The following is a 115,343-nucleotide window of genomic DNA, read 5'->3' as shown; positions in this document are numbered from 1 at the left end:
ACGCCCCTGAACAAGATAGTAGATGGTCTCCGCGATGTTGGTCGCGTGATCGCCAATCCGCTCGACGTTCTTGGCGATGAACATCAGGTGTGTACAGGAGGTAATATTCCGGGGGTCTTCCATCATGTAGGTCACCAGTTCCCGGAACAGACTGGTGTGCAGTTCGTCGATTTCCTCGTCGCGATGCCACACCGCGATGGCGCGTTCGACGTCGCGCTCGACATAGGCGTCAAGCACATCCTTGACGATCTCCTGGGCCAGCCGGGCCATGCGCGGCATGGCCGCGACAGCCCGCACCGGTGGGGCCTGATTGACGACCATCGTCCGCTTGGCGACGTTGGCACCGTAATCGCCGATCCGTTCCAGATCGCCCGCGATCTTCAGGGCTGCGACGATGTGGCGAAGGTCCTGAGCCACCGGCTGACGCAGCGCCAGCAGCCGAACCGCGCTGTCCTGGATTTCGCGTTCCAGGGCATCGACCTTGGCGTCACCGGCGACCACCTCCGCCGCCAACCGGCTGTCACGCCGGACAAGGGCCTGAACGGCGGCGGCCAGTTGCGCCTCGACCAGCCCGCCGGCCCGCACGACGGTGTTCGCGAGTTGCACCAACTCGGCGTCGAAGGACCGAACAGTATGGTCTCCGCGTTCCCCCCCCACAGCAGCCAACCTTTCAGCAAACCCCATGAACTGGTCCCTGCTCAGCCGAAGCGGCCCGTGATGTAGCCTTGTGTCAGCTTGTGCTCCGGATTCGTGAAGATGGTCTCTGTATCGCCCATCTCTACAAGGTTGCCAAGATGGAAGAAGGCCGTGCGCTGGGAGACGCGAGCCGCCTGTTGCATCGAGTGCGTGACGATCACGATAGTATAGTTGCCGCGCAGTTCGTCGATCAGTTCCTCGATCTTGGCGGTGGCGATGGGATCGAGCGCGGAACACGGCTCGTCCATCAGGATCACCTCGGGGCTGACGGCGATGGCGCGGGCGATGCACAGGCGCTGCTGCTGACCGCCCGACAGGCCGGTGCCCGGAGTCTCGAGGCGATCCTTCACCTCACCGAGCAGGCCGGCGCGCTCAAGGCTGGTGTGAACGATCTCGTCCAACTCGTCCTTGTGCGCAACCAAACCGTGGATGCGCGGGCCGTAGGCCACGTTCTCGAAGATCGACTTCGGGAACGGGTTCGGCTTCTGGAACACCATGCCCACGCGGGCGCGCAGTTGCACGACATCCACCTTGCGGTCGTAGATGTCCTCCCCGTCCAGCCGGATATCCCCGGTGACCCGGCAGATATCAATGATGTCGTTCATGCGGTTCAGTGCTCGCAGAAACGTGGACTTGCCGCAGCCGGACGGGCCGATGAAGGACGTCACCTCGTTCGGCGCGATATCCAGGCTCACCTCTTTGATGGCCTGCTTCGCGCCGTAGAAGACGTTGGCGCCGCGCGCCGCCACCTTGGCGTCGCCGTCCACGGTGGGCTTGCCGGCCGTGGTCTCGGGGTACTCGTGCTGCTGCTCGGGATCGTTCCGCAGATGGGTCATGGTTTTTTACCACCGTCGTTCAAAGCGTTTGCGCAGCAGCACGGCCGCCGCATTCATCAGGATGAGGAAGCCCAGAAGGCACATGATGGCCGCCGAGGTGCGCTCGGTGAACGCGCGCTCGGGGCTGTCGGACCACAGGTAAATCTGCACAGGCATGACCGTCGCTGGGTCCAGAGGCGATCCCGGAATGTCCACTACGAAGGCCACCATGCCGATCATCAGCAGCGGCGCCGTCTCACCCAGCGCCTGAGCCATGCCGATGATGGTGCCGGTCAGCATGCCAGGCATGGCCAGCGGCAAGACATGATGGAAGATGCATTGCAGCTTGGAGGCGCCGACGCCCAGCGCGGCTTCCCGAATCGAGGGCGGAACCGACTTCAACGCGGCGCGGCTGGCGATGATGATGGTCGGCAGCGTCATCAACGTCAGCACCAGACCGCCAACCAGCGGCGCGGAGCGCGGCATTCCGAAGAACTGGAGGAACACCGCAAGGCCGAGCAGACCAAAGACGATGGACGGCACGGCCGCCAAGTTGTTGATGTTGACTTCGATGATGTCCGTCAGCCGGTTCTTAGGCGCGAACTCTTCCAGGTAGACGGCCGCCGACACACCGATGGGAAACGACAACGCAAGGGTCACCATCAGCGTGAACATGGACCCGACGGCCGCGCCCCAGATACCGGCCAATTCCGGTTGCCGGCTGTCACCGTTGGTGAAGAACCATCGGTTGAACGATGCCTCAACCTCACCCTGACGAATGAGCTGTTGCAGGTAGTCGGCCTGTTTCTCACTGATCAGGCGTTCCTCCGGCGACAGCGACCAGTCGACCGACGTGCTGCCTTCCTTGAACGCCGTGAAATCAACCACCGGATCCACGTTGCCCTTCAGGACCTGGTCGTACTCCGAGGCCAGCGGCACGCGTACGCTGATGCGCTGCCCGACCAGCGACGGATCGTCCATCACCATGTCGCGGATCACATAGTTGGCGCCCGGACTGATGAGTTCGCGCACGGCGCGCCGCGCCTGTCGGTCGGTGGCTTCCGGGAACAGGGCGTACATGGCGTCGTTAACGGCGGACTGATAGTTCGCCTTGGACAGCACCTCCGGGTCCCCTGTTCCATCGGGGTCGATGTCCTGCGGATACAGGGTCACGTCCAGATGCACGGTGTACTGCTGGAAAGCCGTGAACCCGTTGCCGATGATGGTGACGAACAGGGTCACCAGCATCGCCAGCGCGATCAGGATGGCCGCGATGCCATACGCCTGGAAGCGCTTTTCCGCCGCATAGCGGTGCTTCAGGGTCGCACGCATCTTTTCCTTGGGGGTCGTGACCGACCCGGCATTCGTCGTCATGGATCCTCACTCGCTCCGGTCATGGCGGAGACGCGGGCGGCGCCGGCTCAAGCGGCGCCGCCTGTTGATCGCTACTCGTACTGCTCCCGGTACTTCCGCACCACATGCAGAGCGATGATGTTCAGGCACAGTGTCATCAGGAACAACACCAGACCCAAGGCGAAGGCCGCCAGTGTCTTGGGGCTGTCGAATTCCTGGTCACCGACCAGCAGGGTCACGATCTGCACCGTCACCGTCGTCACAGCCTCCAGCGGGTTGGCCGTGAGGTTGGCTCCCAGCCCGGCGGCCATGACCACGATCATGGTCTCGCCGATGGCCCGGCTGACGGCGAGCAGAATGCCGCCGACGACGCCCGGGAGGGCGGCCGGCAGGATGACCCGCGTGATCGTTTCCGACTTGGTCGCGCCCAGACCGTACGAGCCTTCCCGCATGGACTGCGGCACGGCGGTGATGACGTCGTCGCTGAGGGAACTGACGAAGGGAATGATCATGATCCCCATCACCATGCCGGCCGCCAGCGCGCTTTCCGAGGACACGTCGAGGCCAATGCTCTCACCCACGCCGCGGAAGAACGGAGCCACCGTCAGGGCGGCGAAGAAGCCGTAGACCACCGTGGGAATGCCGGCCAGGATCTCCAGGATCGGCTTGACCACCGCCCGCACCCGGTTGTCGGCGTATTCGGCCATGTAGATGGCCGAGAACAAACCGACCGGGACTGCTACGCACATGGCGATGAGCGAAATCAGGATCGTACCGGCGAACAGCGGCACCGCGCCGAAGGCACCGGTGGAGCCGACCTGATCCTCGCGGATCGCCGTCTGAGGGCTCCAGTGCAATCCGAAAATGAAGTCGGTCACCGGGATCTGGGCGAAGAACCGCATCGCCTCGAACAGCAGTGACAGGACGATGCCCACCGTCGTCAGGATGGCCACCGTCGAGCACAAAATCATGAACCAAGTGATGGCCCGCTCAACGTGGTTGCGGGCGCGCATCTCTGGAGCGATGCGGGTCCAGGCAAATCCGGCGCCGGCGCCGGCCAGGGCCAAGCACACGACGAACATCAGGATGTAGCTGGTTTCGCGGTACCCTGAATAGACGTCCGCCACCTCCTGCATGAAGGCGGCGTGCCCGGTCGAGGCTCCGCCGGCCGCCATGTTGCGGATTTCCGTCTGCAACAGACCGAACTGGTCGGCCGCAAGGTCTTCGAGCCGGATGGTCGTCTGGTCCGGGGACAGGCCGAGCAGCAATGCCAGCTTCGACTGCCGGATCGTCTCAAGATTGTTGGCCTCGGCAATATGTTGCTGGAAATAGTCCAGCGCCGCGTTCATCGCCAGGGTCGGTTCCAGAGGCAACCACAGCACCAGCAGGATCAACGCCGGCACCGCGCTCCAGAGCGCAACGAAATGGCCATGGTAATTCGGCAGGGAATGAAGACTGCGGCTGACGCCGCCGCTGCGGACGACCGCCCTGCGGCGCCCCATGACGAAACCGGCCGCCGCCAGAAGCACGATAGCGACAATAACAAGTATGGTATCCATGAACGAATTCCCGTGTTCCGGACCAGGGTCCGTTGGGCATGAGGTCCGGGTCTCGGCTCAGGACCGGACGTGTCCGGCTGATCCTGTCGCGGGCCATGACGCCCTTTAGTAGCTCTGTTCCGAAAAAAAAAGTGATCACCGACGGCCACCGGCAGCCGGCCGGAACCGGCCGCCAGTGACTCGTCGGCGTCATCCCACGGATGACACCTGCCGAAGCGGGTTGTCCTTAGTTGACGTTGTCAACCTTGCCCACGACGGCCTCGCGCATGGCCGCACGCTCGGCGTCCGGCATCGGGATCAGGCCCTTGTCGGACAGGTAGCCCTCGGGGCCCCAGGCGGCGTCGGCGGTGTACTCTTCCAGGAACTCTTCCATGCCCGGGATCACGCCCATGTGCGCCAGCTTGACGTACACGAAGAGCGGACGGGAGACCGGGTAAGCGCCGGAGGCGATGTTCTCGAAGGTCGGAGCCTCGCCCTCGATCACCGCACCCTGGATCTTGTCCATGTTCTGATCCAGGAAGGAATACCCGAAGATGCCGACGGCGGCCGGGTTGGCTTCCAGCTTCTGAACGATCAGGTTGTCGTTCTCGCCGGCCTCGACGAAGCCGCCGTCCTCACGCAGGGTGAAGGCGCGGGCCTTGAAGTCGTCCTTGGACAGGTCCTGGCATTCGGCGAACGCTTCGCAGCCCGGTTCCATGACCAGTTCCAGGAAGGCGTCACGAGTGCCGGAGGTCGGGGGCGGACCCAGAATCTCGATCTTTTCGTCCGGCAGCGACGGATCAATATCGCTCCAGTTCATGTAGGGGTTCGGAACCCACTGACCGTCCTGCGGCACGTCCTTGGCCAGGGCCAGGAAGATCTGCTCCTTGGTCAGTTCCAGCACGGCGGACGCCTTGGAGTTGGCCATGACGATGCCGTCGTAGCCAACCTTCATCTCGGTGATCGCCTCGACGCCGTTGCTGGCGCAGGTCTCGATCTCGGACGACTTGATGGCGCGCGAGGCGTTGGTGAAGTCTGGATGCTCCACGCCCAGGCCAGCGCAGAACAGCTTGAAGCCGCCGCCGGAACCGGTGGACTCGACGACCGGGGTCGGGTTGCCGGTCTTCTTGCCGAAGTTCTCGGCCACGACCGTGGTGAACGGATAGACGGTCGAGGAACCGACGATGCGGATCTGGTCGCGCGCCTCGGCAACGCCGACGAAACCGACGGTGGCCACGGCGGCCAGCAGAATGCTCTTCTTGATCACGAGGACCTCCAAAATCGTTTTGGGAAGCGTTTTTCGGAAGGAAACCCTTCTCGAACAGCCTCGGCACGGGCGGTTCCCGCCACCGAAAGGACACGCCATTTCGAACGTCTCGCCGGACGTCCGAATGCGCCGCACCGTACTCGCGGACGGAGACTCCCTTGTGACAGGTCCGTGAATGTTTTTTTACAAGGACGGATGAATGCCGGTTTTATCCACGCGGCTTTTTCGCACCGCACCATTCCGGCGCGCGCGACCCCATGCCCAGGCACCCTTTCGGGCGCCGGACAGCGTGACAAGACGATCAGGAAATCCGAAACGCCCCTCAGCCGTCCGCCGTGATTCGCGCGATCAGCTCGGACAGGACATCGCGGGCCTTCTCATTCGCGATCTGGCAGGTTCCGGCCGCGTTGTGTCCGCCGCCGCCGAATTCCAGCATCAAGGCGCCGATATTGGTGCGCGAAGATCGATCAAAAATCGACTTGCCCACCGCGAACACCGTATTCAATTGCTGGCGCCCCCACATGACATGCACCGAAATGTTGCACTGGGGGTAAAGGGCATAAATCATGAAGCGGTTGCCGGCCCAGATGGTCTCTTCCTGCCGAAGGTCCAGAACCACCAGATTGCCATGAACGGTGCCGCAGCGCTGCAACTGGTCCTTGAAGCGCTCCTGGTGCTCCAGATAGAGACCAACGCGCTCCTGCACATCGGGCAGGGCCAATATTTCTTCGATTGAGTGTTCGAGACAGTAATCGATCAATTCCATCATCAAGGCGTAGTTCGAAATCCGGAAGGTTCGAAACCGCCCCAGACCCGTTCGCGCATCCATGATGAAATTCAGGAGTTCCCACCCCTTTGGATTCAATATTTCATCTTTTTCATATTGAGCAGAATCTGCTTTGTCCACCGCCTCCATCATTTCATCAGAAATGCGAGGAAACGCTGACTTGCCCCCAAAGTGTTCGTACACGACCCGCGCCGCCGAAGGCGCCAGCGGATCAATGATGTGATTGTCGCGCCGACCGACACGGATGGTTTCCGACAAATGGTGGTCGAATGCCAAATAAACGCCGGGAACGAAGGGAAGATTGGTGGTAATATCGCGGTCACTGATCTCGACCTGTCCGTCCTGCATGTCCTTGGGATGGACGAACAGGATCTCGTCGATCATGTCCAGTTCCTTCAGCAACGCTGCACAGACCAGCCCATCGAAATCGCTGCGTGTCACAAGGCGATGCTTGGCGTCCGCCATCCCACGTCCTCCCACCTGCATTAGAAGCCCCCATATACTGCATGGACGGTCTGCCACGCAAGCGAACGTCGGCCATGCAAGCACTCTGGGTGTGGCGCTTGTTGACTTCGCTGGGAGGTGTCGTGTTGGCTCCACTGCGGGTGCGCCCCGTTTTCACAGGCGCTCAATCGAAGGACACCACATGATGATCGCGATCCCAAGCATACACCGCCCGATCATCGGCGCTGTGATCTTGAGTCTCGGTCTGAGCGCCTGCGGCACGCCTTTCGTGGACAGCCGACGCGAGGCCGGCAGCACGGGCACCGTCGGCGCGTCCAGCGCCAACCGGCCGGTCATCTGCTACGCCAAGGGGGAAACGACACCGGATCAGATTCGAGCCATGGCGGCAGAGGTTTGCGCGGAAACCGGGCGTTTTGCCGTTTTTGAACGCGAGGACTTGGGCAACTGCCGGCTCATGCAGCCCTGGCGGGCTTTCTTCAGGTGCGAGAAGCCCGGCACCACATGGACCGGCTATGTCTCGTCGTCTCCGTTGGGGTCGGAACACACCGGAGCGGGCAGCCTTCCGTCTGCTTGGGGCGACTGGCATGGGGCCGTCTATCCCCAGGGCGGCCTCCCACAACCGCCGCGACTGTAGAGGGTGCGGGCCGGCGTTCACATTTCCTCGGCGTAACGGCGACTGAAGACTTTGCCAACGGCGCAAAACCGCCTACTATATATTACGAAAGTCGAGGGCCGTGGCGTGCTGGCCGACCGTGACGGCCCCACAAGCCGGGGGTGCGGTGCGAACACCGCGCGTTGCTTCCGGTGCCGGGATCGTCGGGGCTCCGGCAAGAGAATGTGCCCTTCATCAGCGGCGCGAGGACTGTGGTGAGAATCCTGATCGCAGACGATCACGAACTCTTCCGGGACGGATTGCGGCTGGTCCTTTCGGAACTGGACCCCGGCCTGGAGATCCTGGAGGCCAGCTCCTTCGACCAAGCCATTGCCCGTGCCGAGGAACCGCCCGGAGTGGATCTCGCCCTGCTCGATCTCGTCATGCCGGGAATGACGTGGCACGAGGGGCTGACGGCGCTCAAGCGACGCCTGGGGGAAACTCCGCTCGTCGTGCTGACGGCTGCGGAGGATCGCCGCCTCGTCGCCGACGCGGTGCGGCTGGGGGCTTCGGGCTTCATCCCGAAGACGTCCAGCGGCAAGGTGATGATCGGCGCCTTGCGTCTGGTCCTGTCCGGCGGTGTGTATCTGCCGCCCGCCCTGCTGGAGGACAAGGAGGTCGCCAGCCTGAAGCAGGCGTTGCCCCTGGGCAGCGATAATCCGGACGCCCTGGACGATCCGGGCCGCGTCGGCATGCGGCCCCCCACCAGCGCACTGCTGACCCCACGCCAGAGAGAGGTTCTCGCCCTGCTCGGCCAGGGCAAGTCGAACAAGGAAATTGCCCGCGTCCTGGACCTTTCGGAGGGCACCGTGAAACTGCACGTCACGGCGATCCTGAAAGCCCTCAAGGTCAACAACCGCACAGGCGCGGTCGTGGCGGCGGCCCGCCTCGGTTTCGCCACGGAAGCGGAGACAGCGCCGGTCGGAGGACAGAGCCCCTCGTGACGCGGATGGGCGCCAAGACCCGATCAGCCGCCGTCGCATGGCCCGTGTCGGTTCCATGGGGACGCGATGACTGACCTTCACGGCCCGCTGACGCGTTATCGCACCAATCTGGAATCCGGCGACATCCAGCCCGACCCCGCCCAGGAGCACGTCGTCCATCGGCTGGATGCACTGGCCCGCGCCCTTCCGGACCATGATCGGGCGCGTCGCCGTCCGGCGGAGGAAAAGGGCGCCGGTCTTATGGCGCGGGTCCGCGCGCTAGGGCGATCACGGTCCTCGTCGTCCGCCCGCAGCGTCGATCAATCGCCACGCGGTCTGTACATTCACGGTGCCGTCGGACGCGGCAAATCCATGTTGATGGACCTGTTTCACTCGTCCGTTCCGCTGGACCGGAAACGGCGCGCGCACTTTCACGAGTTGATGAGAGAGGTGCACGAGACCCTGCACCGCTGGCGCCAGGAAGGGCGCGAGGGCCACGATCCCCTGATCCCTCTCGCCGACCGGATCGCGGCGGATGTTTCCCTGTTGTGCCTGGACGAAATGGAGGTGCGCGACATCGCCGACGCCATGATCGTCGCCCGGCTGTTCGAGCGGCTTCTGGAAAACGGCGTCGTTGTGGTCACCACCTCCAACCGTCCCCCCCGCGACCTGTACAAGGACGGGCTTCAGCGGGAAAAGTTCCTGCCGTTCATCGCCCTTCTGGAAACCCGTCTGGACATTCTGGAGTTGGATGCCGCGCAGGACTACCGGCTGGGCCGTTTGCAGGGCCGCACCGTGTATCACCATCCCCTGGGGCCGGACAGCGACGCCGCTCTTGAGGAGACCTTCCGCGCGCTTCTGGACGGCGCACAGGAGGCCCCGGACAGCGTCGCGGTGCATGGCCGGGTCATCCCGGTTCCGCGCGCCGGAAACGGTGCGGCCTGGTTCACGTTCGAGGATCTCTGCGAACGTCCGCTCGGCGTGGCGGATTATCTGGAGATCGCCACCCTCTATGATGTGGTGCTGGTCTCCGGCATCCCAGTCCTGGGCCCGGAGGGCCGAGACAAGGCGCGGCGTCTCGTGCTGTTGGTCGACGCCCTGTACGATCACCGCACGGCGCTGATCTGTTCCGCCGACGCCCCGCCCCAGAACCTCTATCGGGCCGGGGATGGGGTGTTCGAGTTCGACCGAACGGTCTCACGACTGATCGAGATGCAGGCCAAGGATTACCTGGGACGCGCCCACAGGATTGATCGCGGCATCCCCAACGCCCACGGTTCGGAACCGCCCCCGGGCTAAAGGGGTCACGCCGTCTGCGCCGGCGCCTCGACCGGTTCACACAACCGATACCCCCGCCCCCAGACGGTCTCAACGTACGTATCGCCGCCGGTGGCCTTGGCGATCTTCTTGCGAAGCTTGCAAATGAAGACGTCGATGATCTTTAATTCCGGCTCGTCCATCCCCCCGTACAGGTGATTCAGGAACTGGTCCTTGGTCAGGGTGCTGCCCCGACGCATGGCCAGCAACTCCAGGATCCCGTACTCCTTGCCCGTCAGGTGAAGGGGCTGGTCGTCGATCTCCGCCGTTCGGGTTTCCAGGTTCACCGACAGGCGGCCGACCCGCACCACGGGCTGCGCATGTCCGCGCGCCCGGCGTACGATGGCCTGGATGCGGGCCAGCAGCTCGCCACGATCAAACGGCTTGGTCAGGTAATCGTCGGCGCCGATGCCCAGGCCCTTGACCTTCCGCGACGATTCGTCGATGCCGGAAAGGATCAGCACGGGCGTTTCGACACGCGCGGCCCGCAGACCGCGAATGACGTCCAGCCCGTCCATGTCGGGCAGCATCAGGTCCAGAAGGATGATGTCGTAGTCATAGAGCTTGCCGATCTCCAGGCCGTCCTCGCCCAGGTCGGTCTTGTCGGCCACCCAACCCTCGCGCCGCAAGATCAGCGCCAGTCCTTCGGCCGTGGCCGGATCGTCCTCAATGATGAGAACCCGCATGGTGCGCGTCCCCCCTGCCGGTTGATCAGAGTTCTTCTCCCGGCCCTGTTACGGAACCGCGACGCTGCCGGATGCCCCACCACGGCGCGTCAAGCGCCTTAACCTTTCTTAACAAATATCATGCAGGATCGGACGGCGTCAACGCAACTTGGGGATTCCGCCCCTGTGCCCGGATTGATCCAGACCCTGATCGGCGAAATCGAACGCCTGCCGACCGACCGCCTGTTCGGCCGGGTGTCGAGCGTGCGCGGCCTGATCGTCGAGATCGGCGGCGTCCAGGTCAACCTGTCGGTCGGCGACCGCTGCCGGATCATCGCCCGCGACGATCGCTCCGTCCCCTGCGAGGTGGTCGGCTTCCGATCCGGTCACGCCCTGCTGCTGCCGTACGAGGGGGTGGAGGGCGTCGGCCTGGGGTGCCGCGCGGAACTGACCGAAAGCGCCCCCATGCTGCGCCCGTCTGATGCATGGCTGGGGCGGGTCATCAACGCCTTCGGCGAGCCCGTGGACGACAAGGGGCCGATGGTGTTGGGCGAGCGGCCGTACCCGGTGCGCGCCCAGCCCCCGCCGGCCCATCAGCGCCAGCGCGTCGGCGGCAAGCTGGACCTGGGCGTGCGCGCGCTGAACACCTTTCTGACCTGCTGCCAGGGACAGCGCCTCGGCATCTTCGCCGGATCGGGTGTCGGCAAGTCCACCGTGCTGTCCATGCTGATCCGCCATTCCAAAGCCGAGATCGTGGTCATCGGTCTGGTCGGCGAGCGCGGCCGCGAGGCCCGAGAATTCATCGAGGACGATCTGGGCGAGGAGGGATTGGCCCGCAGTGTGGTGGTGCTGGCCACCTCCGACGAGGGGCCGCTGATGCGCCGGCAGGCGGCCTACGCGACCCTCACGGTCGCCGAATACTTTCGGGATCGCGGGCACAACGTGCTGTGCCTGATGGATTCCGTCACCCGTTTCGCCATGGCCCAGCGCGAGATCAGCCTGTCGGCCGGTGAGCCGCCGGCCAGCAAGGGCTACACCCCCACCGTGTTCGCCGAACTGCCGCGCCTGCTGGAACGGGCCGGGCCGGGCGTGCCGGGCACCGGCTCGATTACCGGCCTGTTCACCGTGCTGGTGGAGGGCGACGACCACAACGAGCCGATCTCCGACGCCGTGCGCGGCATTCTCGACGGGCACATCGTGCTCGACCGGGCCATCGCCGAGCGAAACCGGTATCCGGCCGTCAACGTGCTGAGGTCCGTCTCCCGGACCATGCCGGCCTGCAACACTGATGAGCAGAACCTGCTCGTCAACACCGCCCGCAAGATCATCACCACCTACGAGGACATGGCGGAGTTGATCCGCCTGGGGGCCTACCGCATGGGGTCGAACCCGGAGGTGGACGCCGCCATCCACTATTACCCGATGATCGAGGCATTCCTGGCCCAGCCCAAGGAAGAGGCCACGGACCTGGACACCGGCTACGCCATGCTGAAGGGGATTCTGGAGACGCAGCCGGGCGGAGAGGCGGGAACGCATTGAGGGCTATGGTACGCGGAACGCCGCGCCGGATAGGCGTCCGGCGCGGCGTCCCCCGAACGCGAACGGCGGGGTCGGCACGGATCATGTCAAGCCCACGGCCTCGCCATCCGCGTTCAAGCCCGGATAGACGGTCCTGCCCGCGCTCTCCGTGGCCCAGGTGGCCGCCTTGGCGAAGCCTCCGAACGGGAACAGGTGGACGCCCGCGAAATGCCCGCGTCCCGCCCATAGGCCCTGCCGGGTCAGGTCGGCGAGGATGGTATCGGGAGTCCATGAGCGCACCAGCCCGGTCATCACGTCCGGCTGCCGCGTCAGAACGCGCAGTGACGCACCGACCCCACATTGGCGCGCGTAATTGATCAGGGTGGCGGGTTTGGCCGGCCCGGGCAGGCCGACCCGGATCGGCAGCGTCACCCCCGCGTCGGCCATGGTCTCCGCCCAGCGCAGCACCGGCGCGGCGCTGAAGGTAAACTGGGTGACGATCCAGGCGTCGAAACCGTGCGCGGCGGCGAACGCCTGCTTGCGGCGTAGCGCATCGGCCAACACCGCCGGTCCGGCGTTCGGGTGCCCCTCCGGATGGCCGGCGACGCCGAACCCGCGCAGCCCCGCCGTTTCCAGCAAGCCGGAATCGAGAACCGCCAGCGTGTCGGGGAACGGCCCGGCCGCACGCTCCCCCGATCCGGCGATCAGCAGGATCTCGCGGACGCCCCCCTCGCCCACCGCCCGATCCAGCCAAACGGCCAGATCGCCCCGGCTTTTCAAACCCCGGGCGGCGAGATGCGGTACCGGGCGCATGCCCTCGTCGCGCAGCCGCCGGCACACCCCCATGGCCTCGCACACATCCGTTCCGGGCAGGTTGGTCACATAGACCGGTGTGTCGGCCGGCAACACCGCGGCGAACGAGGGCACCTTGCGCGCCGCGCTGGGCGTGATCTCGATGGAGAAGCCGGTCGGCTCGCGGTCCAAGAGGCTGTCGTACGGCATGCGCCTCCCCTTTCCGCCTCTCGGGCGGTCCTAAACGCCTTGATTTGGGACCAGGCTCGGGTCCGGCCATGCTCCCGGCCGGACCCTGACACCGGGGCTCAGTACGCCGTGTCGCGGCCCCGCGAGCGGGCCAGTTCGCGCGCGCTCGGGTTGGCGGAGGTGCGGAACGGCATCGGCACAATCTGGGCGTTGACCGGCTCCCCGGCCCGCTCTGCGTACACCTCCGGCAGCCACACGGTCAGGCGCGTGCCCTCATGGCGCATGCCATAGGGGACATAGCCCATGGCGATGTTGGTGCCGAGTTCCGGCGAGTACCACGGCGAGGTCACGTAACCGATGGGATCGCCCGCAGTCTCGCCGGAGATCAGCCAGAAGTCGGGCGCGTAGTCGGTGATCGGTTTGCCGCCCAGGGCCATGCCGACAAGTTGCAGCCTGTACGGCTCGCCGCCGGCCTCCAGTTCGGCGCGGACCTGCTCCAGGCGGGCCTTGCCGATATAGTCGGCGGTCTTCTTGCGCGGCACCTGATAGCCCAGATTGCACTGGAACGGCAGCGTCTCCTGGTCCAGGTCCTGCCCCCAGGACAGAATCCCGGCGGCGATACGGCGATGGTGCGCGGGCGCGATGACCATCAGCTTGTGGGCCTGGCCGGCCTCCAGCACCGCGTTCCACATGTCGTCGGCGTACAGCGTGGCGTCCCTGAGGTAGATCTCGTAACCCGCTTCGCCCGAGAACCCGGTCTGCGAGATCACCACATCGCGACCGCCCACCTTGGCCTCTAGCAGACCGTAGTACGGCACGTCTCGAATCGCCGGGCCGACCAGATCCTCCATCAGGGCCTGGGACTTCGGCCCCTGGATCTGCACCGGGGCAACGTCGATCTCCTTGATCGAGACGTTCATCTTCAGGCCCAGGTTCACGCCGCGCAGCCACATCTCCAGGTCGCTGTCGGACAGCGAGAACCAGAACTCGTCCTCCGCCACGCGCAACAGGACCGGATCATTGAGAATGCCGCCGTCCTCATTGCACAGGATCACGTACTTGCCGTTCATTGGCGCGATCCGGGTCACGTCGCGGGTCACGACAGTATTGACGAACGCCTCTGCGTCCGGTCCCTTTACCTGGATCTGCCGCTCGACCGCCACGTTCCACATGGTGACGTGGTTAACCAGCGCGTCGTATTCCACCATGGCACCGCCGTCCTCCGGCCGGACGTAGCCGCGCGGATGGTACATGCGGTTGTAGACAGTGGCCCGCCAGCAGCCGGCCTTGTGGGCGAGGTGCCAGTAGGGCGACTTGCGCACCCGGGTCGAGATCAGCATCTGCACCGGGGTCGGGCCGCTCTGGCGCAGATTGAACGGCACCGTCCGATCAGACTGATCGACGGTCGGACATTGGTGGGTGGTCAGGTCAAGGCGGTCGGCCGCAAGGCTGGCATCGAGCGTGGCGGCGGCTTCAGGCGAGAGAGGCGTGTCCATGGATCCGGGCTCCCCTGCTGGGTGGGTGGTGGACTTGACGCCCCGACCCTGCCAGCCCCGAAACGACCGCAATCGCCAAAAATCGACATTGAGTATCCCGGTTCCGTCATGCGGATTGAGAAGTGGGACCTGTTCGCATCCGCAACATAAAAAACACCTATTCTTCAATAGACAATGATGTCGGAACGGAGTCTCCGCAGCTTCCTTGCCTCAATATCCAAGTTCTGTGATAGGATATGTAATACTCGGCACACAGCCTGACAGGCGTTGCTCGACGTTGGGGCCAGCCATGGATCCGATCCGGGAGGATCGCCGCGACAAAGGCCTTCTCCGCGCAAACCTTGAAACAAAGTCCACCGCCCGGGATAAGCCAAGATGCTCACGGCCCCATTTGGGAACGACCCCGCCCATGGCTTACCATTTTGCAATCATCTCATGGATATCATGGCAATGATTTCTTTCTCTACGGGGTCGAGGTTACGGGATGCACCATGCGAGGAAATCAAGCGTCCTAATTGGTTCCCTTCGGGCGGTTATTGGCATGGGCGTTGTGATTCTGCTGCTTCTCGCCGGCGCAAACGGCGGATGGGCGCGTGACTCCCCTCGGGATCTCGATACGGGCTGGGAATATCGCTGGGGCGACTCCCCGATTGGCGCGGACGGAGTGCCGCTGTGGACTCGTCCCGGCGTGGGCGACGACGCCTGGCAACCCATCGACTTTCCGTCCAATCCGCCGGACCGGGACGGACGCCGAAACGTGTGGTACCGGGCCCCTCTCCCAGAGGGTGACTGGCGTGACCCGGTGATCTATATCTACAGCGTTGATCTGATCACCGAAGTCTACCTAGACGGACATAAAATATACGATTTCGGTGAGTTCGACGACAAAGGAGAAGGTGTTTTTGTTGGCTGGCCGTGGCACATGATAGAGCTTCCAAAAAATTTCGGCGACAAAACTATATACTTTCGTATATTTTCTAACTACATGGACATCGGCTTGTGGGGCGAGATCAAGCTGATGGAACGCCTGGACCTGATCAAGTATGTCCTTGGCACATCCCAGAGCCGATTCGTCATCACGGCCCTGTCATTCCTGATCGCCGTAATGGCGCTGATGCTGGCGGTGCTCAGTCGGGAACGCAGTCCATACCTGCCGATCTCGGTCTTCACGATCGCCACGGGAACCATGGGGCTGGCCGGAACACAGGGCACGCAGCTCCTCGTCAATGCGCCGCTGATGTGGGATTACATTGATGCTGCGGCGTACTACGTGCTGCCCGCCGCCATGGCGTTCCTATTCCGGGACTGGTGCGGGCCGCGATGGGCCCGCACCTTGACGTGGATCGGACTCCTCCATGCCCTCTATGCGGCCGGCGCGATGAGCTGCTCGCTGCTCGGGCTGGTCACCCTGTCGGACACGTACCCGGTCTTCGACGGCCTGCTGACCATCAGCCTGATCCTCATGTTCAGAGCCACTTTTACACACTTCCGGGACGCCGACCCCAAACGGCGGGCGGTCCTCGTGGCATTCGCGGTGTTCAGCCTGTTCCTTATGGTCGACATGGCCGTGGCCCACAGCCTGCTGCCGTGGACAACCCTGCCAATGCCGTGGGGATTGTTCATATTCTCGCTGATGCTGATCGTCTTGGCCGTGCGCCACTTCGTGCGCACCCAAGACGCCCTGCGCGACCTGAACGCCACCCTTGAACAGAAAGTGCAAGACCGCACACGAGACCTGGAACGCTCCAACGCCGACCTGCGACAGTTCGCCTCGGTGGTCTCGCATGACCTCCAGGAGCCTCTGCGGATGATCAGTGGGTACATGGGCCTGATCGAACGGCGTTATGCTGATCGGCTGGACGACGACGGGCGCACGTTCATTTACCACGCCGTGGACGGCGCGAAGCGGATGAGCGGGATGATCCAGGGTGTTCTCGAATACTCCCGCGTCCAATCCCAGGGCGGCGAACTCCGGGGCGTCAACGCCGATGCCCTTCTCCGCGAAGCGTTGGACGACCTGAATGTCGCCAGTGCCTTTCCCGAGGCCGCGATCGACATCGTCGATCTGCCAACCCTGCGGGCGGACGCGGTGCAGCTTCGCAGCCTGTTTCAGAACCTGATCAGCAATGCGCTGAAGTACAGCCACCCGGACCGCACACCGAGAATCGCTGTCCGGGCCACCGTCGCGGACGGCTGGGCGACCCTTTCGATCACTGACAACGGCATTGGTATCGCCCCGACACAGCACGAGCGCGCGTTCCGCATGTTCGCACGGCTGCAAGATGGCGGCGGCCGCGACGGGACGGGGATCGGCCTCGCCATCTGCAAGCGCATTGTCGAACGCCATGGCGGACGCATCTGGATCGACTCCAAACCGGGACAGGGAAGCACCTTCTCCTTCACCTTGCCCGTGGGAAAAAACCCGTCGTGACGGCACCCGCCGCAAGCGGAACGGATGTCACACCGCTTAGAGCCCGCGCAAGCGCAGATTGTCCGGATCATACGGGCTTTCCGGGATCACGGTGACGCGATGGCGGGTGCCGAGAATGTCCATGAACAGCTCCGTGCCCTCGCCCGCCACCTCCGGCCGCACCATGGCCAGGGCCAGCGAGTGGCCGACACGAAAGCCGTAGTTGCCCCCGGTCGCCCGTCCGACAACGGTGTTGCCGTCGGTGATCGGATTGTTGCCCAGGGCATCGGCGTCGGTGACGTCATGCACCTGGAGGGTGACGAACCGGTTCGCGAACCCCGCGTCCCGCCAGCGCAGCAGGGCCTCGCGACCGATGAAATCGCCCTTGTCGGGATGGATGAACCGGTCCAGGCCGGATTCATACGCCGCGTACTCGATGGACATCTCGGTGCCCACCATGCGGTAGGACTTTTCCAGGCGCAGACTGTCCATGGCGCGGATGCCGAACGGCTTGATGCCCAGGTCCCCGCCCGCCGCCATCAGCACATCGAAAATGTGGTTCTGATATTCGATCGGGTGGTGCAACTCCCACCCCAGTTCGCCGACGAAGTTGACGCGCAGCGCCTTCACCGGCGCCATGCCGATCACGATGTCCTGACCCGACAGCCAGGGGAACGCGGCGTTCGAGAAATCGGCTTCGCTGACCCGCTCCAGCAGGGTGCGCGCGTTCGGCCCGGCCAACACCAGCACGCCCATGGCGCCGGTCAGGTTCTGGAAGTGGACCGAGCCGTCGTTCGGCATGTGCCGCCACAGCCAATCGTGATCGAGCCGCTGCAAGGCGCCCGCGCTGACCAGATAGAACTGGTCCGACCCCTCCCGCTGGATGGTGAATTCGGAATGCACGCCGCCGCGTGGAATCAGGGCATGGCACAGCCCCACCCGGCCGATCTTCTTGGGCAGCTTGTTGGCCACCAGCCGGTCGAGAAATGCCTCGGCGCCCGGCCCAGAGACGCGCGCCTTGGCAAAGGCCGTCATGTCCAGCAGGCCGACGTTCTCGGCCACGTTACGTGCCTCGCGTCCCACGGCCTCGAACCACTGGGAGCGGCGGAACGACCAGTCGTCCTCGGCCGGCGTGCCCGGCGGCGCGAACCAGTTGGGCCGCTCCCAGCCGAACTTCTGCCCGAACACGGCGCCCAGGTCGCGCATGCGCTCGTAGCACGGCGCGGTGCGCAGCGGCCGCGCCGCCACGCGTTCCTCGTCAGGATAGTGGATGGTGAAGACGTTGGCGTAGGCTTCCTCGTTCTTGCGTCGCAGGTAGCCCTTGGTGGCGTAGTCGCCGAAGCGGCGCGGGTCGACCCCCAGCATGTCGATGGTCGGCTCACCCTCGACGATCCATTCGGCCAACTGCCAGCCCGCGCCGCCGGCCGCCGTGATGCCGAAGCTGTGGCCCTCGTTGAGCCAGAAGTTGCGCAGCCCCCAGGCCGGGCCGATGATCGGGCTGCCGTCCGGGGTATAGGCGATGGCGCCGTTGTACACCTCCTTGACGCCGACCTCGCCGAAGGCCGGCACGCGGAAGATGGCGCCCTCGATATGCGGCTCCAGGCGCTCCAGGTCGCCCTGGAACAGCTCCCACTCGGTGTCGGGGTGTGGGTCGTCGGCGTAGCAGCAGGGCGCGCCCTTCTCGTAGGGGCCGAGCAGCAGGCCGCCGTTCTCCTCCCGCATGTACCAGGCGTTATCTGAATCGCGCAGGACACCCATCTCCGGCAGGCCCTGCTTGCGGCGGGCGACGATCTCCGGATGCGGCTCGGTGACGATGAACTGGTGCTCGACGGGGATCACCGGCACATCGAGCCCCACCATGCGGCCGGTGGCGCGGGCGAAGTTGCCGGTGCAGGAGACGACGTGCTCGCAGGTGATGTCGCCCTTGTCCGTCTGAACCACCCATTCGCCGTTGGGGTTCTGAGTGATGCCGGTCACGGTGACGTTGCGGTTGATCTCGCCACCCCGGGCGCGGGCGCCCTTGGCCAGCGCCTGGGTCAGGTCGGCCGGCTGGATATAGCCGTCGGCCGGATGCTGGATGGCGCCGATCAGGCCCTCGATGTTGCAGAGCGGCCAGATGTCCTTGACCTGCTCCGGCGTGATGAAGTCGACCTCGACGCCGATGGTCGCGGCCACGCCAGCATACTGGCGGTACTCGTCCATGCGGTCGCGGGTCTGAGCGAGGCGGATGTTACTGACCTGCCGGAAGCCGACATCCTGGCCGGTCTCCTCCTGGAGGCGCTGGTAGAAGGCGACCGAGTACTTGTGAATCTGGCCGACCGAGTAGCTCATGTTGAACAGCGGCAGCAACCCGGCGGCGTGCCACGTCGACCCCGAGGTCAGTTCCTTGCGCTCCACCAGAACCACGTCGGTCCAGCCCTTGGCGGCCAGATGGTAGAGGGTGGAGACGCCGACGACACCGCCGCCGATGACCACAACGCGCGCTTGAGTCCTCATGGTTGCCTCCCTGGTGCGGTGCCCCTGGCCGTCATCCGGTTTTCGGAGAATCCGTTCCTCTCGGTACCGGGTCATTCAGTTCGGGCGGCCAGCGCCGTCCGGACTCCCTCCCCTGGATAGGGGAGGGCTGGGGTGGGGTTGACGCGAACAGCAAGGATCCGCGCGTTTACCAACTCACCCCCTCCCGACCTCCCCCCGATGGGGGGAGGAGCCCAGAAGCACCCTCCGAACCGGTGAGACTCAATCTCACATGATATCACTCCTCAGAAATCCCCCGGTTCGTGCGCGATCCCCGTCATGGCGTCGAGCAGCCACGCCACCGTGTAGCGGGCAAACGAATTGCGCACCCACAGTTCGATGGCGTCCGGATCATCGGTCACGCGCAGCAGCACCCGCGTCCGCGCCAGCGTCGTCTGGGCGCAGGTGCCGGGCCGCCAAGGGCCGCGCGGATGCAGGTCGAGCGCGCAGCCCTTCGACAGCACGAGGCGGGCGCGCCGCCCCCTCAGCATCAGCGTCGTGTAATTGTGCGAGACGTCGCACACCCCCAGCCAGCCGTCGTTGGCGCGGGCGTCTCGGATAGCAGCCTCCACGCTCGGCGCGGTGCCCTCCGGCGCCAGCAACAGCCACTCGTGCGGGCCCAGCCACAAGGCGATGCGCGACCCGTCGGCGCTGGCGGTCCAGGTGTTGGGCGTGGTGGAAGGACGGACGCCATACGTCCGTTCGATCTCCGGCAACAGGCCCTCGGTGGCGCGCAGATTGATGGCCGCGCGCGGCGGCGCGCACGACAGAGTCACCAGCGGCCCGCTGGCCGCCGCCATGTCCAACTCCAGCGCCAACAGCGGGTTTTCCCAGCGTCCGCCGGGTCCGCCCGGCCCCATCTCCGGCCCCATCTCAAGCGGCGTGTCCATCGCGGCGCGCCCCCTCCCTGTCGAGCATCACGGGATCGCAGATCACCGCCGCCTGCTCCCCGGACGGCAGCGCGACCGCGACCGTGTCGCCGATCCGCCCTCGCCCGCCGGCCACCAGGGCCAGCGCGAAGCCGCTGTCCAACGCCGGGCTCCAGTAGGCCGACGTCACGAAGCCCAGCATGGGCACTGGCGGCGGGCGCCGGGACGCGCCCGTCTCGACGATCTGGCTGCCTTCCGGGAACACGAGGCGCTTGTTTTTCGGTAGCAGGCCGACAAGTTGCTTGCGGTCGGCGCGCGCCGTGTCGGGCCGGGTCAACGACCGCTGGCCGATGAAATCCGGCTTCTTCTTCGAGACGATCCAGTCCATTCCCAGGTCAAGCGGGGTCTGGGTGCCGTCCGTTTCCTGGCCGACGATGATGAAGCCCTTCTCGGCCCGCAGAACATGCATGGTCTCGGTGCCGTAGGGCGTGATGCCCAGGCCGACACCGGCGCACATCACCGCGTCCCACAGCGCCCCGCCCTGATGCCACGGCACGTTGATCTCGTATTGCAGTTCGCCGGTGAAGCTGATGCGGAAGACGCGGGCATGCAGGCCAGCGACGATGGCCGGGCGCCATGTCATGAACGGGAACGCCGCCGGTGACAGGTCTTGGCCCGAGGCCAGCCGCCCCATCAGGATGCCCGCCTTCGGCCCGGCGATGCTCACCGTCGCCCACTGCTCGGTCACTGACGTCAGGCGCACCCGCAGGTCCGGCCATTCGGTCTGGAGGTAGTCCTCCAGGTGGTCCAGGACGGCCGCCGCATTGCCGGTGGTGGTGGTCATCAGGTATCGGGTGTCGTCGATCCGCGCCGTGGTGCCGTCGTCGAACACCATGCCGTCCTCGCGGCACATGACGCCGTAACGGACGCGCCCGATCTCCAGCTTGCTCCAGGCATTGGTGTAGACGCGGTTGAGGAACTCGGCGGCGTCCGGCCCCTGGATGTCGATCTTGCCCAGGGTGGAGGCGTCCAGCACCCCCACCGCCTCACGCGCGGCCCGGCATTCGCGGGCGACGGCCTGATGCATGGTCTCGCCGGGGCGCGGATAGTACCAGGGGCGTTTCCACTGGCCCACGTCCTCGAACATCGCACCCAGGGCCACGTGACGGTCGTGGATGGCGGTCAGGCGCGCCGGGTCCAGGTACTCACCCCGGTCGCGCCCGGCCATGGCGGCGAACGTGACGGGCGTGTAGGGTGGGCGGAAGGTCGTCGTGCCGACCTCCGGGATGGGCCGGCCCAGCGCCTCGGCCAGAATACCGATGGCGTTGATGTTGGCGGTCTTGCCCTGGTCGGTGCCGAAGCCGGTGAGGGTGTAGCGCTTGACGTGCTCGACGCTCTCAAAGCCCTCGCGGACCGCCTGCCGGATGTCGTGGGCGGTGGTGTCGTTCTGGAAATCGACGAAGGGCTGGCCCCAGGCGTGCTCATGCCCCTCGGCCGGACGCGCCCACCAGAGCGGCGCGACAGCGCTGGCGTCGGGCTCATCGACCGCGAATGACGTTCGGGCGGCGCCCGGATCAAAGCCCGCCAGTCGCACCGCCTCGGCGCCCGCCGCCGCACCCTCCGACAGGCATCCGGCCAGATCGAAGGTCCCGTTGCAGGCACCGGCGTTGCCGAGCGCCTGTGCCGAGCGGTCGGGCACGAACGCCACGCGATCCGGGTCGTACCTCAGCTTGCCGCCGGACTGGCTGAATAGGTGCACCACGGGCGACAGCCCGCCCGAGACCAACAGCAGATCGCATGGCAGCGCGTCCAGCGCATAGGGCACGGCGCGGCCGTGGGTGCTCCGTTTCATGATGCTGGCGCCGGTCACGCGCCGCGTTCCGCTCGTGCCACCAACGACACATCCGGTCATCACCCGAATTCCGGCGGCACGGGCGGCGGCGGGCATCGCCGCGCCTGGCGCCTCGCGGGAATCGACAATGGCACGCACCGTGGCGCCGGCCGCATGCAGATCCAGTGCCGCCTCGTAGGCGCGGTCGTTGTTGGTGAACAGCACGACGTCCCGTCCCGGCAACACCGCCCAGCGGCGCAGATACGTTTGCGCCGCCCCGGCCAGCATGATCCCCGGCCGATCGTTGTCGCCGAACACCAGCGGGCGTTCGTGGGCCCCGGTGGCCAGCACCACCCGCTTCGCCCGGATATGCCACAGGCGCTGACGCGGCCGTCCGGGGGCCGCCGGTCCCAGGCCCAGGTGATCGGTCACGCGCTCCAGCGCCACGAGATAGTTGGTATCGTAGTACCCCACGACAGTGGTCCGCGGCAGCAGGCGGACGTCCGGACTGGCGCGCAGGCGGGCCTCCATGGCCGCCGCCCAGTCCACCCCGTCTTGCCCGTCGATGGCGCGCCGCCGCCCGAGCAGGTTGCCGCCGAACCGTTCGTCCTGCTCGGCCAGGATCACCCGCGCGCCCGACCGCGCCGCCGCGACCGCCGCCGCCAGCCCGGCCGGGCCGGCCCCCACCACCAGCACCTCGCAATGGACATGGCGGTGGTCATAGACATCCGGGTCCGGCTCATCGGGGCAATCGCCGAAGCCGGCGGCCCTGCGAATCAGCGGCTCCTGCACGTGCTCCCACATCCAGCGCGAGCCGTGCATGATCTTGTAGTAGAACCCCGCCCCCATGACGCGCGAGGCCAGCCCCATCGCCGCGCCCATGTCCCGTTCAAGCGACGGCCAGGCGCCGATGGTCGCGACCTCCAGCCCGTCGACCAAAGCGGTCTGGGTGGCGCGCCAGTCAGGATCGGTGCGGGCCGGCTCGTCGTGCAGACCGCGCTGGACCAGCGCCCCCGGATCCTCGGCCCCCGCCGCCATGATACCGCGCGGCCGGTGATACTTCATCGAGCGCCCGACCAGATGAACGCCGTTGGCCAGCAGGGCGCTGGCCAGGGTGTCGCCAGAATACCCGCCCATCCACTGGCCGTTGAAGCGGAAGCGGATGGACCGCGACCGATCAATCACCCCACCCTTGGGCAGGCGGAAGTCCTGGGTCCGACCGGTCATCGCGGCGCCTCCGGCGGGGTTTCGCCCATGCGGTAGACGGCGAGCACGCGGTGGCTGACGGTATCGCGTAGCACGTTGAACCAGCGCCGGCAGCCGGCGGAATGACACCAGCGCTCGGCAAACACGCCCTTGGGGTTGTCGCGCAGGAACACGTACGCCGCCCAGTCCGCGTCCGACAGCGCGGACGGATCGGCCGGCCGGGCCACATGGGCCTGCCCGCCATAGTGGAACTCCGGTTCCTCGCGCGACCCGCACCAGGGGCACTCGATCAGCAGCATGCGACGGGTCCTCCCGATCCGAGTCTCAGTGGGCGACGGCGGCGGCGCCGTGTTCGTCGATCAGGGCGCCGGTGGTGAAGCGGTCGAGCGAGAACGGCGCGTTGACGGGGTGCGGTGCGTCGCGGGCGATGGTGTGGGCGAACACGAACCCGGACCCCGGCGTGGCCTTGAAACCCCCGGTGCCCCAGCCGCCGTTGATGTACAGGCCCGGCACCGACGTTGTGCTCAGAATCGGCGAGGCGTCGGGGCACGTGTCCACGATCCCCGCCCACGTCCGCATCATGCGCAGCCGGGCGAAGATCGGGAACAACTCCACCAGCGCCGCCGTCTGGTGCTCCAGCACATGGAAGCTGCCGCGCTGGGCATAGGAGTTGTAGCTGTCGATGCCCGCACCGATGACCAGTTCGCCCTTGTCGGACTGGCTGACGTAGACGTGGATGGCGCCCGACATGATGACCTGATCCAGCACAGGCTTGATCGGCTCCGACACCAGGGCCTGCAACGGGTGCGACTGGATCGGCAGCCGGATGCCCGCCATCTCGGCCAGCACCGACGTGTGACCGGCGGTGACGATCCCGACCTTCTTCGCGCCGATCACTCCGCGCGTGGTTTCGACCCCCGTCACGGCGCCGGAGCCATCGCGGCGGATGCCGGTCACCTCGCAATTCTGGATGATGTCCACCCCGCGCGCGTCGGCGGCGCGGGCATACCCCCAGGCCACGGCATCGTGGCGCGCGGTGCCACCCCGGGGCTGGAACGTCGAGCCCATGACGGGGTAGCGCAGTGACAGCGACGTGTTCAGGATGGGGCAGACCCGGGCAACTCCGGCGGTATCCAGCCAGTCCGAATCAATGCCGTTCAGCCGGTTGGCCTCGGCACGGCGCCGACCGGCGCGCACGTCCTGAAGGCTGTGGGCCAGATTGAGGACGCCCCGTTGGCTGAGCATGACATTGTAGTTCAGATCCCGCGACAGCCCCTCCCAGAGCTTCAGGGACAGTTCGTACAACGCCGCACTTTCGTCGAACAGATAGTTGGAGCGGACGATAGTGGTGTTGCGCCCGGTGTTGCCGCCGCCCAGCCAGCCCTTCTCCAACACCGCCACATTGGTGATGCCGTGCTCCTTGGCGAGGTAATAGGCCGTCGCCAGACCATGCCCGCCACCGCCGACGATGATGACGTCATAGGCGAGTTTCGGGTCCGGACTGCGCCACTGGCGCGGCCAGTCCGCGTGATGGGACAGCGCGTTGCGCGCCAACGACCAGATCGAATACCGCATCGCCGTGATCTCCTCGCGGCACCCGCCTCCGGGTATCCCGGAGCCTGCTTGAGAAGAGCGTGAAGCGATCCGACATGACTAGAACGGAGGTGACACATGACTTGTATCTTTGCGACATTCGAAACGCGATGGTATTGACACCCCGCTGTCCCCGGAAGATGCTTGTATAACAAGGGTGTGCAAAGTCCCGAGCGCGATCCACGCCGGGCTGGGCCGGGCCTCGGGTATGACGCAACCGCACAAGCCGGGAGCCGCCACGCGCCATGGCTGAACCGACGTCCGGCAATGCCCGCCTGAAGGTCGGGTTCCTGCTGCTCAGGGACTTCACCCTGCTGCCGTTCGCCGGCTTCGTCGATGTCCTGCGTCTTGCCGCCGACGAGGGCGACCGCAGCCGCCAGATCGACTGCCGCTGGACCGTCATGACCGCTGACGGGCGCGCCGTCCGGGCCAGTTGCGGCACCCGCCTGAGCCCGGATTCCGGGCTGCTGGCCCCGGCCGGTTTCGACTATATCGTGGTGGTCGGTGGGCTGATCCATCACGGCCCGATCCAGGACCCGGCGGTGATCGGCTGGCTGCGCGAGGCCGCTGCGGCGAAGGTGCCCCTGGTGGGTCTGTGCACGGCCGTGTTCACCCTGATCGACGCCGGCCTGATGCGTGATCGTGAATGCTGTGTGTCGTGGTACCACTACCACGACCTCATCACCGCCTTTCCGGAAGTTACCCCGGTCGCCGACCGCCTGTTCGTGGTCGATGGCCCCCGCATCACCTGCGCCGGCGGAACCGGGGCGGTGGATCTGGCGGCGTGGCTGGTGGACCGCCATCTTGGCGCCTCGGCGGCGCGCAAGGCCCTGCACATCCTGGTCAGCGACGGCGCCCGGCCGGCCGACACACCGCAGCCGATGGACATCCCGGCCGGAGAACACCCAGTGCAAGACCCGCGACTGCGGCGGGCGCTGCGCATTCTCGACCACACCCTCGCGACACCACCGCGCGCCGACGATCTCGCCCGGCGCGTGGGCCTGTCGCGACGCCAACTTGAGCGACTGTTCCGCGAGGAACTGGATACCACCCCGTCGGCGCACGCCCGCGCGCTGCGGCTGCGCCACGGACATTGGCTGGTGACCCGCACCCGCCGCACTTTCACCGACATCGCCCAGGAGTGCGGTTTCGCCGACGCCTCGCACTTCTCCCGGCACCTCAAGGCGGCTTACGGCGCCACGCCGCAGGCCCTGCGCGCCACGGCCGTCGCGGATTCGCCCGGCGCCTGACCCCGCGCACCCGCTGCGCGGTCGTTTCGGCTGCGCACGTTTCCCGTTTTGCTGTTCGCCTTCTTGCGCTTACAGTTCGAGCTTGAGGGATCTCGCGTGCCGACCGCTTTTTAGGAGACGGGCATGCTCAAACCGCAACGAAATGACGCGCCCCGCCTGTTTCATTTCCTGCTGCTGCCCGGCTTTTCGATGCTGGCCTTCACCTCCAGCGTGGAACCGTTGCGCGCGGCCAATCGCCGGGCGGAGAAGACGCTGTACACCTGGGAAATCGTCACCGAGGACGGCGGCCCGGGCGTGGCCAGCAACGGAATCCATGTGCTGCCCGACGGGCGCCTGGGCGCCCTGCCCCACCGACCCGATGCCGTCGCCGTCTGCTCCGGCCTGGGGATCGAATCCTTCCGCAGTCCGAACGTCGATGCCTGGCTCCGAAAGACGGCCCGACAGGGCATCCCACTTGGCGGATTGTGCACCGGCGCCCTCGTGCTGGCACGGGCCGGACTGCTGGACGGCTACCGCTGCACCATCCACTGGGAGAACATGGAAGGATTCGCGGAAGAGTTCCCGGACCTCGACATCACCGCAACCCTGTTCGAGATCGACCGCGACCGCTTTACCTGCGCGGGGGGCGCGGCGGCGCTGGACATGATGATCGCCCTGATCCGGCAAGAGCACGGCGAGGATCTGGCGCTGCAGGTCGCCGAGGCGATGATCCATACCGGCGTGCGCCGGCCGGACGACCCGCAACGGCTCGCCCTGCGTGAGCGCACCGGCGTCAGCGATCCCAAGGTGCTGGCTGCCATTGCCCGCATGGAAGGCCATCTCGAAACGCCGCTTCCGGTGGAGGACCTAGCCCGAACCGTGGGAGTCTCTGAACGTCAGCTTGAGCGGCTGTTCCGCAAACACCTGTCCATCTCGCCGTCACGGTACTACCTCAACCTTCGCCTGTGGCGCTCGCGCGCCCTACTGGCGCAGACTTCCATGACGGTCCTGCAGGTGGCGGTGGCCAGCGGCTTCACGTCGGCCTCTCACTTCGCCAAGTGCTACCGGGCCTATTTCGGTCATGCTCCGAAACGCGCCCGCGAGAAACCCGGAACACCGGAGGAGGCAGCCGATACCCTGGCGCAGGATCTGATGGTCCTGGGCTCTCTCGACCCCGACGGCGAGACCGCACCGACCGAACCGCCATCCCCACCGGCGCGATGATGCCCACCCTTCACCCTATGGCATTCCCGCTTCTTTCCGCCGAAGCGGCGGCTCTTCGCTCGCGCGGCAACTTGACTCGTCATTGCGAACCCTCGTCGCAAGACGAGGGTGAAGCAATCCAGGGCGTGAAACGCAAATATCCGCTCTGGATTGCTTCGTCGCTTCGCTCCTCGCAATGACGACGAGGAGACAACTTGTGTGAATCGGATAGCCTATCCAGGGGAGGGAGTCCGGGCGCCGCCATTCGCCAGAACCGTTTACCATACCGGCGGTTGCGAATGGATCATCCGGGGTTCGTATGATCGCCGCCGGTCATTCGGGGGGGCGGGCCGTCCAGGGTATGGATCCGCACGGTCGGGCAGACCGCGCGCGCGATCTCGCACAGGTGACGGTGATGGGTCAGATAGATCACCTGCCCCACCCCGGCCATGCCCGCGAACAGGCGGAACGCCTCCTCGGCGCGGAAGTCGTCGAAGGTTTCCATGATGTCGTCGGCGACGAACGGCACCGCCTCATGACGGGCTGCGAACTCGTGATACCCGGCGACGCGCAACGCCAGATAAAGCTGAAACCGCGTGCCCTTGGACAACGCCGACACCGGCTTGGACGCGCCCCCGGCCTCCAACGCGACCAGCTTTTCGCCGTCCGGCTCGACCTGCATGGACAGGCCGGTGTAGGCGCCCCGGCTGATGGTCGCGAAGGCCTCCGCCGCGCGGGCCAGCATGGAGGAGCGGTGGCGTTCCTGATACAGCGACAGCGCCCGCCGCGCGGCGGCGATTCCCAAACGCAGGCTCAGATGGCGCCGGGCCTTGTCCTCAATCTCCAGCAACAGGGTCCGGCGGCGCGCCTCCAGCCGGGCCACATCGTCCTCGCCGTCAACGCCGGCCAGCGCGTTGCGCGCGGTGGTCAGGGCGCCGAACAGCTCCAGGCGACGGGGTTCCAGGTCGGACAGACGCGGCTCCAGCGCGGCCGCCTCGGATGCCAAGGCCTCCGGCTCCACATCGGCGAGCCGTGCCTCGGCGGCCGACGCGTCGGGTACGCCAAGCGCCTGGGCCAGAGTCTCTTCGATGGTCCGTACCTGCTCGCGCAGGGCGTCGCGCCGCTCCACCCGCTTGAGGGCGGAAGCCGCCTCGATCAGCGTCTCGCCCCCGAACAGGGCAGTCATTTCGGCCTTGCGCGCGGCCAGCGCGGCCAGCGGCGCGTCGAGCGCGGCGCGTGCCGCCAGGGCGTTTTCGAGATCGGCGCTGCGGTCGATGTGTTTTTCGACCGCGTGCCCCGCCTCGACCAGCCGTTTGAAGACGGCGTCGGTGACCTCCACCGGACGGGTCGGATCGAGCGTCTCCCCCAGGTCTGCCAGCACGTCGGACAACGCCTGGATATGGGCCTGCTGATCCCGTTCCATCTGGGCAATGCGGTGGTCCGTGTCGTCGCGCCTGTCCAGAACCGCTTTCAGGTTGTCGAGCACCTCCAGGATCGCCCCCACCGCTTCGGTGGTTGGTCGTTCGCCATCCGCGCCGAGCCAACAGCCCGCAAGGGTCGCCTCCCAGTCCGACCGCCAGTCCGCTTCGGCGGCGATGGCGCGGTTGAGGTCGCGGGTCCGCTCGGCCACCTCACGTTCCGCCTCCCTCAACACTTCTCGGGCGCTTTCCAGGCGCATGGACTGCTCGGCATGCCGTTTCAGGACACCATCGGCCGTGTCGAGCAGAGCGACCAGGGACCCCTCCGGCGGCGGCGGCACGCCCACCGCCGCCATCGCCGCCACCAGCCGGTCGCGGGCACTCCGGGCGTCGTCCTGAAGCTCACGGAGTCGCCTGTCCCGGGCGCGCAGGTCGGCGCGACTCCGCAATGCCTCGGCGCGCCGGGTCAGCCAATCGGCCAGGGACCCGGGAGACCAGTGCGGTGGCAGGCCCATGGCCTCCAGTGCCGCCGCTATCGTCCGCCGGATCTCGCCGCGACGGGCCTGCCCCGCGTCCCGCTGCGCACGAGCAAGAGTCAGAGCCTGTTCGGTTGTCGCCAGATCGATCGCGCACTGGCGCAGGCGCGCGACCTCGGTGGTCCGGGCCAATCGGCTGTCGGTGGCGGCATCGTCGGCGCGCATGGCCCGTTCGAACGCGTCGGCGGTCGCCGGGTCGAGCGCCGCCTTGTGTTCCGCCCACGCCGCGTCGCGCGCGGCACGTCGGGCCGCCGCCGTGTCGTCGTCCACCACCCCCGTGGTCCTGCCGACGGCATCCCTCTCCGCCGTCAGACGCGCGACATCGGCCTCCAGACGAACAACGTCTGCGACGCGCTTTTCAAGATCCGCGTCGGCCTCGGCCAGAGTCCGCTTCCACGCCTCCACCTGCTCGCGGTCAGGCACGGCGAGACCCACCAGCGCCCCGGCATCCCCCGCCCACGGGGCCAGGGCGGCCAAGGCGTCGGCCAGGGCCTCCGCCACCCCATCCCGCGCCCGGGTTTCGACGAGGGCTTCCGCCTCGGAACCGCCGCGCCGGAGGTCCTGAGCGGTGGCCTCCAGACCCCGCCACGGCGTGAGGTCGGGATCAGGGTGGACCTCGGCCGATCCGCCCAGAACGCGATGAAGAGCCTCCTGCGCGGCGCCCACCCGCGCGGCGGCCCTGTCATGTCCGGTTCGCGCCCCGTCCAGCTTTTCGGCGACACCGGAGCGTCTGGAGATCAGGCCGCGCAGCGTCCCGACGGTGGAGGCAGGCAGCACCAGCCCCCGGGGGTCCGTGTCCGCCGGCCGCTCCAGTTGTGTCAAGAGGACCGCGATCCGGGCATCGTGATCGCGGCGTTCCGCGCGCCGGTTGGGCAGGCTTTCCCTCGTCTTGATATAGTGGCCCTGGGATTCGCGAAGGCGATTCACGCGATCACTCACCGTCAGAATCGCCTCATCCACAACGATCTCGTCGAGCTTCCGCCGAAACTCAACGATCTGACGATCCAGGCCGTCCCGCTCCCGGGTCAAGCCGGTCTCCTGGTCCCGGAGGGGACCGATCTCGTCGTGCCAGTGCGGCGGCGGGTCGGGTAGGTCGGAGAACCCCTCAAGCTCCGCGCGCAGACCGGTCAGTTTGGCCCGAAGCTCCAATCCGTCGCGAAGACGGCCGATCTCCTCGGCGCGGGCCTTGGACTCGCCCAGCGCCGCGACGGCCTCATCATAGGCGCGTTCGGCCTGATCTCGGTCCCGCGTCAGCCGGGCATGGGTCGAGGCCTGCACGTCGATGGCCTTGCGCTCCCGGTCCACTTCGTCCAAGGCGCGTTTCAGGTCGGCCAGTTCGGTGGACCGGGCGCGGCCCTTGTGGAACCGCTCGGCCTCGGTCTCCAGGGATTGCAGCCGTTCGGCCAGATCCGACAGGCCGGCGCTGGCCCCGAACAGCAGCGATCCCAGGTCCCCCTGGCTTTTCAGAATGTCCTCGCCGCCCCGCTCCAGCGTGTCGTCGTCCAGCGAGAACATGCTGCGGTAGGCGTCGCGGTCGATGCCGCCCAGCATCGCGGCCAGCGCATGATCGCCCACGGGCTGGCCGTGACCGTCGCGCAGGCTGTTGCGGTTGGCCTTGATCCGCGCCCACTCCGACACCGCGCCGCCGTGCTCCAGCGCGGCGCCGATGCGCATGGTGTCGTAAGGATGCAGGAAGTTGTAGGGGCTGCGCATCTCGATGCCGTACAGCAAGTCCAGGAACGCCGACAGCGCGGTTGATTTCCCGGCCTCGTTGGGACCGTAGACGACATGCAGGTCCGGCCCGTCGCCCCGTCCACCGAAGTCCAGCGCGTGATTGGTGAAGCGGCCGTAGCGCGTCAGATCGAGCCGGCGCAGCCTCATGCGCCGCCCTCCCCGTCCCGGCGCGCGCCGCCGTGCAGATGAGCGAGGACGTCCCGGGCACCCTCCTCGATCAGGCCGGAGAGAATGGCGTTGAAGGACTCTTCATCCTCGCCCAGCAGCGCCGTGCACTCCTTGGGGAGCTGGCCGCGCAGAGTCTCGGCGATCTCGCGGGCGTGGGCCTGGAACGATGGCGAGGGCGCGACCTCGCGATGGATCAAGGCGCGCAGTTCCGAGACCGGATCGGCCTCCGCGCCCGTGTCCGGCGCGGCGGCGGGCTGGGTGTCGTTGTCCACCGACTCGACCCACACGCCGCCCAGCCGCTCGGCGCGGGCCTGGGCCTCCGCCAGCAGCAACGCCCCATCCACACGCGCGCGCCACGCCAGCGGCGTCGGTCCCCGCAGCCGGACGCGCGCCACCAGATGATCGCACGCGGCGGCGGATCGGGCGGCGGCCAGGGCCTCGCCGACGGCGGTGACCAGATCGCGCCAATCCTCCACGCCGGTTGCGTCCACCGCGACGCGCTCGAACTGGGCCACGGCCGTGACATGTTCCGCCAGTGTCACGCCCCCGTCGCCGGACAGACTGGCCAGGGTCACGGACTTCGGCCCGGCCTCGTTGATGTCGCGCCCCTGCGGCTGGCCCGGCATGACAATGGCCGGCGCGGCCTCCCGATGAACCGCGCGGGCATGAACATGCCCAAGCGCCCAGTAATCGAACCCAGTCGCCTCCAGGTCCGCCAGCGAACACGGCGCGTAGGGATCGTGCCCCGCCGCTCCACCCAGACTGGTGTGCAACAGTCCGATGTTGAGGGCATCCGGCACGGCCGCCTTGAACTTCGGCAGCAGGCTTTCGGGGGCATGGGGATCGCGGAAGCTGATACCGTGGATGACGACGTCGCGCCCATCCGCCGCGCCGAGCAGCGTGTGCGCCTCCGCCCGGCCCGAGAACACGGTGACACTGTCCGGCAGCACCAGTTCCGCCGTGATGCGCGATTCCGCGTCGTGGTTGCCGCGCGCGATGAAGGTGCGGATACCCTCGGCGTCCAGCCGGCTGAGTTGCGCCGCGAGGAACCGCGCGGTCTTCATGGAAGTCTGACCACCGTCGTAAAGGTCTCCGGCGATCAGCAGGGCGTGCACGCGCTCTTCCAGGCACAGGGAGACGGTGCGCTCGAACGCCGTGCGCGTGGCGGTCCCGATCAGGTTCGCCAGCGTCTCGTCGCGCAGCGCCAGCGACCGCAGCGGCGAGTCCAGGTGGATGTCGGCGGTATGCACGAAGCGAAAGGGCATGGGGCCGTGGTAACCCATTTCCGAGTGAGTTCAAGGGCGAAGCACTTTTTGACAGCACGCCAAACCGTGATTACGTTGTGAGCCTGCTAGGAGGCCCACCATGAAAGTGAACCTGATCCTGATCGGCAATTCAAAGGGCGTTCGCCTGCCCAGTGCGATCATCAAGGAATGCGGGTTCGGCGAAGAGCTTGACCTGAGCGTGGTCAACGGTCGGGTGGTTCTGGCCCCGCTGGAACACGGCCGCGCCGGCTGGGACGAGGCGTTCCGGAGCATGGCGAAGGCCGGGGATGATGCGCCGCTTCTTCCCGACTCCATGGCCCACGACTGGGACGGTGAAGAGTGGACGTGGTGACGGACATCCGCCGTCAGGACGTGTTCCTGGTCACCCTGGACCCAACGCAAGGGTCCGAGATCCAGAAGACACGGCCGTGCGTGGTGGTCTCGCCGGACGAGATGAACCGCCATATCCGAACCGTGATCGTCGCGCCCCTCACGTCCACCCGGCGCCCCTACCCTACCCGCATCGACGTGTCTGTCCGAGGCAAGGCGGGACAGTTGGCGCTCGACCAGATCCGAACCGTGGACAAGTCACGCCTTGTCCGGCGGCTCGACCGACTGCCGGAGGACCGCGCCCGCGCCATCGCGGACACCCTGCAATGCCTTTTCGCCTACGACTGATCCCGCTGTGGCCCCCGCCGGCCGGCGGCGTTAAACTGCGCCCCGCAGCGCCCTCCGCCACCATCGAGGAAGACACCCATGCGGAACACCTCGCGTTTCCCCGCCCTTCGTCTCAGCCGCCGCGTGCTGACGGCCTCGCTGGCCGTCGGCGTCGGCCTCGCCGCCCTGGCCGCCACCGGCGCCCCGGCCCACGCCGCCGACGACCCCCTGAAAGTCGGGTTCATCTACGTCGGTCCGATCGGTGATTACGGCTGGTCCTATCAGCATGACCAGGGCCGCCTGGCCATCGAGGAGGAATTCGGCGATGCCGTCGAGACCACGTTCGTCGAGAGTGTCCCCGAGGGCGCCGACGCCGAGCGCGTGCTGACCCAACTCGCAGCCAGCGGCCACGACTTGATCTTCACCACCTCGTTCGGCTTCATGAACCCGACGCTCAAGGTCGCCAGCCGTTATCCCGACGTGATGTTCGAGCACGCCACCGGCTACAAGCGGGCCGACAACGTCTCGACCTATGCGGCGCGGTTCTACGAGGGCCGCTACGTCATCGGCGTCATCGCCGGTCACATGACCGAAAGCAATGTCATCGGCTACATCGGCGCGGTACCCATTCCCGAGGTGGTGCGCGGCATCAATGCCTTCACCCAGGGCCTACGCTCGGTCAACCCCGACGCCACGGTCAAGGTGATCTGGGTCAATTCCTGGTATGATCCGGGCAAGGAACGCGAGGTCGCCGAGACGCTGGTGGCCCAGGGCGCCGACATCCTGACCCAGCACACCGACAGCCCGGCACCGATCCAGGTGGCGGCCGAAAAGGGCATCTACGCCTTCGGGCAGGCGACCGACATGCGTAAGTTCGGCCCGGAGGTACACCTGACCGCCATCGAGGACAACTGGCGCGACTACTACATCGAACGCACCCGGGCGGTGATGGACGGCACCTGGGAGAGCACCGACACCTGGGGCGGACTGTCGAGCGGCATGGTTCACATCACCGACTATAACGATGTGATGCCGGCCGAGGTGATCGAGGCCGCCGAGACCGCCCGCAAGGCCATCATGGCCGGCGAGCTGCACCCGCTGGCCGGACCGCTGAAGAACCAGGCCGGCGAGGTGGTGATTCCCGAGGGCGAGGTGCCGTCCGACGCGGCCCTGTTGTCCATGGACTGGTTCGTCGAAGGCGTGCAGGGCAAGGTGCCGGAGTGAGACCGGTTCCCGCCTCTCCTCCCCGCCGGCCGCGCGCCTGAGGCAACGTGACGCGCAAGGCCAAGCAACGCCCGGCCCCCCGACCCCGCCCGCGCCCCCGGCGCTGGCCGGGTCGGGCGCGGCTGCTGATGCTGGCGGCGGTGGCGCTGTCCGGCGTGTGGGGGCTGCGCCAGTCGGACTTTTTCTATCCGGTGAAGCAGCCTTACAGCCGATCCCTTTACGAACACTGGATCGACGCCGACGCCGACTGCCGGGATACGCGGCAGGAGGTCCTGGCGCGGGACAGCGTCGTCCCCGTGCGGCTGTCGTTCGACGGTTGTCGGGTGGAGACCGGGCGCTGGATCGACCCCTACTCCGGCCGCGTGTTCACCGATCCGTCGGCGCTGGACATCGACCACTTGGTGCCGCTGGCGGAGGCGCATCGTTCGGGCGCCGACGAATGGTCGGCGGAACGGCGGCGGGCCTTCGCCAACGATCTGTCCTCGCCGCTGACCCTGTTGCCGGTGCGCGCGGGCGCCAACCGCTCCAAGGCCGACGGAGATCCGCTGGCCTGGATGCCAAGCGACCCGACCCGCTGGTGCGCCTATACGCGCGCCTGGATGGCCGTGAAGACCCGCTGGGGCCTGGACCGCGACCTGCTGGAAAAATGGTGGACCGACGGGGTGTTGTGGGTGTGCCGGGTGGTTGGGTAGGCCGCATTCAGGCCAGGGCAATCGGGTGAAAGGGTGTGTGGTCGCAAAGACGCGGGGGGGGCGTTTGCCTTGTGGCGGAACGACCCGCCATCTTTTATGAAGGTAGGGCGGATTCGACCCGCGAAGCGGGGCAATCCGCCGCGTGGCGGTGATGCGGCGGGTTGCGCCTTCGGCGCGACGGCAACGCCATCATCAGTGTCCAGGTCCTCAACGAGATAGCCGCCGTCGGTCGCCGCAAGATGCGGCTGTCTTGGGCCGACTTACGTGACTTCCTCGCTGCGATCCGAGCAATCCTTCCGGTCCACGCGCTCACCGAAGACATCCATATCGCGGGATTGGCGCTCGCCGAGGATCATGGCTTTTCCCTCTACGACGCCATGATCGTCGCGTCCGCCCTTGAGGCCGGGTGCGATGTTCTATGGTCCAAGGACATGCAGGACGGCGGCGTCATCAAGGATCGGCTGCGCATCCGGAATCCGTTCCACCGGCATGCCCCGTAGGGCGGGCGGCGGAAACACAGCTGGCGCCGCTCTCTCCTCTCGCCCACCGGCGAATGCCTTCCGGTCAACGATCTGCCCGGTCCGGCCATTCAAGCCGAATTGCCGTTCAGGGTTCCACAACCAAGCCTGTTCGGCTACCCTTCCGACCCGGTTTTAGGGATTAAGAGACCGTCTATCGGGGCGCTGGCCGCCCTTGGGCGCCTCGAACGCATGCCACCACACACAGTCAGGACGCTTGCCATGAGACCTTTCGGAGCCCTGCTCGCCCTGTCTCTTGTTTGCGCCGCTTCAGCGGCTTCGGCCGACCCCTTGCCGTCGGATCTCCACGGATCGTATGCGCCGAACGGCCTGTGCAGCCAGAGCTACCGCATGCTTGTCGACGAGACCGGCGCCACCTTCGAATATGGTGGACACGTCCTGACCCTGAGCGATTGGGATGTGTGCCTCACCTGTGCCGGCGGCGCCCGGTATCAGGGCATCGAGGTCTGGGCCTTCCCCGAGATCGAACTGCAACGGAAACCGGTCCTGCGCTTCAATGCCGATGAGCATCGCGGCGTCGTCGTGATCGAGTACGCCGGAACCGAGCCCCTGCCGGTGCCTCTGGCGCAATTCGTCCACGACGCGTCGATGCTGCGCTGCGACTGATCCGCAGCCCGCAGCACCGCCGGCATCGCATCGCTTGCCTGTGTCGTCAGGTCAGGCTCTCGCACAGCGCCTTGATGCGGGCGCAGGCCTTTTCCAGGTTCTCGTTGGACGTGGCGTAGGAAATGCGGAAGTACGGCGACAGGCCGAACGCCTCGCCCTGCACGCAGGCGACGTTCTGGAGTTCCAGCAGCGCGGTGACGAAATCGCCGTCGGTCTCGATCTTGCGGCCGTCCGGCGCGGTCTTGCCGATCACGCCGGCGCACGACGGATAGACGTAGAACGCGCCCTCCGGCGTGCGGCAGGAGATCCCCGGGCACGCGTTCAGCAGGCCGACCACCATGTCGCGGCGCTGCTTGAACACCGCGTTGCGCTCCGGAATGCAGTCCTGGGGGCCGGTCAGGGCCTCCAGCGCCGCCGCCTGACTGATGGAGCTGGTGTGCGTGCTGCTCTGCGACTGGATCTTGTTGATGGCCTTGATCAATTCGATCGGACCACCGGCATAGCCGACGCGCCAGCCGGTCATGCTGTAGGCCTTGGAGACGCCGTTGCAGGTCAGCGTGCGGTCGAACAGGCCGGGCTCGACCTGGGCCGGGGTGGCGAAGACGAAGCCGTCGTAGACGAGGTGTTCGTACATGTCGTCGCTCATCACCCACACATGGGGATGGCGCATCAGCACGTCGGTCAGAGCCTTCAGTTCATCGGCCGTGTAGGCGGCGCCGGTCGGGTTGTTGGGCGAATTCAGGATCACCCACTTGGTCTTGGGCGTGATCGCCGCCTCCAGGTCCTCGGCGCGCAGCTTGAAACCGGTCTCCTCCGGACAGGCGACGACCACCGGCGTGCCGCCGGCCAGCAGGGTGATGTCCGGATAGCTGACCCAGTAGGGCGCCGGGATGATGACCTCGTCGCCCGGCTCGACCGTGGCCATGATGGCGTTGTAGAGCACCTGCTTGCCGCCGCAGCCGACGGTGATCTGCTCCGGCGTGTAGGTCAGGCCGTTATCGGCCTTGAACTTCTCCACGATCGCCTTGCGCAGGGCCATGGTGCCGGCCACCGGCGTGTACTTGGTCTCGCCCCGATCCATGGCGGCCTTGGCGGCGGCCTTGATGGTGTCCGGGGTGTCGAAGTCGGGCTCGCCGGCCCCCAGGCCGATGACGTCCTGGCCGGCGGCGCGCAACTCGTTCGCCTTGGTGGTCACGGCGATGGTCGGCGACGGCTTGATGGCGGACAGACGCGAGGCGAGGATCGACATGGGAGCGGTCCTTCAGGACGGGAGGGAGATCGGACGGGACGTCGCGAAGCGACGGGGCGCACGTTAGCCGGCCCCGCGCCGCCCCGCAAGGCACTGACGGCCCGCACCGGCCACATATTGACACATAGCTATTTCTCTATATGTTAAGCGGCATGATCGATCGCGTCGAACAAGCCAAGGCCCTGGCCAGCGATGTCCGTCTCCTGATCCTGGGCTGGCTGAAGGACCCGGCCGCCCATTTCTCCCATCAGGTCACGGGCGATCCGGCCGAAATCGGCGTCTGCGTGACGCTGCTGACGGCCAAGCTCGGCATGAGCCAGCCGACCGTCAGCCGGCATCTGGAGATCCTGCGGCGCGCCGGGTTCCTGCGGGTCCGGAAAATCGGGCGCTGGTCCTTCTTTGCCCGCGACGAGGCCGCGCTCTCCGACTACAAGGATTGGCTCCGTGACACGCTTTGAGGATCTGGACCGCAAACACCTACCCGGTTTCGAACGGCGGTTCGTGACCGTCGCGGGGCAAGACGTGCTGGCCCTGATCGGCGGCGACGGACCGCCGCTGCTGATGCTGCACGGGGACCCGCAGACTCACCTGTGCTGGCACCGGATCGCCCCGCGGCTCGCCGAGACGCACACCGTCGTCCTGACGGACATCCGTGGACGGGGCGAAACGCACAAGCCTGCCTCACCCCCCGACGGCGCCGCCTATGCCAAGCGGGCGATGGGCGCCGAACAGTTGGGCGTCATGCGGTCGCTCGGGTTTCCGGCGTTCGCGCTGGTGGGGCACGACCGCGGCGCCCGGGTCGCCCACCGGCTGGCCCTGGATCACCCCGAGACCGTCACCCGGCTGGCCGTGATGGACATCATCCCGGCGCTGGATTTCTACGAGACCGCGACGTCCGCCGTGGCCCAGGACTATTTCTACTTCTTCTTCCTGACACAGCCGCCGCCCCTGCCCGAACGGCTCATCGCCGGCGCCGCCGAGGCGTTCATGAGTCACATTCTCCTGGGCCTGTCGAACGAGCACCCGCCGTACGACGCCGAGGTCTTCGACGCCTACATCGCCGCGTCCACGACCCCGCAGGCCATCGCCGCCATGTGCGCGTGCTTCCGCGCGGGTCTCTCGATCGATTGCCGGCACGACCGCGCGGATCGCAAGGCGGGCCGCTCCATCGCCTGCCCCACGCTCGTCCTGTGGGGCGAGCACGGCGTGATCGGCCGCCATTTCGATGTTCCGTCCGTTTGGGCGAAGTGGTGCCGGGACCCGACCTTCGCCCCCATGCCGAGCGGCCATTTCATTCCCGAGGAAGCCCCGGATGCCGTGCTCGACGCTCTCACCACGTTCCTGGCTGTCCCCGCCTGAGGCGTCCCATGCACCACCTGCCTCCGGTCCCCGCATTCGACCACATCACGGTGGTGGCGAGCTCTCTGGAAACCGGCGCGGCCATCGTCACCCGAACGCGATCTTGACGACCTCATAGAACTTGCTGCCGCCGGGGGCCTTGACCTCGACGGTGTCGCCGACGGACTTCCCGATCAGCGCCCGGGCAATGGGCGAGCTGATGGAGATGCGCCCGGCCTTCAGGTCGGCCTCGTGCACGCCGACGATCTGGTAGGTCTGCTCCTCGTCGGTGTCCTCGTCGGCGACCGTGACGGTGGCGCCGAAGCGCACGGTGTCGCCAGAGAGTTTCGACACGTCAATCACATCGGCCCGGGAGATGATGTCCTCCAGTTCCTTGATGCGCCCCTCGATAAAGCTCTGGCGTTCGCGGGCGGCATGGTATTCCGCGTTCTCGGACAGGTCGCCATGCTCCCGCGCCTCGGAGATCGCGCGGATCACCGCCGGGCGATCTTTGCTCTTCAGAGACTTCAACTCGTCCTCCAGGCTCTTCAGCCCGTCGGCGGTCATGGGGACTTTCTCCATTGGCGGGAACCCTCGGCTCTGTGGCCCGACGCGCCAACCCCACCGGCGCTTTCGGGTCCTTGAAAGACACAAACAACCCTTAGGCGTATCGTCCTTGGGGGCGATCCACCTAAGGCATGATCTGGGGGATGTTCAATCCTGAAAATAGGATTGCAAAGGCTTTACATCAAGCTTTTCCCGTTTCAAGGCGGCAATGGCCTTGACCGCCGCGCGCGCGCCCTGAAGCGTCGTGTAGTGGGGAATGGTGCGCATGAGGGCGGTTCTGCGGATGTCGAAGCTGTCCTTCAGCGACTGCGCCCCGGCCGTGGTGTTGATGACCATGTGGATCTGACCGGAGATCATGGCGTCGACGCAATGCGGCCGCCCCTCCCGGACCTTGTTGATGACCTCGACGGGAATGCCGAGAGAATCCAAATGGTCCGCCGTGCCGCGCGTGGCCAGCAGGCGGAATCCCATGTCGGTCAGGGCGCGGGCTTCCTCGACGATGGCCATCTTGTCCTCGTGGCGGACGGAGACGAATACCGTCCCCTCCATCGGCGGCGCCGATCCGGCCCCCAACTGGGCCTTGGCGAAGGCACGGTCAAGGTCCGTGTCCAGCCCCATGACCTCGCCGGTGGATTTCATCTCCGGCCCCAGCACGATGTCCACGCCGGGGAAGCGGGCGAACGGGAAGACGGCTTCCTTGACCGCCACATGGCCGAGCGGACGCTCCGACAGCCCGAACGCCGCCAGCTTCTCGCCCGCCATGACCCGCGACGCGATCTTGGCCACGGGAACGCCGGTGGCCTTGGCGACGAAGGGCACGGTGCGGCTGGCGCGCGGATTGACCTCCAGCAGATAAACCGTGTCGTCCTTCAACGCGAACTGGATGTTCATCAACCCCACCACGCCCAGGCGGCGGGCCAGGGCCCGGGTCTGCGTCTTCATCTCCTCGATCAGCTTGTCATCGATGGAGAACGGCGGCAGCGCACAGGCTGAGTCGCCGGAATGCACGCCGGCTTCCTCGATATGCTGCATGATGCCGGCCACATAGACGTCCGTGCCGTCGCAGGCGGCATCCACGTCCACCTCGATGGCGCCGTCGAGGTAGGCGTCGATCAGAACCGGGCTGTCACCGCTGACCAGGACGGCGCTCTTCATGTAGCCCTCAAGACCATCCTCGGACCAGACGATCTGCATCGCCCGTCCCCCCAACACGTAGGACGGCCGAATGACCACCGGATAGCCGAGACGCGCGGCGATATCGCGCGCCTCCTCCAGCGAGGTGGCGGTGCCGTTGCGCGGCTGCTTGAGGCCCAGGTCCTCCAGCATGGCCTGGAACCGCTTCCTGTCTTCGGCGAGGTCGATGGAATCCGGAGAGGTGCCCAAAATGGGAATGTTCACGGCCTCCAGGGCCCGGGCCAACTTCAGCGGCGTCTGGCCGCCGAACTGGACAATCACCCCCAGGACCGTTCCGCGCGTCTGCTCGCGCCGGACGGCCTCGACCACATCCTCGACGGTCAGGGGCTCGAAGTACAGGCGATCCGACGTGTCGTAATCCGTGGAGACCGTCTCCGGGTTGCAGTTGATCATGATGGTCTCGAAGCCGGCCTCCGACAGCGCGTAGGCGGCGTGGACACAGCAGTAATCGAACTCGATCCCCTGCCCGATCCGGTTCGGTCCGCCACCAAGGATCACCACCTTGGTTTTGTCGGTGGGATCGGCCTCGCATTCGGCCGGTTCGATGCCGTCGCCCTCATAGCAGGAGTACATGTAGGGCGTGCGCGAGGGGAACTCCGCCGCGCACGTATCGATCCGCTTGTAGACAGGATGCACGTTCAGCACCTGACGGCGGAACGTCACCTCGGTCAGCGTCTTGCCGGTGAGCGCGCTGAGCCGTTCGTCGGAGAAGCCGAGCTTCTTGACCCGCATCATGGCGGAGGCACTGCCGGGAAGACCGTCGCGGCGCAATTCCGCCTCGGCGTCCACGATCTCCTTGATCCGCTCCAGGAACCAGGGATCGTAGTTGCTCGCGGCTTGAATGTCGGCAAGCGACAGGCCGTGCCGGAACGCCTGAGCGATGGTCAGGATGCGATCCGGCCGGGCCTCGGCCAGGGCGGCGCGGATGGCGTCCTTGCCCTCCGATCCCTCGGCCCCGGGAATGACCACCTCGTCCAGCCCGCTGAGACCGGTCTCCAGGGACCGCAGCCCCTTCTGCAGGCTCTCGGCGAAGGTGCGCCCGATGGCCATGGCCTCGCCGACCGACTTCATGGAGGACGTCAGCAAGGGGTCGGTGTCGGGGAATTTCTCGAAGGTGAACCGGGGCAGCTTGGTCACCACGTAGTCGATGGTCGGCTCGAACGACGCCGGCGTGACCCCGGTGATGTCGTTGCTCAGTTCGTCGAGCGTGTAGCCCACCGCCAGCTTGGCCGCGACCTTGGCGATGGGAAAGCCGGTGGCCTTCGAGGCCAGCGCAGACGAGCGCGAGACCCGCGGGTTCATCTCGATCACCACCAGCCGACCGGTTCCGGGGTGGACGGCAAACTGGACGTTCGATCCGCCCGTCTCGACCCCGATCTCCCGCAGACAGGCGATCGAGGCGTCGCGCATGATCTGGTATTCCTTGTCGGTCAGCGTCAAGGCCGGCGCGACGGTGATCGAGTCCCCGGTGTGAACGCCCATCGGGTCCACGTTCTCGATGGAACAGACGATGATGCAGTTGTCGGCGCGATCGCGCACCACCTCCATCTCGAACTCTTTCCAGCCCAGCACCGATTCCTCGACCAGCACGGATTGCACCGGCGAGGCGGCCAGACCGGCCGCGACGATTCGGTCGTATTCCTCACGATTGTAGGCGATGCCGCCGCCGTGTCCGCCCAGCGTGAACGAAGGCCGCACGATCACGGGCAAGCCGATGTCGTCCACGGCCTGGACGGCTTCCTGAATGTTGTGGACGAGGTGACTGCGGGGGCTTTCCAGACCGATCGCGTCCATGGCCTCGCGGAACCTGAGGCGGTCCTCCGCCTTGGCGATGACGTCACACCGCGCCCCGATCATTTCAACGCCGTAGCGCTCCAGCACCCCCGCCTCGGCCAGGGCCATGGCCGTGTTCAGCCCGGTCTGTCCGCCCATCGTGGGCAACAGCGCGTCCGGGCGTTCCTTGGCGATGATCCGCTCCACCATGTCCGTCGTGATCGGCTCGATGTAGGTGGCGTCGGCCGCCTCCGGGTCGGTCATGATGGTGGCCGGGTTGGAGTTGACCAGGATCACCCTGTAGCCTTCCGAACGCAGAGCCTTGCAGGCCTGGGCTCCCGAATAGTCGAACTCGACGGCTTGCCCGATCACGATGGGGCCGGCGCCGATCACCAGAATGCTTTGAATGTCTGTGCGTTTGGGCATGATGTTCTTCTGACCGGACGGAAATAGGGTGGGAACCGCCGGGCGGCGCAATGGCCGCGCCCCAGGCGTGCGCGTCTTAACACAGCAGCCAGTGTTTTGACATTCCCCTTGATGGCCCGTTCGCCCCCCGGTATCACCGGTCCCCTGGAAACGTGTCGATCCGAACCGAATCCGCCCAACCAGGAGTGCGAAACCCATGACCCGCAGGCTGTTCGGCACCGATGGCGTGCGCGGCACCGCCAACGCCCCGCCCATGACCGCCGACATGGCCCTGCGTCTCGGCATGGCGGCCGGCGCCCACTTCAAGCGCGGCGATCACCGACACACCGTGGTCATCGGCAAGGACACACGGCTGTCCGGATACCTGCTGGAACCAGCCCTGACGGCAGGGTTCATCGCCGTGGGCATGGACGTCGTTCTGGTCGGTCCCCTGCCCACGCCAGCGGTGGCGATGCTGACCCGGTCCCTGCGGGCCGACCTTGGCGTCGTCATCTCCGCGTCACACAACCCGTACCAGGACAACGGCATCAAGCTGTTCGGCCCGGACGGCTACAAGCTTTCGGATGCCACCGAAGCGGAGATCGAGAACCTGCTGACCAACGGCCTCGACGATCACCGCGTGGATCCGGCTCATCTTGGCCGCGCCCGCCGGCTGGAAGACGCTGGGGGCCGCTACATTGAGGCCATCAAGGCCACGTTCCCGCGCGGGCTGCGCCTCGACGGCCTGCGCATCGTGGTGGACTGCGCGCACGGCGCCGCCTATCGGGTTGCCCCTCAGGTGCTGTGGGAACTGGGGGCCGAGATCATCCCGATGGGCATCGACCCGGACGGGTTCAACATCAACAAGGAGCGGGGCTCGCTGGCCACGGAGGCCATGCGCGCCGCCGTGGTCGAGCATGGCGCCCACATTGGCATCGCCCTGGATGGCGACGCCGACCGGGTCGTTCTGGCCAACGAGAAAGGCGCCTTGGTGGATGGCGATCACGTTCTCGGGGTCGTCGCCCGCGCTTGGCGCGACCAAGGACGCCTGACCGGCGGCGGCGTGGTCGCCACGGTGATGTCCAACCTGGGCCTCGAACACTACCTCAACGGCCTCGGCCTGACGCTGCACAGAACGCCCGTCGGCGACCGCTATGTGGTCGAACGCATGCGCGCCGACGGATACAATCTGGGCGGCGAGCAGTCCGGCCACATCGTCATGGCCGACCTAAGCAGCACCGGCGGCACCACCGGTGACGGCCTTGCGGCCGCGTTGCAGGTCCTCGCCCCCCTGGTCCAGACCGGACGCCCGGCCAGCGAGATCCTAAACGTCTTCGACCCCCTGCCTCAGGTTCTCCGCAATGTCAGGGTGGACGGTGGCCGAGACCCGGGCACCATCTTGGAGATGGACAACGTCAAGGCCGCGATTGCCGACGGCGAGGCCCGCTTCAACGGTTCGGGCCGTGTCCTCATCCGGAAATCGGGCACGGAACCGTTGATCCGCGTTATGGCGGAGGGCGAACGAGATGACCTTGTCCGGGATGTGGTTGACATGATCGCCGACGCCATGGAGAAAGCGGCCACAACAGAATCGCCGAGTTGATCCTGTTGCCGGTGTCTCTCCGTCTTGAGGGCTATGTGACCGCAGTGTTAACGTAACCTTCATGGGATCGGGAGAATAATCGGATCAGAGAACATAGTTGCTTGCATGATGCCGGGACCCGATTAGACGCGTTGCGAGTCATCAGGCAGGATCTGAGCCAAACGGGGTGCGTATTGACCGCCAGAACCATCCAGCAAGGCGACCGTTTCATCAAGACGGACTCCGGCCAAATGACTGTCTGGGTCGTTTCCCGCGTGATTCGCGCCCCAGACCTGCCGACACACTTCGTGTTGACCGACGAGCACAACAGCACGGAGGTCCGCACCATCTCAGAGCCGACTCTGACGGACCCGACGTTCTACCGCCCGATCCCCCCAGTGAACGAGTCGCGTGGCGACGCGTCGCGGGACCAGGGGATCCGCGAGGGCGGGCGTGATCCGTCGCCACAGACCCGGATGGACCGGCAACGTTCCGCGGCATCACCATCCGACCGGCGCGACTCCACCGCGCGCGGGTGGCTCGACAGCCTTGGCCTGACGGGATCCCGTTGACTGTCCCGTTCATCCGCGCGATCCGTCTTCCCAAGGAGACGCCCCGGGAAGGAGCGTGAAAGGCCACCCCGTCGGTCCAAATGGTTGACCCGGGCCGCAAAGGTTCCATGCTGACGGCAGCCATGCTGGACCGGAACCATGATCCCCGACCAACAACGCGATATTTTCGCCTTCCTGGCCCGCCCCGAATCCCACGGCCCCGATCATCCCCGGGTGGATCAGGTCCATACCCACATTTCGGCGATCTTTCTGGCTGGAGACCGCGTTCTCAAGCTGAAGCGGGCCGTCCGCCTGCCATTCGTGGATTTCTCCGATCCCGAAGCCCGCCGCCGCGCCTGTGAGGCCGAGGTCGCCCTGAACCGACGCGGTGCGCCCGACCTGTATCAGGGCGTGCTGCCGATCACCCGGCAGCCCGACGGGGCCCTCGCCCTCGACGGCGCGGGAGATGCCATTGACTGGGTCGTGGTGATGCGGCGATTTGACGAGCAGAACCTGTTCAGCCGGCTGCTGGGCCGGGGGGAACTGACCCGCGAGCGTGTCACAACCCTGGCCCGCGTGATCGTCGACTACCACGCCGGCGCGGAGGTGATCCAACGCGATGACAACGCCGCGCTCATGATCGCCATCGCCCGCGAGAACCGGGAAAGCATGCTGGCCTCATCCCCGGATGTCCTGCCGGCAGCAGCGGTGGAAACTCTGACCGCGCGCGTCGTGGCGGCCCTGAACGCTGTTGCCCCCGTTCTGGACCGGCGGGGGCGCGAGGGGCGGGTACGGCGCTGTCACGGCGACCTTCATCTTCGCAACATCTGCCTCTGGAACGATAGGCCGACCCTGTTCGATGCCATCGAGTTCAACGATACCTTCGCGGTCATCGACACCCTGTATGACCTCTCGTTTCTGCTCATGGACCTGGATCAGCGCGGGTTCCGCCGTCTGGCGTCGATCATCATGAACCATGTGCTGGAACACGATCCCGACATCGAGGGGTTGAGCCTGCTGCCGGTGTTTCTGTCCATGCGCGCCACCATCCGCGCCCATATCAGCGCCACCATGGCTCTGGACAGCGATGACCCGACCCATGGTCAGGAACTTCGGCGCCGGGCCCTTTCGTATCTGGACCGCGCGTTCAGCTATCTGGCGCCGGCACCTCCCCGGCTGATCGCCGTCGGCGGCTTTTCCGGCGGCGGCAAGTCCCGCATGGCGCGGGAACTGGCGCCCCTCGTGGGGGCCTGCCCGGGCGCCCTGGTGAGCCGCAGCGATGTTCTGCGCAAACGTCTGATGGGACAGCCGCCCTATGAGCGCCTGGGACCGGAAGGATACACCCCCGAGATGGGGCACCGGACCTATGACGCCCTCATGGCCGAGGCCGCCGCCGCCCTGAACCTTGGCCATAGCGTCATCGCCGACGCCGTCTTTGCCAGGCCAGAGGAACGCGCCGCCATCGAACGGGTCGCGGCGGACGCGGGCGTGCCGTTCCGCGCCCTCTGGCTGGAGACCGATCCGGAAACGGCCACGCGCCGGATTTCATCGCGTCGGCACAATGCCTCTGACGCAACCGTCTCGGTTCTCGAACAGCAACGGACCTTCGACGTGGGCACGTTGACGTGGCCTCGCCTGGACAGTTCCGGTCCCCGACGCGAGACTCTCGCCAAGGGTCAAGCCCTGCTGGATCTCTAGAGCATTTTGCATGACATCTCGGTCACGCAAAATGCTCTAGGCTATTGACCTTGAAGCAAATCGTCGTCGCGATCTGTTCCAGATCGCTCGGGATTTGCTCTAGGAAAGCCCTCTCCTCAACACCCGGGCCAACCCGAGAAACGCGGGGTTCGGGTGGGTGACGACTCGTGTCGGCACCTTCGCAAGGTAATCGCGAAAGCGGCCCTTGGCTTCGAAGCGGTCGCGGAAGGGAGAAGCCTGAAACAGCGCCATGTTGGCCGGTACGATCCCGCCCAGAATGTACACCCCACCAATGGCGCCGGTGGACAGCACTAGATTGCCGGCGACGGTGCCCAGCATGGCGAACATCATGGAGACCGCGCGCGCGGCCAAGGGATCGCCGGCCCGCGCGGCGGCGGCGATGTCCTCGGCGGAGTCGAGCGGCATGCCCTCTGCCATTCCCAGGTCCTTCAGGGTCCGATGCAACAGCAACAGTCCGGAACCACTGACCAACCGTTCGGCCGAGACATGGCCGCAGTTGGTCCACACCCGGGCGATCACCCGGGCCTCGTCCGCATCGGCGGCGGCGAGGGTAACGTGCCCGCCCTCCGTCGCCTGGGCGCGCCAGCCTCCGTCACCGTCCGGCATCAGCAAGGCCACCCCGAGTCCCGTTCCGGGACCGATGGCGGCGATGGGCGCGTCAGGGCGTCCGGGCCAATCAACACCGACGCCCGTCCAGTCATCATCGGTCAGTTCGGGAATGGCGAGCGCGTTGGCGGCGAAATCATTGACGACGCGGAGGGTGTCCAACCCCAGGGCCGCCTGAACCGCTTTGATCGAGAATTCCCAGGGAGAGTTTGTCAAGGCAACGGTGTCGCCGCTCACCGGGGCGGCCACGGCGAAGGCCCCAAGGTGCGGCGGATTGTCCGGGGCATGACGGCTGATGATGGTGCGCGCGGCCTCGACGGGTCCCGGAAAATCCCCGGTGCGGACCCGTTCCGACGCGCACACCGCCCCGTTCCGGCCGACGAGCGCGAAACGGGCGTTGGTGCCGCCGATGTCGGCGATCAGGCCGGTGCGCGACTGAGTCTCCACGGGCGGCGCCTCACGCAACGCCGGTGCGATTGCCGGAGGCACGCAAAGCCATCGGTGTCGGCACCGCGCGCAGGACGGTCAGGAACCGCTCCCGCCAGTATTCCAGAGAGTTGCCCCGGACCTTGGCGTACATGCTCTGCCAGCGCTCGCGCCGTTCCTCCAGGGACATGACAAGCCCCTTGTTCAGGGCAGCGGCCACGCCGTCGTGGTCATAGGGATTGACCAGCAGGGCCGCGTCGAGTTCGCGCGCGGCGCCGGCGAACCGTGATAGCACCAGCACGCCCGGATAATCCGGATCCTGACTGGCCACATACTCCTTGGCCACAAGGTTCATGCCGTCCCGAAGCGGCGTGACCACGCCGACCCGTGACAGGCGGAAGAACCCGGCCAGCGTCTCCCGCTGGAAATTCTTGGTCAGGTAGTGCAAGGGCATCCAATCGAAATCGCCGTATCGCCCGTTGATGTATCCGGCGAGGCCCTCAAGGGTATCCCGGATGGCCTTGTACTCGGGCACCTCAGAGCGCGACAGGGGCGCGATTTGCATCATCGAGACCTGCCCCCGGTGGGCCGGATACAACTCCAGGAACCGCTCGAACGAGCGGAACCGTTCGGGAATGCCCTTGGAATAGTCCAGCCTGTCCACGCCAATCATCAGGCTGCGATTGTGCAGCATGCGTTCCAGCCGGCGCGCGGCGCCCTGCTCCACGGCCCGCGCGGAGGCGCCTTCCATCTGGTCCTGTTCGATGCCGATGGGAAAGACCTCGGCATGGATCTGACGTCCATAGGCGCGGATCGTGTTGGCATCCACGATCTCGCCGCCCGCCTCGTGCTGGATGTAATCGCGAAAGGCCCGCAGATCGTTCTCGGTCTGGAAGCCCAGAACGTCATAGGAACACAACGACTCCACCAGGAGCGCGTGACTGGGAAGCGCCAGCAACACCTCAAGCGCCGGGAACGGCGTATGCAGATAGAAGCCCATGGGATGCGCGACCCCCCGGGCGCGCAGTTCGCGACCCAGCGGGATCAGGTGATAGTCATGGACCCAGATGTGATCGTCGTCCTCAATCAACGGCCGCAGTTTCTCGGCAAACAGCGTGTTGACCCGCAAATAGCCCGTATGGTTCTCGTGACTGAATTCCGCCAGATCGAGCCGATAGTGAAACAGGGGCCAGAGCGTACGGTTCGCGAACCCGTTGTAATACTCGTTGTAGTCCTTCCGGCCCAGGTCCAGCGTGGCATAGGTCACGGGTTCCACTTCGGTCATCGTGGGCTGGTCCGCCGTCTGCGGCGCCGTCTTGCCGCTCCATCCGAACCAGATGCCGCCACAGCTTCGCAGGGCGTCGCGCAACGCGACCGCAAGCCCGCCGGCTGTCGCGGATTGCGCATCCGGCACGGCCACGCGATTGGAGACCACCACGAGACGGGACATTCTTTCTCCTTCGGTTTCGTTTCCGGGTCGCGCGACATTACCATCCGCGCCGCGGTCATAACCTCAGTCGGCCGCGACCGGGTCTTCACCGGGGTGTGACAACCGGAAGGTGATCGATTCGCCCGGCAGCAGTTCCCGCGCCTCGCCGCGCACGCAGATGGTCAACGCGCGTGCCCAACTCCTATGGGCCGCGACCGTCATCTCGTCCCGCCCCAGCGTCACGTCAAGCCAGCGACCAAGATGGCGCAGCTTCAGCTTCAGCGTCCCCATGCGGTCGGTAAACACGGGGTCGAAGTGCAAGGCCCCGTCGCGAACGTCCAGACCGGTGAAGCAGCGCTGCACCAGATCGACGGTCCCCGCCATGGCGCCCAGGTGGATGCCTTCCGGCGTCGTGCCGCCCTGGATGTCGTCGATGTCGGCATGCAGGGCCTGGGTGAACAACTGCCACGCCTTTTCCGGATGGCTGCGGGCCATGACGGCGGCGTGAACCATGTAGGATAGCGTGGACCCGTGCGAGGTTCGGGCCAGATAGTAATCGATGTTCGTCTGCCACCTCTCCTCGGTCAGCGGCTCATACCCGAGCCGCTCCAGCATCTCCGACAGCTCCTCCCGGGAGAACAGGTAGAACAGCATCAGCACGTCCGCCTGCTTGGACAGCTTGTAGCGGTTCGCGCTGTCGCCCTCGGCCTCCAGAATCCGGTCCAGGCGCTGGATATCGCCGTACTTGGCGCGATAGCCTTCCCAGTCGAATTCCTTGAGATTCTCGTACCCCTCAAACTGGCTGATAATGCCGTCGTCGTGATAGCAGACGATCATCTTGCGGCTCATGTCCTCCCACAGTGCCAGCTCGCGCTCATCGACCATCAGGCGGTCCATCAACTCGTCCCGATGCGTGGCATCAAGGCAGGCCATCACCCGCATCGCCACCGTGCACAGCCACGCCACCATGATGTTGGTGTAGGCGTTGTTGTTGAGTCCGGCCTCATCTTCCTTGTCCGGATAGGCCTCGTGGTACTCGTCCGGCCCCATGACGTGATGAATCTCGTAACGCCCGGTCTGGGGGTTGAGATGGGCCAGCGAGGCGAAGAAGCGGGTGATCTCCAGGATCAGTTCGGCACCGCGCAGTTCCAGGAAATGTTCGGCGCCAGAGATCTCGTAGTGCCGCCAGACGTTGTAGGCGATGGCCAGACTGACGTGACGCTGGATGCAGCTGTTGTCCGGAACCCAGCGCCCCGAACGGGGATTCAGGTGGACCTTCTGGCTTTCCTCGCGGCCGTCGCTGCCGGACTGCCACGGGAACATGGAGCCCTTCAGACCGGACTGGAACGCGGCCCACCGTGCTTCCGGCAGCCGCAGGTGCCGATAACGCAGGCACGACCGGGCGATGGCCGGCAGGCGGAAGTTCAGGAACGGCAGGATGAACAGTTCGTCCCAGAACACGTGGCCGCGATAGGCCTCGCCGTGCCAGCCGCGCGCCGGTACGCCGACATCCAGGTCGATGGTGTTCGGCGACAGGGTCTGCAGCAGGTGGAAAATGTGCAGCCGCAGGATCATCTGAATCTTCTTGCCGTCTTCGACGATGATGTCGCAGCGGTCCCACAGCATGGCCCACACCCGCTCGTGATTGTGCAGCAGGCGGCCAAAGGCCGGCGCGTGGGTGACGGCCTCGCGAGCGGCGACTCCCGGTTCCGAGATCGCCGGATCGCGCGAGGTGTAGAGGCTGGCGAGCTTCTCGACCACGACCGTTTCACCATGGCCGACATCCACATGGATGGTCTGCTCGATGTACCCTTCCTCGCCCCCTTCCGTCGCCGATTTTGCCTGAAACGCATGCGGATTTGAGACCACGCGGATGCGCGCCGCCTGGGAGACCCGCAGCTTCGACTGCTTGGTTTCCACCAGCAGGTTGATCATGGTCTCGCCGGTGTCCGGATTCTGGAAGGGCTCCGCGACCACCGGGTTGAGGTGGGAGCTGTTCAGATCCCGATACCGCTTGACCCCCGCGTTGATCACGCGACCATCAAGGCCAGACATCACATCGACCCGCCCCGACCAATTGTGAGCGGTCAACGACATCTCGATGCCGGCCAGATGCATGTCGGCCATGCTGGCCAAACGGCGTGTCTTAAGGGTGCTTTCCCGGTTCTGCTTGTCGCGGAACCGCACCTCAACCTCCAGGATGCCCCGTTTCAGGTCCAGTTCCTGGCGGAAGGTTTCGATGGTCACGGCCTGGATGTTGAACCAGTCGCCCCCCTCGATCCGGAAGGTGAGCGCCGACCAGTTCGGCATGTTGACGAGATCTTCGTTCTCGATCACCCGGCCCGCCACCTCGGTCGGCGCGCGGTTGTAGCCGCCGGCCAGATAGGTGGCGGGATAGTGCGTCTCGTCCGCCATGACCCAGGAGAACGCGCCCCGGGTGACGAAGTAGCCGTTTCCGGTGGCGCACAGAGCCTCGCGGAGGCCCTGCTGCTTGGGTTCGAACTGGTCGTAGATCAGGGACCATTCGGACATGGGTCGCGGACCTTTCGTGGCTTGGGCTCAAAGCAGGGAAGGAGGGGGTTGCCTGGGAAACTCAGGGGGTCATGCGGCGCAACAGGTCAAGCACCTGGTCCGGATCGTCAACCCGGAAGTCCGCCGCCGACATGCGACCCGACTGACCGTCGCTGGCCGGCGCGGCCAGAACGCCGATCCCGTTGATCTCCTGCAGTGCCTTGAAGGCATCCTCGTCGGTGACGTCGTCACCGAAGAACATGGGCGCGTGTCCGGCGTCGTCCAGGTTCAGTGTGCCCAGCAGATGACGCACGGCCTTGCCCTTGTCCCAGTCGATGGCCGGCTGAATTTCAAAGACTTTCTTGCCGGGCTTTTCCTTCAGCCCGGACACGGCGCCCAACAGGCGGTCCAGGACGCTGCGGAAGATCGGATAGGCCTCGTCGGCCACGAGGCGGTAGTGCGCGGCAACACTGAACTTCTTGCGTTCCACCAGGGCACCGGGAATCGGATCCAGCCCTTCCTTCAGGCGCCTCTCAACCTCATCCATCAGCGCTGTGAAATCGCCGATTCCGTCCAGCGCCAGAACACCGGCGTCGGGCGTGCGGATGTCGAAACCGTGACTGCCGGCAAAGGTGAGCGTGTCGATCCCCACCAGCTTTTCCACATCCGGACGGTCCCGGCCACTGACCACGGCCACCGGACGCTTACGCGCCAGGGCATCGACGACGGCCCGCCCCTCATCGGACAGAATCGCGTTCTCCGGCCGGTCAACGATCGGGGTGAGCGTCCCGTCGTAGTCAAGGAAGATGGCCGGCTCGCGGCCGTTCAGGGCGGCGGTGAGGGCGTCGAACGCCTCCAGGGCATGCGGCAGGTTCTGCACCGCGCGCAGGCGAGGTTCATGCGTCACTGAGAAAATCTCCCAAATCCTTGACGACAACGTGGGCGCCGTTCTCAAGCAGGAGCGCCTCCCCCAGGCCGCGATCGATGCCGATCACAAGCCCGAAGTCGCCGGCGCGGCCGGCCTGAACGCCGACGATGGCGTCCTCGACCATGATGCTCTCGGCCGGCGTGGCGCCCACCATGCGGGCCCCCTCGATGAACGTATCCGGCGCGGGCTTCCCGGGAAGCCCCTTTTCGACCGCCGAAATCCCATCCACCTGGGCTTCGAACAGATCGCTGAGGCCGGCACTGGCCAGCACCGGCCCGCAGTTCTTTGAGGATGACACCACGGCGGCCCGCATGCCCTCGGCGCGCAGACGCCGGACCACCTCGACGGCCCCGTCGAAGACGGTCACGCCGTCGCGACGGATGACCTCGTTGAACTCCAGATTCTTGCGGTTCCCGAGCCCGCACACGGTCTGCTCGTCCGGGCTGTCGTCGGGCGTTCCCTCCGGCAGGGTGATGCCCCGGGAGGCCAGGAACGTCCGCACGCCGTCATAGCGGGGCTTGCCGTCCACATGCTGAAGATAGTCATCTGACGTAAAGGGAACGAACGGCTCACCGGTCTCTTCGGCGCGCGCTTTCAGAAAACCATCGAACAGGTTCTTCCAGGCCGATGAATGCACGGCCGCGGTATCGGTAATGACCCCGTCAAGGTCACAGATGATGGCCTTCAGGCCCTTTCCGGCCCAAGGCCATGGTGTCGGGTCCGTCATGTCCCCCCTTCCCTGAAAAAACCGTGGTTGCTGGCGTCCCGAAGGAGGCCGCTGAATCAAGCACTGGCCGAACGGCCCTAACCATTCCGCTGACATGAGACAGGAGCTCTGGAGACTCCGCGCGCCTTCGCCGACGTTCCTTGAATCACAACACCACCACTCGGCCCGACAGTGGGCCACGGCGAACTTGTTGAAAGCATCATAACGACTTTGCAGACGAAAGGTCACCCCCTGGGCACGTTAAAATATGTCGCGGCACGGGACTGCCGTCCTGTCTCGTCAGCGCCCCACCCTCGTCGATCCGCTCTTGCATTCATTCTTTGGACGGCGCACTTTGGACTGAGACGCGGTGCATCGGCTGGTATGCGATCACCGCCTTTTGAAGGTGCGCCCCAAGGACGCCGGTTTGACGGAAGCCATGCGCGGTCCAGCCGGGGCATGAGGAGGGTCGCGGCCATGTTTCCTTTCTTTCCCTTCGGCCCGGTGCCGCCGTTTCCGTTTTTGTTCCCGTTCGGCGGTTTTCCGTGGACACCCCGGACTGCCGACACCGAGGATGAAGCGTCGGCGGCCGGTGCCGCACCGTTCCCGGGGCTGCCGCCGTCCCTGATGACCATGGCCATGATGCCGGCCATGGCGCCCTTTGCCCTGGGCTCCCGGATGGCGCGGATCGCGGAGGACGCCCGGCATGTCGCGCTGCACGTCAAGGACTCCCTGGACCGTGACGAGGGGCCGGTCCACGTCATGGTGGGCGACCCCAACGGCCCGATGGGACTGGCCATCGGCCTGACGTTCCTGAAGCGCGGTCAGGCGCCCCAACTGCGTGACGCCAACGGCCCTGGCCCGGCCCGCGTCGAAAGCATGGTTGACGTCACCCCCTCAGCCGCCGACGCCGACGGCTGAGGGCGACGCCGTCAGTAATCCATGTAAATCTCGGCCCGCCGGTTGCCGGCCTCGCCCGTGGGCATGATCTCGTAGTAGACGGGCTGGCTGTCGGACACCGCACCCACGTAAAGGAACCGTCCGGGTACGCCCGCGTTCGCCAAAGCGCCTGCCACCGCGTTGGCCCGCGCCAGCGACACGTTGAAATTCGCCAGCTTGTGACGGGTGATGTCCATTGCGGCGGTGCGACTGGAGGCATGACCGACGACCCGGATCACGCCGCCATAACGCTGCTGAAGCCCCGCCACCTGACGCAGAACCTGTTGGTCCCGCCCCGACAGATTGGCCGAACCGTCGGCGAAATAGATGACGGCGACCCGCTGGGTCCGCGCCCCACCCAGCGGCCCGTAGGCCGAAAGCGGCTGAACACCCGGAGCGGCAACGGCCGGGCCGAAGCCGGCGGCGTAGCCCGCCGGATACCCGGATACGCCGACCCCTGCCCCGGCCACCGGATAGGGGCCGGGGGTGGTCATCGGCCCCCCGGGACCCATGGTGGTCACGCCGCGTGAATCCACCACGATGGGCCCGCCACCATAGCCCGGAGCGGGGGGCGGACCCATCGCCATGGATTGAGCGGGGGGCGGCGTCCACGCCGGCATGGTTCCCGCCGTCGCCGCGCGTTCGGCGCCGGGCGGTGGCGGGATATCCTGACGGTCAATCTCTCCCGCAACCGGGGTCGGTTGTTCACCGGCGTCCAATCGCGCCGCCGGGGGCGTGGCCGCCGGCGCGTCCGTCGCGGCGGGCGGTGTGTATTCCGGCGGTCGCACCTCACTGGACCGGCGTCGGGCGCCGGGCATCTCTTCGTAGCGATCCTCGCGCCGGTCGGCCCGCAGTCCTTCCGCCACTTCCTCGCGTTCCTGAACCGACGCGACCTGTGGCGGCTCGGCGGGACTGTCCGCGATATCCGGATAGTCGCCAGAGGCCTCCGGCGGCGGATCGTCGGCGCACCCCGCGACCACGAGGACCCCACACAAGGCCAACACCGCCCCCCAGCCTCTTCGCCGGGGCGGGCATTGCCGCTCCACGCCTTCCCGGGAAACGGCGGCTCTGAGCAATCGGTTCAGTTCGTTCACCTGTCTGCCTGCGCCGGGTCTGGTCACGCCCGTCATCTCCCCCTGCCGTTGCACGCCGAACCCGGGGTTCGGATCTGATCTGATGGTCGGCTCCGCCGACCCTGGCCTGACACCCGACGTAACCGCTCCGGAACACCCGGAACAGGGACCGTCAGCTTCGGGTTGCTTGCCGGCCCATCCTGTCCCATGTTGGAAAGACCGTTCTGCACCCGTCGCAAGCCTCTTGGCCGGCACGGGATCATACCCCACAATGCGCGTCAATCCCGCGACGCCCGTCACATCCCCGACCGACAGGGCAAAGCCTAACGCCTTGGCGGCGTCAGCACGCATCGGATGATAGAGGAAGGGACGATGGCCGATCAACAGGGCAAGACCGAAGACATCCCCAAGCATCCGAACCCGCAGGAATTCGCGCAGGCCATGACGGAGATCGCCGAGCATGGTCAGCGCCTGGTCAGTGATTTTCTGAGCCGGCAGGCCAGTGGCAACGGAGGGATCCCGTTCGGCGATCCCCTGAACGTCAGCGAGGCGTTCCTGGACATGACCACCAAGATGATGGCCAATCCCGCCAAGATCATGGAGGCGCAGTTCAACCTTTGGCAGGAGTACATGTCGCTGTGGCAGAACGCGGCCCAGCGCTGGCTCGGCCAGGAAACGGAACCGCTGGTCCGCCCTGAAAAAAGCGACCACCGCTTCCGCGACGAGATGTGGCAGGAGAACGAGGTCTACGACTTCATCAAGCAGTCATACCTGCTGACGTCCCGTTGGATGCTCGGCCTGGTCCACGACGTGGAGGGCGAGGATAGCCCGGTGGCCCGCAAGGTGGACTTCTATACCCGCCAGCTGGTCGACGCCATGGCGCCCACCAACTTCGTCATGACCAATCCGCAGGTGCTGCGCACGGCCATCGAGACCAAGGGCGAAAGCCTGCTGCACGGTCTGGAACACATGCTCGCCGACCTGGAGCGCGGCAAGGGCCAGTTGCGCATCACCATGACGGACGAGCATGCCTTCAAGGTCGGCGAAAACATTGTCACCACGCCGGGCAAGGTGGTGTATCAGAACCGGCTGATGCAGTTGATCCAGTACAGCCCCTCGACGGAGACGGCCCACAAGACACCGCTTCTGATTATCCCGCCGTGGATCAACAAGTTTTACATCCTCGATCTGCGAGAAAAGAACTCGTTCATCCGCTGGGCCGTATCCCAGGGCCACACCGTATTCACCATCTCCTGGATCAATCCCGACGAGACCTATCGGGATGTTGGATTCGACGACTACCTTCGGGAAGGTCCCCTGGAAGCACTGGAGGCTGTGGAAAAGGCCACGGGAGAGCGTGCGGTCAACACCATCGGCTACTGCCTGGGCGGAACCCTCCTCGGTGTCATGCTGGCTTGGTTGCACGCCAAGGGGCAGCAGGACCGGGTGGCCTCCGCGACCCATTTCACCACCATGCTGGACTTCGTCGAGCCCGGCGAGTTGGGCGTTTTCATCGATCCGACCACCATCGATCATCTGGAAAAGGAAATGTTCGAGCGTGGCTATCTGGACGGCGCCGAAATGGCGACGACCTTCAACATGCTGCGCTCAAACGACCTGATCTGGTCGTTCGTGGTCAATAACTACCTGATGGGAAAGGAGCCGTTCCCGTTCGACCTACTGTACTGGAACTCCGACAGCACGCGGATGCCGGCGGCCATGCACAGTTTCTATCTGCGCAAGTGCTACCTGGAGAACGCGCTGAAGGAACCGGGCGCGGTCACCGTGGCCGACGTTCCCATCGACCTGACCACCATCAAGACGCCGTCCTATTTCCTGTCGGCGCGCGAGGACCACATCGCCCCCTGGGTCTCCACCTTCCGGGGCGCCCAGTTGTACAAGGGGCCGGTCCGGTTCGTGCTCGCCGCCTCGGGCCATATCGCCGGCGTCATCAACCCGCCGGCGGCCAACAAGTACTGTCACTGGACCAGTTCCAGCCGCTCCAAGAACCCGGAAACCTGGCTCGAATCCGCCAAGGAAAACCCAGGCTCCTGGTGGCCGGACTGGAAAACCTGGGTGTCCAGGCACGCGGGCGAGCAGGTGCCGGCACGCCAGCCGGGCGACGGCAAGCTGAAGCCCATCGAGGACGCCCCGGGCAGCTACGTCAAGATTCGGGCGGTATGACAGACGTGAACACGTATCAAAGTCGGCGCCGACACCAGAAGCCGTGGCCACGCGTTCTTTCGGGTCTGGTGTGCGGGGCGCTGGTTGTCATGCCGGGTCCCGCGCTGGCCGATCCGGACGCCACGGCGGAGATCGGAACGCTCTCGCCCTCGGCGCTCATGGCGCGCTATCAGGTCGAATGTCTGGACCGATCAGCGCGGAACGCGGCCCGGGACGCCGGCGCCGCCCAGGCGCGCGACCATGGCACACGGTGCGATGCCCTGGCGGAGGCAATCCAGTCGCTTGATGCGGAGACCATCCGGGACGGCAGCGCGGACCTTGCGCGTCCGGACTTCTATACGCCGGGACGCCCCTGACCCTGAGCGCGGAAACCGGAAGGGGAATCTTGTGGCGGAGAAGACGGAAGCGCCTCCCGAGATCGAAGAACTGCCCGCCGCCTACGCGCGATGGCGGGACAGCCGTCTCGGCCGGATCACCGATTCCCTTGAACACGATCTGATTCTTGACCGCGTCGGCGCCGCGCCCGGCCTACGCATCCTTGATGTCGGCTGCGGTGACGGCCTTCTGGCCATGGCCCTTGCCGGGCAGGGCGCCCATGTCACCGGCCTTGACGCCTCGCCGCGGATGATCGCCGCCGCGCGGAAGCGCCCCGCGCCGCAGCGGGGCGGCGTCTCCTTCGACATCGGTCAGGCCGATGCGTTGCCTTTCGAGGCGGACACATTCGATGGGGTGGTTTCCATCACGGCGCTGTGTTTCGTCGCGGATCCCGGAGGGGCCGTGCGCGAGATGGTCCGTGTCCTGAAGCCCGGCGGCCGCCTCATCATCGGCACCCTTGGCCGGCACAGCGCCTGGGCGGCCATCCGCCGCGTCAGGGGTTGGCTGGGCCACCCGATCTGGAGCCGCGCTCGGTTCGCGACCCCGCAGGGTCTGAAACGACTGGCCGAAGAGGCGGGACTGGAAGAGGCCCGCGTCACCGGGTCCATCTACTATCCCCCGGTCGGACCCGCTGCGCGGGCTCTCGGTCCGATCGACCGGGCGATCGGCACGTACACGACCTTCGGCGCGGCGTTCCTGGTTCTCGCGGCACGCAAACCCTGATAGGCGGAGAGATGATGGACTGCGGGTCCCGGTCCTCAGGGCGGGGGCGGCGGCGGGCGCGTCGCATCCAGCGCCTGACGCAGCAGGGCCCGCAGCGCCACAAGATCATCGACCACCTTGATCAGGTCGCCCCGCAACGGATCGTCCAAGCCGCCCGTCGAGTCGGCCATGGCCGGACCATCGAAATCCGCTGCGTCCGCATCATCGTCGGCGCCCTCCACAAGCATGGAGTCGGGCTCATCGTCCCCGCCCTCGAATTCCAGGCTCTCGCGGTCATCCGACAGGGCCAGACCGACGGGACCGACCATGCCGCCCTCGGCTTTCTCCTGGCGTTCCCGAACCGTGGTGACAAGGGCCTTGGCGCCGTTGTCGCGCAGCAGCTTTTGCACACCCTTAATGGTGTAACCCTCGCGATACAGGAGGTCACGAAGGGTGGTGAGGAGAATGACGTCCTCGGGACGGTAGTAGCGTCGCCCCCCGCCCCTCTTCATGGGGCGGATCTGCGAAAACTTGGTCTCCCAGAACCGCAGCACATGTTGGGGGACGTCCAATTCCGCCGCGACCTCGCTGATGGTGCGAAACGCGGCGTCGGACTTCTGGGAACGGCGCCCACCCGCATCCCGGGCCTGGCCTTCCGCCACGGCCTTCTCCTTTCGTTCAGGAACACCGGCGCTGGCCATCACGCGCTCCCGGCGCGGGATGTCGCGGCCTTGTTGATACGGCTCTTGAGCAATTGAGACGGACGAAAGACCAGCACCTTGCGCGGCATGATGGGGACCTCCTCGCCGGTCTTGGGATTGCGACCGATGCGTTGCCCCTTCTCGCGCACCGAGAAGCTTCCAAAAGAGGAAATCTTGACCGTTTCTCCGCGCGCCAGAGCCTGAGACATTTCATCAAGAACGGATTCAAGCAGATCCGCCGACTCGTTCCGGGACAGACCGACTTCCTGGTAGACCGCCTCGCTGAGTTGCGACCGCGTGATGGTTTGGCTGCCCATGCCACCGTGACCCTTTTGCTTTTGCCTGCCCGATGCCATTGACCGAGACACAAGACAGGACACGGGAAAGGTGACCAACCGATCCCGAACACACGCCCCCGCCGATACGGAGCCAGCCCCGCACCAGACCCAAGCTTCAAGATTACTGGGTTGCCGGAAATTCGTCAATATCAGTCGTTTGGAGGGGGGAGATTAAACCGGCATGGAAGCGGATCAACGGCGGGCGCCGACCCCTTTTCGGGGTCAGATGCGCACCAGAGCCGCCCCCCAGGTGAAGCCCCCGCCCATGCCCTCAAGCAGAACCAGCTGCCCCGGCCGGATTCGCCCGTCCCGCATCGCCTCGTCCAACGCCAGCGGCACGGAGGCGGCTGACGTGTTGGCGTGGCGCGCCACGGTGGAAATCACCTTCTCGGTCGGCAAACCGATCTTGCGGGCCGTGCCCTCCAGGATGCGCTGGTTCGCCTGATGGGGAACCAACCAGTCGAGATCATCCACCGTCACCCCGTTGGCCCGTAGCGCCTCGTCCACGACCTGGGCCATGTTCACCACCGCGTGGCGGAACACCTCCTTGCCCTGCATGCGCACGAAGCCGGTAGTCTGGGTCGAGGACGGCCCCCCGTCAACGTACAGCAGATCATGCTGGCGACCATCGGCGTGCAGATGAGTCGACAGGATTCCCCGGTCGGAGGCGTCGCCCCGCCCCTCCCCGGCTTTCAGGACAACCGCGCCGGCCCCATCACCGAACAGAACACAGGTGGAGCGGTCCTCCCAATCGAGGATGCGCGAGAAGGTCTCGGCTCCGACCACCAGGGCAGTACGCACCTGCCCGGCTCGGATAAAGGCGTCGGCTGTGGCCAGGGCGTAGATGAAACCGGTGCAAACCGCCTGGACATCGAAGGCAATGCAGCCGATGGCGCCCAGCGCCGCCTGAACCTTCGTCGCCGTTGCCGGGAACGTTTGATCGGGCGTGGCCGTCGCCACCACGATCAGGTCGAGGGCGGACGGATCGACGGGCGTCCCCTCCAAAGACCGTCGCGCGGCCTGAATGGCCAAGTCTGACGTGCATTCGCCGTCCGCGGCAATGCGACGCTCCTGGATCCCGGATCGTTCGCGGATCCAGGCGTCGGTCGTGTCGATGCTCTCGGTCAGTTCGGCATTGGTGACAGTGCGGGACGGCAGGTACGAGCCGGTCCCGAGAAGAACGGAACGCGGTGTCATCAGCCGTTCGCCGCTCTTTCAAGCGTCTCCGGATCGAGTCCCGAGGCCCGCTGCACTTTCATGAACTCGCCTTTGATGGTCTCGTTGAACCCGTGCGTGCCCAGGTCCACGGCCACGCACACGGCGTTGGCAAACCCGACGGCATCCGTGCCGCCATGCGATTTCACGGCGATTCCGTTCAGACCCAGGAACATGGCCCCATTGTAACGCCGGGGATCCACCCGGGCGCGGACCTTGTTCACGGCCGTGCGCACCATCAGGTAGCCGATGCGGCTGATGATCGAACTTTCAAAGGCCCGTCGCATGAAGGACGAATACAGCTTGGATGTTCCCTCAATCGCCTTGAGGGCGACATTGCCGGTGAATCCGTCCGTCACCACGACATCGACCGTGCCCTTGCCGATGTCGTCGCCCTCGACAAACCCGTGGAATCGGATCGGCAGTGTGCTGTCGCGCAGAATGGCGGAGGTCTGACGCAGAGTTTCGGTGCCCTTCTGGTCTTCGGTGCCGATGTTGAGCAGGCCGATATTGGGCTGCTCAAGGCCCAGAACAGTGCGGGCGAACACCTCGCCCATAATGGCGAACTGAACCAGATTGTCAGTGTCGCACTCGGCATTGGCGCCCAGATCCAGCATCACCAGATCGCCGCGCTGGGTCGGCATGAGCGCGGCCATCGCCGGCCGGTCAATGCCCGGCAGCGTGCGCAGCGACAGCTTCGCCATGGCCATGAAGGCGCCGGTGTTGCCGGCCGAGACCATACCGGCGGCCTCACCGTCCTTGACCGCCTGAATGGCCTTCCAGAGGCTGCTGTCCCGCCCGCGCCGCAGCGCCTGGGACGGCTTCTCGTCGTTGCCCACCACGCCGTCGGCATGCCGAATCTCGCAAGCGTCGGCCAGCGTCCGATCCCGCGCCAGCATGGGCCCCAGCACGGCCTCATCGCCGTGCAGAAGAAACCGCACATCCGGATGCCGGGTACGGGCGATCTGGACTCCCTTCAGAACGATGTCAGGGGCATGATCGCCCCCCATCGCGTCCAGGGAAAGGGTGAGGCGTCCGCTCACGAGGCCCCCATTCAACGGGTTCGGGTGTCGGCGCGCGGTTCGATGGCGCGCCCCTGCATGATCTTATCAGGCCGCCTCGGGATTGACGACCTCACGGCCGTCGTAATGGCCGCAATGCGCGCAGACGTGATGGGGCCGCTTCAGCTCCCCGCAGTTCGGGCATTCGCTGTAAGGGCCGCTTTTGACCGCGTGATGTGCCCGTCGCATGTTGCGCCGGGATTTCGATATTTTGCTCTTGGGTACCGCCATCGGACCTGTCCACATTGTCGAAGTCGCGCAAAGCCTGAGGAAACAGGGACGGGGAAACCTTCGCCTCCGACCCCAGGCACGAGCGCGTCTGTGTAACGGAATTCACTCGGCCCCGCAAGCGACGGGAGGTGACCGAGTCGCTGTTTTTCACGAAGACCGCGACCGCGCCTTGATCGCCGCGAGCGCCGCGAACGGGCCGTCGGCCACCTTTTCCTCTTCCTGCGGAACCGGCGCGCCGGTCCAGGCCGTTGCGTCAAACGCCACGCCATCGGCGCGGGGATGCGGGTCCAACGCCAGCCCCAGCGCCTCCGCCAGGACCTCGCCCAAATCGATTTCCCCGTCGAGGATCGGATCGGGGGGATCGTCATCCCCGGCCGGATCGAAATCCAGCGCCGTTTCCGGGACATCCGAGCCGGCCTCATCGGAGAACCGCACGCGAAGGGCCTCCTGTACGGTTCGGGACAGCGGTTGAAGCGTGACCACGCAGGTCTGCTCAACCTCGGCCTCCAGGGTGCCCGTCACTTCCGCCCGCGTCACGCCGCGCCCCCCGCCCAGGGGCCGGATCGTCACTGTCGCCGCGAGCCTGTGGAGCGCCGCCAGACCGAACCGATCCGCCAGTGCCCGCCGTTCGTCCACGTCAGCCGCAACCACCATCTCCCGTCCGTCGGCCGGAAGCGAGGCCACGGCAACCCTGCGGGAAAACTCGGGATGCATGTGCTGTGGTGCCTCGGTCACGACGCCGACTCCCGGGATGGACCCGCCGGATCCGGGTACCGGACGACACCGCGCGACAGCGACTCCCAGGTCCAGCCGTCCGCCGCCGCCATGACATCGCGCACATACGCGGTCAGGGCGGCCAGGGCCTCGGGTGGCGCCGCGACCTTCTGGTAGACATTGCGGTCGAGCGCATCCCGAAGCGCGGCGTCGTCCCCCGAGCTCAGGGCCGCGTCATAGGTGGTCACGCGACCGTAGAACCCTCGCGCCAGCTTTTTCATGCGCGATCCGATGCGCATGTCGCTGACGCCGGCCTCCCGCAGATTGGAATCGAGGTCACGGATCATGTGATCGAACAGCGCCTGGGACAGGCCGGCCGCCTCGGTCTCCTCCTTCCGGCCTCCTGTTTCCTGCGCCTGCTCCTGCTGCAAAGCCCCGAGCCGCCGGAAGATGGCATGCATGTGCAGAACGAGCATATCGTAGCGACCGTCCAGCGTGTCGGGCACGCCCCAGTCGAGATAGAAAACGGGTTGGCGCGTCCGCCGGACGACCTCGGCATAGAGGGCCTCGACGACGGCCCGGGACTGCGCCCGCTCGCGGGAGCGGGCACCAAACAATCGACTGAACATGATCTTGCGAAATCCATCTCCTTGCGGCGCCCTGCCCGGCCCTGTCGACCGCGTCGGGGCACCCTTTCACAAACCGGTGTCGTTGGTATATTAAGGGGCCTGGGCAGGCCGCGCAAAACCTTGACGCGGCACCCCGGGAAGACCGTTCGTCCTGGGAGGACATCTCTTGGCCATTCGTCCCGTTTTCCGTCGAGTCGACCCGTCAAGGATCGCCAAGGCAACGGCTGTCTGTGTCGTCCTGACGCTTGGCGCTTGCGCCCCGGACATCGCCGCGCGTGGTAACGACCCCACCCGGGAGCGCGTGGACCAGATCGAGGTCGGCAAACAAACCCGGGCAGAGGTTGCCGCGTTGCTCGGCACGCCGTCCGCCACCGCCACGTTCGACGACGAAACCTGGTATTACATCAGCGCCCGGACCCAGCAATACGCGGTCTTCAAGCGCGAGGAACTGGACCGGCGCGTGCTGGCCATTTCGTTCGACAGCAACGGACGGGTCAGCGAGTTGCGCGAACTCGGCCTGGACGACGGGCGCAACGTGGACGTGGTGCAGCGGGAGACGCCCACCTTGGGCAACGAACTCAGCATCATGGAACAGCTGCTCGGCAACCTCGGGCGCTTCGAGGGCGCGGACGGCGGTATGACGCAGGAAATTCCAGGGCTGTAACCGCTACCGCGATCCCTTGCGCCGCCCATGCTCGGGCAGGATGCCCTGCGGGCGGGCGATCAGGATCACCTGCAGCAGCACCCCGATCAGCAGCACACGGAGCGCACCCGCCTGGGTGGCGTATTCGGCGCCCAACTCCCTCGTCAACGAGTCTGTCGCCGACCACAGCATCCAGATGGCGAAGGCCCCCAGCACGGCGCCCCGGTTGTTTCCGGCGCCGCCAGCGATCAGCATCACCCACACCAGGAAGGTCCCGTACAGCGGCATGAACGCCTCTGGGCTGATGAAACCGAGGAAGTGGGCGTACAGGCCCCCGGCCATGCCCATCAGGCTGGAGCCGAACACGAACGCCTGCAGGCGGAAGCGAGCCACGTTCTTGCCGGCGGCCATCACACCGTCCTCGTTTTCCCGAATGGCCCTCAGGACCCGGCCCCAGGGGGAGCGCCGTGCCCGCTCCACCATCCAGTATCCCAGCAGGATGAACCCCAACACCACGCCCAGGGAAATGAGGGGATCCGCGCCCAAGGTTTCGACGAACGGCCTGGGAATGCCGGGGATCCCGCGCACGCCGTTGGTCAGCCATTCCTCGTTCTTGAAGGCAAGCCGGATGATCTCGGCGATACCGATGGTCGCGATGGCCAGATAGTCCGAACGCAGTCGCATGGTCACCCACCCGATGCCCACGGCGACGATGGCCGACGCGGCCATGGCCCCCGCGATCCCCACCAGGAACGGCAGATCAAAGCCGCCCAGATGAGCGGAACTCGTGGCCGTCGTCAGAATGGCGCTGGTGTAGGCGCCGACGGCGAAGAACCCGGCGACGCCGATGTTGATCTGCCCGGTCAGGCCGTACTGCACGTTCAGCCCCAGCGCCAGCACCGCGTAGATGCCCGCCTGGGTCAGGAAGAAGACGCCGTAGGTCAGAAGGCCGCCGAGTTCCATCACGGGTTCCCCTTGAACAGGCCCTGTGGGCGCACGATCAGCATCAGGACCATCAGCGCGAAGGCCACCGCTGGCTTGTAGGTCGGGTCGATGACCACGGTGGACATCTCCATGGCCAGCCCGATCACCATGCCGCCGGCGATGGCGCCGTAGGGTCGGCCGATGCCGCCCAGGATCGCGGCGGCGAACACCGGCAGCAGCAGCGACCACCCCATCACCGGATGCAGGCGCGTATCCATGCCCAGGAAGATGCCGGCCACCGCCGCCATGCCGCCGCCCACGGCCCAGGTGACCACGATGACCCTCTCCGACGGAATACCGGAGACCAGCGCGAGGTCCATGTTGTCGCTCATGGCCCGCATCGCCTTGCCCATCTTGGTCCGTGTCAGGAACAGGTGCAGCGCGGTCACCAGCACGATGGCCCCCAGAACGATCCACACATGGTCCGGCTTGATCACGATGTCGCCGACTCGCCACGGCAATTGGATGCCGCTGGCATAGACCTGATTGTGCGGCCCCCAGATGAGCTGGACCACGCTGCGTAGGGCAATGGCGATGCCGAAGGAGGAAATCAGAAGGATGATGGGTGAGACCCGTCGCAACCGCCGATAGACCGTCTGATCAATGGCCACGGCCACCAGCGCGGTTCCGGCCACCGCGAACGGCGCCGATGCCCACAGCGGAAAACCGAGCCCGGCCACCAGCGAGAACGCGAAGTAGGCCCCGACGGCCATTAAATCGCCATGCGCGAAATGAGCGAAGCGAAGAATACCGTAGATCAGCGACACACCGATGGCGCCCAGCGTCAGAATGCTGCCCGAAACAACGCCATAGATCGCCAATTGCAGAAGGTCGGTCGCCATCGTGCCGCGTCTCCCGTCAGCCGCCCAGGAACATTTCGGCCACGTCCTTGTTGGCCAACAGATTGGGGCCGGTGTCGTCGACCCGGTTCCGCCCCATGGTCAGCACATAGCCACGATCACACACCGCCAGCGCCTGCTTGGCGTTCTGCTCGACCATCAGGATCCCGATCCCGGCCTCGTTGATCTTGCGGATGCGCTCGAACGTCTGGTCGATGAAGATCGGCGACAGCCCGGCCGTCGGTTCGTCCAGCAACAACAGCTTGGGTTCCAGCATCAGCGCCCGGCCCATGGCCAGCATCTGCCGCTCGCCGCCCGACATGGAGCCCGCGACCTGATCGCGCCGCTCCGCCAGACGTGGAAAAAAGGTATAGATTCTGTCCATTTGCGGACGGATATCATCATTCCGGATGAAGGCGCCCATCTCGAGGTTTTCCTCCACGGTCATGGAGGGGAACACGTTCTGTTCCTGGGGCACATACGAAATCCCCTGACGCACGATCTGATCCGGCCGCAGCGCGGTGATATCACGCCGCTCGAACAGCACCGCGCCCTCGCGGATCTTCACCAGCCCGAAGGCCGCCTTCATCAGGGTCGATTTGCCGGCGCCGTTGGGGCCGATGATAACCACCATCTCGCCCGGCTCCACCCGCAGGTCGACCCCGTGCAGGATGTCCGCCCCGCCGTACCCGCCGGTCAGTCCCTCAATGGCCAGCAGGGTCATGGCCGCCACTCCTCGTCGGTCTCATCCGCCCCATCGGTGGCACCGTTGCCGCCCTTGCCGATGTCGTCGTCGGTCATGGCCGACACCCCGCGCCCGGAGACCCCACCGCCCAGATAGGCATCCTGAACCTCGGTGTTGGCCCGAATCTCGTCCATGGAGCCCTGGGTCAGCACCTGCCCCTGCGCCATCACCACCACCGGATCGCACAACTGGGCGATCAGGTCCATATCGTGCTCGATCAGACAAAAGGTGTAGCCGCGATCCTGATTCAGCCGACGGATGGCGTCGCGGATGTTGTTCAGCAAGGTGCGGTTGACGCCAGCGCCGGGCTCGTCGAGCAGCACGACCTTGGCGTCGATCATCATGGTGCGGCCGAGTTCCAGCAGCTTCTTCTGCCCGCCGGACAGGTTGCCCGCCAGTTCGTCGGCCACATGGGTCAGATTCAAGAACTCCAGGACCTCATCCACCTTGGCGCGCACCCGCGTGTCCTCGCGGCGCACCGCGCCCCAGCGGAACCAAGCGTTGGCAAGCACCTCGCCGGACTGCCCCGGCGGCACGATCATCAGGTTGTCCCGCACCGTCATGCGGGAGAATTCCTTGGGGATCTGGAAGGTGCGCACCAGCCCGCGATGGAACAGCTTGTGCGGCGGCAGGCCGGTGACGTCCTCCCCGTCCAGGATCACGCGGCCCTCGTCGGGGTGCAGGAACCCGGCCAGGATCGAAAACAGCGTGGTCTTGCCGGCGCCGTTGGGTCCGATCAGGCCGGTGATGCCGCCGGTCGCCACCGTGAAATGCACCGAGTCGACGGCTCGCAGGCCGCCGAACGCCTTGGAAACACCTTCGATCTGGATCACGGGGAAAAAACCTTCCGTCGCAACGGGATCACTCGGCCAACATCGCGTCGAGGGACCGACCACCCCGGAACACTTCCCCGGGCGGCGCGGCTGTGTATACCAAGGCGGCGCAAGGGGCAAGCCCCCGAACGACTCGGCGGTGGGCGCCCACCATGCCGGGATCGCAACGGAGCGGCAAGCCGTTTGCGCGGCGCGCCATCCTGGGGCCTCGCTTGTCCCACCCCGCCGGGCCTTCTATGTACGACGCATCGCCCTCGACCCCTCAACCATCGGCGGACCATGACCCCTCCAGCAACCCACACCATCCGCGTCACCGGCGCGCGCGAGCACAATCTGAAGGGCATCGACGTCACCCTGCCCCGCGACCGCTTGGTGGTCATCACCGGGCTGTCAGGGTCGGGCAAGTCGTCGCTGGCGTTCGACACCATCTACGCCGAGGGCCAGCGGCGGTACGTCGAATCCCTGTCGGCCTACGCGCGCCAGTTCCTGGAGCTGATGCAGAAGCCCGACGTGGAGTCCATCGAGGGGCTGTCCCCGGCCATCTCCATCGAGCAGAAGACCACCAGCCGCAACCCGCGCTCCACCGTCGGCACGGTCACCGAGATCCACGACTACATGCGCCTGCTGTGGGCGCGGGTCGGCGTGCCGCACTCGCCGGCCACCGGCCTGCCCATCGAAAGCCAGACCGTCAGCCAGATGGTGGACGCCATCATGGCCATGGGCGAGGGCACACGTCTGTACCTCCTTGCCCCCATCATACGCGGCCGCAAGGGCGAATACCGCAAAGAACTGGGGGAGTTGCGCAAGCGCGGCTTCCAGCGGGTGAAGGTGGACGGCGAAGTGCACGACATCGCCGACGTGCCGGCCCTGGACAAGAAGCGCAAGCACGACATCGCCGTCGTGGTGGACCGGGTGATCGTCAAGTCGGGACTCGAAACGCGCCTCGCCGACTCGGTGGAGACCGCGCTGGGCCTGTCCGACGGCCTGCTGATCACCGAAGACGCCTCCAGCGGCGAGGAGACCGTGTTCTCCGCCAAGTTCGCCTGCCCCGTCTCCGGCTTCACCATCGAGGAGATCGAGCCACGCCTGTTCTCCTTCAACAACCCGTTCGGCGCCTGCCCGGCCTGTGACGGCCTGGGCGTCAAGCTGTACTTCGACCCCGACCTGGTTGTGCCCAACCCGGACAAGACCCTGCGCGACGGCGCCATTGCGCCGTGGTCATCGTACGGCCAACCCGCACCCTACTACGCCCAGGCCTTGGCCAGCGTCGCCACACACTACGGCGGCGACATGGACACCCCGTGGCGCGACATGCCGGAGCGGGCGCGCGAGGTCCTCCTGCACGGCTCCGGCGACGAGATCATCGCGTTGCACTTCGACGACGGCAGCCGGTCCTATCGCACCGAAAAGCCGTTCGAGGGCGTGATTCCCAACATCGCCCGACGCTGGCGCGAGACCGAGTCGGCCGGCATGCGCGAGGAACTGTCGCGCTATCAGGCCTCCCACCCCTGCGAGTCCTGCGAGGGCTTCCGCCTTAAGCCCGAGGCGCTGGCGGTCAAGATCGACAGCCGCCACATCGGCGAGATCTCAGATTTGTCCATCAGCGCCGCGCTGGACTGGTTCGCGGGACTGGAAGAGCGCCTGCGCCCCAAGGACCGGGAGATCGCTCACCGCATCCTGCGCGAGATCAATGAGCGCCTTGGCTTCCTGACCAGCGTCGGCCTGACCTATCTGACGCTGTCGCGCACCTCCGGCACGCTGTCGGGCGGCGAGAGCCAGCGCATCCGGTTGGCCAGCCAGATCGGCTCCGGCCTGACGGGCGTGCTGTACGTGCTGGACGAGCCCTCCATCGGGCTGCACCAGCGCGACAACGACCGCCTGCTGGCCACGCTCAAGCGGCTGCGCGACCTGGGGAATACCGTGATCGTGGTCGAACACGATGAGGACGCCATCCGTGCCGCCGACCATCTGGTGGACATGGGACCCGGGGCCGGCGTCCACGGCGGCACCATCGTCGCCGAAGGCACGCCAGAGGAGGTCATGGCCAACCCGGCCAGCCTGACCGGGCAGTACCTGACCGGCGGCCGGACGGTGACGGTGCCGGACGACCGTCGGCCCGGCAACGGCAAGGCGCTACGGATCGAGGGCGCGCGCGGCAACAACCTCCAGGACCTGACGGTGGACATCCCGCTGGGCACCTTCACTTGCGTGACGGGCGTCTCGGGTGGCGGCAAGTCCACCCTGATCGTCGAGACCCTGTACAAAGCGCTGGCCCGCCACTTGCACGGCGCCCGCGAGCTGCCGGCCCCGCACGACGCCATCAAGGGCGTCGAGCATATCGACAAGATCGTCGACATCGACCAATCGCCCATCGGGCGCACGCCGCGCTCCAACCCAGCCACCTACACCGGGGCTTTCACGCCCATCCGCGACTGGTTCGCCAACCTGCCTGACGCCAAGGCGCGGGGATACAAGCCGGGGCGGTTCTCGTTCAACGTCAAGGGCGGACGCTGCGAGGCCTGCCAGGGCGACGGCGTCATCAAGATCGAGATGCACTTCCTGCCCGACGTTTACGTGACGTGTGATGTCTGCAAGGGCAAGCGGTACAATCGTGAAACTCTGGAAATCCTATTCCGGGGCAAGTCGATCGCCGACGTTCTTGATATGACAGTTGAGGAAGCGGCGGAGGTCTTCAAGGCCGTGCCGGTGATCCGTGACAAGATGGAACTGTTGCAGCGGGTGGGCCTGGGCTACGTCCACCTGGGCCAGCAGGCGACCACCCTGTCCGGCGGCGAGGCGCAGCGCGTCAAGCTGGCCAAGGAACTGTCGCGCCGCGCCACCGGGCGCACGCTCTACATCCTCGACGAACCGACCACGGGCCTGCATTTCGAGGACGTGCGCAAGCTGCTGGAGGTGCTGCACCACATCGTCGATCAGGGCAACACGGTGCTTGTGATCGAACACAACCTGGAGGTCATCAAGACCGCCGACCACATCATCGACCTGGGGCCGGAGGGGGGCTCCGGCGGCGGCCGGCTGGTGGCGCAGGGCACGCCGGAAGCGGTGGCCGAGACGCGCGAGAGCTACACCGGGCAGTACCTCAAGGGCCATCTACTGGAGGCGGCGGCGCGCAAGAGAAGACCGGCGTAGACGCAGGAAACCCCATGCCGACCGTGCTGCAAGAAACAGAGTCCGACCGCCACGCCCGCTACCTCGCGACGCTGCGCGACGTGGTGCGGGAGGCGCTGGCCGGCACGGGCGCGCAGGCGTGGCTGTTCGGCTCGCGGGCAACGGGCACGGCCTGGCCCGGCAGCGACGTGGACATCGCCGTCGACGCCCCGCCAGACATGAACCCGCTGGTCATCGCCGATCTGCGCGAGGCGCTGGAGGACACCGCTGTCCCCTGGGTTTGCGATGTTGTTGACCTGCGCAGGACGTCGGATGATTTTCGCGGCCGGGTCTATGAGGAGGGCGTGCCGTGGACCGAGTGAAAGAACGTCTTCAATTGGCGGACAAGGCCCAGGCCACGCTGTTCGCGGCGCTGGACAACGATGCCCTGCCGCCCGTGGAACGCCGCGACGTCTGTATCCTCCGGTTCGTGTATTCCTTCGAAGCCACCTGGAAAGACGCTCAGGCGGTGTTGCGCAAACGCCATGGGGGCGTCGCCAACACGCCGCGCGCGGCCATCCGGTCGTGCGTGACCGCCGGCATCCTGGATGAGCCCACGGGTGAGGCCGCCCTGCACATGGTCGACGACCGCAATCTCGCCTCCCACACCTACAACGAAAGACTGGCGCAGGATCTTGAACGGAATTTGCCTGCCCATGCCGACGCGCCGCGCGCGTGGCTGGACGGCCTGACAGCGGCCTGACCCGAACCGCGACGCGCCCTCCGGCCGGGCGCGTTCCTGGTCCCGCCACATCCGATATCGGCGAATGCCATCTCTTGATGCGCTGGCCCGCGAAGTTGGGCTAGAACGACCGCCCACACGATGTCGCCGGAGGGACCCAACGATGACTGCCACGCCGCCGCAGGCCGGAATGTTCGACCCGCAGGTGGAGACCCTGCCCCGCGCGGCGCTGGCCGACCTGCAATTGGATCGCCTGCGCCGCACCCTGGCGCACGTGTACGCGAACGTTCCGCACACACGACGGGCCTTCGAAGCGCACGGGGTCGGCCCCGACGATCTGCGCAGCCTGGATGACCTGCGCCGCTTTCCCTTCTCCGTGAAGGCCGATCTGCGCGACACGTATCCCTACGGTCTGTTCGCGGTGCCGCGCACGCAGGTGGTGCGGATCCACGCCTCCTCCGGGACCACGGGCAAGCCGACGGTGGTCGGCTACACCGCCGGGGATATCGACCGCTGGTCCGACATGATGGCCCGAGCCATGGCTACCGCCGGTACCCGCCCGGGCGAGGTGGTACACAACGCCTACGGCTACGGCCTGTTCACCGGCGGCATGGGATTCCACTACGGCGCCGAGCGCCTGGGCTGCACGGTGGTGCCGATCTCTGGCGGCAACACCGAACGCCAGATCGCCATGATGCTGGATCTGGAAGCCAGCATCCTGTGCTCCACGCCGTCCTACGCCCTCAACCTCGCCGAAGCGGCGGAGCGCATGGGGGTCGACCTGCGCGACTCACCGCTGCGCATCGGCCTGTTCGGTGGTGAGCCGTGGAGCGACGGCCTACGCCGGGAGATCGACGCCCGCCTGGGCATCCAGTCCACCGACTCCTACGGCCTGTCGGAGATCATCGGCCCCGGCGTGGCCATGGAATGCCCGCACCGGTGCGGCCTGCACGGCTGGGAGGATCACTTCCTGTTCGAGGTCATCGACCCGGAGACGCTGGAGCCGCTGCCCATGGGGTCCACGGGCGAACTGGTCATCACCACGCTGACCAAGGAAGCCCTGCCCATGATCCGCTACCGCACGCGCGACATCACGCGCCTGTCGGACGATCCGTGCGCCTGCGGCCGCACCCACGTGCGCATCATGCGGGTGACGGGCCGCAACGACGACATGATCATCATCCGGGGCGTCAATGTGTATCCGTCGCAGATCGAGGCGGTGATGTTGGGCTTCCCCGGCACGGCGCCGCACTATCTGCTGACCGTGGAACGTCAGGGGAGCCTGGATACCCTCGATGTCCAGGTGGAGGCGGCACCCGATGTGGCCGCCAACGCCTATCCGGCGATGGCGGATCGGGTGCGCCGGCACATCAAGTCCATTGTCGGCGTCACCTGCGGCGTCTCCATCCTGGCCCCCGGTACCCTGCCGCGGTCGGAGGGGAAGGCGACGCGGGTCCGGGATCTGCGCCGATAGGGCGTCGTCAGCGTTCCCGCGTCAACACCAGGGTCTCCTCGCCCGGTGTCGCCGTCCGCGCCAGATCCCGCAGCACGGCCCGGACATCCTCTGGATCGCCCTTCAGTTCCACGGACAGGCCCATGAACGATTCCATCGTCACGTCGTGGGACGCCAGCAGCGCCTCGGGGTCCTCGGGCATCAAGGTCGCGCCTTGGAACATCACGGCCCACGTGTCGGCGTCGCGCCGTTCAAGCACCAGAACCCCGTTCTCCAGCGAGTCGTCGACCTCGCCCCGGTATTGCCCGACGGCACGTCCGTCCAGGGGCGAGTCGAGCACCACCCAGAGCACCTCGCCGACGCGCTCGTTGCCCGGCCGGAACATCGCCACCCGATAGGCCTCGGCCCCCGAGCGCGGGTCCGTGCCCTCGGTCACCACCATGTCACCGAAATCCGGCGCATCCACGGCGTAGCGGCCCGTCAGCCCCTCCCAGCGGGTTCCATCCACGATGACGGGTGCTTCCGTGACCAGACAGCCGGACACGGCCAGACTCGACGCGACGATCACCGCACGGACCATTGATTTCACAGACATCGTCTTTTCTGCTCCGGCACGGAGTCCGTCAGGGGAACGCTCCGCGCGTCATGAAGTCTTCGACACGGCTCTCGGCCCAGCGCACGGGAGCATAGGGCGCCCACCCCGGCATCACGTCCACGCCAACCCCCGGACCCAGCACCGCCGCCGTGTCGGCGCCGTCGCCCTGCCCGCTCACCACGACCCGCGCCCCCAACGAGAGGGCCGATGTCATCGTGCCGTCGGTCTCAAGCACGAAATTGCCGCCCTCGGACGTGGCGACGCCGGCCGGACTGGACACGAGAACCTGAGTCCACGGCGGCTCCGGCGCGAAGGCCGCCTGGATGATTCCCGTCTCCACGGTGACCGCGCCCCACCAGCCATCGGCTTCCTCGCGCGGCGCATCGAAGCGCAGATCGGTGTTGGGACCGAGCGCGAAGCGGATCCCGCCGTCCAGGCGCACGGCCACGCGGCCGCGAGTGCCGGTCACGACATGGTCCCCCGGTCCGATGCGGGCGCCGGAATTGCCTAGAGCGCTCTCGGCGCCGTCATCAATGATGGTCGCGGTCCCGCCGAACAGCGACACGAAGGCAACCGTCCCGGCCGCCGCCGTCTCTTGGGCCGAAGCCGCGCCGACGGCGCCGGCCACGATCAACGCGGACAGCCCCGTTCCCGCCAACACCTGACGCCATTTCCGCGTGCCACCCCGGTCGGACATCCACGCCCCCCCTCTTGCTTCTCGTCAGAACATGCCGCCATCGGCGGAACACAAGGTCCCGCCGACGCATTGCGGTCAGTCTGGCCCGAGACGCGAAGGGTTGCAAAACAAAGTTCAGACCAGAGTTGAAGACCTCAGTCCTCGGTCAAGACGGGATAGACGCCGTTCTCGTCATGAACCTCTCGACCGGTGAGCGGCGGCGTGAAGACGCAGACCATGCGCATGTCCCGCGAGCCACCACGCAACTTGTGCCGCTCGTGCCCGTTGAGGGCATACAGCGTGCCGTCCGAGATGGGATGCACGATGCCCGTTTCCAGGTCCTCGATCTCGCCGTCGCCCTCGACGCAGTACACCGCCTCCAGATGGTTGGCGTAATGGATGTAGGTTTCGGTTCCGGCACGGATGATCGTGTCATGCATGGAAAAGCCCATGCCGTCCTTGCGCAGAAGGAAGCGACGGCTGACCCAGTTGCCGCCGTCCACGGCGGCGTCGGTTCCCGTCAGGTCGCTGAGCTTCTTTACGATCATGGATCAATAAACTCCCGTATTACACTGAAGAACAAAGAAAGCCCCGCCGACCCCCGGCGCGTACAGGGGATCGGCAGGGCAGATCAGGGCGCCCGAAAGAGGATCAGGCCGCCGCCGGCTTTTCCGACGCGATCCGCGCCGCCACCGTGTCCACGGCCCGCGCCATGACGTCGAGCCCCTCGCGCAGAGCCTCGTCCGGAATCGTCAGCGGCGGCAGCAGTTTCGCCACCTCGGAATCCGGCCCCGACGTTTCCATGATGACGCCGCCCTTGAAGGCCTCGGCGCAGACGGCCTCGGCCGCCCCCGCGACACCCAGGCCGATGCCGCGCATCAGGCCGCGCCCACGCACATCGGGCTGAAGCTCCGGATGCTTCTCGGCCATGGCCGTCAGGGCATCCTCAATGATCTGGCCGCGCCGCTCAACATCCCGCGTCAGGCTGTCATCGGTCCAGAACCGCAACGCCTCGGTGGCCGTCACGAAGGCCATGGAGTTCCCCCGGAAGGTGCCGTTGTGCTCCCCGGGGCCGAACAGGTCCATGTCCGGACGCACCAGCACCAATGCCATGGGCAGACCGTACCCGCTGATGGACTTCGACAGACAGATGATGTCCGGCTTGATGCCCGCCGGCTCGAAGCTGAAGAAGGGTCCGGTTCGGCCACACCCGGCCTGGATGTCGTCCACGATCAACGGCAGGTTCCAACGGGCGCACAGATCGTTCAGGCGCTTCAGCCAGCCGAACGAGGCGGCGTTGATGCCACCCTCGCCCTGCACGGTCTCGACGATGACGCCCGCCGGCAGGTCCATGCCAGAGCCGCCATCCTCCAGCATGCGCTCAAGATAGGACAGGCTGTCGAAGCCCTCGTCGAGGAAATCGGCAAACGGCATGAACACTGTGTTGTCCAGCGGCAGGCCGGCGCCGCCCCGTTTGAAACCGTTGCCGGTGACCGCGAGGGACCCCAGGGTCATGCCGTGGAAGGCATTGGTGAAGCTGACGATTTTTTCGCGCCCGGTGACCTTGCGGGCCAGCTTCAGAGCGGCCTCGACGGCGTTGGTGCCGGTCGGCCCCGGAAACAGGACCTTGTGCTCCAGACCGCGCGGGGACAAAATCACCTCATGGAAGCGCTCCAGGAAGCGGGCCTTGGCGCCGGTTCCCATGTCGAGCGCGTGGGCAATACCATCTCCCGCCACGTACTCCATCAGCGCCGCCTTCATGGCATCGTCATTGTGACCGTAGTTGAGCGCGCCGGCGCCGGCGAAAAAGTCGATATAGGCGCGGCCGCTCTCGCCGTGGATGAGGTGACCCTTCGCGGTGGTGAAGATCTCCGGAAACGAGCGGATATAACTGCGCACAGCGGATTCGCGACGCTCGAAGACGTCGAGGTTGGGGGCGGTCATGGAAGCCATCCGTATCTGACTGAAAATAAAGGGGCGGTCGGGCGAGGCGGCGCGCCGATCACGCCGCCTTGGCCTGCCGCAACGGACCGATTCGGAACAGGTGCTCCTCCTCGAACGTGGCGTTCGCCGCCTTCGGGCATGGAAAGGCCTCTTCCTCGAACAGTGGGGCGATCTCACAGGGCGCGCCATGGCGCCGGGCGATGCCTTGGAACAGGCGGGCCGACGGCTCGTTGGACGGCGTGACCGTGGCCTCCAGAAAGCGGGCCGAGCCATCCAGTGGCGCCGTCCACAACAGATGCTCGATCATGCGCGAAGCCAGCCCCTGCCCGCGCGCCGCCTCGGAAACGGCCACCTGCCAGACGAACAGCGCATTCGGGCGCGCCGGTGGCGCGAACCCGATCACGGATCCCACCGGCTCGTCGCCGCGTTCCGCAATGACGCATGTCTTGGGAAAGAAATGGCCCATCATCAGGTACGCATACGGCGAATTCAGATCGAGCTTGCCGCTGTCGCGCGCCAGAGTCCAGATGGCGGCGCCGTCGTCCGCCGTTGGATGGCGCAGGCGGATGCGCTGCTCCGGACGGGTCTCCTGGCGACGGGTCGTGGTTCGGATGGGGGAGACTGATGCTTCGGTCATCGTTCCCTCGATAACAGGTGAGTGTGATGCGAACAGCCCGGAAACGCCCGCATGGCGCCCGGCCCTCGCATAGTCACGGTTCTGTAAAACTCCGGACACTTGAGTGTTCGTCGGCGAACGACCACACTCCATAAAGCGTCCGGCGAGACGGCCCCTAAACCCGACCGTCCACAACGCCTGGGCCACCGAAGCGGCATATGGGGAGCGAGGCACCCGCCCCCTCAAGCGACAGCCAGAACAATACGCCCTTCCTGAAAATTGTCAACCCCATACCAAGAGCATAAAAGGAAGCATGAAAAGGAAATACCTGTAAGTAAAATTTATTTTCCCTGTGGCTTGGTGCAAATTTTGCTTCAAATCGTATTACTGTAATTCGCGAAGTCACATTTTTTTCTCATATGGTGGGTTGCATTTTCCGTCCTGATCGGTATGATTCGCTCTGGTTGGCAACGCCATCGCCCAGCGTGGCCGCGCCGGATCTTTCGGACGATCCCGCGCCTGCGTTGCCGCTTCATCGGGGTGAGTACCGTGCGACGACGCGCGATGGCCCCGGGGGGCCTCAGTGATTTCCAGGCTGACCCCTAAGATTTTTCAGAATGACTTGTCGGAGGAGAGCTGTCGTGAAAGGTTATATTGTTGTCGTTTCGCATCATCCGGACGGATATCACGCCGATGTGGTCGGCGTACCCAAGTGCGGGGCCGTGGGCCCGACCGTGGATGATGCCGTCAACCAGGCCTCCAAGGTCCTCAACACCATGGCACGGGACGGCCGCAGCCTGCCCGCGCCCCGCCCGTCCATTGCCATGCTGGATGAAGTGGAGCAGCGCGACGGCTGCGCCGGCGCCTGCCTGCGGGTCGCCTGACGGCGGACGGCCCGCGCGGTGCGCCCACGCACCGACAATGATCCGAACGGCGGATGGGTCTCGCACTCATCCGCCGTTTGACATTGCGCCCCCTGCCCCGTTACGCCGGAAATTCATGGTCCTGGGGCAACAACCGCCTTACGCGGCCCCGCTTCTATCTGATAGCGTTTGACGCCCGTCCTTCAAGCCAAGGTCCGGTGCCGTCCGTCCGGATCATAGACCGTGGAGTCCTTTCCTCATGGAAACCATCGAGTCCGATGTCGTCATTGTTGGCGCCGGCGGCGCGGGGTTGCGCGCCGCCATCGCCCTCGCGGAGGCCGACCCGGGATTGCGGATATCCCTGCTGTCCAAAGTCTATCCCATGCGCAGTCACACCTGCGCGGCCGAGGGCGGTGCCGCCGGCGTGGCCAGAAGCGATGACAGCATGGACTTGCACTTCGGCGACACCGTCGGCGGCGGCGACTGGTTGTGCGATCAGGACGCGGTTGAGTTCTTCATCAACGAAGCCCCCAAGGAACTCACCCGCCTGGAACACTGGGGCTGTCCGTGGAGTCGCGAAACGGACGGCTCCGTCGGCGTGCGCCCGTTCGGCGGCATGAAAATCAAGCGCACCTGGTTCGCCGCCGACAAGACCGGCTTTCACCTGCTGCACACCCTGTTCCAGACCTCGTTGAAGTTCGAGTCCATCCGCCGCTTCGATGAGGTCTTCACCACCGACCTGCTGGTTTCGGACGGACGCATCCAGGGCTGTTGCGCCGTCGAGATGCGCACCGGAGAGATGAAACAGTTCCTGGCTCCGGCCGTGATCCTGTGCACCGGCGGGGCGGGGCGCATCTTCCCCTTCACCACCAACGGCGCCATCAAGACCGGCGACGGCATGGCGCTGGCGTACCGCGCGGGCGTGCCGCTGAAGGACATGGAGTTCGTGCAGTACCACCCGACCGGCCTGCCGGCGACCGGCATCCTTCTGACCGAGGGGTGTCGCGGCGAGGGCGGTGTCCTGCGCAACAAGGACGGCTACCGGTACCTTCAGGACTACGGCATGGGACCGGAAACGCCGCTGGGCGAGCCGGTGCTGAAGACCATGGAACTGGGGCCGCGCGACCGCCTCAGTCAGGCCTTCTGGCAGGAACAGAAGAAAGGCAACACCGTCCCCACCAAGTGGGGGGACTGCGTGCTTCTGGACATGACCCACCTCGGAGAGGCGCGCATTCTCGAGCGCCTGCCCTTCGTTCACGAACTGGCGCACGCCTACGCCGGCGTCGACATCGTCAAGGAGGCGGTACCGATCCGCCCCGTCGTGCATTACATGATGGGCGGCATTCACACCGACATCAACGCCGCCACCCCCCTGCCCGGCCTGTTCGCGGCCGGAGAGTGCGCCTGCGTCAGCATCAACGGCGCCAACCGGCTCGGCTCGAACTCCCTGACCGAACTCCTGGTCTTCGGCAAACGCGCCGCCGAAAGCGCCGTCAAGTACGTGCGCTCCGGCACGACCAAGGTGGACCGGGCCGCCGCCGACCAGCAGGCCAACGCCGCCGAGGCCCGCGTTCAGGCGCTGTTCGACCGGCCGGAGAGCACCGAGACCATGACCGCCGTTCGCAACGAAATGACCCACGCCATGGAGACCGGCGCGGGCATCTATCGCGAAGAGGCGATGTTGAAGGACACGGCGGACGCCCTCGCCAAGCTGCGTCAGCGCCAGACATCCATTGCCTTGCGCGACAAGAGCAAGGTGTTCAACACGGAGTTCACCCAGCTCGTGGAACTGGGCTGCATGCTGGATGTGGCCCAGGCGGTCGCCGTCAGCGCCCTGGCCCGCAAGGAGTCACGCGGCTCGCACCAACGGCTCGACCATGTGGAGCGCGACGACGAGACCTTCCTCAAGCACTCGATGGCCCATTATCAGGGCGAGGACGCGCCGCGCATGGATTACCTGGACGTCGTCATCACCAAGTCCCGTCCCGGCGTGCGTGACTACTCGGGAGCGAAGTCATGAGCCAACGCCAGATCACCTTCGAAATTCTCCGGTACGATCCGGAGACCGAGACCGAGCCCCGTTTCCAGGCCTATTGCGTGCCCTGCGAGGAAGAGTGGGTGGTGCTCGACGCCCTGAACTACATCAAGGACACCCTCGACGGCACCCTGAACTATCGCTGGTCCTGCCACATGGCGGTGTGCGGCAGTTGCGGCATGATGATCAACGGCGAGCCCATGCTGTCGTGCAAGGCCTTCATCCGCGATCTGCCGGCCGGAACCATCAAGGTCGAGCCCCTGTACCACTTCCCCATCGAACGCGATCTGGTGGTGGTGCTGGACGACTTCATGGACAAGCTGGAGTCAGTGAAGCCCTACGTGATCCCAAAGAAGCAAAGACCGATCGAGGACGGCCCCTACAAGCAGACACCCAAACAGTTGCACCAGTACCAACAGTACTCGATGTGTATCAACTGCCTGCTGTGCTATGCGGCCTGTCCCCAGTACGGCCTGACCCCTGAGTTCATCGGCCCCGCAGCCCTGGCACTCACCCACCGCTACAACCTGGATTCCCGCGACAAGGGCCGGCGCCAGCGGCAGGAGGTTGTGGCCACACATGAGGGCGTGTGGGAGTGCTCCTTCGTCGGGGCCTGCTCCGAGGTCTGCCCCAAGGATGTCGACCCCGCCGGCGCCATCCAGCAGATGAAGATCGCCAGCACGGCGGACTGGTACCTGGAGCACCTGATGCCCTGGAGGCGCTCATGAGCCGCAACCCCTATGTCCGCGAGGTCCCCCGGACCACCTGGTACATGCGCAACAACCGCTACATCCGCTACATGCTGCGCGAGGTGAGTTGCGTGTTCATCGGCCTGTACGCGGCCAGCCTGACCGTGGGTTTGGTCCGGTTGGCCCAGGGCGACAACGAATGGACCCACTACCTCAACGGCATTTCGTCGCCGACCGGGATTCTGTTCAGCCTGCTGGCCTTCGGGTTCGCGTGCTACCACTCCATCACCTGGTTCAACGTCACGCCCAGGGCCATGCGCATCCCCAAGGGCGATGGGTTTGTGCCCGGCCCGGCCATCGTCAGCGCGCATTATATCATCTGGGCGGTGGTTTCCCTGGTCTTCCTGCTGATGATGGGAGTGCTCTGACCATGGCCAAGTCCAACAAGCCCATCGTCTGGGGGCTGTTCGCCGCCGGCGGCACCGTCTGCGCCTTCGTCATCCCGGTCATGATCCTGATTACCGGAGTCCTTCTGCCGCTGGGCCTGTTCGGACCCCCCGAGGCGTCCTATGAAAGCATGACCCGGATCGTCAGCAATCCGGTGGTCAAGATCGTGCTGTTCGGCATCCTCTTCCTGGCGCTGTGGCACGCCGCGCACCGGCTGCGCATCACCGTCCACGACTTCGGCATCCGCAACGATCAGTTGGTCGCCCGCGCTGTCTATGGCTTTGCCGGCCTGTTCAGCCTGATCGCCCTGGTCACCCTGCTGTCGTTCTGAGCCCGACCCACGCCCGGAGCGCCACCGCCGTCCGCTGACACCCAACCGGTCAGAAAAGGTCGCTTCATGGCAGCGGAACGAAACACGGGGCACGACACGCCCAAACGGAAAACGGAGGTCCCGGTGAGCGGTCCTCCGGCCTTTCCGCGTGCCACCTACCGGCTCCAACTGACTCCGGACTTCGGCTTCCGCACCGCCACCGCCGTTGTTCCGACGCTGGCTAAGCTGGGGATCAGCCACATCTACCTGTCGCCCATCCTCATGGCGCGGCCGGGGTCAACACACGGGTATGACATTATCGACCACGGCCGCATCAATCCGGAGTTGGGCGGCGAGGAGGATTTCCGTCAGTTCAGCGACACCCTGCTGATCCACGGGATGGGGCTGATCCTGGACTTCGTGCCCAACCACATGGGCATCGGCGTGGGCGAGAACCGGTGGTGGCGCGACGTGCTCGAATGGGGCCGCGAAAGTCCCCACGCCGACTGGTTCGACATCGACTGGGAACCGGCGGAGCCGTCGTTGCACGGCAAGATCCTGCTGCCCGTTCTGGGCGACCACTACGGCGCCATTCTGGAACGCGGTGAACTGAGCCTGCGTTACGACGCCGAATTGGGCGGCTTCTCCATCCGCTATTACGAGCACGCTTTTCCAGTGCGGCCGCATGACTACGGCGACATTCTGCGGCGCGGTATGAGCGCCGGCCACGCCGACGACAACGTGCTGGCCCTGGTGATGGCCGGCGCCGATTCCCTGCGCGCGGGGGACCGTGAGACCGGCGGCGTGTTGGGGCGCCGCCGCACGGCCAATGTCGTCAAGCGCCGCCTGTCGGAACTGCTGGCCGGCAGCACCGAGGCGCGGGCCATCGTCGCCGCCGCCGAGGACGCCTTTGCCGGCGATCCGACCCGCCCCTCCAGTTTCGATGACCTCGACACCCTGATCGACCGCCAGTCCTACCGTCCGGCGTTCTGGCGCGTGGCGGCCCACGAGATCAACTACCGCCGCTTCTTTGAAATCAACGATCTGGCGGCTCTGCGCATGGAGCGCGGCGACCTGTTCGACACCGCCCATCGGCTGACCCTGGATCTGATCGCCGAGGGGCGCGTGCAGGGCGTGCGCCTGGATCATGTGGACGGCCTGTGGGATCCCGAGGCCTACATGCGCCGCCTTCAGGCCGAGGCCCGGCACGCCCTTTTGAAAGGGATCGACCTGGGGGTCGTCGCGCCCTACCCCGGTGCCGACACCGGGTCACCACTGGGGCCGTCGCCCTTCGGGCCGGACCAGCCGCTGTATCTGCTCGTCGAGAAGATCCTGGCCCCGCACGAGCGCCTGCGGGACTTGTGGCCCATCGCCGGCTCCACGGGGTACGAGTTCCTCAACCAGGTGCTCGGGCTCTTCGTCGATCCCGCCGGCGAGGCGGGCCTGGACCGCGTCTACGCGCGCATCCTGGAAACACCCCCCTCCTACCCGGACATCGTGCTCGCGGCCAAACGTCAGGTGATGGAAGAGAGCCTCGCCAGCGAGATCGGCGTGATGGCCAACCGACTGAACCGGCTGGCGAAGCGATCCCGTGCCACGCGGGACTACTCCCGCATGGCCCTGCGCGCGGCCCTGATCGATGTCATCGCCCACTTTCCGGTCTATCGCACCTACGTCGATCCGCACGCCCTGCCCGATTGGACGGACGCGAACACCGACACGGCCGACACGGCGCGTGCGACCATCGACGACCAGGACCGCCGTGACCTCCAGTGGGCCATCGGCCGTGCCCGCAAGATGGCCCGGTCCCCCGACCTGTCCGTTTACGACTTCCTGCACGACGTGCTGACGGCCGATCTGGCCCGTGCCGAGGCCGGCCATCCCCCGGCCGAGGTGCTGGAAGTGGCCATGCGCGTCCAGCAGCTCACCAGCCCGGTGATGGCCAAGGCGATGGAAGACACGGCGTTCTATCGCTATGTGCGGCTTGCGGCCCTGAACGAGGTGGGCGGAGAACCCGACCGCTTCGGTGTATCTGCCGCCGCCTTCCACCATGCCTGTCAGGCGCGCCTGGAAACCTGGCCCTTCGGCCTGCTGGCCACCGCCACCCACGACCACAAGCGCGGCGAGGATGCCCGCACGCGGCTGGCTCTGATCTCCGAATGCCCCGAGGCATGGTCGCACCGGATCCAGCGCTGGCAGGACCTCAATCACCGCCGGGTCGCGGTGCTGTCGGAGAACCGTCGCGCCCCCAGCGCCAACGACGAGTATCTGTTCTATCAGAGCCTGTTGGCCAGTTGGCCGCTGGCCCTCGCCGAGGTGGATCCCGATGGCCAACTCCAGCCTCTGGACGACACCGCCCTGTCGGACTATGCGGATCGCATCGTCGCCTACATGCTCAAGGCCGTGCGCGAAGCCAAGGTGGAGACCGCCTGGACCGCCCAGGATCCTGAATACGAGGCCGCGCTTGAAAGCTTCATTCGCTCCGTCCTATCACCGTCGCTTGGAACCGCATTCCTGAGCGACATGGCCGCCTTCGTCGCACGGCTTGCGCCGGCCGGAGTGGTCAACAGTCTGGCCCAAACGACCTTGAAACTCACGGTGCCCGGCGTGCCCGACCTCTATCAGGGCACCGATCTTTGGGATTTCAGTCTGGTCGATCCGGACAATCGCCGCCCGGTCGATTTCGAGGCCCGCGCCCAAGCGCTCGCGGATGCCCGGTCCGCGCTCGACCTGTTGCCCCATTGGCGCGACGGGCGCGTCAAACAGGCCCTGATCGCCGCCCTGCTCGACCTGCGGAGCCACGCGCCCAGGCTGTTCGCGCACGGCTCTTACGAGCCGCTGGAGGTTACCGGACCCCACGCCAATCGTGTTCTTGCGTTCGCCCGGACCGCGCCCGCCATCGAGGGGCAAGAGGCCGGAGCCCCTCGCCTCCTGGTCGTCGTGGTGCCCCGACTCGTCTGGCCTCTGATGGATGGAGCCTTCCTGCCCTTGCCCATGGGCTGGGACGACACGGCCGTTGTATTGCCCGAGACCGAGCCTTTCGCGACGACCTCGTTGCGCGGCATCCTCTCCGACTCTCAGGCCGCCGAAGGCCTGCGGCACGCCGGGTCCGGCCACCTGCCCCTGTCCAGGCTGCTCTCCGACTTTCCGGTCTGTGTCCTGACCGACGGAGCTTGAATGGCGGACTCCCGACAGGCATAGTCGATCTTGGGAAGAAATAAAGGGCCGCCTCACGACGGAACGCGCCAGCGGGTCGGCCGTGAACGGAAGTGGGTATATTGCCGTCGGGGTCGGATGTCGGCACGGTTATACGGCCGCCGACGTTGCCCTCGCAGCGATCAGTGGGGCAAGAACGGATGAGCTTTGTTCGCCGTCTGATGGGCGCACTTGGGGCCGGCATGGCCACACGCCATGGCGTCGAGGTCGGAGATCGTTTCATCAAAACGGATGGGCAGTATCAATCGGTCTGGACCGTCCGGCAGGTGGTCCAGTTCGAGGGGATACCCCCGCATGCCCGGCTTGTGCCGGATCAGGGTGTGCATCTCGGATACCGGACCATCGCGGTTTCGGTCCTTCATGATCCCGATTTCTACCGGCGCGTCACGGCCGCGACGGACGGGCGGTCACGGGGTGGCGCGCCTTACTGATCGGATACCATCCCCAGATTTGATTTGGTTGTACTGAGAGACCCTCCGCATGCCCTTCGATTCCCTGCGTGATTTCATGGACCGTCTCGAACGCGACGGTCGGCTGACGCGCGTCTCCACGCCGGTTTCGCCGGTCCTGGAAATGACGGAGATCCAGACCCGCCTGCTCGCCGAGGGCGGACCGGCGGTTCTGTTCGAGAGCGTCGTCGGCGATCAAGGCCGCCGCTACGACATGCCGATGCTGGTCAACCTGTTCGGCACCGTCGAGCGGGTCGCCTGGGGTATGGACCGCACGCCGGCCCAGTTGCGCGAGGTCGGAGAGATGCTGGCCTTCCTCAAGCAGCCGGAACCGCCCGGCGGCTGGCGCGGGGCCCTGGAGATGATGCCCCTGGTCAAGACCGTGATGGCCATGAAACCCCGTACCGTCACCCGCGCGCCGTGTCAGGAGGTGGTATGGACCGGGCCGGACATCGACCTCACCCGCCTGCCGGTGCAGACCTGCTGGCCGGGCGAGCCGGCGCCGCTCATCACATGGCCGCTGGTGGTCACCCAGGGACCCCAGAGCGGCAAGGGCGGCCGACGAGAGGACGGGTTCAATCTCGGCATTTACCGCATGCAGGTGACGGGCCGTGACACCACGCTGATGCGCTGGCTGAAGCATCGCGGCGGCGCCCAGCACTACCGTCGCTGGGCCGCCGAGAAGAAGGAACCGCTGCCCGCCGCCGCCGTCATCGGCGCCGACCCGGGGGTGATCCTCGCGGCCGTCACCCCCGTGCCCGATACGCTGTCCGAGTACCAGTTCGCCGGCCTGCTGCGCGGAAAGAAAGTGGATCTGGTGGACTGCAAGACGGTCCCCCTGAAGGTGCCGGCGACAGCCGAGATCGTCCTGGAAGGCCACGTCATGCTCGACGAGTTCGGCGACGAAGGCCCCTACGGCGACCACACGGGGTACTACAACTCCGTGGATCAATTCCCCGTGTTCCGCCTCTCCGCCATCACCATGCGGCAGCGTCCCATCTACCTGAGCACCTTCACCGGCCGTCCCCCCGACGAACCCAGCGTGCTCGGCGAGGCCCTGAACGAGGTGTTCATCCCCCTCCTGACCCAGCAGTTCCCGGAGGTCGTGGATTTCTGGCTGCCGCCGGAAGGCTGTTCCTACCGCATCGCCGTGGTCAGCATGCGCAAAGCCTACCCCGGCCACGCCAAGCGGGTGATGATGGGCGTGTGGTCGTTCCTGCGTCAGTTCATGTACACCAAGTTCGTCATCGTTGTGGACGACGATATCAACGCCCGCGACTGGACCGACGTAATGTGGGCCATCTCCACCCGCATGGACCCCGCCCGCGACATCACGGTCATCGAGGGCACGCCCATCGACTACCTGGACTTCGCCAGCCCGGAAAGCAGCCTGGGCGGCAAGGTGGGCCTTGATGCGACCAACAAATGGCCGCCCGAGACGCACCGCGAGTGGGGCACCAAGATCCGCATGACCGACGACATCATCGAGCGGGTGACCGCCAAATGGAAAGACTACGGCCTGCCCGGGTCGGGCACGCCGATCTGGCGATAGCCAACACACATCGGTGTGCCCCTGGCTCTGACAACCGCGGAACGTTCAGGAACCTGCAGTGCCCTGGATCTATATTCGTCAGCAAGAACAGAGAAATAGAAGTGCTTCGGCAGAAGATCAGCGAAATTTCAAAGACACGCGTTGTCATGGAAAGCCATCCGCGTTCGGACGCTTTCGATGGAAGGCCCATGTTTTTCTATCATGTCCCGAAGAGCGGCGGCATTTCGGTTTTTTCGGCCCTGGCCGAACCGCTGCGGATCATGTTGATGCTTCGCAATCGAAATGCTGACGGATCCTTAAGCAAGGCTGCCGAACGTTGGATTGCGAGCTTGATACATCGATACGACGATCCGTCTCAGGAGGTGCTTCCCATACCGCATATGTTGGCCGCGACCCACCTTCCGTTCGGCCTTCACCACAAACTGATCGGTGACTATATAACTTTCACTGTATTACGTCATCCATTTGACCGAACCGTATCCGCCTATACCTACGAAAACATGAGATCGCAAAATCCTGTGTCACTTGATGGCCTCAAAAAATTCGTTAACAATCCCTTGAATACAAACCCAATGGTTAGGCAGTTCTCTGGAGTGGACGATAAAACTCCTTTGGGCGAGACTCATCTAATTAGGGCTATTGAAAACCTTTGCACCCTCGACCACGTTGTGCGCATTGAGAACACGCGGACAATCTGCGAACATCTTCTTTCGACCCACCATCTGCCCAACGTTGTCTCTGATCGCCTAAACCCAACCCTTGAAAGCTATCGGCTTGACGGATCAGCGCTTCGGGATGAGATCGAGCAAGCCAATCGCTTGGACATGCGTTTCTTTGTCGCCGCCCCGGTCACGCAAACCGAACCGACAGAGCCGGCCCCCGAGACTCAACTCCACCCCCTTGTTGTCGATATTCGTGAAGTTGGCGACGCCAAGAAGTCCCGAATTCAGGTCTCGCTCCACAGCCTTGAGCAGTATCTTGCCCAACCGCCGTCTTGATGTGAACACCATCCGTCTTTGAAACTGGAGGCATACTTAATGACCGCATCTCCGGTCGGATCCCCCGCCGCACTCGAAGACCTCATCGACCGCGCCCGCAAGGCCGGCGCCGACGCCGCCGACGCCGTCCTTCTGGATGGGGTATCCGTCTCGGTGGCGTGGCGCATGGGCGCCCTGGAACGGCTGGAGCGCGCCGAGGGCGGCGACATCGGCCTGCGGGTGTTCGTCGGTCAGCGTCAGGGGATCGTCTCCAGCGCCGACCGCTCTTCGGCGGCGTTGCGCGATCTTGTCGAGCGTGCCATGGCCATCGCCCGCACGGTGCCGGAGGACCCCTATTGCGGCCTCGCCGATCCGGAGGCGCTGGCGCGGGAGTTGCCCGCCATCGACTGCCGCGACCCGGTCGAACCGTCGGCCGAGACCCTGACCGACATGGCCCGCGCCGCTGAGGACGCCGCCCGCGCCGTGCCCGGCGTCACCAACTCCGAAGGCGCCGAGGCGAGTTGGAGCCTGACCGCCGTGACCCTCGCCGGATCGAATGGGTTCACGCAGCACTACGAGCGCACCGGGTGCTCGTTGGCGGCCAGCGTGATCGCCGGATCCGATACCGACGGCATGGAGCGGGATTACGACTACACCGCCGCCGTGTTCCGGGAGGATCTACGCACCCCCGACGATGTCGGCCGCGTCGCGGGGGAACGGGCGGTGCGCCGATTGGGCGCGCGTCGCCCCCGCACCGTCAAGGCCCCGGTGGTGTTCGACCCGCGCGTGGCCCGAACCCTGGTGGGCCATCTGCTGGGCGCCATCAACGGCGCCTCCATCGCGCGCGGCACCAGCTTCCTCAAGGACCGCATGGGCGAGCGCGTGTTCGGCGAGGGCATCGTCATCCTGGAAGACCCGCACCGGCATCGCGGCCTGAAGTCGCGGCCCTGCGACGCCGAGGGGCTGCCGACCCGTCGCATCGCCCTGGTGGAGGACGGACGCCTGACAACCTGGCTGCTGGACCTGCGCTCCGCCCGGCAACTCGGCCTGGACAGCACCGGCCACGCCACCCGGGGCGCCGGCTCGGCCCCCAGCCCAGGCGCCAGCAACGTCATGCTCCAGCCCGGCAGCGCCACGCCGTCAGAGTTGATCTCCGACATCAAGGATGGCTTTTATGTCACTGAATTGTTTGGCCATGGTATCAACATGATCACCGGTGACTACTCGCGCGGCGCGGCCGGTTTCTGGATCGAGAACGGCGAGATCACGGACCCGGTCAGCGAATGCACCATCGCCGGCACGTTGCAGGAGATGTTCGCCCGCCTCATCCCCGCCAACGACCTGATCCTGCGCTACGGCACCGACAGCCCGACCGTCCGCATCGACGGCCTGACCATTGCGGGGCAGTGAGCGCGCCCACGATGGACTTCAGCAGCGACAACGTGGCCGGCGCCGCGCCCCAGATCGCCCGCGTCCTCGCCGAGGCAGCGGACGGGCCCGCGCCCGCCTATGGAGCCGATCCCTGGACCGAGCTCCTGTCCAATCGGTTGCGGGATGTTTTTGAAGCAGAGGTCGAGGTGTTTCCGGTGCTCACCGGCACCGCCGCCAACGCCCTGGCCCTGTGGCAACTGGTGCCACCCTACGGCGCCGTGTTCTGCCACGAGGACAGCCACGTCAACACCGATGAATGCGGCGCGCCGGAGATGTTCACCGGCGGGGCGAAGCTGGTCGCCCTGCCCGGCGCCGGCGCCAAACTGCGCCCGGATACGCTGCAGCCCGCGATCCGCCGCGTCGGCTACCGCAAGGTCCACCGGGTGCGGCCCGCGGCGGTGAGCCTCACCCAAGCCACCGAATGCGGCACGGTGTACACTCCCGATGAGATCGGCGCGGTGGCCGAGGTCTGCCGCCGCCATGGGCTCACGCTGCACATGGACGGCGCGCGTTTCGCCAACGCGGTGGCGTCCCTGGGATGCGCGCCGGCGGACGTGACGTGGCGGGCCGGCGTGGACGTGCTCAGCCTGGGCGCCACCAAGAGCGGCGCCTGGGCCGCCGAGGCGGTGGTGTTCCTGCGCCCCGGCCTGTCGGCCGATTTCGCCGAGCGGCGCAAGCGCGCCGGCCACCTGCTCTCCAAGATGCGCTTCGTCTCCGCCCAACTGCTGGCGTGGCTTGAGGACGATCTGTGGCGTCGCCACGCCGCCCACGCCAATGCCATGGCGCGGCGCCTGGGCGACGGGCTGGCGGCGCTGCCGGGGGTGGAGATCCCCGATCCGGTCGAGGCCAACATGGTCTTCCCGGTGCTGCCGACGCCCCTGCGCGACGGCCTGCGCGCGGCCGGGTTCGTCTTTCACGACTGGCCGTCCGAGCGCGACGGCACGGTGCGGTTGGTGACCAGCTTCCAGACCCGACCGGAGGACGTCGAGGAGTTCCTGAACGCGGCGCGTGAGGTGGCGAACGCCTCGTAGGTTGGGGTAAGGGGCAACACCCCGACCCCAACGGATGCGGCGAAAAGACCGGGGCCGGGACTGTCTTGGGGTTGGGGTTGGGGTTGGGGTTGGGGTTGGGGTTGGGGTTGGGGTTGGGGTTGGGGTTGGGGTTGGGGTTGGGGTTCGCGTTGCTCACCCCAACCTACGGCCTGGATGAATAGGCGTCGCCTACGACTGCACCGAGAAGCTCTCCCCGCACCCGCACTGGCCGGTAGCGTTGGGATTGCGGAACACGAAGCCGCTTTGCATCTTCGTGTCCTCGTAGTCCATTTCCGAGCCGAGCAGGAACATCACCGCCATCGGATCGATATAGACCCGGGCGCCGTCGGTCTCGACCACATCCTCGAACGCGCCGGCCTCCTCGACATAGTCAACCTGATAGCGCATCCCGGAACAGCCAGCCTTTTTCACGCCGACCCGCACCCCAAGCACGGGCTTGGTCGCCCGCGCGACCAGCTCGCGCACGCGCGCGGCGGCGGCGGGCGTCACGGTCAGCGGTGCCGGGCGGGCCGGCGACGCGGGTGCGGCGGCGTTGGGCGCGGTTTCGGTCGTCGTCATGGGGACGGCCTCCAGACAAAAATTCAGGATGGGTTCGCGCGGCTCAGTACATATCCAGTTCGACCTTGGCGACCTCGGACATGTTGGCCGGCGTCCAGGGCGGATCCCAGGTCAGGGTCACCTTGACCTCACCCACGCCGGACGTCGCGGCGACCGCCTCGGCCACCTGCCCGGGCAACTCCCCGGCGACCGGGCAGGCCGGCGCGGTCAGGGTCATCACCAGCTCCCAGTTGCCCCGCCCGCGCGGCTCGATCTCGTAAATCAAACCCAGATCATAGATGTTGACCGGAATCTCCGGATCATAGACCGAGCGTAGGGCATCCACGACCGCCTCCTCGTCCACCGGCGCGACATCGTCGGCCAGCGGCGTCCCGGCGGTGGCGAAGAATCCTTCCTCCGGCGGCGGTTCGGTGGAGGCGGGCATTGAGTACGGCGGCATCATGGTGTCGGTTCCCTCAAAGACAGTCCCTCTGGCATTTCTCTCGACCCGGCCCTGTCTCAGGCCAGCAGGTTGCGCGCCTTCTCCAGGGCGCTGATCAGCACATCGACGTCCGACCGCGTGTTGTAGAGGCCGAACGACGCCCGAATCGTGCCGGCTACGCCCAGACGGCGCATGAGCGGCTCGGCGCAGTGATGGCCGGCGCGCAGGCACAGCCCCGAGCGGTCCAGCACCATGGCCAAATCCTGGGGATGCAGGCCGTCCACGGTGAACGACAGCACCGCCGCCTTGTGCGGAGCGGTGCCGTGAATGGTCAGCCCCTCGACAGAGGCCAGCCGCTGCATCGCGTAGCGCAGCAGATCGGCCTCGTGGTCGGCGATGGCCGCCATGCCGATGCCCTGCACGTAGTCAACGGCGGCGGCGAGTCCAATGGCCTCGACGATGGGCGGCGTACCGGCCTCGAAGCGCGCGGGCGGCGCCGCGTAGGTGGTCTTCTCGAAGGTCACCGATTCGATCATGTCGCCGCCGCCCTTCCAGGGCGGCATGGCCTCCAGCAGGTCCAGCTTGCCGAACAGCACGCCGATTCCCGTGGGGCCGTACAGCTTGTGCCCGGTGAAGGCGTAGAAGTCGCAGTCCAGCGCCCGCACGTCCACCGGCCCATGCACGACGGCCTGGCTGCCGTCCACCAGCACGCGGGCGCCGACCGCGTGGGCACGGGCGACGATGTCCGCCACCGGCAGGATGGTGCCCAGCACGTTGGAGCAGTGCGCCACGGCGACCAGCTTGACCCGCTCGTCCAGCAGCCGTTCGAACCCGGCCATGTCGAGCGCGCCGTCGTCCGTGATCGGCGCCACCCGCACCTCCACGCCCTTTTCATCGCGCAACATCTGCCACGGCACGATGTTGGCGTGGTGCTCCAGTTCCGAGATCAGAACGGCGTCGCTCGGACCCAGATTGGCGCGCCCCCACGTCTGGGCCACCAGATTGATGGAGTCGGTGGCGTTGGCGGTGAACACGATCTCGCGCTCGTTGCCGGCGTTGAGGAACCCGCGCACGGTCTCGCGCGCCGCCTCGAAGCGACTGGTCGCGGTCTCCGACAGCCAGTAGGCGCCCCGGTGGACATTGGCGTAGCACTCGGTCTGCGCCCGCGCCATGGCGTCAAGCACCTGCCGGGGCTTTTGCGCCGACGCCCCAGTGTCGAGATAGACCAGCGGCTTGCCGTGGACGAGCCGGGCCAGAATGGGGAAGTCATCCCGGGCGGCCTCGGGGTCGAACACGGGCGCTTGGGTCATGGTGGCGGCGTCCATCGGCGTCAAGCCTCCCAGGTGGCGGCGTGGCGGCCCGCCTGCCAGCGCCGCACGGCGCCCAGAAAGGCCGCGCGCAACGGGCCGTCCGGAACGGCGCCCACCACGTCGTCGAGGAACGCCTCGACCAGCAGGGCGCGGGCCTCCGCCTCGGGAATGCCCCGGGCCATCAGATAGAACACTTGATCCCGGTCCAGATCGCCCACCGTGGCGCCGTGGCCGCATTTCACGTCGTCGGCGTAAATCTCCAGTTCCGGCTTGGTATCCACCTCGGCGTCGGGCGCCAGCAGCAACGCCTTGTGGAGCTGGCCGCCGTCGCTGCGCTGGGCGTCGCGGCGCACGATGATCTTGCCCTGGAAAACAGCCCGGCCCTGGGCATCAACCACGCCCTTGTAGAGCTGATCCGACGTGGTGTCGGGCACGGCGTGATCGACAACGAGCGTGGTATCGACGTGCTGGCCGCAACAGACCCCGTAGGCACCGCGCAACCGCGCCGCCGCGCCCGACCCGCGAAGACGGGCCCGGGTCTCGTTGCGCACCAACCGTCCCCCGAGCGTCAGGGTGAACGCCTCGTAAGCGGCCTCGGCCCCGACCTCCGCCTCGGTCAGATCCAGGTCCACCGCCTCCTCGCCGGACGCCACAAGTCGCAAATGACGCAGCCGGGCGCGCTCCCCGAGCCGGATTTCCTGAACCGCGTTGGACAGGGTCGCGTCCGCGCCCGGCGCGCACACACGGCTTTCCACCAGCGTGACATCGGCCGCCTCGCCCAAGACGACAAAATGGCGGGGATGCATGTGGCGCGCACCGTCGGCCGCTTCCGTGACCGACACCACATGGATGGGCCGGTCCAACACAACGCCGTCATCCACCAGGATCACGAGCCCCTCGGTCATGTGGGCGGCGTTAAGCGATCCCATGGGCGCATCGGCGAGATCGGCGATCCGCCCGAGATGCGGTTCGAGGGTCTCCGGTTCGTCCTCCAAAAGACGCGACAGGTGATCCACCCGAACGCTGTCCGGCAGCTCGTCCGGCACCCCGACCGGACGGCCGTTGACCAGGGTCACCGTCCAGGCGTCGTCAAGCGCCAGCGCGTCGCGGTCGCCGCCCTCCGAAAGCGCAACACCACCATCATCCAAGACGTACGGTATCTTGGTCAGCCCGGAGAGACTGGTGTACTTCCACGCCTCCACCTTCACCGTGGGCAAGCCGCGCGCGCGGTAGACCGACAGCCCGGCGCGGCGCAGATCGGCGAGCCATCCGGGCTCGTCCCGCCCCAGGGCCTGTTCGTCGGGCGCCAGCGGAAGCACGTCTGTGAGGGTTGCGCTCATGCCGCCGCTCCAGTGAATTCGGCGTAGCCCTTGGCCTCCAGTTCCTGGGCCAGGGTCTTGTCGCCGGTCTTGACGATGCGACCGTCGGCCAGAACATGCACCACGTCGGGCACGATGTAGTCGAGCAGGCGCTGATAGTGGGTGATGACCAGCATGCCCCGATCCGGCGCACGCAGGGCGTTCACGCCGTCCGCCACCACCTTCAGCGCGTCGATGTCGAGGCCGGAATCGGTCTCGTCCAGCACGCACAGACGCGGCTCCAGCATAGCCATCTGCAGCACCTCGACGCGCTTCTTCTCACCGCCGGAGAAGCCGACGTTGACCGGGCGCTTCAGCATATCCTCGGGCACGCCGAGCCGTTTCGAGGTCGATTTCATCAGCTTGAGGAAGTCGAGCGCCTCGATCTCCGGCTCGCCGGCCGCCTTGCGCCGGGCATTGATCGCCGTCTTCAGGAAGGTCGCGGTGGCCACGCCGGGAATCTCGACCGGATACTGGAAGGCCAGGAACAGGCCCGCGCGGGCCCGCTCGTCGGCTTCCATCTCCAGCAGGTCGGCGCCGTCGTAGGTCACCGAGCCCTGCGTCACCGTATAGCCCGGCCGGCCGGCAATGACGTTGGACAGAGTGCTCTTCCCGGCGCCGTTCGGACCCATGACCGCGTGCACCTCACCCGGCCGGATGGTCAGATCGATCCCCTTGAGGATGGCCTTGGCGCCGTCGTCCTCGTCGATGGTGGCGTGAAGTTCCTTGATGTCCAGCAAAGCCATGTCGCGTCATATCCCTCAGGTCATCGGGCACATCGGGTCCAACTCAACCGACGCTGCCTTCCAGGCTGATGCCCACCAGTTTCTGCGCCTCGACGGCGAATTCCATCGGCAATGTCTGCAAAACTTCCTTGCAGAAGCCGTTGACGATCAACGCGACGGCGTCCTCTTCCGGAATGCCGCGTTGCAGGCAGTAGAACAACTGGTCTTCGCTGATGCGGCTGGTGGTGGCCTCGTGTTCCACCTGGGCCGACGGGCAGCGATTCTCGATGTAGGGCACGGTGTGCGCGCCACAGCGATCCCCGATCAGCAGGCTGTCGCACTGCGTGAAGTTGCGCGCGCCGGTGGCCTTCGGCATGACCTTGACGAGGCCCCGGTAGGTCTGATCCGCCCGGCCCGCCGAAATGCCCTTGGAGATAATACGCGAGCGGGTGTTCTTCCCGATGTGGATCATCTTGGTGCCGGTGTCGGCCTGTTGGGCATTGTTGGTGATGGCCACCGAATAGAACTCGCCGGAGGAATTGTCGCCCTGCAGGATGCAGGATGGGTACTTCCAGGTCACGGCCGAGCCCGTCTCGACCTGCGTCCACATGATCTTTGAATTGCGTCCGCGACAGGCGCCGCGCTTGGTGACGAAGTTATAGATGCCGCCCTTGCCGGTCTCGTCGCCCGGATACCAGTTCTGCACCGTGGAGTACTTGATCTCGGCGTCATCCATGGCGACCAGTTCCACCACGGCGGCGTGAAGCTGGTTGTCGTCGCGCTGGGGTGCCGTGCAGCCCTCCAGGTAGCTCACATAGCTGCCCTCGTCGGCGATGATGAGCGTACGCTCGAACTGGCCGGTGTTCTGCTCATTGATGCGGAAGTACGTGGACAGTTCCATGGGACACCGCAGCCCCTTGGGCACGTACACGAACGAGCCGTCGGTGAACACCGCCGAATTAAGGGTGGCGAAGAAGTTGTCCGAGTACGGCACCACGGAACCAAGGTACTTCTGGACCAACTCGGGAAAACGCTGAGCGGCCTCGGAGATCGGGCAGAAGATGACGCCCATTTGCTCCAGCTTCTTCTTGTAGGTCGTCGCCACGGACACGCTATCGAACACCGCGTCGACCGCCACGCCGGCCAGCATCTCCTGTTCTTTCAGGGGGATGCCCAGCTTCTCGTACGTGCGCAGCAGTTCCGGATCGACCTCGTCCAGGCTCTTGGGCCGGTCGTCGTCGCTCTTGGGCGCGGCGTAGTAGTAGGCGTCCTGGTAGTCGATGGGCGGATAGACCACCTTTTGCCATGACGGCTCGGTCATGGTCAGCCAGTGGCGGTAAGCCTTCAGGCGCCACGCCAGCATCCACTCCGGCTCCGCCTTCTTGGCGGAGATGAAGCGAATGATGTCCTCGTTCAGGCCCTTGGGCGCCTTGTCGGATTCGATGTCGGTGACGAATCCGTACTTGTAGGCGCCCGAGACCTCGGCAATCCGATCGACGGTATCCTGGGTGGCCGCCATGGTGTTCCAACTCCCAACTCTCTCGCGCCGTTCGCGGTGTTACGACGAGGCGCGCGATCCCTCGCGATATGACTCCTGGCCGGCGGAGGACGCCATGACGCCCTCCACAGCCCACGGCGGCGGCAGGGTCGGCGCCGCCATGTCCGCCAACGTAATCCCCTGAAGAGCCTTACGAACCGCCGTATTCACCCGGTTCCAGTGACCTGCCATGGTGCAGAACCCCTCGCGCTCGCACCCCTCCTCGGCGGTGTCGACGCAGGCCGTCATGGCAATCGGTCCTTCCAGAGCCTGGATCATGTCCGCCACCGCGATCCGGTCGGCCGGCCGCGCCAGCACGTAACCGCCGCTGGCTCCGCGCGCCGAACGCACCAGCCCGGACCGGACCAGCGCCTTCATGACCTTGGCCACCGTGGGACCCGGCACCCCCGTATCCGCCGCGATCTGATGGGCGGCCCGTACACTGTCCGAGCGGGCCATGTCCACCAGTAGAACGACGGCATAGTCGGTCAGCTTGTTGATTCTGAACATGCCGGGCTCCCGTTTGTCGCGGCGCGTCCGTCCCCTCGAACCGAGCACACCGCGATAATGGACCAATTCGGTCTCCTTTGAATAATCAACCGCCACTCGGTTTTCAAGGCGCCCATTGGCAAGCCGTCCCCGAATCAGGTGTCGCGCCGCTTCGATTGTCCGACTGTGACCGAAGTGCAATGCCGAGCGCGGACCTGCCGTTCCGGCCCCCAGGCCAGCCGATCCCCCATTGCAATGCCCGCGCGCGCCACGGATAAAGCTCGACACGATCCCAATGCTCGTGCGATCCAACCGATGTGTGCGCGCCGGTATGCCCCGGACCCGCCACACCAGACGCGCGAACGCGGGTATCTCCTTGCATTTTCTTTTTCTTTTTCCAGAATGACCGGCACGAAAGAGGAAAGCCATGCAGCAAGATATTGATGACCGTATCCGCCAGCGCGCCCACCAGATCTGGGAAGAGGAAGGGCGTCCCGATGGCAAGTCCGACGAGCACTGGGCCCGGGCAACGGCCGAAGTGACGGCCGCCATCGAAGCCGAGGCCGCACCCAAGCCGAAACGCGCCCCGCGCCGGACGAAAAAGACGGACGAGGCAACGGCGGAAGGCGGTGAGGCAACGCCGGCCAAGACCACCCGGAAGCGGACACCGAAGGCCGCCGCCGACAGCGACGCAAGCACCGAAGCCGCGCCCAAGAAACGTGCCACGCGCCGCAAGAAGACCGAGGAGACCTGACGGCCCCCCGTCGCACCGCGCGGCGTCCCGTTTCCGTCACTTGACGGATCGGGTTGAGGTCCCCACCCTTGAGGCGGGTCGGGGATGAGTGTGTCTTGACGGCCCGGACTGGCCCGCATCACCGAAAACCGCCGTGACCACGCTGGCCCCCGGCACCACGCGGCCCCGATTCCGGGGCCATCTGGTCAAGGGCGTGCGCTTCATGGGGTATGTTGATGGGACCGGGTGCACTGGTCCCCGGTCATGCGCCGTTGCGTGACCGGACGCGTCGTCCGTCGATCCACAGTCTTCCCCCGGCCATGGCGCCACCACCGTTCGCCTCAACAACCGGAGACCGCAGTCCCATGCTCACCAGCAGTCCCAACGCCGGCGCCGTGCAAGCCCTCCTGGAGGCCCGACACGGCGACCCCTTCGCGTTTCTCGGACAACACCTGGGCAGCGCCGACGGCTCGTCGGCGGAGGGGCGGTGCATTCGGGCCTTTCTCCCCTGGGCGACGACGGTCGAGGTCATAAGCCGGGATGGCGAGAAGGTCCTCGCGGAGGCCTCCCGTCTGGACCCGTCTGGGCTGTTTGGCGCGGACTTCCCGGAGGGAACGGAGGTCTTCGGCTACAAGCTGCGGGTAACCGGTCCCAATCTGACGTTCGACATGTACGATCCGTACAGCTTCCCGCCGGTGCTCGGCGAGTTGGACACCTATTTCATCGGCGAGGGCACGCATCTCAAACTCTACGAGAAGATGGGCGCCCACATGGCGACCCTGGACGGCGTGCGCGGCGTCGCCTTCACGGTCTGGGCACCGAATGCCCAGCGGGTCAGCGTGGTCGGTGATTTCAACGGCTGGGACGGCCGTCAGCACTCCATGCGCAAGCATCCCAACTGCGGGGTGTGGGAAATCTTTCTACCGGAGGTGCCGGAGGGCACCCATTACAAATACGAGATCGTGGGCGCCGACGGAAACCTGATGCCGCTGAAGGCCGACCCGTACGCCTTCTTCTGCGAGGTGCCGCCGGCCACGGCCTCGGTCGTGTTCGACCTGGGCGACTACGACTGGACCGATCAGGACTGGATGGAAAACCGCGCGAACACCGTGGACCGCTCCGCGCCCATGTCCATCTACGAGGTCCACCTTGGATCCTGGAAGCGGGTCGTGGACGAGGAAACCGGACAGACCCGCACGATGACCTACCGCGAGATGGCGGAAGAGTTGCCGGCCTATGTCCGCGACCTGGGGTTCACCCACATCGAACTTCTGCCGGTCAACGAACATCCGTTCGACGGCTCCTGGGGGTATCAGCCCATCGGCCTGTTCGCCCCCACCAGCCGATTCGGCACGCCGGATGACTTCTGCTACTTCGTGGACCGATGCCATGCCGCCGGCCTGGGCGTCATCATCGACTGGGTGGCCGGCCACTTCCCGGAGGACGCACACGGTCTCGTGTGGTTCGACGGCACGCACCTGTACGAGCACGCAGACCCCCGACAGGGCCGCCATCAGGACTGGGGCACGCTGATCTACAACTACGGCCGCACGGAGGTGCGCAACTTCCTGTTGGCCAACGCCCTGTTCTGGCTGGACAAGTTCCACATCGACGGACTGCGGGTCGATGCCGTCGCCTCCATGCTGTACCTGGACTACAGCCGCGAGGCCGATGACTGGATCCCCAACAAGTTCGGCGGCCGGGAGAACCTGGAGGCCATCGACTTCCTGCGCCGCATGAACGAACTGGTCTACGGCCACTTCCCGGGCGCCATCACGCTGGCGGAGGAAAGCACGGCGTGGCCCATGGTCTCCCGCCCCACCTACCTCGGCGGTCTCGGCTTCGGCTATAAGTGGAACATGGGGTGGATGAACGACACCCTGCGCTACATCGGCGAGGATCCGATCCACCGCTGCTATCATCACAACGACCTGACGTTCAGCCTCATCTACGCCTTCAACGAGAATTTCGTGCTGCCGCTGTCCCACGACGAGGTGGTGCACGGCAAGCGCTCGATCCTGGGCCGGATGCCCGGCGACTGCTGGCAGCAGTTCGCCAACATGCGGGCCTATCTGGCGTACATGTGGACACACCCGGGTAAGAAGCTGCTGTTCATGGGCACCGAATTCGCCCAGGGTCGGGAGTGGAATTATCAGGCCAGTCTCGACTGGCACCTGCTGGACATCGACTGGCACGCCCGCATGCACGACCTGGTGCGGGACCTGAACCGGCTGTACCGGGACATCCCGGCCCTGCATGTTCACGACTGCGAGAGCGACGGCTTTTCCTGGATCGACTGCACAGACTATCAGAACAGCGTTCTTGCGTTCGTCCGTCGAGAAAGCGCCGATCCGGACGCGCCGTTCGTCCTGGTGGTCTGCAACCTCACCCCGGTGGTGCGCGAGGACTATCGGATCGGCGCGCCGCGCGCGGGCTGGTATTCCGAGATCCTGAACACCGACAGCGAGGCCTTCGGCGGTTCCGGGGTCGGCAACGGCCGCGTGGTCACCCTGCCGCAGGAAAGCCACGGGCACGAGCAGAGCCTCCTGCTCGCCCTGCCGCCGCTGGCGACCATCATCATGCGACCGGACGACGGGGCGTAGGAGGACCGCAGCATGGCACCGCGCGTGAAGGTCGAGGCGGGCCGGCCCGATCGGCTGGGGGTCAATGTGACCCGGGGCGGTCTCAACGTCGCCGTTCCGGCACCCGACGCAACGGCCGTCGAGGTCTGCCTGTTCGACTCGCCCGACGGCGCGGAAACGGCCCGCGTGCCCCTGCCCGCCCGCGATCCGCGCGGCATTTGGCACGGCCTGTTGCGCGGCCTGAAAGAGGGCCAAGTGTACGGGCTGCGCGTCCATGGCCCGTACGAGCCAACCCAGGGTCATCGCCACAATCCCAACAAGCTGCTGGTGGACCCCTGGGCGCGTGAAGTCGTCGGACAGGTGAGCCCGGACGACGCCACATTCGGGTTCACGCGCGGCGGGCCGGACGCCGACCTGACGTTCGACGACCGCGACAGCGCGCCCTTCGTGCCCAAGGCCATCGCCCGCAAGCCGGCCAAGGCGCCGCCGCCGGGCCCACGCACCCCCTGGGCCGCCACCATCGTCTATGAGGCGCACGTCAAGGGCCTGACCATACGCCACCCGGACATCCCCGAGGAGGACCGGGGCACATTCCGGGGCGTGGCGCATCCGGCGATCATCAACCACCTGACGGACCTGGGCATCACGGCGCTGGAACTGCTGCCGGTGTTCGCGTTTTCCGACGAGCGCCACCTGCCCGGCCTGGAGCTGTCCAACTACTGGGGCTACAACCCTTATGCCTTCCTGGCGCCGGACCCGCGCTACGGCACGCCCGATGACTTCCGCGCTATGGTCACCGCCCTGCACGCGGCGGGGATCGAGGTGATCCTGGACGTGGTCTACAACCACACCGCCGAAAGCGACGAACTGGGCCAGACGCTGAGCCTGCGCGGGCTCGGCAACCGGACCTTCTACCGCACCCGGGGCGACGGCCGGTCCTACGTGAACGATAGCGGCTGCGGCAACACCCTGCGGCTGGAGGACCCCTTGTGCCTGCGGCTGGTCATGGACAGCCTGCGCCATTGGGTCACGGAAATGGGCGTGGACGGGTTCCGCTTCGATCTGGCCGTGACCCCGGCGCGCCATCACGGCGCGTTCGACCCGACCGGGCCGTTCCTGTCCGCCATCGCTCAGGACCCGGTGTTGTCCGAGGTCAAGCTGATCGCCGAGCCGTGGGACATCGGCGCGGGCGGTCACCACACCGGACGCTTCCCGGCGCCCTGGGTGGAGTGGAACGACGGCTTCCGCGACGCCGTGCGGTCGTTCTTCGCCGGCACCGGGGACCCGGGCGATCTGGCCAGTGCCCTCGCCGGCACGAGCCATCTGTTCGAGCCCTCCGGCCGGCCGCCCCAGGCCGGCGTCAATTTCATCACCGCCCACGACGGGTTCACGTTGCGCGACCTCGTCACCTACGACGGCAAGCACAACGAGGCCAACGGCGAACAGAACCGCGACGGCACGACGCACAATCTGTCCTGGAACGGCGGCGTCGAGGGCGAGACCGATGATCCCGCTGTACAGACCAACCGGGACGAACGCCGCCACGGCATGATGACCGCCCTGCTCACCGCGCTGGGCGTGCCGATGATTCTGGCTGGCGACGAGATCGGCCATACCCAGCGGGGCAACAACAACGCCTACAGTCAGGACAACGACCTGACATGGTTGGACTGGGAGAATGCCGACTGGGCCTTCCGGGACTTCGTGCGCGACATGATCGCGTGGCGCAAGGCCACCCCGGCGGTGCGGCGGACGGCGTTCTTCAGCGGCGCCGTCGATCCCGCCACCGGAGAGCGGGACGTGACGTGGCTGGACGGTGTCGGCGCACCGCGCGTCAACAGCGACGACTGGACCCGCGACCGCGAGGCCCTGGGCGTGCTGTGGGGCGAGGCCGACACCCCCGGGCCGCTGATGTTCCTGGCGCCGCGGCGGTGATCAAAACTGTGTAGGGCGGATTCGGCCCGCGTCAGCGGGCCAATCCGCCGCAAGCCGCACCGCTCACGGCGGCTTGCGCCTTTGGCGCGAAGCCGCCCTACGCAACCTATGGGGCGAGGCCGACACCCCCGGGCCGCTGATGTTCCTGGCGCCGCGGCGGTGATCAAAACTGTGTAGGGCGGATTCGGCCCGCGCCAGCGGGCCAATCCGCCGCAAGCGGCACCGCTCACGGCGGCTTGCGCCTTTGGCGCGAAGCCGCCCTACGCAACCTATGGGGCGAGGCCGACACCCCCGGACCGTTGATATTCCTGGCGCCGCGGCGGTGATCAAAACTGTGTAGGGCGGATTCGGCCCGCGTCAGCGGGCCAATCCGCCGCAAGCGGCACCGCTCACGGCGGCTTGCGCCTTTGGCGCGAAGCCGCCCTACCCGCCCCCAAGCATCGTCGCCACCAGTCGCGCCCCCTCCTCCGTGCCCGTCGGCCGGGCTGGTGGACCGGGCGGCGGCTGGCGCAATACCGCCTCCAGGTCGTCAAGAATGTCGCCCGAGCGTAACCGCGCGGCATCGACGGCACGCAACGGCGCGTGCCGTTCCAGCCAGCCCCGCAGGTGCGGTTCCTCCGGCCAGTCGTCGCCGCGCGGCAGGTACAGCGTCGGCCTGCCGGCGAACCCGCACTCCGTCGTCATGCCATAGCCCAGCTTGGTGACCACCGCGTCCACCGACGCCAGGATATCGGAGAACGGCAGGTCAGGGACCCGGTCCATGTCGATCGCGTCGGGATGACCGGCCGCCACGCCGCCCTTGGTCAGCCAGTGCCAGCCGGTGCCGCGCGGCCAGCCGGCAAGGTCCAGCCCCGAGTTGACGCCCCCGAAGGTGACCAGAGCCAGCCGCGCGCCCTCGTCCAGGCCCAGCGCCCGGCACACCTCCGCCCGCCGGTCGCGGCCCGGCACGCCCACAGGGCCGATGCCGATCCGATTCGGCAGATCGTCCATGGGCATTGCCGCGTCCGGCACCAGAACGGCGCGGGCGCTCCCGTACGCCTGTTCCATGGTCGCCAGGATGCCCGGCGCCTCCGGCCGATCCGCGAAATAGTGGCGATAGATGTGCCCCCACGTCAGCGGCGCCAGCACGACCGACGGGATCCCCAGCCGAGCCGCTGCCGCAAGGGCGATGTATCCTGCGTTCGAAAACACGAGATCGGGCTTGTGCGCGGCCATCCGCACCGCCGCACGCGCCACCACCCCGTCCCAGTCCGCGTGAAGGGCGCGGTACCGCGCCGCGCTGGCCTGGACATCGATGCGGTTCGAATTGACCATCGCCAGACCAAAGTCCTCGGTCTCGGCCACCACCGTCAGCGGACCCGGGATGCGTGCTCGGACAATGGGTTCGGGCAGGGTCGTTTCCACCACCATGGACAGGCCGGGCAAACGCGCCCGCAGCGCCGCGAGAACGGCCCCGGTCATGGTAAGATGACCGTATCCGTGTGGCGTGACGGCGGCATACAGCACGGGAGATGTCGGGCTGGGCATGATGTGCAGGTCGATGGCAGGAATGACGACGCACAGTCATGTCACGGCCGGCCCGAAAGGTCGATGGTGCCCTGCAGTCACATGTCTTCAACACCCGGTTCTGCCGTCTGAACGCCTCCCTCAAGGGAAAACCCCTGCCGCACTCCCTCCCCGCTTGCGGGCTATACGATTCAAACAACTCGACCTCTCTTCGTCATTGCGAGGAGCGTAGCGACGAAGCAATCCAGGGCGGATACTTTCGACGTGTGCCCTGGATTGCTTCGCCCTCGTCTTACGACGAGGGTTCGCAATGACGGGTCAAGTTGCCGCGCGGGCAAGAGGCGCCCGTTTTTGCGGAAAAAAGCGTGAATACGGTACCGCTTGCAGGGAGGGTTGGGGAGGGGTCCTGTTCCGGCGGTCCCGCCGGCGCGGTGTCTGGATGAAGAGGTGCAAATATGGCCGGGTCGATGGGAGAGTGCGGACCCTCAGGCCACCAGATCGAACAGGCTCGCCGGCGGCGCAATGTCGTCCTGAGCGCCGCCGAAGCCACGATCCGCCGTTCCGTACGCCGCCGCCGCGTCGGCGAACGCGGCCGGCGCGATGACGCGGCCGATCTCGCCCCCGCTGTCCCGGCTTGCCCCGTCCGTCTGCTGAGCCGCGCCCTCGACCTGCTGGTTGCGCGCCTTCTGTTCGGCCGCCTCCTGCTCTTCCTGATCACGCAGAGCAGCCTTGGCCCGTTGCAGCGCCGCCTCGGCAGCAGCGGCGGCCGCACGATCCGCCGACGACGGATCGGCCGGCGCCAGAGCCGCCCGCTTGACCTGCTCAAGCTGAGCGATCGCCTGTTGCGGATTGGACTGCGAGGCATTGACCGTGATGCTGACCTCGCCGCCGACGGCATACTGGCGACCGTCCGGACCGGTGACCATCGTGAAGGTCGCTGGCCCCGTCACCCCCGCGCCGGCGGCCTTGTGGGCGGCCTCGTGCTGACGCACGCGCTGGTCAATCGCGCGGAGTTTCTGGACCTCGGCCTGTTCCTCGGGCGTGAGATCGTTGGATCCGGTGCCCCGGATCGCTTCGGCCGCTTCGGCAAACCCGGAGCTTGTGGCCGTGCCGGTCACACCCGGCTGACCTGTCACGGGATCGGTGCCGGAGAACCGGCCTGACTGATCGAGACGGCCGAACAGGCCGATCATCTCGGTGGACAACGACGGCGCCCGACCGGCAATCCTGACAGGGCTGGCGGCACCACCAGAAGCGCCCGCCCCTGGGACCTGAGCCTCCCCGACAGGGCGACCGCGCGGCGCGGACGTCCCCGTCGTGGCGCCGACCGAACGCGCCTCAAGGCCTTTCACGCCTTGATACGACACCGCGATGACCGGACCAACGAACGTCATATCGCGTCTCGCTCCGCAGTCCGCCGGGCACCAACCCCTAGGGCGCGTTGCATTCCATTTGATTCACCCGACGCGCCCTTGCCAGTTGTTTTTTTTAAGCAAATCGTCGTCGCGATCCGTAACGGATCACTCGGGGTGTGCTCCAGCCCTGTCTCCCGGCCACCGACTCGCCGACCAGACCTCGGAACCCCACCGCAGAAAAGGTAGTCTCGACCCTGAAATGAGGCAAGATGTCCACGCCACGTCGGAAAACGCCTCGGTTCCGCAAGTGTCACGATGTCGGTTGGTCGGCCCGGCCCTCACGCCGACGATACGACTCGGAGCTAAAGGGCTCGGCTGGCGGCATAGGCAGCCGCAGCTTGCAGGAACAAACCAGCTGCGGCCGGGTCACGCGTTCCCTGTGCGGCCTCAGCCTCATCCGAATCGGCGTTCGTTGGAATCAGGCCGCCAAGGCTCGCGCTCACCCGCGCGGCCACCGCATACAGCCGGCCATCCGGACCAACCTCGTACTGCATGACCACCGTGTCACCGACGCCGGCCTCGGTGGCCTGCTGACGGGCCTCCGCATCAAGAGCCTGCAAACGCCGGACTTCCGCCTCGTCTTCGGCGGTCAGGTCCTCAGTACCAAGGCCTTGCCCGGTTCCGGCGCTGTCCGTTCCCGCCGAACTTCCGGACTCCTCATCGGCGTCCAGACCGCCTGCTTGCGTTGGTGGGGGCGAAGGCGGCACCGAAGAAAACGGCTCGTCCGCCACCGACTCAAGTCCAAACTGTCCTTCCGGCTCGAGCAGACCAAACGCCCCGATCACTTCGGTGGACAGGGACGGCGCCTGACCGGCAATGCGAACGGCTCCCGCCTGTTGGGTTGCGGCGCCACTCTCCAAGCGCCGCGTGCCGGCCGCGCCCTGGTTCTGGGACCCATCCCGAGCCACGCGCGCAGACGCGGCCTCGGCGGCGGCGGGGCCGTACTCCCGATAAGCCAGCGAAGGACCAGGATAAAACTGTGCGGGCGACAGCATGGCGACGTTCGACTCCATATACCCAAAATGGCAGTCACGCTTGGATTGTCACGGGACGAAAAAGGACAGATCGAACTCGATACACTTTTACGTAGTGACGATATGACATTTAAGACGAATTTTCAAGAAATTGAGTCGCTGATCGCGGGTTGAACAGTGGATGCCGGATCCATGCCGGACGGACGTCGCTCCCCCGCCAGGAACCGCCTTTCAGGACAGCCGGTTGACCGGGACAGGTTCGGACGGGACCGTGTGTTTCCCGTCGTCCGAACAGGTCCGTTCTACCGCCGCACCAGTTCGACCCGTCGGTTCAGAGCCCGGCCCTCCTCCGAGTCGTTGGGTGCCACCGGCGCCAGGGGACCGACCCCGGCCGGAACCAGGCGCGCCCCGTGGACACCGAACCGGCCCGTCAACGCCCGGACAACGGCCGCCGCACGACGACCGGACAGGTCCTTGTTGTAGTCCAGCGATCCGGTCATGTCCGTGTGTCCGACCACGTACAGGGATAGGCCCGGGTCGCCGGACAGCAAGGTCGCGATCTCCGTCAGCGTGGCGTCGCTTTCCGGCCGCACCACGTCGCTATCGAACTCGAACTGAATGCCGTACAGGGCCACGCGGCCCTGTTCGCCCAGGTCACCGGCCATGGCCTCGGCATCAATGAACACCATGCGGTCTTCCATGGGCGCCGACTCGACGATGTCCACCAGCACCAGGGGATGGCCGTAGATTTCCGGAAAATGATCGAAGTCCTCGATCGCCGCATAGATCGAAACGTATACGGAACCGGGCTTCGCCTTGCGGGACAGCGCCGCATAACGCGGGTCGCGCGGGAAGGTGAAGGCATGCTCCGTCACCCGGCCCATGGTGCTCAGATGACGCCCCTGCGGGTAGAGCACGTAGTTCACCAGGAAGCTGCCGTTCCCGGGGCCGCACTCCGACCCGCCGCACTGCCACAGCGTCTCGAACCCGTCGTCGCCGAGCGCCCGCTGGTAGTTGCGGACGATTTCCAGGGGCGAGGCGTCCCTGGGCGCCAGATAGATCAGGCGGGTCCGCTCACCCTCCACGACATGCGCCGTTTCGGCCTTCCACTCATCGCCGTCGCCCCGCACCGCAGGGCCGAGCGGCATCCTGAACGCGTCGAATGAAACCGACTCGTGACCGATGATCACGGAGCCTTCGAACCGGGGCACCAGCGGATGGTCGGCCGTACCGGGCGCATCTTCCAGACCCTGGGCCTGAGAAACGCCCGGCCACAGGCCGAGCAGCAGCATCAGGAGACCGAACGTCGTGCGCATAGCCAATCTCCCTCAATCCCGCCCCCAAAAGGCCCGGACAAGGATAATCCAGCATTCCATCCGTGGGAATCGCCGCGTCGCGGATCGGCGCATCCAGAAGCACCGCGCCCGGCCCGGACAGCCAACGCCGATCGGTCAGGCAGGACCACGAGCAGGTCCGAAGGGGCCTTACCCCCACAGCGCGACCGGCGGCGATCCCATCATGCCCCGATCGTAGGCGATGCCGGGGTCGCGGTCGCGAGCGAGCAGCACCGGCCCGTCCAGATCCACCACGTCGGCCCCGGCCGCGACGACAGTCGCCGGCGCCATCGCCAGCGAGGTGCCGACCATGCAGCCGACCATGATCCCCAGGCCGCGCGCCCGGGCGGCGTCGGCCATCTCCAGCGCCTCGGTCAGACCGCCGGTCTTGTCGAGCTTGATATTGACCGCGTCGTACAGCGCGGCGAGGCGCGCCACGTCGGCGGCGACATGGGCACTTTCGTCGGCGCACAGCGGGACCGGGGAGTCCAGTCCGGCCAAGCCTGCGTCCTGGTCCGCCGGCACCGGCTGTTCCAACAGACGAACCCGCAAAGCCGCCAGATCGGGCAGCAGCGCGCGCAGTTGATCGACCGACCAGGCCTCGTTGGCATCAACGATCAGATCCGCTTCGGGCGCGCCGGCCCGCACGGCGGCAATGCGCCGGATCGGATCGTCGGCGCCCACCTTGACCTTGAGCAACGGCCGGTCGGCCAGCGCCCGTGCCTTCTCGGCCATCGCCTCCGGCGCGGCAATGGAGAGGGTCTCGGCGGTGACCATGTGCTCGGGAGGTGGCGATGCGCCTGCCAGATCCCAAACCCTGCGGCGGGTTCGTTTCGCCTCCAGGTCCCACAGAGCGGCATCGACGGCATTGCGGGCCGCCCCGGCCGGCAAGCGGGCTCGCAGACCCGTGCGGTCCAAGTCCCGCAGGTCCAGGGCACGGATGGTGTCCGCCACCCCCTCCACCGTCTCTCCGTAACGCGCATAGGGAACGCTTTCGCCCCAGCCCCGCGTGCCGTCATCGTCCGTGATCGTGACGACCACCACCACGGCCTCGGTGCGGGTTCCGCGCGAGATGGTGAAGCCGCCGGCAATGGGCCAGCGCTCCACCGCAACCCGGATTTCAGGCATCGCCCAGCACCCGGTCCACCAGGGGCTCGACCCCGCTCCGCACCGGATCGACCACGGGCAGGCCCAGGCGTTCGCTGGCCTCGTGCATCACGCGCCGGGCCGCGTCGTCGTCCAGCGCGGAGGTGTTGAAGCAGGCGCCGACGAACCGCGCCTCCGGATTGACCAGCCGGGCGCAGCGCAGGTTCAGGTCCATGCACGCGTCCAGGTCCGGCAGAGCGAACCCCGGAAGCCCGCGCATGTGCGCCCGCCCGGGTTCGTGACAGAGAACGAGGTAATCCGGCTGCGCCCCGTGCAGCAGACCCAGCGAGACCCCGGCGTAGGAGGCATGGAACAGGCTGCCCTGTCCCTCCACGAGGTCATAGTGATCGTCATCGTTGGCGGGGCACAGGACCTCCGTCGCGCCGGAGATGAAGTCCGCCACCACGGCATCAACACTCACGCCCTCACCGGCAATCAGAATGCCCGTCTGCCCCGTGGCCCGGAAGTCCGCCTTCAGGCCGCGTGCCTTCATGGTCCGCTCCATGGCCAGCATGGCGTACATCTTGCCGACCGAACAGTCGGTGCCCACCGCCAGAATCCGTTTGCCGGGTCGCGGCACGCCGTGAGCCACCGGGAAGGTCTCCGTGGGGTGTCGCACGTCAAAGAGCATGCGGCCATACTCTTCAGCCGTTTCAACAAGTTCCGGAATATCGTTCAGTTTTTGGTGGAGTCCGGCTGCGATGTCCAGGCCGTTGGCCAAGGCGTCCTTGAATACCGCACGCCAGTGATCCGCGATCACCCCGCCCCGGTTGGCCACGCCCACCACCAGGGTCGCGGCACCTCGCGCGGCGGCCTCCTCCACCGTCAAATCCGGTAGGCCCAACGTCGTCTCGCAGCCCGGCAGGCGAAGCTGCCCGACGCAGATGTCCGGACGCCATTGGTGGATGCCGCGCGCCGTCTTGGCCGCGAGGTGGTCGGGCGCATCACCGAGGAACAGAAGGTACGGTTGGCTGAGATGCATGGAAGCGGATCCCGTGACATGTCGGTCTGGTCGGATGGCACCCCGGAACGTATGCGGCCTTTTGCCTTGGGGAAAGGGCTGTGTATAACGCTGGGTCGCATTTCCGTTTTTTCCCATGAGGACCGCCATGACCGACTCCCTGTACGCCCTGCTTGAGTCCCGGTTTCCCAACGACCGCTCCAAGGTCCTGTTGGAGACCGGCGACGGTGGAACGGTGCGGTACGGCGAGGCCGAGGCCATGGCGACGAAAATGGCGCGCGCCCTTTCCGACCTGGGCGTGAACAAAGGTGACCGGGTGGCGGTCCAGGTGGACAAGTCCAGTGAGGCGCTGGTCCTGTATTTGGCCTGCCTGCGGGCGGGGTTCGTCTTCCTGCCGATGAACACCGCCTACCGGCCCGACGAGGTGGACTATCTGGTGGGCAACGCCAAGCCGGCGGCCATCGTGTGCCGCCCCGCGGACGAGGAGACCGTGCGCGGCATCGCAGCGAAGCATGGCGCGCCCCACGTCCTGACCCTGGGCACCGACGGCTCCGGCAGCTTGGTTGAGGCTGCCAACGCCGCCCCGGTGGATTTCCCGGCGGTGCCCTGCGGGGGCGATGACCTGGCCGCCATGCTGTATACAAGCGGCACCACGGGCAAGCCGAAGGGCGCCATGCTGACCCACCGCAACCTCGCCGCCAACGGTCTGGACCTGGTGGAGACGTGGCACTTTTCCGCCGATGACGTGCTGTTGCACGCCCTGCCCATCTTCCACGCCCACGGCCTGTTCGTGGCCGTGCATTGCGTCCTGCTGGCGGGGGCGTCGATGATCTGGCTGCCCGGTTTCAAGCGCGAGGAGGTGGTGCGCCTGCTGCCCCGGGCCACCGCGTTCATGGGCGTGCCGACGTTCTATACCCGCCTGTTGGACGGTGACGATTTCAACCGGGAGGTCTGCGCCGGCATGCGGCTGTTCACCGCCGGCTCGGCGCCGCTGCTGGCCGAGACGCACGAGGCGTTCCAGGCCCGCACCGGGCACGCCATCCTGGAACGCTACGGCATGACCGAAACCGGCATGTTGACCGGCAACCCCTACGACGCGGAGCGCCGGCCCGGCTCGGTCGGGTTCCCGTTCCCCCAGGTGGAGGTGCGCGTCACCGACGACCAGGACCGGCCGCTGGGCACGGACGAGATCGGCGGCATCCAGGTGCGCGGCCCCAACATCATGAAGGGCTATTGGAAGCTGCCCGAGAAGACCGCCGAGGAGTTCACCGCCGACGGCTGGTTCCGCACCGGCGACATCGGCCGCATCGACGACCGGGGTTATCTGTTCATCGTCGGCCGGGCCAAGGATCTGGTGATCTCCGGCGGCTACAACGTCTATCCCAAGGAGGTCGAATCGGTCATCGACGAGCTGCCCGGCGTGGTCGAAAGCGCGGTGATCGGCGTGCCGCACCCGGACTTCGGCGAGGGCGTGGTGGCCGTTGTGGTGCCCGAGGGCGACGGCGCGCCCGACGAAGACGCGGTCATCGCCCACTGCAAGGAGCACCTCGCCAACTACAAGACACCCAAGCGGGTGTTCTTCGTCCCCGAACTGCCGCGCAACACCATGGGCAAGGTGCAGAAGGCGCAGTTGCGGGAGGAAAAGGCAACGCTGTTTAGGGCCTAGAGCGCGGAGCGTACGTTCTGTCTCATTCAACGCGCTCTAGCCATTTGATCTTGAAGCAAGTCGTCGTCGCGATCCGTTCCGAATCGCTCGGGATTTGCTCTAGTACCGACCCAGCGTGATGCGCCCTTCCGCCAGTGGCGTCCCCGACGCGTCACGCGCCGTGACAACCGCGTTGTAGGTGTTGCCCTTTCCGCCCGAGCATGGCGGCAGATAGCCTGGTGCCGAGTAGCTGCCGGATGCCCTGTTTCGAGCGACCACATAGGCCCCACCGGGAAGATCACGGGTTTCCCCAGGCACCGCCGGCAACATCACGCTGTCCGCGCCGTCCGGGACAGGAAAGCCGATCTTGCCGTGCCCCCCATTTCTCGCCAGGGGCGGATAGCTAAGATCGTTGAACGCAAGCACGATCTCCGACGTCCCGGCCGGCAGAGCACTCACGGCCAGGGGCGGGGTGCTGCCGTTGCCCCCGAACTTCGTACAGTGCTGACCGGACGGCAGACGATCTCCGGTCCAGGTTGGATCGGTGAAGGCGACCTCAAGAGATGGCAGCGACGACCTTTGTGCCGTCTGCGACCCGCTCGTGGTCTGGCAACCCGTCGCAAGCAAGACCGCTGACATCACGACAACACCCGTGAAGCCAGTGCGTGTTCCTATCCGCATTCTTGTCCCTCCAATCGCGATGGGGTCTGACAGTCCGAGAACGAACAGCGGTCGACCAGCCAGGACCGCGCGTCTCTCAAATCGGCCTGGAACGCCTGAACGAAACCGCAGAGGCAATTTGCCCTTGTCAGAATACAGTTTTTAATAAAACGTGTAAACATCGGCGCGCGCGCCCAAAGGCAATTGGAGGTCCCTTCACCCCGATGCCTTATCGACCGCGCCACCGTTCACTCACACGGCGGCAGGTCGGACGCTCTGATGGCGCCGCCGGTCAGGGCCTCCAACCGGTAGCGGGCCGACGCCACGTCCGCCGCCGCCTGGGCCGCTTCGGCCTCAGCGCCGTGCAGGCGGCTGTACGCGCGCATCAGGTCGGTGCGTTCGGCCTGCGTGACCCCATCGGCCTCGATGAGCGCGATCAGGTCGCGCAGACGGGCCTGATAGTCCCGCGTGACCTGGAGTCGGCCGCAGGCGCCGGACAGCGCCGAACCCGCCGGCAATTCAGGCCGCACGACGGGTTCAGGCGCGACCGTCCGGCCGCCCCGTTCGATCTCGGGTGATGTGTCGGAAGACGGCGCGGGCGCGCAGGCCGCACAGACCAGCGCCCCCACCGTCAGGGCCAGTTGGGTCGCGTGTCGCATCAGCGCCGGACACGGGTTGGGCTCGTCGGGCGCGTTGCGTGGGTTCTGACTCACGCACCACTCCCCGAGGCTCCGGTATTTCGGCAAATCGTCGTCGCGATCCGTTCCGGATCGGTCAAGGATTTGCCCTAGAAGCCCTCGCGTTCCAGGCGCTTGCGCTCCAGCTTGCGGGCGCGGCGCACGGCTTCGGCCTTCTCGCGCGCCTTGCGCTCCGAGGGCTTCTCGAAATTGCGGCGCAGCTTCATTTCGCGGAAAACACCCTCGCGCTGCATCTTCTTTTTCAGCGCCTTGAGGGCCTGATCGACATTGTTGTCGCGCACCAGAACCTGAACCAGGGGTCTTCTCCTTTGCTTGCATCCGGGGGTCCCAGCGACCACGCCGAATAGGGTTCTTCCCGATCACACACCCAAAAAAGGAAACAACACCACGCCCACTCGTCCCCTTCCGGAACGGCGGAGGCGGTGTACGTCGAACCGACGAACAAACTGTATCCCGGCGACACGGAGCCCCGTGTCACCGAAGGGGGCGGACGATACCATGCCCAAACACGCTTGTGAAGAGTCGGTACGCCGCCTTTACCCCCGTCCACAATGGTCCTATGTGCATCCCATGACCGTTCTGCCCATCGCCCGCATGGGGCACCCAATCCTGGCCACGCCGGCCCGGCCCGTCGACGACCCGACCGGGCCGGAGACCCGCCGCATGATCGCCGATATGATCGAGACCATGCGGGCCGTCGGCGGCGTCGGGCTGGCCGCGCCTCAGGTTCATGGGCCCCTGCGCATCATCGTCTACGAGGTGCCGGCCGCACGCAACGACGGCGAGGCCATCCCGCTTCGCGCCCTGCTCAATCCGGTGCTGGAGCCGGTGGGGGACGAGATGGCGGAAGCGCGCGAGGCCTGCCTGTCCCTGCCCGGCCTGAGCGGCCGTGTTCCGCGCCACACCCGGGTGCGCTGGCGCGCGCTGGACGCCGAGGGGCAGCCGACAGCCGGCGAGGCGGTGGGCTTTCACGCCCGCGTTCTGCAACACGAATGTGATCACCTGGACGGCATTCTGTACCCCATGCGTATGCCCGACCTGAGCACCTTTGGGTTCGTCGATGCCCTGCGCGATGACACCCCCGAAAAGCCAACCGCCCCCGAAAAACCGACCGCCCCCGAAAAACCAACCGATTGACTCATCCGGCCGGGCCTGCAATGCGTACCTTAAGGAACCGCCGCTCCCCGACCGCGGCAACGGAAACGGAGACGCGCCATGACCGACCCCACCGTTGAGCCCATCGTCGAGGATGTCACCCCCCCCCTTGACGAATTGCACGACGAACCTCACGAGACCCGACACGACACGATGCAGGCCATCCGCGACGCCATCGTCGACAGCGCCCTGATTCATGTCGCCTTCGACGGCTGGAGCGGCCGGACCCTGCGCGCCGCCGCCGTGGACGCGGGATTCGAGCCCGGCCAGGCGGAACGCGCTTTTCCGGGCGGCGCGGCCGAGGCCGTGGCGCACTGGTGCAACCTCGCCGACCGCCGCATGGAACAGGCCCTGCGCGAGGCCGACACCGAGGGCCTGCGCCTGCACGAGCGGATCGGGATGGCCATTCGCCTGCGCTTGGAACCCCTGGAGATGGACCGCGAGGCGGTGCGGCGGGGGATCGCCGTCCTCTCCCTGCCCATGAACAGCCGCCTGTCCCTGCGCTGCACCTACCGCACGGTGGACACCATCTGGTGGGCCGTCGGCGATGCCTCAACGGATTTCAACTTCTACAGCAAGCGCATGCAGCTGGCCGGCATCTACATGGCCACCCTGCTGTACTGGCTGGATGATTCGTCCGACGGATCGACCGAGACCTGGGCGTTCCTGGAGCGGCGCCTCGACACCATGGTGCGGCTGCGCAAGGCCCGCACCCGGGTCGAGGCGGGGCTGTCGCGCATCCCCAATCCCATTTCGGCGGCCTGGAAGATGGGCGACAGAATGCGCGACATGGCCGAACGCTCGCCGTTCGGCGCCCGGCGCCGGGGGGCGTGAGAGCGGCCGGCGCCCCCGCCGGCCGCGCGTTCTTATGCGTGCTTCTCGAACCAGTCCTTGCCGGCGCCGCAGATCGGGCAACGCCAGTCGTCGGGCAGGTCCTCGAACGCCGTGTCGGGCGGGATAGGGTGGCCGCCCACGATGTTCACGGGGTCGCCCTTTTCTGGGTGATAGTAGTAGGGATCGCACTCGTTGAACGTGCAGATCCAGACCTGTTTGAGCGGATCGTAAGACGCGGTCGTCGCCGTGGCGCTGGCCTTGGCCCGCGCCGGACCAGCGCCCACCAGTGCGGAGGCGCACAGGCCGAGCAGGGCGGCGGGCAGGCCGCCCAACAGGGCGCGGCGGCTGGTCGAGTCGAGACGGGGGAAGGTCATGGGATCACCTCCGTTGCCTTTTCTCACAGGACTCTGTTTTTGGTGCGAGGGAGGATGCGCCTCGCGCGACCGCTTGGCCTTGATGGTGCGCAACGGAACGGCGCCTGTCATCCAAACGTCATCCCGTCACCATGACCAGACGCCCCGACCGGTTGTCACGATCCGGTGCCGCGGCGGAAAGACCGGCCGGGGACACCCCCGGCCGGCCCTCTCGAGGTCTGACGCAAGCCCTCGGCCCGGGTGCGTTGCGTGAGGTCTGACCCACGAAACGCACCCGTACCATTCGACACCTCAGCAAATCGTCGTCGCGACCCGGTCCGGGTCGCTCGGGATTTGCCCTCGGATCAGCCGATGGCGCCGCCGCCCGTCTTCACGAGCACCTGCACCGCCGGACGCGCGGGCAAGGCCTCGTCGAAGTCCGGCCAGCGGGTCGACGGGTTCTCGAAGGTGCTGCCCTTCTCGTCCGCCGGGTGCTGGACGGCCGCGAAGTAGGTGCTGTCGTCCGGGGTGAATTCCGGACCGCACAGCTCGGCGCCCTGCGGACAGGCGTAGAACCGGCGGGTGATCGCCCGACCCGGCCCGGTCACGTCGGCGGCCCAGACACCGTCGGCAATGCCGCTCTTCGGACCACCATCGGTCGAGATCCAGATGCGGCCCTTGCTGTCGAAGGCGACGTTGTCGGGGCAGGACAGCCAGCCGTTCTCGCCGACGTCGCCGCCGTACATGGCGCCGTCTTCCGGCTTGGACGGGTCGCCGGCCAGCAGGAAGATGTCCCAGGTGTACTGGTCGGCGGTGTGGTCGGCGTTGGCGCCGTCGCCATCCGGCGCGGTGCCCGGCGGAATGATCTCGACGACGTGGCCGTGACGGTTGTGGGCGCGGGTGTTGGCGACGTTGATCTGGTCTGCCTCGCGCTTGGTGTTGTTGGTCATCATCGCGTAGATGATGCCGTTCACCGGGTTCGGCTCGACATCTTCCGGACGGTCCATCGGGGTGGCGCCCACCAGATCGGCAGCCTTGCGGGTGTCGATCAGGATGTCGGCCTGGCTGTTGATGCCATTCTCCGGGGTCAACGGACCTTCGCCGAACACCAGCGGCATCCAGTTGAGCGTGCCGTCCTCGTTGAACTTGGCAACCGACAGCGTGCCTTCGTCCAGCAGGTCCATATTCGCGGCGCGGTCGTCCGGGTTGTAAGTGCCGGCGGTCACGAAGCGGTAGACGTACTCGAACCGCTGGTCGTCACCGGCATAGACCACCACGTGACCGCTCTTGTCGAGGGCAGTGGTGGCGCCTTCGTGCTTGAAGCGGCCCAGGGTGGTGCGCTTCTTGGGCACGGAATTGGGATCATACGGATCGAATTCGACCATCCAGCCGAACCGGTTGGCCTCGTTCGGCTCCTTCTCGACGTCGAAGCGGTCGTGATATTTGCCCCAGGCATAGCGGCCGCCGCCGACGCCGTAGCGCTCGTAGTTCTCGGCCTCGGC

General features: G+C 66.4%; 102 protein-coding genes (2 of these 102 running past the window's edge). 43 read left to right on the top strand and 59 right to left on the bottom strand.

Annotated elements, in window-relative coordinates:
* From phoU to BLS85_RS01515, 6 genes are all read right to left on the bottom strand, one after another.
* A protein-coding gene (gene phoU, locus BLS85_RS01540) for a phosphate signaling complex protein PhoU (RefSeq protein WP_092781065.1) crosses the window boundary here: on the bottom strand, positions 1-684 show its 5' portion. 75 nt of this gene lie to the left of the window's left edge; the window shows 684 of its 759 coding nt (coding positions 1-684); its start codon is at positions 682-684; the stop codon falls past the left edge of the window.
* A gap of 14 nt (positions 685-698) precedes the next feature.
* The gene (gene pstB, locus BLS85_RS01535; protein ID WP_092781062.1) at positions 699-1,532 is read right to left on the bottom strand and encodes a phosphate ABC transporter ATP-binding protein PstB; all 834 of its coding nucleotides are present in this window, start codon (positions 1,530-1,532) and stop codon (positions 699-701) included.
* A 6-nt stretch (positions 1,533-1,538) separates the two neighbouring features.
* The gene (gene pstA, locus BLS85_RS01530) at positions 1,539-2,885 is read right to left on the bottom strand and encodes a phosphate ABC transporter permease PstA (RefSeq protein WP_092781059.1); all 1,347 of its coding nucleotides are present in this window, start codon (positions 2,883-2,885) and stop codon (positions 1,539-1,541) included.
* Between the two features lie 71 nt (positions 2,886-2,956).
* Positions 2,957-4,423, bottom strand: a complete 1,467-nt coding sequence (gene pstC / locus BLS85_RS01525; RefSeq protein ID WP_092781056.1) for a phosphate ABC transporter permease subunit PstC — start codon at positions 4,421-4,423, stop codon at positions 2,957-2,959.
* Positions 4,424-4,649: 226 nt separating this feature from the next.
* On the bottom strand, positions 4,650-5,669 hold the full coding sequence (locus tag BLS85_RS01520) for a PstS family phosphate ABC transporter substrate-binding protein (RefSeq protein WP_092781053.1): 1,020 nt from the start codon (positions 5,667-5,669) through the stop codon (positions 4,650-4,652).
* Positions 5,670-5,991: 322 nt separating this feature from the next.
* A complete protein-coding gene (locus BLS85_RS01515; protein ID WP_092781050.1) occupies positions 5,992-6,921 on the bottom strand; it encodes an exopolyphosphatase in 930 nt (309 codons plus the stop codon).
* A gap of 181 nt (positions 6,922-7,102) precedes the next feature.
* Between BLS85_RS01515 and BLS85_RS01510 the strand changes: the two genes are divergently transcribed.
* The 3 genes from BLS85_RS01510 (at position 7,103) to zapE (ending at position 9,795) form a co-directional block, all read left to right on the top strand.
* Complete coding sequence (locus BLS85_RS01510; protein WP_092781048.1) at positions 7,103-7,555, top strand: hypothetical protein; 453 nt, start codon at positions 7,103-7,105, stop codon at positions 7,553-7,555.
* Positions 7,556-7,788: 233 nt separating this feature from the next.
* Positions 7,789-8,517, top strand: coding sequence for a LuxR C-terminal-related transcriptional regulator (locus BLS85_RS01505; protein ID WP_092781045.1), 729 nt, complete (start codon positions 7,789-7,791; stop codon positions 8,515-8,517).
* A gap of 66 nt (positions 8,518-8,583) precedes the next feature.
* A complete protein-coding gene (gene zapE / locus BLS85_RS01500; protein ID WP_092781042.1) occupies positions 8,584-9,795 on the top strand; it encodes a cell division protein ZapE in 1,212 nt (403 codons plus the stop codon).
* Positions 9,796-9,800: 5 nt separating this feature from the next.
* On the opposite strand, the gene ctrA is transcribed toward zapE, so the two are convergent.
* Positions 9,801-10,499, bottom strand: a complete 699-nt coding sequence (gene ctrA, locus BLS85_RS01495; protein ID WP_092781039.1) for a response regulator transcription factor CtrA — start codon at positions 10,497-10,499, stop codon at positions 9,801-9,803.
* Between the two features lie 165 nt (positions 10,500-10,664).
* Here ctrA and fliI point away from each other — a divergent pair, with 165 nt between their 5' ends.
* Complete coding sequence (gene fliI / locus BLS85_RS01490; RefSeq protein ID WP_092781036.1) at positions 10,665-12,017, top strand: flagellar protein export ATPase FliI; 1,353 nt, start codon at positions 10,665-10,667, stop codon at positions 12,015-12,017.
* 81 nt (positions 12,018-12,098) lie between these two features.
* Here fliI and BLS85_RS01485 read toward each other — a convergent pair whose 3' ends face one another.
* Entirely contained in the window at positions 12,099-12,998 is a 900-nt protein-coding gene (locus BLS85_RS01485) for a methylenetetrahydrofolate reductase (RefSeq protein ID WP_092781033.1), read from the bottom strand.
* A 98-nt stretch (positions 12,999-13,096) separates the two neighbouring features.
* Entirely contained in the window at positions 13,097-14,473 is a 1,377-nt protein-coding gene (locus tag BLS85_RS01480) for a glycine cleavage T C-terminal barrel domain-containing protein (protein WP_092781030.1), read from the bottom strand.
* Between the two features lie 541 nt (positions 14,474-15,014).
* On the opposite strand from BLS85_RS01480, the gene BLS85_RS01475 reads away from it, so the two are divergent.
* Positions 15,015-16,904: an ATP-binding protein gene (locus tag BLS85_RS01475; protein WP_176793246.1), complete on the top strand. Its 1,890-nt coding sequence runs from the start codon at positions 15,015-15,017 to the stop codon at positions 16,902-16,904.
* Positions 16,905-16,940: 36 nt separating this feature from the next.
* On the opposite strand, the gene BLS85_RS01470 is transcribed toward BLS85_RS01475, so the two are convergent.
* From BLS85_RS01470 to BLS85_RS01450, 5 genes are all read right to left on the bottom strand, one after another.
* Complete coding sequence (locus BLS85_RS01470; RefSeq protein WP_092781024.1) at positions 16,941-19,379, bottom strand: GcvT family protein; 2,439 nt, start codon at positions 19,377-19,379, stop codon at positions 16,941-16,943.
* A gap of 263 nt (positions 19,380-19,642) precedes the next feature.
* A complete protein-coding gene (locus tag BLS85_RS01465; protein ID WP_092781022.1) occupies positions 19,643-20,287 on the bottom strand; it encodes a sarcosine oxidase subunit gamma in 645 nt (214 codons plus the stop codon).
* On the bottom strand, positions 20,271-23,324 hold the full coding sequence (locus BLS85_RS01460; protein ID WP_092781019.1) for a sarcosine oxidase subunit alpha family protein: 3,054 nt from the start codon (positions 23,322-23,324) through the stop codon (positions 20,271-20,273). Before BLS85_RS01460 ends, BLS85_RS01465 begins: the two co-directional genes overlap by 17 nt.
* The gene (locus tag BLS85_RS01455; protein WP_092781016.1) at positions 23,321-23,602 is read right to left on the bottom strand and encodes a sarcosine oxidase subunit delta; all 282 of its coding nucleotides are present in this window, start codon (positions 23,600-23,602) and stop codon (positions 23,321-23,323) included. Before BLS85_RS01455 ends, BLS85_RS01460 begins: the two co-directional genes overlap by 4 nt.
* A 25-nt stretch (positions 23,603-23,627) precedes the next feature.
* Positions 23,628-24,878, bottom strand: a complete 1,251-nt coding sequence (locus BLS85_RS01450) for a sarcosine oxidase subunit beta family protein (RefSeq protein ID WP_092781011.1) — start codon at positions 24,876-24,878, stop codon at positions 23,628-23,630.
* 263 nt (positions 24,879-25,141) lie between these two features.
* Between BLS85_RS01450 and BLS85_RS01445 the strand changes: the two genes are divergently transcribed.
* Complete coding sequence (locus BLS85_RS01445; RefSeq protein ID WP_092781009.1) at positions 25,142-26,146, top strand: GlxA family transcriptional regulator; 1,005 nt, start codon at positions 25,142-25,144, stop codon at positions 26,144-26,146.
* Positions 26,147-26,269: 123 nt separating this feature from the next.
* Entirely contained in the window at positions 26,270-27,349 is a 1,080-nt protein-coding gene (locus tag BLS85_RS01440; protein WP_092781006.1) for a GlxA family transcriptional regulator, read from the top strand.
* 283 nt (positions 27,350-27,632) lie between these two features.
* Here the strand turns inward: BLS85_RS01440 and BLS85_RS01435 are convergent, their stop codons facing one another.
* Together BLS85_RS01435 and BLS85_RS01430 are read right to left on the bottom strand one after the other, a co-directional pair.
* Positions 27,633-31,163 (bottom strand): ATP-binding protein, encoded by a 3,531-nt coding sequence (locus BLS85_RS01435; RefSeq protein ID WP_092781003.1) that lies wholly within the window; start codon positions 31,161-31,163, stop codon positions 27,633-27,635.
* The gene (locus BLS85_RS01430; RefSeq protein ID WP_092782082.1) at positions 31,160-32,449 is read right to left on the bottom strand and encodes a metallophosphoesterase family protein; all 1,290 of its coding nucleotides are present in this window, start codon (positions 32,447-32,449) and stop codon (positions 31,160-31,162) included. Before BLS85_RS01430 ends, BLS85_RS01435 begins: the two co-directional genes overlap by 4 nt.
* Positions 32,450-32,549: 100 nt before the next feature.
* Here BLS85_RS01430 and BLS85_RS01425 point away from each other — a divergent pair, with 100 nt between their 5' ends.
* From BLS85_RS01425 to BLS85_RS01400, 6 genes are all read left to right on the top strand, one after another.
* The gene (locus BLS85_RS01425) at positions 32,550-32,801 is read left to right on the top strand and encodes an AbrB/MazE/SpoVT family DNA-binding domain-containing protein (RefSeq protein WP_092781000.1); all 252 of its coding nucleotides are present in this window, start codon (positions 32,550-32,552) and stop codon (positions 32,799-32,801) included.
* Positions 32,789-33,127: a type II toxin-antitoxin system PemK/MazF family toxin gene (locus tag BLS85_RS01420; RefSeq protein ID WP_218128240.1), complete on the top strand. Its 339-nt coding sequence runs from the start codon at positions 32,789-32,791 to the stop codon at positions 33,125-33,127. The genes BLS85_RS01425 and BLS85_RS01420 overlap by 13 nt, the downstream gene beginning before the upstream one ends.
* A gap of 78 nt (positions 33,128-33,205) precedes the next feature.
* Positions 33,206-34,330 (top strand): BMP family ABC transporter substrate-binding protein, encoded by a 1,125-nt coding sequence (locus BLS85_RS01415; RefSeq protein WP_092780997.1) that lies wholly within the window; start codon positions 33,206-33,208, stop codon positions 34,328-34,330.
* Positions 34,331-34,377: 47 nt separating this feature from the next.
* Positions 34,378-35,022, top strand: a complete 645-nt coding sequence (locus tag BLS85_RS01410) for an HNH endonuclease family protein (protein ID WP_218128239.1) — start codon at positions 34,378-34,380, stop codon at positions 35,020-35,022.
* Positions 35,023-35,183: 161 nt separating this feature from the next.
* Positions 35,184-35,522 (top strand): PIN domain-containing protein, encoded by a 339-nt coding sequence (locus BLS85_RS01405; RefSeq protein WP_092780994.1) that lies wholly within the window; start codon positions 35,184-35,186, stop codon positions 35,520-35,522.
* A 240-nt stretch (positions 35,523-35,762) separates the two neighbouring features.
* Positions 35,763-36,167 (top strand): hypothetical protein, encoded by a 405-nt coding sequence (locus BLS85_RS01400; RefSeq protein WP_143027049.1) that lies wholly within the window; start codon positions 35,763-35,765, stop codon positions 36,165-36,167.
* Between the two features lie 46 nt (positions 36,168-36,213).
* Here the strand turns inward: BLS85_RS01400 and BLS85_RS01395 are convergent, their stop codons facing one another.
* Positions 36,214-37,416, bottom strand: coding sequence for a pyridoxal phosphate-dependent aminotransferase (locus BLS85_RS01395; protein ID WP_092780988.1), 1,203 nt, complete (start codon positions 37,414-37,416; stop codon positions 36,214-36,216).
* A gap of 152 nt (positions 37,417-37,568) precedes the next feature.
* Here BLS85_RS01395 and BLS85_RS01390 point away from each other — a divergent pair, with 152 nt between their 5' ends.
* Both BLS85_RS01390 and BLS85_RS01385 read left to right on the top strand, forming a co-directional pair.
* Positions 37,569-37,874, top strand: a complete 306-nt coding sequence (locus BLS85_RS01390) for an ArsR/SmtB family transcription factor (protein WP_218128237.1) — start codon at positions 37,569-37,571, stop codon at positions 37,872-37,874.
* On the top strand, positions 37,861-38,775 hold the full coding sequence (locus BLS85_RS01385; protein ID WP_092780982.1) for an alpha/beta fold hydrolase: 915 nt from the start codon (positions 37,861-37,863) through the stop codon (positions 38,773-38,775). Before BLS85_RS01390 ends, BLS85_RS01385 begins: the two co-directional genes overlap by 14 nt.
* An 87-nt stretch (positions 38,776-38,862) precedes the next feature.
* Here BLS85_RS01385 and greA read toward each other — a convergent pair whose 3' ends face one another.
* Complete coding sequence (gene greA / locus BLS85_RS01380) at positions 38,863-39,336, bottom strand: transcription elongation factor GreA (protein ID WP_092780979.1); 474 nt, start codon at positions 39,334-39,336, stop codon at positions 38,863-38,865.
* Positions 39,337-39,468: 132 nt separating this feature from the next.
* Positions 39,469-42,714, bottom strand: coding sequence for a carbamoyl-phosphate synthase large subunit (gene carB, locus BLS85_RS01375; RefSeq protein ID WP_092780976.1), 3,246 nt, complete (start codon positions 42,712-42,714; stop codon positions 39,469-39,471).
* Positions 42,715-42,910: 196 nt separating this feature from the next.
* On the opposite strand from carB, the gene glmM reads away from it, so the two are divergent.
* Entirely contained in the window at positions 42,911-44,296 is a 1,386-nt protein-coding gene (gene glmM / locus BLS85_RS01370; RefSeq protein WP_092780973.1) for a phosphoglucosamine mutase, read from the top strand.
* Between the two features lie 689 nt (positions 44,297-44,985).
* Positions 44,986-46,524 carry a bifunctional aminoglycoside phosphotransferase/ATP-binding protein gene (locus BLS85_RS01360; RefSeq protein WP_092780967.1) on the top strand — a complete coding sequence of 513 codons (1,539 nt, stop codon included), beginning with the start codon at positions 44,986-44,988 and terminating at the stop codon, positions 46,522-46,524.
* 99 nt (positions 46,525-46,623) lie between these two features.
* Here the strand turns inward: BLS85_RS01360 and glk are convergent, their stop codons facing one another.
* The 5 genes from glk to BLS85_RS01335 form a co-directional block, all read right to left on the bottom strand.
* Positions 46,624-47,598: a glucokinase gene (glk, locus tag BLS85_RS01355; RefSeq protein WP_092780964.1), complete on the bottom strand. Its 975-nt coding sequence runs from the start codon at positions 47,596-47,598 to the stop codon at positions 46,624-46,626.
* 10 nt (positions 47,599-47,608) lie between these two features.
* Positions 47,609-49,027: an alpha,alpha-trehalose-phosphate synthase (UDP-forming) gene (locus BLS85_RS01350; protein WP_092780962.1), complete on the bottom strand. Its 1,419-nt coding sequence runs from the start codon at positions 49,025-49,027 to the stop codon at positions 47,609-47,611.
* 63 nt (positions 49,028-49,090) lie between these two features.
* The gene (locus BLS85_RS01345; RefSeq protein WP_092780959.1) at positions 49,091-51,538 is read right to left on the bottom strand and encodes a glycoside hydrolase family 65 protein; all 2,448 of its coding nucleotides are present in this window, start codon (positions 51,536-51,538) and stop codon (positions 49,091-49,093) included.
* Positions 51,539-51,599: 61 nt separating this feature from the next.
* Entirely contained in the window at positions 51,600-52,424 is an 825-nt protein-coding gene (gene otsB, locus BLS85_RS01340; RefSeq protein ID WP_218128235.1) for a trehalose-phosphatase, read from the bottom strand.
* Complete coding sequence (locus BLS85_RS01335) at positions 52,414-53,172, bottom strand: HAD family hydrolase (RefSeq protein WP_092780956.1); 759 nt, start codon at positions 53,170-53,172, stop codon at positions 52,414-52,416. Before BLS85_RS01335 ends, otsB begins: the two co-directional genes overlap by 11 nt.
* A 456-nt stretch (positions 53,173-53,628) precedes the next feature.
* Between BLS85_RS01335 and BLS85_RS01330 the strand changes: the two genes are divergently transcribed.
* On the top strand, positions 53,629-54,072 hold the full coding sequence (locus BLS85_RS01330; protein ID WP_092780953.1) for a hypothetical protein: 444 nt from the start codon (positions 53,629-53,631) through the stop codon (positions 54,070-54,072).
* Positions 54,073-54,083: 11 nt separating this feature from the next.
* On the opposite strand, the gene BLS85_RS18980 is transcribed toward BLS85_RS01330, so the two are convergent.
* The gene (locus tag BLS85_RS18980) at positions 54,084-55,085 is read right to left on the bottom strand and encodes an OmpA family protein (protein WP_176793243.1); all 1,002 of its coding nucleotides are present in this window, start codon (positions 55,083-55,085) and stop codon (positions 54,084-54,086) included.
* A gap of 450 nt (positions 55,086-55,535) precedes the next feature.
* Between BLS85_RS18980 and phaC the strand changes: the two genes are divergently transcribed.
* Genes phaC through BLS85_RS01310 form a run of 3 tightly spaced genes read left to right on the top strand, consistent with a single transcriptional unit; the run spans position 55,536 to position 58,445 of the window.
* Entirely contained in the window at positions 55,536-57,347 is a 1,812-nt protein-coding gene (gene phaC / locus BLS85_RS01320; protein WP_092780947.1) for a class I poly(R)-hydroxyalkanoic acid synthase, read from the top strand.
* Positions 57,344-57,703 carry a hypothetical protein gene (locus BLS85_RS01315; RefSeq protein WP_092780944.1) on the top strand — a complete coding sequence of 120 codons (360 nt, stop codon included), beginning with the start codon at positions 57,344-57,346 and terminating at the stop codon, positions 57,701-57,703. The genes phaC and BLS85_RS01315 overlap by 4 nt, the downstream gene beginning before the upstream one ends.
* A 31-nt stretch (positions 57,704-57,734) precedes the next feature.
* Positions 57,735-58,445 (top strand): class I SAM-dependent methyltransferase, encoded by a 711-nt coding sequence (locus BLS85_RS01310; RefSeq protein WP_218128233.1) that lies wholly within the window; start codon positions 57,735-57,737, stop codon positions 58,443-58,445.
* A gap of 35 nt (positions 58,446-58,480) precedes the next feature.
* Here BLS85_RS01310 and BLS85_RS01305 read toward each other — a convergent pair whose 3' ends face one another.
* From BLS85_RS01305 to BLS85_RS01275, 7 genes are all read right to left on the bottom strand, one after another.
* Positions 58,481-59,086, bottom strand: coding sequence for a MerR family transcriptional regulator (locus BLS85_RS01305; RefSeq protein WP_342728833.1), 606 nt, complete (start codon positions 59,084-59,086; stop codon positions 58,481-58,483).
* A gap of 38 nt (positions 59,087-59,124) precedes the next feature.
* Entirely contained in the window at positions 59,125-59,442 is a 318-nt protein-coding gene (gene ihfA / locus BLS85_RS01300) for an integration host factor subunit alpha (protein ID WP_092780935.1), read from the bottom strand.
* A 243-nt stretch (positions 59,443-59,685) separates the two neighbouring features.
* Positions 59,686-60,660 (bottom strand): beta-ketoacyl-ACP synthase III, encoded by a 975-nt coding sequence (locus BLS85_RS01295; RefSeq protein ID WP_092780932.1) that lies wholly within the window; start codon positions 60,658-60,660, stop codon positions 59,686-59,688.
* On the bottom strand, positions 60,660-61,721 hold the full coding sequence (plsX, locus tag BLS85_RS01290; RefSeq protein WP_092780929.1) for a phosphate acyltransferase PlsX: 1,062 nt from the start codon (positions 61,719-61,721) through the stop codon (positions 60,660-60,662). Before plsX ends, BLS85_RS01295 begins: the two co-directional genes overlap by 1 nt.
* Positions 61,722-61,787: 66 nt before the next feature.
* Positions 61,788-61,970 (bottom strand): 50S ribosomal protein L32, encoded by a 183-nt coding sequence (rpmF, locus tag BLS85_RS01285; protein ID WP_092780926.1) that lies wholly within the window; start codon positions 61,968-61,970, stop codon positions 61,788-61,790.
* 147 nt (positions 61,971-62,117) lie between these two features.
* Positions 62,118-62,705 carry a YceD family protein gene (locus BLS85_RS01280; RefSeq protein ID WP_143027048.1) on the bottom strand — a complete coding sequence of 196 codons (588 nt, stop codon included), beginning with the start codon at positions 62,703-62,705 and terminating at the stop codon, positions 62,118-62,120.
* Positions 62,702-63,313 (bottom strand): ubiquinol-cytochrome C chaperone family protein, encoded by a 612-nt coding sequence (locus tag BLS85_RS01275; protein ID WP_092780920.1) that lies wholly within the window; start codon positions 63,311-63,313, stop codon positions 62,702-62,704. Before BLS85_RS01275 ends, BLS85_RS01280 begins: the two co-directional genes overlap by 4 nt.
* A 166-nt stretch (positions 63,314-63,479) precedes the next feature.
* On the opposite strand from BLS85_RS01275, the gene BLS85_RS01270 reads away from it, so the two are divergent.
* Positions 63,480-63,977: an outer membrane protein assembly factor BamE gene (locus BLS85_RS01270; RefSeq protein ID WP_176793241.1), complete on the top strand. Its 498-nt coding sequence runs from the start codon at positions 63,480-63,482 to the stop codon at positions 63,975-63,977.
* A 3-nt stretch (positions 63,978-63,980) separates the two neighbouring features.
* Here BLS85_RS01270 and BLS85_RS01265 read toward each other — a convergent pair whose 3' ends face one another.
* From BLS85_RS01265 to BLS85_RS01250, 4 genes are read right to left on the bottom strand one after another with little or no spacing between them, the layout of a single operon-like run.
* A complete protein-coding gene (locus tag BLS85_RS01265) occupies positions 63,981-64,919 on the bottom strand; it encodes a branched-chain amino acid ABC transporter permease (RefSeq protein WP_092780914.1) in 939 nt (312 codons plus the stop codon).
* A complete protein-coding gene (locus BLS85_RS01260) occupies positions 64,919-65,782 on the bottom strand; it encodes a branched-chain amino acid ABC transporter permease (protein WP_092780911.1) in 864 nt (287 codons plus the stop codon). The genes BLS85_RS01265 and BLS85_RS01260 overlap by 1 nt, the downstream gene beginning before the upstream one ends.
* 16 nt (positions 65,783-65,798) lie before the next feature.
* Positions 65,799-66,503, bottom strand: coding sequence for an ABC transporter ATP-binding protein (locus BLS85_RS01255; RefSeq protein ID WP_092780908.1), 705 nt, complete (start codon positions 66,501-66,503; stop codon positions 65,799-65,801).
* The gene (locus BLS85_RS01250; RefSeq protein WP_092780905.1) at positions 66,500-67,357 is read right to left on the bottom strand and encodes an ABC transporter ATP-binding protein; all 858 of its coding nucleotides are present in this window, start codon (positions 67,355-67,357) and stop codon (positions 66,500-66,502) included. Before BLS85_RS01250 ends, BLS85_RS01255 begins: the two co-directional genes overlap by 4 nt.
* A gap of 279 nt (positions 67,358-67,636) precedes the next feature.
* On the opposite strand from BLS85_RS01250, the gene uvrA reads away from it, so the two are divergent.
* The 4 genes from uvrA to BLS85_RS01230 all read left to right on the top strand — a co-directional run bounded on the left by uvrA (position 67,637) and on the right by BLS85_RS01230 (position 72,681).
* Positions 67,637-70,507, top strand: a complete 2,871-nt coding sequence (gene uvrA, locus BLS85_RS01245; RefSeq protein WP_092780902.1) for an excinuclease ABC subunit UvrA — start codon at positions 67,637-67,639, stop codon at positions 70,505-70,507.
* A gap of 14 nt (positions 70,508-70,521) precedes the next feature.
* Positions 70,522-70,848: a nucleotidyltransferase family protein gene (locus tag BLS85_RS01240; RefSeq protein ID WP_092780899.1), complete on the top strand. Its 327-nt coding sequence runs from the start codon at positions 70,522-70,524 to the stop codon at positions 70,846-70,848.
* A complete protein-coding gene (locus BLS85_RS01235) occupies positions 70,836-71,228 on the top strand; it encodes a nucleotidyltransferase substrate binding protein (protein WP_092780896.1) in 393 nt (130 codons plus the stop codon). Before BLS85_RS01240 ends, BLS85_RS01235 begins: the two co-directional genes overlap by 13 nt.
* Positions 71,229-71,370: 142 nt before the next feature.
* A complete protein-coding gene (locus tag BLS85_RS01230; RefSeq protein WP_092780893.1) occupies positions 71,371-72,681 on the top strand; it encodes a phenylacetate--CoA ligase family protein in 1,311 nt (436 codons plus the stop codon).
* A gap of 7 nt (positions 72,682-72,688) precedes the next feature.
* On the opposite strand, the gene BLS85_RS01225 is transcribed toward BLS85_RS01230, so the two are convergent.
* From BLS85_RS01225 to ectA, 5 genes are all read right to left on the bottom strand, one after another.
* Positions 72,689-73,255, bottom strand: a complete 567-nt coding sequence (locus BLS85_RS01225; protein ID WP_143027047.1) for a hypothetical protein — start codon at positions 73,253-73,255, stop codon at positions 72,689-72,691.
* A gap of 28 nt (positions 73,256-73,283) precedes the next feature.
* Positions 73,284-73,952, bottom strand: a complete 669-nt coding sequence (locus tag BLS85_RS01220; protein ID WP_092780888.1) for a FecR family protein — start codon at positions 73,950-73,952, stop codon at positions 73,284-73,286.
* A 134-nt stretch (positions 73,953-74,086) separates the two neighbouring features.
* Positions 74,087-74,479 (bottom strand): ectoine synthase, encoded by a 393-nt coding sequence (locus BLS85_RS01215; RefSeq protein ID WP_092780885.1) that lies wholly within the window; start codon positions 74,477-74,479, stop codon positions 74,087-74,089.
* Between the two features lie 103 nt (positions 74,480-74,582).
* Entirely contained in the window at positions 74,583-75,875 is a 1,293-nt protein-coding gene (ectB, locus tag BLS85_RS01210; RefSeq protein ID WP_092780883.1) for a diaminobutyrate--2-oxoglutarate transaminase, read from the bottom strand.
* A gap of 58 nt (positions 75,876-75,933) precedes the next feature.
* On the bottom strand, positions 75,934-76,512 hold the full coding sequence (ectA, locus tag BLS85_RS01205; RefSeq protein ID WP_092780880.1) for a diaminobutyrate acetyltransferase: 579 nt from the start codon (positions 76,510-76,512) through the stop codon (positions 75,934-75,936).
* Positions 76,513-77,132: 620 nt separating this feature from the next.
* On the opposite strand from ectA, the gene BLS85_RS01200 reads away from it, so the two are divergent.
* The 11 genes from BLS85_RS01200 to BLS85_RS01150 all read left to right on the top strand — a co-directional run bounded on the left by BLS85_RS01200 (position 77,133) and on the right by BLS85_RS01150 (position 89,491).
* Positions 77,133-77,375, top strand: a complete 243-nt coding sequence (locus BLS85_RS01200) for a type II toxin-antitoxin system HicB family antitoxin (RefSeq protein WP_092780877.1) — start codon at positions 77,133-77,135, stop codon at positions 77,373-77,375.
* Between the two features lie 238 nt (positions 77,376-77,613).
* Positions 77,614-79,374 (top strand): fumarate reductase (quinol) flavoprotein subunit, encoded by a 1,761-nt coding sequence (frdA, locus tag BLS85_RS01195; RefSeq protein ID WP_092780874.1) that lies wholly within the window; start codon positions 77,614-77,616, stop codon positions 79,372-79,374.
* Positions 79,371-80,117, top strand: a complete 747-nt coding sequence (locus BLS85_RS01190; RefSeq protein ID WP_092780871.1) for a succinate dehydrogenase/fumarate reductase iron-sulfur subunit — start codon at positions 79,371-79,373, stop codon at positions 80,115-80,117. The genes frdA and BLS85_RS01190 overlap by 4 nt, the downstream gene beginning before the upstream one ends.
* Positions 80,114-80,506 (top strand): fumarate reductase subunit C, encoded by a 393-nt coding sequence (locus tag BLS85_RS01185; RefSeq protein WP_092780868.1) that lies wholly within the window; start codon positions 80,114-80,116, stop codon positions 80,504-80,506. The genes BLS85_RS01190 and BLS85_RS01185 overlap by 4 nt, the downstream gene beginning before the upstream one ends.
* A gap of 2 nt (positions 80,507-80,508) precedes the next feature.
* A complete protein-coding gene (frdD, locus tag BLS85_RS01180) occupies positions 80,509-80,856 on the top strand; it encodes a fumarate reductase subunit FrdD (RefSeq protein ID WP_092780865.1) in 348 nt (115 codons plus the stop codon).
* Positions 80,857-80,979: 123 nt separating this feature from the next.
* Positions 80,980-84,012 (top strand): malto-oligosyltrehalose synthase, encoded by a 3,033-nt coding sequence (treY, locus tag BLS85_RS01175; RefSeq protein ID WP_176793239.1) that lies wholly within the window; start codon positions 80,980-80,982, stop codon positions 84,010-84,012.
* 179 nt (positions 84,013-84,191) lie between these two features.
* A complete protein-coding gene (locus BLS85_RS01170) occupies positions 84,192-84,482 on the top strand; it encodes a hypothetical protein (protein ID WP_245699031.1) in 291 nt (96 codons plus the stop codon).
* Between the two features lie 49 nt (positions 84,483-84,531).
* Positions 84,532-86,052, top strand: a complete 1,521-nt coding sequence (locus BLS85_RS01165; protein ID WP_092780856.1) for a UbiD family decarboxylase — start codon at positions 84,532-84,534, stop codon at positions 86,050-86,052.
* A 146-nt stretch (positions 86,053-86,198) separates the two neighbouring features.
* Entirely contained in the window at positions 86,199-87,050 is an 852-nt protein-coding gene (locus BLS85_RS01160) for a sulfotransferase family 2 domain-containing protein (RefSeq protein WP_176793237.1), read from the top strand.
* A gap of 39 nt (positions 87,051-87,089) precedes the next feature.
* A complete protein-coding gene (locus tag BLS85_RS01155) occupies positions 87,090-88,439 on the top strand; it encodes a TldD/PmbA family protein (protein WP_092780850.1) in 1,350 nt (449 codons plus the stop codon).
* A gap of 11 nt (positions 88,440-88,450) precedes the next feature.
* Entirely contained in the window at positions 88,451-89,491 is a 1,041-nt protein-coding gene (locus BLS85_RS01150; RefSeq protein ID WP_092780848.1) for a threonine aldolase family protein, read from the top strand.
* A gap of 189 nt (positions 89,492-89,680) precedes the next feature.
* Here the strand turns inward: BLS85_RS01150 and BLS85_RS01145 are convergent, their stop codons facing one another.
* Genes BLS85_RS01145 through BLS85_RS01115 form a run of 7 tightly spaced genes read right to left on the bottom strand, consistent with a single transcriptional unit; the run spans position 89,681 to position 95,931 of the window.
* Complete coding sequence (locus BLS85_RS01145; protein WP_092780845.1) at positions 89,681-90,070, bottom strand: HesB/IscA family protein; 390 nt, start codon at positions 90,068-90,070, stop codon at positions 89,681-89,683.
* A 43-nt stretch (positions 90,071-90,113) separates the two neighbouring features.
* The gene (locus BLS85_RS01140) at positions 90,114-90,512 is read right to left on the bottom strand and encodes an iron-sulfur cluster assembly protein (protein WP_092780842.1); all 399 of its coding nucleotides are present in this window, start codon (positions 90,510-90,512) and stop codon (positions 90,114-90,116) included.
* Positions 90,513-90,568: 56 nt separating this feature from the next.
* Entirely contained in the window at positions 90,569-91,801 is a 1,233-nt protein-coding gene (locus BLS85_RS01135; RefSeq protein ID WP_245699030.1) for an aminotransferase class V-fold PLP-dependent enzyme, read from the bottom strand.
* A 20-nt stretch (positions 91,802-91,821) separates the two neighbouring features.
* Positions 91,822-93,141, bottom strand: a complete 1,320-nt coding sequence (gene sufD / locus BLS85_RS01130; protein WP_092780837.1) for a Fe-S cluster assembly protein SufD — start codon at positions 93,139-93,141, stop codon at positions 91,822-91,824.
* Positions 93,138-93,905 (bottom strand): Fe-S cluster assembly ATPase SufC, encoded by a 768-nt coding sequence (gene sufC, locus BLS85_RS01125; RefSeq protein ID WP_092780835.1) that lies wholly within the window; start codon positions 93,903-93,905, stop codon positions 93,138-93,140. Before sufC ends, sufD begins: the two co-directional genes overlap by 4 nt.
* 43 nt (positions 93,906-93,948) lie before the next feature.
* Positions 93,949-95,403 (bottom strand): Fe-S cluster assembly protein SufB, encoded by a 1,455-nt coding sequence (sufB, locus tag BLS85_RS01120; RefSeq protein ID WP_092780832.1) that lies wholly within the window; start codon positions 95,401-95,403, stop codon positions 93,949-93,951.
* Positions 95,404-95,442: 39 nt separating this feature from the next.
* Complete coding sequence (locus BLS85_RS01115) at positions 95,443-95,931, bottom strand: SUF system Fe-S cluster assembly regulator (RefSeq protein WP_092780829.1); 489 nt, start codon at positions 95,929-95,931, stop codon at positions 95,443-95,445.
* Between the two features lie 406 nt (positions 95,932-96,337).
* Here BLS85_RS01115 and BLS85_RS01110 point away from each other — a divergent pair, with 406 nt between their 5' ends.
* From BLS85_RS01110 to glgX, 3 genes are all read left to right on the top strand, one after another.
* Entirely contained in the window at positions 96,338-96,664 is a 327-nt protein-coding gene (locus tag BLS85_RS01110; RefSeq protein ID WP_092780826.1) for a DUF2934 domain-containing protein, read from the top strand.
* A 344-nt stretch (positions 96,665-97,008) separates the two neighbouring features.
* Positions 97,009-99,246, top strand: coding sequence for a 1,4-alpha-glucan branching protein GlgB (gene glgB / locus BLS85_RS01105; RefSeq protein ID WP_092780824.1), 2,238 nt, complete (start codon positions 97,009-97,011; stop codon positions 99,244-99,246).
* A gap of 12 nt (positions 99,247-99,258) precedes the next feature.
* Positions 99,259-101,160, top strand: a complete 1,902-nt coding sequence (gene glgX / locus BLS85_RS01100) for a glycogen debranching protein GlgX (RefSeq protein WP_092780821.1) — start codon at positions 99,259-99,261, stop codon at positions 101,158-101,160.
* Positions 101,161-101,583: 423 nt separating this feature from the next.
* Here the strand turns inward: glgX and BLS85_RS01095 are convergent, their stop codons facing one another.
* From BLS85_RS01095 to dgcN, 6 genes are all read right to left on the bottom strand, one after another.
* Positions 101,584-102,687: a hypothetical protein gene (locus BLS85_RS01095; RefSeq protein ID WP_143027046.1), complete on the bottom strand. Its 1,104-nt coding sequence runs from the start codon at positions 102,685-102,687 to the stop codon at positions 101,584-101,586.
* 464 nt (positions 102,688-103,151) lie between these two features.
* Positions 103,152-103,871: a putative metalloprotease CJM1_0395 family protein gene (locus tag BLS85_RS01090; protein ID WP_176793232.1), complete on the bottom strand. Its 720-nt coding sequence runs from the start codon at positions 103,869-103,871 to the stop codon at positions 103,152-103,154.
* A gap of 512 nt (positions 103,872-104,383) precedes the next feature.
* Entirely contained in the window at positions 104,384-105,076 is a 693-nt protein-coding gene (locus BLS85_RS01085; RefSeq protein WP_092780812.1) for a hypothetical protein, read from the bottom strand.
* A gap of 281 nt (positions 105,077-105,357) precedes the next feature.
* Positions 105,358-106,371 carry an OmpA family protein gene (locus BLS85_RS01080; RefSeq protein WP_092780809.1) on the bottom strand — a complete coding sequence of 338 codons (1,014 nt, stop codon included), beginning with the start codon at positions 106,369-106,371 and terminating at the stop codon, positions 105,358-105,360.
* A gap of 168 nt (positions 106,372-106,539) precedes the next feature.
* The gene (gene dgcA, locus BLS85_RS01075; RefSeq protein ID WP_092780806.1) at positions 106,540-107,517 is read right to left on the bottom strand and encodes an N-acetyl-D-Glu racemase DgcA; all 978 of its coding nucleotides are present in this window, start codon (positions 107,515-107,517) and stop codon (positions 106,540-106,542) included.
* Positions 107,510-108,517, bottom strand: coding sequence for an N-acetyltransferase DgcN (gene dgcN, locus BLS85_RS01070; protein WP_092780803.1), 1,008 nt, complete (start codon positions 108,515-108,517; stop codon positions 107,510-107,512). Before dgcN ends, dgcA begins: the two co-directional genes overlap by 8 nt.
* Before the next feature lie 127 nt (positions 108,518-108,644).
* Here dgcN and BLS85_RS01065 point away from each other — a divergent pair, with 127 nt between their 5' ends.
* A complete protein-coding gene (locus BLS85_RS01065) occupies positions 108,645-110,162 on the top strand; it encodes a malonate--CoA ligase (RefSeq protein ID WP_092780800.1) in 1,518 nt (505 codons plus the stop codon).
* Between the two features lie 99 nt (positions 110,163-110,261).
* Here BLS85_RS01065 and BLS85_RS19690 read toward each other — a convergent pair whose 3' ends face one another.
* The 3 genes from BLS85_RS19690 to rpsU all read right to left on the bottom strand — a co-directional run bounded on the left by BLS85_RS19690 (position 110,262) and on the right by rpsU (position 111,795).
* Positions 110,262-110,567 carry a hypothetical protein gene (locus BLS85_RS19690; protein ID WP_342728815.1) on the bottom strand — a complete coding sequence of 102 codons (306 nt, stop codon included), beginning with the start codon at positions 110,565-110,567 and terminating at the stop codon, positions 110,262-110,264.
* Between the two features lie 482 nt (positions 110,568-111,049).
* The gene (locus BLS85_RS01055) at positions 111,050-111,514 is read right to left on the bottom strand and encodes a hypothetical protein (protein WP_092780797.1); all 465 of its coding nucleotides are present in this window, start codon (positions 111,512-111,514) and stop codon (positions 111,050-111,052) included.
* Between the two features lie 74 nt (positions 111,515-111,588).
* Positions 111,589-111,795: a 30S ribosomal protein S21 gene (gene rpsU, locus BLS85_RS01050; RefSeq protein WP_092782067.1), complete on the bottom strand. Its 207-nt coding sequence runs from the start codon at positions 111,793-111,795 to the stop codon at positions 111,589-111,591.
* 274 nt (positions 111,796-112,069) lie between these two features.
* Between rpsU and BLS85_RS01045 the strand changes: the two genes are divergently transcribed.
* Positions 112,070-112,636, top strand: coding sequence for a peptide deformylase (locus BLS85_RS01045; RefSeq protein ID WP_092780794.1), 567 nt, complete (start codon positions 112,070-112,072; stop codon positions 112,634-112,636).
* 78 nt (positions 112,637-112,714) lie between these two features.
* Positions 112,715-113,488 carry a COQ9 family protein gene (locus tag BLS85_RS01040; protein WP_245699029.1) on the top strand — a complete coding sequence of 258 codons (774 nt, stop codon included), beginning with the start codon at positions 112,715-112,717 and terminating at the stop codon, positions 113,486-113,488.
* A gap of 32 nt (positions 113,489-113,520) precedes the next feature.
* On the opposite strand, the gene BLS85_RS01035 is transcribed toward BLS85_RS01040, so the two are convergent.
* Together BLS85_RS01035 and BLS85_RS01030 are read right to left on the bottom strand one after the other, a co-directional pair.
* Positions 113,521-113,862, bottom strand: a complete 342-nt coding sequence (locus BLS85_RS01035) for a rubredoxin (RefSeq protein ID WP_092780792.1) — start codon at positions 113,860-113,862, stop codon at positions 113,521-113,523.
* Between the two features lie 344 nt (positions 113,863-114,206).
* Positions 114,207-115,343, bottom strand: the 3' portion of a protein-coding gene (locus BLS85_RS01030) for a PhoX family protein (protein ID WP_092780789.1). Its footprint extends 912 nt past the window's final position; 1,137 of the gene's 2,049 nt are visible here — the last part of the coding sequence; its start codon lies beyond the right edge, outside the window; its stop codon occupies positions 114,207-114,209.

The sequence above is a fragment of the Rhodospira trueperi genome, assembly GCF_900101965.1.
Lineage (GTDB): Bacteria > Pseudomonadota > Alphaproteobacteria > Rhodospirillales > Rhodospirillaceae > Rhodospira > Rhodospira trueperi.
Note: the sequence above shows the minus strand (reverse complement) of the source record. Positions and strands in the feature narration are given on the sequence as shown.

Excerpts from the sequence above, each read along its gene's own strand:
- BLS85_RS01425 (WP_092781000.1), top strand. The coding sequence starts at position 32,550 with ATGAAAGTGAACCTGATCCTGATCGGCAATTCAAAGGGCGTTCGCCTG.
- BLS85_RS01260 (WP_092780911.1), bottom strand. The coding sequence starts at position 65,782 with ATGGCGACCGACCTTCTGCAATTGGCGATCTATGGCGTTGTTTCGGGC.
- BLS85_RS01185 (WP_092780868.1), top strand. The coding sequence starts at position 80,114 with ATGAGCCGCAACCCCTATGTCCGCGAGGTCCCCCGGACCACCTGGTAC.
- pstB (WP_092781062.1), bottom strand. The coding sequence starts at position 1,532 with ATGACCCATCTGCGGAACGATCCCGAGCAGCAGCACGAGTACCCCGAG.
- ctrA (WP_092781039.1), bottom strand. The coding sequence starts at position 10,499 with ATGCGGGTTCTCATCATTGAGGACGATCCGGCCACGGCCGAAGGACTG.
- BLS85_RS01330 (WP_092780953.1), top strand. The coding sequence starts at position 53,629 with ATGTTTCCTTTCTTTCCCTTCGGCCCGGTGCCGCCGTTTCCGTTTTTG.
- BLS85_RS01435 (WP_092781003.1), bottom strand. The coding sequence starts at position 31,163 with ATGAGGCTGCGCCGGCTCGATCTGACGCGCTACGGCCGCTTCACCAAT.
- glgX (WP_092780821.1), top strand. The coding sequence starts at position 99,259 with ATGGCACCGCGCGTGAAGGTCGAGGCGGGCCGGCCCGATCGGCTGGGG.
- BLS85_RS01455 (WP_092781016.1), bottom strand. The coding sequence starts at position 23,602 with ATGCTGCTGATCGAGTGCCCCTGGTGCGGGTCGCGCGAGGAACCGGAG.
- BLS85_RS01110 (WP_092780826.1), top strand. The coding sequence starts at position 96,338 with ATGCAGCAAGATATTGATGACCGTATCCGCCAGCGCGCCCACCAGATC.
- BLS85_RS01450 (WP_092781011.1), bottom strand. The coding sequence starts at position 24,878 with ATGCGGTATTCGATCTGGTCGTTGGCGCGCAACGCGCTGTCCCATCAC.
- BLS85_RS01415 (WP_092780997.1), top strand. The coding sequence starts at position 33,206 with ATGCGGAACACCTCGCGTTTCCCCGCCCTTCGTCTCAGCCGCCGCGTG.
- BLS85_RS01480 (WP_092781030.1), bottom strand. The coding sequence starts at position 14,473 with ATGGACACGCCTCTCTCGCCTGAAGCCGCCGCCACGCTCGATGCCAGC.
- BLS85_RS01160 (WP_176793237.1), top strand. The coding sequence starts at position 86,199 with ATGGAAAGCCATCCGCGTTCGGACGCTTTCGATGGAAGGCCCATGTTT.
- carB (WP_092780976.1), bottom strand. The coding sequence starts at position 42,714 with ATGCCCAAACGCACAGACATTCAAAGCATTCTGGTGATCGGCGCCGGC.
- BLS85_RS01240 (WP_092780899.1), top strand. The coding sequence starts at position 70,522 with ATGCCGACCGTGCTGCAAGAAACAGAGTCCGACCGCCACGCCCGCTAC.
- pstC (WP_092781056.1), bottom strand. The coding sequence starts at position 4,423 with ATGGATACCATACTTGTTATTGTCGCTATCGTGCTTCTGGCGGCGGCC.
- BLS85_RS01040 (WP_245699029.1), top strand. The coding sequence starts at position 112,715 with ATGACCGACCCCACCGTTGAGCCCATCGTCGAGGATGTCACCCCCCCC.
- ectB (WP_092780883.1), bottom strand. The coding sequence starts at position 75,875 with ATGACCGCCCCCAACCTCGACGTCTTCGAGCGTCGCGAATCCGCTGTG.
- BLS85_RS01095 (WP_143027046.1), bottom strand. The coding sequence starts at position 102,687 with ATGCCCAGCCCGACATCTCCCGTGCTGTATGCCGCCGTCACGCCACAC.
- BLS85_RS01390 (WP_218128237.1), top strand. The coding sequence starts at position 37,569 with ATGATCGATCGCGTCGAACAAGCCAAGGCCCTGGCCAGCGATGTCCGT.
- BLS85_RS01360 (WP_092780967.1), top strand. The coding sequence starts at position 44,986 with ATGATCCCCGACCAACAACGCGATATTTTCGCCTTCCTGGCCCGCCCC.
- BLS85_RS01295 (WP_092780932.1), bottom strand. The coding sequence starts at position 60,660 with ATGACACCGCGTTCCGTTCTTCTCGGGACCGGCTCGTACCTGCCGTCC.
- BLS85_RS01445 (WP_092781009.1), top strand. The coding sequence starts at position 25,142 with ATGGCTGAACCGACGTCCGGCAATGCCCGCCTGAAGGTCGGGTTCCTG.
- glmM (WP_092780973.1), top strand. The coding sequence starts at position 42,911 with ATGACCCGCAGGCTGTTCGGCACCGATGGCGTGCGCGGCACCGCCAAC.
- frdA (WP_092780874.1), top strand. The coding sequence starts at position 77,614 with ATGGAAACCATCGAGTCCGATGTCGTCATTGTTGGCGCCGGCGGCGCG.
- dgcN (WP_092780803.1), bottom strand. The coding sequence starts at position 108,517 with ATGCATCTCAGCCAACCGTACCTTCTGTTCCTCGGTGATGCGCCCGAC.
- BLS85_RS01345 (WP_092780959.1), bottom strand. The coding sequence starts at position 51,538 with ATGTCCGAATGGTCCCTGATCTACGACCAGTTCGAACCCAAGCAGCAG.
- pstA (WP_092781059.1), bottom strand. The coding sequence starts at position 2,885 with ATGACGACGAATGCCGGGTCGGTCACGACCCCCAAGGAAAAGATGCGT.
- BLS85_RS01440 (WP_092781006.1), top strand. The coding sequence starts at position 26,270 with ATGCTCAAACCGCAACGAAATGACGCGCCCCGCCTGTTTCATTTCCTG.
- zapE (WP_092781042.1), top strand. The coding sequence starts at position 8,584 with ATGACTGACCTTCACGGCCCGCTGACGCGTTATCGCACCAATCTGGAA.
- ectA (WP_092780880.1), bottom strand. The coding sequence starts at position 76,512 with ATGACCGAAGCATCAGTCTCCCCCATCCGAACCACGACCCGTCGCCAG.
- BLS85_RS01515 (WP_092781050.1), bottom strand. The coding sequence starts at position 6,921 with ATGGCGGACGCCAAGCATCGCCTTGTGACACGCAGCGATTTCGATGGG.
- greA (WP_092780979.1), bottom strand. The coding sequence starts at position 39,336 with ATGGAGAAAGTCCCCATGACCGCCGACGGGCTGAAGAGCCTGGAGGAC.
- ihfA (WP_092780935.1), bottom strand. The coding sequence starts at position 59,442 with ATGGGCAGCCAAACCATCACGCGGTCGCAACTCAGCGAGGCGGTCTAC.
- BLS85_RS01475 (WP_176793246.1), top strand. The coding sequence starts at position 15,015 with ATGGGCGTTGTGATTCTGCTGCTTCTCGCCGGCGCAAACGGCGGATGG.
- BLS85_RS01035 (WP_092780792.1), bottom strand. The coding sequence starts at position 113,862 with ATGACCTTCCCCCGTCTCGACTCGACCAGCCGCCGCGCCCTGTTGGGC.
- BLS85_RS01430 (WP_092782082.1), bottom strand. The coding sequence starts at position 32,449 with ATGCCCTTTCGCTTCGTGCATACCGCCGACATCCACCTGGACTCGCCG.
- BLS85_RS01465 (WP_092781022.1), bottom strand. The coding sequence starts at position 20,287 with ATGGACACGCCGCTTGAGATGGGGCCGGAGATGGGGCCGGGCGGACCC.
- BLS85_RS01350 (WP_092780962.1), bottom strand. The coding sequence starts at position 49,027 with ATGTCCCGTCTCGTGGTGGTCTCCAATCGCGTGGCCGTGCCGGATGCG.
- BLS85_RS01485 (WP_092781033.1), bottom strand. The coding sequence starts at position 12,998 with ATGCCGTACGACAGCCTCTTGGACCGCGAGCCGACCGGCTTCTCCATC.
- BLS85_RS01470 (WP_092781024.1), bottom strand. The coding sequence starts at position 19,379 with ATGAGGACTCAAGCGCGCGTTGTGGTCATCGGCGGCGGTGTCGTCGGC.
- BLS85_RS01080 (WP_092780809.1), bottom strand. The coding sequence starts at position 106,371 with ATGCGCACGACGTTCGGTCTCCTGATGCTGCTGCTCGGCCTGTGGCCG.
- BLS85_RS01135 (WP_245699030.1), bottom strand. The coding sequence starts at position 91,801 with ATGACCCAAGCGCCCGTGTTCGACCCCGAGGCCGCCCGGGATGACTTC.
- BLS85_RS01170 (WP_245699031.1), top strand. The coding sequence starts at position 84,192 with ATGAGCTTTGTTCGCCGTCTGATGGGCGCACTTGGGGCCGGCATGGCC.
- BLS85_RS01275 (WP_092780920.1), bottom strand. The coding sequence starts at position 63,313 with ATGTTCAGTCGATTGTTTGGTGCCCGCTCCCGCGAGCGGGCGCAGTCC.
- rpmF (WP_092780926.1), bottom strand. The coding sequence starts at position 61,970 with ATGGCGGTACCCAAGAGCAAAATATCGAAATCCCGGCGCAACATGCGA.
- phaC (WP_092780947.1), top strand. The coding sequence starts at position 55,536 with ATGGCCGATCAACAGGGCAAGACCGAAGACATCCCCAAGCATCCGAAC.
- glgB (WP_092780824.1), top strand. The coding sequence starts at position 97,009 with ATGCTCACCAGCAGTCCCAACGCCGGCGCCGTGCAAGCCCTCCTGGAG.
- BLS85_RS01115 (WP_092780829.1), bottom strand. The coding sequence starts at position 95,931 with ATGTTCAGAATCAACAAGCTGACCGACTATGCCGTCGTTCTACTGGTG.
- frdD (WP_092780865.1), top strand. The coding sequence starts at position 80,509 with ATGGCCAAGTCCAACAAGCCCATCGTCTGGGGGCTGTTCGCCGCCGGC.
- BLS85_RS01335 (WP_092780956.1), bottom strand. The coding sequence starts at position 53,172 with ATGACGGACCCGACACCATGGCCTTGGGCCGGAAAGGGCCTGAAGGCC.
- BLS85_RS01255 (WP_092780908.1), bottom strand. The coding sequence starts at position 66,503 with ATGACCCTGCTGGCCATTGAGGGACTGACCGGCGGGTACGGCGGGGCG.
- BLS85_RS01085 (WP_092780812.1), bottom strand. The coding sequence starts at position 105,076 with ATGCTGTCGCCCGCACAGTTTTATCCTGGTCCTTCGCTGGCTTATCGG.
- BLS85_RS01220 (WP_092780888.1), bottom strand. The coding sequence starts at position 73,952 with ATGTCCGACCGGGGTGGCACGCGGAAATGGCGTCAGGTGTTGGCGGGA.
- BLS85_RS01400 (WP_143027049.1), top strand. The coding sequence starts at position 35,763 with ATGAGACCTTTCGGAGCCCTGCTCGCCCTGTCTCTTGTTTGCGCCGCT.
- BLS85_RS01265 (WP_092780914.1), bottom strand. The coding sequence starts at position 64,919 with ATGGAACTCGGCGGCCTTCTGACCTACGGCGTCTTCTTCCTGACCCAG.
- BLS85_RS01065 (WP_092780800.1), top strand. The coding sequence starts at position 108,645 with ATGACCGACTCCCTGTACGCCCTGCTTGAGTCCCGGTTTCCCAACGAC.
- sufB (WP_092780832.1), bottom strand. The coding sequence starts at position 95,403 with ATGGCGGCCACCCAGGATACCGTCGATCGGATTGCCGAGGTCTCGGGC.
- BLS85_RS01190 (WP_092780871.1), top strand. The coding sequence starts at position 79,371 with ATGAGCCAACGCCAGATCACCTTCGAAATTCTCCGGTACGATCCGGAG.
- BLS85_RS01155 (WP_092780850.1), top strand. The coding sequence starts at position 87,090 with ATGACCGCATCTCCGGTCGGATCCCCCGCCGCACTCGAAGACCTCATC.
- BLS85_RS01230 (WP_092780893.1), top strand. The coding sequence starts at position 71,371 with ATGACTGCCACGCCGCCGCAGGCCGGAATGTTCGACCCGCAGGTGGAG.
- BLS85_RS01140 (WP_092780842.1), bottom strand. The coding sequence starts at position 90,512 with ATGATGCCGCCGTACTCAATGCCCGCCTCCACCGAACCGCCGCCGGAG.
- BLS85_RS01225 (WP_143027047.1), bottom strand. The coding sequence starts at position 73,255 with ATGTCTGTGAAATCAATGGTCCGTGCGGTGATCGTCGCGTCGAGTCTG.
- BLS85_RS01045 (WP_092780794.1), top strand. The coding sequence starts at position 112,070 with ATGACCGTTCTGCCCATCGCCCGCATGGGGCACCCAATCCTGGCCACG.
- sufC (WP_092780835.1), bottom strand. The coding sequence starts at position 93,905 with ATGGCTTTGCTGGACATCAAGGAACTTCACGCCACCATCGACGAGGAC.
- BLS85_RS01150 (WP_092780848.1), top strand. The coding sequence starts at position 88,451 with ATGGACTTCAGCAGCGACAACGTGGCCGGCGCCGCGCCCCAGATCGCC.
- BLS85_RS01215 (WP_092780885.1), bottom strand. The coding sequence starts at position 74,479 with ATGATCGTAAAGAAGCTCAGCGACCTGACGGGAACCGACGCCGCCGTG.
- BLS85_RS01460 (WP_092781019.1), bottom strand. The coding sequence starts at position 23,324 with ATGACCGGTCGGACCCAGGACTTCCGCCTGCCCAAGGGTGGGGTGATT.
- BLS85_RS01315 (WP_092780944.1), top strand. The coding sequence starts at position 57,344 with ATGACAGACGTGAACACGTATCAAAGTCGGCGCCGACACCAGAAGCCG.
- sufD (WP_092780837.1), bottom strand. The coding sequence starts at position 93,141 with ATGAGCGCAACCCTCACAGACGTGCTTCCGCTGGCGCCCGACGAACAG.
- uvrA (WP_092780902.1), top strand. The coding sequence starts at position 67,637 with ATGACCCCTCCAGCAACCCACACCATCCGCGTCACCGGCGCGCGCGAG.
- BLS85_RS01145 (WP_092780845.1), bottom strand. The coding sequence starts at position 90,070 with ATGACGACGACCGAAACCGCGCCCAACGCCGCCGCACCCGCGTCGCCG.
- dgcA (WP_092780806.1), bottom strand. The coding sequence starts at position 107,517 with ATGCCTGAAATCCGGGTTGCGGTGGAGCGCTGGCCCATTGCCGGCGGC.
- BLS85_RS01165 (WP_092780856.1), top strand. The coding sequence starts at position 84,532 with ATGCCCTTCGATTCCCTGCGTGATTTCATGGACCGTCTCGAACGCGAC.
- BLS85_RS01510 (WP_092781048.1), top strand. The coding sequence starts at position 7,103 with ATGATGATCGCGATCCCAAGCATACACCGCCCGATCATCGGCGCTGTG.
- BLS85_RS01395 (WP_092780988.1), bottom strand. The coding sequence starts at position 37,416 with ATGTCGATCCTCGCCTCGCGTCTGTCCGCCATCAAGCCGTCGCCGACC.